This window comes from Hoyosella levis (assembly GCF_026008515.1).
Lineage (GTDB): Bacteria > Actinomycetota > Actinomycetes > Mycobacteriales > Mycobacteriaceae > Lolliginicoccus > Lolliginicoccus levis.
Genome location: NZ_BQYM01000009.1, coordinates 1 through 115343, shown reverse-complemented (window position 1 = coordinate 115343; position 115343 = coordinate 1). Strand labels below are relative to the sequence as shown.

The 115343-nt window shown below is 67.2% G+C and carries 82 protein-coding genes and 1 pseudogene (1 of these 83 running past the window's edge); 9 read left to right on the top strand and 74 right to left on the bottom strand.

What is annotated here, in order from left to right; translation table 11 throughout:
- Nucleotides 1-601: the 3' portion of a dienelactone hydrolase family protein gene (locus tag QC765_RS11300; protein WP_278314542.1), read on the top strand. It extends 326 nt beyond the left edge of the window; 601 of the gene's 927 nt are visible here — the last part of the coding sequence; the start codon falls outside the window, past its left edge; the stop codon is at nucleotides 599-601.
- Here the strand turns inward: QC765_RS11300 and QC765_RS11295 are convergent.
- The 9 genes from QC765_RS11295 to eccCa all read right to left on the bottom strand — a co-directional run bounded on the left by QC765_RS11295 (nucleotide 527) and on the right by eccCa (nucleotide 11247).
- Nucleotides 527-1537, bottom strand: coding sequence for a hypothetical protein (locus QC765_RS11295; protein ID WP_278314541.1), 1011 nt, complete (start codon nucleotides 1535-1537; stop codon nucleotides 527-529). The two genes, QC765_RS11300 and QC765_RS11295, sit on opposite strands and share 75 nt — an antisense overlap.
- Nucleotides 1534-1833 (bottom strand): hypothetical protein, encoded by a 300-nt coding sequence (locus QC765_RS11290; RefSeq protein WP_278314540.1) that lies wholly within the window; start codon nucleotides 1831-1833, stop codon nucleotides 1534-1536. Before QC765_RS11290 ends, QC765_RS11295 begins: the two co-directional genes overlap by 4 nt.
- A 284-nt stretch (nucleotides 1834-2117) precedes the next feature.
- Nucleotides 2118-3461, bottom strand: coding sequence for a phosphoglucosamine mutase (gene glmM / locus QC765_RS11285; protein WP_278314539.1), 1344 nt, complete (start codon nucleotides 3459-3461; stop codon nucleotides 2118-2120).
- A gap of 222 nt (nucleotides 3462-3683) precedes the next feature.
- Entirely contained in the window at nucleotides 3684-4244 is a 561-nt protein-coding gene (gene rpsI / locus QC765_RS11280) for a 30S ribosomal protein S9 (protein ID WP_278314538.1), read from the bottom strand.
- Complete coding sequence (rplM, locus tag QC765_RS11275) at nucleotides 4241-4684, bottom strand: 50S ribosomal protein L13 (protein WP_278314537.1); 444 nt, start codon at nucleotides 4682-4684, stop codon at nucleotides 4241-4243. Before rplM ends, rpsI begins: the two co-directional genes overlap by 4 nt.
- 207 nt (nucleotides 4685-4891) lie before the next feature.
- Nucleotides 4892-5182 carry a WXG100 family type VII secretion target gene (locus tag QC765_RS11270; protein WP_278314536.1) on the bottom strand — a complete coding sequence of 97 codons (291 nt, stop codon included), beginning with the start codon at nucleotides 5180-5182 and terminating at the stop codon, nucleotides 4892-4894.
- Nucleotides 5183-5275: 93 nt separating this feature from the next.
- On the bottom strand, nucleotides 5276-5593 hold the full coding sequence (locus tag QC765_RS11265) for a WXG100 family type VII secretion target (protein ID WP_278314535.1): 318 nt from the start codon (nucleotides 5591-5593) through the stop codon (nucleotides 5276-5278).
- A gap of 234 nt (nucleotides 5594-5827) precedes the next feature.
- Entirely contained in the window at nucleotides 5828-7252 is a 1425-nt protein-coding gene (locus QC765_RS11260) for a hypothetical protein (RefSeq protein WP_278314534.1), read from the bottom strand.
- Nucleotides 7249-11247: a type VII secretion protein EccCa gene (gene eccCa / locus QC765_RS11255; protein WP_278314533.1), complete on the bottom strand. Its 3999-nt coding sequence runs from the start codon at nucleotides 11245-11247 to the stop codon at nucleotides 7249-7251. The genes QC765_RS11260 and eccCa overlap by 4 nt, the downstream gene beginning before the upstream one ends.
- 325 nt (nucleotides 11248-11572) lie before the next feature.
- On the opposite strand from eccCa, the gene eccD reads away from it, so the two are divergent.
- Nucleotides 11573-13018, top strand: coding sequence for a type VII secretion integral membrane protein EccD (gene eccD, locus QC765_RS11250; RefSeq protein ID WP_278314532.1), 1446 nt, complete (start codon nucleotides 11573-11575; stop codon nucleotides 13016-13018).
- Complete coding sequence (mycP, locus tag QC765_RS11245) at nucleotides 13018-14421, top strand: type VII secretion-associated serine protease mycosin (RefSeq protein ID WP_278314531.1); 1404 nt, start codon at nucleotides 13018-13020, stop codon at nucleotides 14419-14421. Before eccD ends, mycP begins: the two co-directional genes overlap by 1 nt.
- 169 nt (nucleotides 14422-14590) lie before the next feature.
- On the opposite strand, the gene eccB is transcribed toward mycP, so the two are convergent.
- Entirely contained in the window at nucleotides 14591-16018 is a 1428-nt protein-coding gene (gene eccB, locus QC765_RS11240) for a type VII secretion protein EccB (RefSeq protein WP_278314530.1), read from the bottom strand.
- Nucleotides 16019-16195: 177 nt separating this feature from the next.
- Between eccB and eccE the strand changes: the two genes are divergently transcribed.
- Nucleotides 16196-17797, top strand: coding sequence for a type VII secretion protein EccE (gene eccE, locus QC765_RS11235; protein ID WP_278314529.1), 1602 nt, complete (start codon nucleotides 16196-16198; stop codon nucleotides 17795-17797).
- Here the strand turns inward: eccE and truA are convergent.
- The 32 genes from truA to QC765_RS11075 form a co-directional block, all read right to left on the bottom strand.
- Nucleotides 17751-18638 (bottom strand): tRNA pseudouridine(38-40) synthase TruA, encoded by an 888-nt coding sequence (truA, locus tag QC765_RS11230; RefSeq protein ID WP_278314528.1) that lies wholly within the window; start codon nucleotides 18636-18638, stop codon nucleotides 17751-17753. The genes eccE and truA overlap by 47 nt on opposite strands.
- 5 nt (nucleotides 18639-18643) lie before the next feature.
- Nucleotides 18644-19222, bottom strand: a complete 579-nt coding sequence (gene rplQ / locus QC765_RS11225; protein ID WP_278314527.1) for a 50S ribosomal protein L17 — start codon at nucleotides 19220-19222, stop codon at nucleotides 18644-18646.
- Between the two features lie 60 nt (nucleotides 19223-19282).
- Complete coding sequence (locus tag QC765_RS11220; protein WP_278314526.1) at nucleotides 19283-20341, bottom strand: DNA-directed RNA polymerase subunit alpha; 1059 nt, start codon at nucleotides 20339-20341, stop codon at nucleotides 19283-19285.
- Between the two features lie 88 nt (nucleotides 20342-20429).
- A complete protein-coding gene (gene rpsD, locus QC765_RS11215) occupies nucleotides 20430-21035 on the bottom strand; it encodes a 30S ribosomal protein S4 (protein WP_278314525.1) in 606 nt (201 codons plus the stop codon).
- Between the two features lie 21 nt (nucleotides 21036-21056).
- Nucleotides 21057-21470 carry a 30S ribosomal protein S11 gene (gene rpsK, locus QC765_RS11210; protein ID WP_278314524.1) on the bottom strand — a complete coding sequence of 138 codons (414 nt, stop codon included), beginning with the start codon at nucleotides 21468-21470 and terminating at the stop codon, nucleotides 21057-21059.
- 3 nt (nucleotides 21471-21473) lie between these two features.
- Nucleotides 21474-21848: a 30S ribosomal protein S13 gene (gene rpsM / locus QC765_RS11205; protein ID WP_278314523.1), complete on the bottom strand. Its 375-nt coding sequence runs from the start codon at nucleotides 21846-21848 to the stop codon at nucleotides 21474-21476.
- Between the two features lie 248 nt (nucleotides 21849-22096).
- Nucleotides 22097-22318 (bottom strand): translation initiation factor IF-1, encoded by a 222-nt coding sequence (infA, locus tag QC765_RS11200; RefSeq protein ID WP_005443304.1) that lies wholly within the window; start codon nucleotides 22316-22318, stop codon nucleotides 22097-22099.
- Between the two features lie 161 nt (nucleotides 22319-22479).
- Nucleotides 22480-23271 carry a type I methionyl aminopeptidase gene (gene map, locus QC765_RS11195; protein WP_278314621.1) on the bottom strand — a complete coding sequence of 264 codons (792 nt, stop codon included), beginning with the start codon at nucleotides 23269-23271 and terminating at the stop codon, nucleotides 22480-22482.
- A 4-nt stretch (nucleotides 23272-23275) separates the two neighbouring features.
- Nucleotides 23276-23821, bottom strand: coding sequence for an adenylate kinase (locus tag QC765_RS11190; protein ID WP_278314522.1), 546 nt, complete (start codon nucleotides 23819-23821; stop codon nucleotides 23276-23278).
- Nucleotides 23818-25131, bottom strand: a complete 1314-nt coding sequence (gene secY, locus QC765_RS11185) for a preprotein translocase subunit SecY (protein WP_149360571.1) — start codon at nucleotides 25129-25131, stop codon at nucleotides 23818-23820. The genes QC765_RS11190 and secY overlap by 4 nt, the downstream gene beginning before the upstream one ends.
- A gap of 223 nt (nucleotides 25132-25354) precedes the next feature.
- Entirely contained in the window at nucleotides 25355-25795 is a 441-nt protein-coding gene (gene rplO / locus QC765_RS11180) for a 50S ribosomal protein L15 (protein ID WP_278314521.1), read from the bottom strand.
- 4 nt (nucleotides 25796-25799) lie between these two features.
- Nucleotides 25800-25979: a 50S ribosomal protein L30 gene (gene rpmD / locus QC765_RS11175; RefSeq protein WP_278314520.1), complete on the bottom strand. Its 180-nt coding sequence runs from the start codon at nucleotides 25977-25979 to the stop codon at nucleotides 25800-25802.
- Between the two features lie 2 nt (nucleotides 25980-25981).
- Entirely contained in the window at nucleotides 25982-26629 is a 648-nt protein-coding gene (gene rpsE, locus QC765_RS11170) for a 30S ribosomal protein S5 (RefSeq protein WP_278314519.1), read from the bottom strand.
- Nucleotides 26630-26681: 52 nt separating this feature from the next.
- Nucleotides 26682-27101 (bottom strand): 50S ribosomal protein L18, encoded by a 420-nt coding sequence (gene rplR / locus QC765_RS11165; RefSeq protein WP_278314518.1) that lies wholly within the window; start codon nucleotides 27099-27101, stop codon nucleotides 26682-26684.
- A gap of 2 nt (nucleotides 27102-27103) precedes the next feature.
- Nucleotides 27104-27643, bottom strand: a complete 540-nt coding sequence (rplF, locus tag QC765_RS11160; protein ID WP_278314517.1) for a 50S ribosomal protein L6 — start codon at nucleotides 27641-27643, stop codon at nucleotides 27104-27106.
- A gap of 13 nt (nucleotides 27644-27656) precedes the next feature.
- Nucleotides 27657-28055 (bottom strand): 30S ribosomal protein S8, encoded by a 399-nt coding sequence (gene rpsH, locus QC765_RS11155; RefSeq protein WP_278314516.1) that lies wholly within the window; start codon nucleotides 28053-28055, stop codon nucleotides 27657-27659.
- A 164-nt stretch (nucleotides 28056-28219) separates the two neighbouring features.
- Nucleotides 28220-28786: a 50S ribosomal protein L5 gene (gene rplE, locus QC765_RS11150; RefSeq protein ID WP_278314515.1), complete on the bottom strand. Its 567-nt coding sequence runs from the start codon at nucleotides 28784-28786 to the stop codon at nucleotides 28220-28222.
- Between the two features lie 2 nt (nucleotides 28787-28788).
- Complete coding sequence (rplX, locus tag QC765_RS11145; RefSeq protein WP_278314514.1) at nucleotides 28789-29106, bottom strand: 50S ribosomal protein L24; 318 nt, start codon at nucleotides 29104-29106, stop codon at nucleotides 28789-28791.
- Nucleotides 29106-29474 (bottom strand): 50S ribosomal protein L14, encoded by a 369-nt coding sequence (rplN, locus tag QC765_RS11140; RefSeq protein ID WP_278314513.1) that lies wholly within the window; start codon nucleotides 29472-29474, stop codon nucleotides 29106-29108. Before rplN ends, rplX begins: the two co-directional genes overlap by 1 nt.
- A gap of 104 nt (nucleotides 29475-29578) precedes the next feature.
- The gene (gene rpsQ / locus QC765_RS11135; protein ID WP_278314512.1) at nucleotides 29579-29878 is read right to left on the bottom strand and encodes a 30S ribosomal protein S17; all 300 of its coding nucleotides are present in this window, start codon (nucleotides 29876-29878) and stop codon (nucleotides 29579-29581) included.
- A complete protein-coding gene (gene rpmC, locus QC765_RS11130) occupies nucleotides 29875-30120 on the bottom strand; it encodes a 50S ribosomal protein L29 (RefSeq protein ID WP_192038874.1) in 246 nt (81 codons plus the stop codon). Before rpmC ends, rpsQ begins: the two co-directional genes overlap by 4 nt.
- Entirely contained in the window at nucleotides 30120-30536 is a 417-nt protein-coding gene (gene rplP / locus QC765_RS11125) for a 50S ribosomal protein L16 (RefSeq protein WP_278314511.1), read from the bottom strand. The genes rpmC and rplP overlap by 1 nt, the downstream gene beginning before the upstream one ends.
- Nucleotides 30537-30538: 2 nt before the next feature.
- Nucleotides 30539-31342: a 30S ribosomal protein S3 gene (gene rpsC, locus QC765_RS11120; protein ID WP_278314510.1), complete on the bottom strand. Its 804-nt coding sequence runs from the start codon at nucleotides 31340-31342 to the stop codon at nucleotides 30539-30541.
- Nucleotides 31342-31749, bottom strand: coding sequence for a 50S ribosomal protein L22 (gene rplV, locus QC765_RS11115; protein WP_278314509.1), 408 nt, complete (start codon nucleotides 31747-31749; stop codon nucleotides 31342-31344). The genes rpsC and rplV overlap by 1 nt, the downstream gene beginning before the upstream one ends.
- Nucleotides 31746-32027: a 30S ribosomal protein S19 gene (rpsS, locus tag QC765_RS11110; RefSeq protein WP_149360557.1), complete on the bottom strand. Its 282-nt coding sequence runs from the start codon at nucleotides 32025-32027 to the stop codon at nucleotides 31746-31748. Before rpsS ends, rplV begins: the two co-directional genes overlap by 4 nt.
- A 13-nt stretch (nucleotides 32028-32040) precedes the next feature.
- Nucleotides 32041-32874: a 50S ribosomal protein L2 gene (rplB, locus tag QC765_RS11105; protein ID WP_278314508.1), complete on the bottom strand. Its 834-nt coding sequence runs from the start codon at nucleotides 32872-32874 to the stop codon at nucleotides 32041-32043.
- A gap of 49 nt (nucleotides 32875-32923) precedes the next feature.
- Nucleotides 32924-33238, bottom strand: coding sequence for a 50S ribosomal protein L23 (rplW, locus tag QC765_RS11100; protein WP_149360555.1), 315 nt, complete (start codon nucleotides 33236-33238; stop codon nucleotides 32924-32926).
- Nucleotides 33235-33918, bottom strand: coding sequence for a 50S ribosomal protein L4 (gene rplD, locus QC765_RS11095; protein ID WP_278314507.1), 684 nt, complete (start codon nucleotides 33916-33918; stop codon nucleotides 33235-33237). Before rplD ends, rplW begins: the two co-directional genes overlap by 4 nt.
- 2 nt (nucleotides 33919-33920) lie before the next feature.
- A complete protein-coding gene (gene rplC / locus QC765_RS11090; protein ID WP_149360553.1) occupies nucleotides 33921-34580 on the bottom strand; it encodes a 50S ribosomal protein L3 in 660 nt (219 codons plus the stop codon).
- A gap of 20 nt (nucleotides 34581-34600) precedes the next feature.
- The gene (gene rpsJ / locus QC765_RS11085; RefSeq protein WP_003938093.1) at nucleotides 34601-34906 is read right to left on the bottom strand and encodes a 30S ribosomal protein S10; all 306 of its coding nucleotides are present in this window, start codon (nucleotides 34904-34906) and stop codon (nucleotides 34601-34603) included.
- A 529-nt stretch (nucleotides 34907-35435) separates the two neighbouring features.
- On the bottom strand, nucleotides 35436-35912 hold the full coding sequence (locus tag QC765_RS11080; protein ID WP_373876743.1) for a hotdog fold domain-containing protein: 477 nt from the start codon (nucleotides 35910-35912) through the stop codon (nucleotides 35436-35438).
- A 159-nt stretch (nucleotides 35913-36071) separates the two neighbouring features.
- Entirely contained in the window at nucleotides 36072-36878 is an 807-nt protein-coding gene (locus QC765_RS11075; protein WP_278314506.1) for an alpha/beta fold hydrolase, read from the bottom strand.
- Nucleotides 36879-37117: 239 nt separating this feature from the next.
- Here QC765_RS11075 and QC765_RS11070 point away from each other — a divergent pair, with 239 nt between their 5' ends.
- The 3 genes from QC765_RS11070 to QC765_RS11060 all read left to right on the top strand — a co-directional run bounded on the left by QC765_RS11070 (nucleotide 37118) and on the right by QC765_RS11060 (nucleotide 39775).
- Entirely contained in the window at nucleotides 37118-38095 is a 978-nt protein-coding gene (locus QC765_RS11070) for an ATP-binding cassette domain-containing protein (RefSeq protein ID WP_278314505.1), read from the top strand.
- Nucleotides 38092-38922, top strand: a complete 831-nt coding sequence (locus QC765_RS11065) for an ABC transporter permease (RefSeq protein ID WP_278314504.1) — start codon at nucleotides 38092-38094, stop codon at nucleotides 38920-38922. The genes QC765_RS11070 and QC765_RS11065 overlap by 4 nt, the downstream gene beginning before the upstream one ends.
- Nucleotides 38923-39043: 121 nt before the next feature.
- Nucleotides 39044-39775 carry an ABC transporter permease gene (locus QC765_RS11060; protein ID WP_278314503.1) on the top strand — a complete coding sequence of 244 codons (732 nt, stop codon included), beginning with the start codon at nucleotides 39044-39046 and terminating at the stop codon, nucleotides 39773-39775.
- Nucleotides 39776-39851: 76 nt separating this feature from the next.
- Here QC765_RS11060 and QC765_RS11055 read toward each other — a convergent pair whose 3' ends face one another.
- From QC765_RS11055 to QC765_RS10965, 19 genes and pseudogenes are all read right to left on the bottom strand, one after another.
- Nucleotides 39852-40745, bottom strand: a complete 894-nt coding sequence (locus tag QC765_RS11055) for a glycosyltransferase family 2 protein (RefSeq protein ID WP_278314502.1) — start codon at nucleotides 40743-40745, stop codon at nucleotides 39852-39854.
- Nucleotides 40746-40815: 70 nt separating this feature from the next.
- Complete coding sequence (locus QC765_RS11050) at nucleotides 40816-41694, bottom strand: glycosyltransferase family 2 protein (protein WP_278314501.1); 879 nt, start codon at nucleotides 41692-41694, stop codon at nucleotides 40816-40818.
- 179 nt (nucleotides 41695-41873) lie between these two features.
- Nucleotides 41874-42164: a hypothetical protein gene (locus tag QC765_RS11045; RefSeq protein ID WP_278314500.1), complete on the bottom strand. Its 291-nt coding sequence runs from the start codon at nucleotides 42162-42164 to the stop codon at nucleotides 41874-41876.
- Between the two features lie 381 nt (nucleotides 42165-42545).
- Nucleotides 42546-57635 (bottom strand): annotated as a pseudogene (locus QC765_RS11040) (amino acid adenylation domain-containing protein); the annotation flags it as partial.
- Between the two features lie 218 nt (nucleotides 57636-57853).
- Nucleotides 57854-78085 (bottom strand): non-ribosomal peptide synthase/polyketide synthase, encoded by a 20232-nt coding sequence (locus QC765_RS11035; protein ID WP_278314498.1) that lies wholly within the window; start codon nucleotides 78083-78085, stop codon nucleotides 57854-57856.
- 570 nt (nucleotides 78086-78655) lie between these two features.
- Nucleotides 78656-79849, bottom strand: a complete 1194-nt coding sequence (gene tuf / locus QC765_RS11030; RefSeq protein WP_278314497.1) for an elongation factor Tu — start codon at nucleotides 79847-79849, stop codon at nucleotides 78656-78658.
- Nucleotides 79850-79989: 140 nt separating this feature from the next.
- Nucleotides 79990-82107, bottom strand: coding sequence for an elongation factor G (fusA, locus tag QC765_RS11025; RefSeq protein ID WP_278314496.1), 2118 nt, complete (start codon nucleotides 82105-82107; stop codon nucleotides 79990-79992).
- A gap of 162 nt (nucleotides 82108-82269) precedes the next feature.
- Nucleotides 82270-82740, bottom strand: a complete 471-nt coding sequence (rpsG, locus tag QC765_RS11020; protein ID WP_149360543.1) for a 30S ribosomal protein S7 — start codon at nucleotides 82738-82740, stop codon at nucleotides 82270-82272.
- Complete coding sequence (gene rpsL / locus QC765_RS11015) at nucleotides 82740-83114, bottom strand: 30S ribosomal protein S12 (protein WP_149360542.1); 375 nt, start codon at nucleotides 83112-83114, stop codon at nucleotides 82740-82742. Before rpsL ends, rpsG begins: the two co-directional genes overlap by 1 nt.
- A 345-nt stretch (nucleotides 83115-83459) precedes the next feature.
- On the bottom strand, nucleotides 83460-84038 hold the full coding sequence (locus QC765_RS11010) for a DUF3558 domain-containing protein (protein ID WP_278314495.1): 579 nt from the start codon (nucleotides 84036-84038) through the stop codon (nucleotides 83460-83462).
- Entirely contained in the window at nucleotides 84025-84585 is a 561-nt protein-coding gene (locus tag QC765_RS11005; RefSeq protein ID WP_278314494.1) for a DUF3558 domain-containing protein, read from the bottom strand. The genes QC765_RS11010 and QC765_RS11005 overlap by 14 nt, the downstream gene beginning before the upstream one ends.
- An 11-nt stretch (nucleotides 84586-84596) precedes the next feature.
- Nucleotides 84597-85232 (bottom strand): TetR/AcrR family transcriptional regulator, encoded by a 636-nt coding sequence (locus tag QC765_RS11000; protein ID WP_373876742.1) that lies wholly within the window; start codon nucleotides 85230-85232, stop codon nucleotides 84597-84599.
- A 2-nt stretch (nucleotides 85233-85234) separates the two neighbouring features.
- Entirely contained in the window at nucleotides 85235-86044 is an 810-nt protein-coding gene (locus QC765_RS10995; protein WP_278314492.1) for an enoyl-CoA hydratase family protein, read from the bottom strand.
- A 77-nt stretch (nucleotides 86045-86121) separates the two neighbouring features.
- Entirely contained in the window at nucleotides 86122-87279 is a 1158-nt protein-coding gene (locus QC765_RS10990) for an acyl-CoA dehydrogenase family protein (RefSeq protein WP_278314491.1), read from the bottom strand.
- Between the two features lie 4 nt (nucleotides 87280-87283).
- The gene (locus QC765_RS10985) at nucleotides 87284-89290 is read right to left on the bottom strand and encodes an acetyl/propionyl/methylcrotonyl-CoA carboxylase subunit alpha (RefSeq protein WP_278314490.1); all 2007 of its coding nucleotides are present in this window, start codon (nucleotides 89288-89290) and stop codon (nucleotides 87284-87286) included.
- Nucleotides 89291-89300: 10 nt separating this feature from the next.
- The gene (locus QC765_RS10980; protein ID WP_278314489.1) at nucleotides 89301-90899 is read right to left on the bottom strand and encodes an acyl-CoA carboxylase subunit beta; all 1599 of its coding nucleotides are present in this window, start codon (nucleotides 90897-90899) and stop codon (nucleotides 89301-89303) included.
- Nucleotides 90896-92065: an acyl-CoA dehydrogenase family protein gene (locus tag QC765_RS10975; RefSeq protein ID WP_278314488.1), complete on the bottom strand. Its 1170-nt coding sequence runs from the start codon at nucleotides 92063-92065 to the stop codon at nucleotides 90896-90898. Before QC765_RS10975 ends, QC765_RS10980 begins: the two co-directional genes overlap by 4 nt.
- A gap of 25 nt (nucleotides 92066-92090) precedes the next feature.
- Complete coding sequence (locus QC765_RS10970) at nucleotides 92091-93797, bottom strand: acyclic terpene utilization AtuA family protein (protein ID WP_278314487.1); 1707 nt, start codon at nucleotides 93795-93797, stop codon at nucleotides 92091-92093.
- Between the two features lie 47 nt (nucleotides 93798-93844).
- Nucleotides 93845-94648, bottom strand: coding sequence for a TIGR03084 family metal-binding protein (locus QC765_RS10965; RefSeq protein ID WP_278314486.1), 804 nt, complete (start codon nucleotides 94646-94648; stop codon nucleotides 93845-93847).
- Between the two features lie 235 nt (nucleotides 94649-94883).
- Between QC765_RS10965 and QC765_RS10960 the strand changes: the two genes are divergently transcribed.
- Both QC765_RS10960 and QC765_RS10955 read left to right on the top strand, forming a co-directional pair.
- Entirely contained in the window at nucleotides 94884-95381 is a 498-nt protein-coding gene (locus QC765_RS10960; protein WP_278314485.1) for a SixA phosphatase family protein, read from the top strand.
- A 23-nt stretch (nucleotides 95382-95404) separates the two neighbouring features.
- Complete coding sequence (locus QC765_RS10955) at nucleotides 95405-96151, top strand: acyl-[acyl-carrier-protein] thioesterase (RefSeq protein ID WP_278314484.1); 747 nt, start codon at nucleotides 95405-95407, stop codon at nucleotides 96149-96151.
- Between the two features lie 114 nt (nucleotides 96152-96265).
- On the opposite strand, the gene QC765_RS10950 is transcribed toward QC765_RS10955, so the two are convergent.
- The 13 genes from QC765_RS10950 to QC765_RS10890 form a co-directional block, all read right to left on the bottom strand.
- Entirely contained in the window at nucleotides 96266-100219 is a 3954-nt protein-coding gene (locus tag QC765_RS10950) for a DNA-directed RNA polymerase subunit beta' (RefSeq protein WP_278314483.1), read from the bottom strand.
- Nucleotides 100220-100384: 165 nt separating this feature from the next.
- Nucleotides 100385-103858, bottom strand: coding sequence for a DNA-directed RNA polymerase subunit beta (rpoB, locus tag QC765_RS10945; protein ID WP_278314482.1), 3474 nt, complete (start codon nucleotides 103856-103858; stop codon nucleotides 100385-100387).
- Nucleotides 103859-104246: 388 nt separating this feature from the next.
- The gene (locus tag QC765_RS10940; RefSeq protein ID WP_278314481.1) at nucleotides 104247-104750 is read right to left on the bottom strand and encodes an LpqB family beta-propeller domain-containing protein; all 504 of its coding nucleotides are present in this window, start codon (nucleotides 104748-104750) and stop codon (nucleotides 104247-104249) included.
- Nucleotides 104751-105033: 283 nt separating this feature from the next.
- Nucleotides 105034-105729 carry a hypothetical protein gene (locus tag QC765_RS10935; protein WP_278314480.1) on the bottom strand — a complete coding sequence of 232 codons (696 nt, stop codon included), beginning with the start codon at nucleotides 105727-105729 and terminating at the stop codon, nucleotides 105034-105036.
- Nucleotides 105730-105852: 123 nt separating this feature from the next.
- A complete protein-coding gene (locus QC765_RS10930) occupies nucleotides 105853-107112 on the bottom strand; it encodes an MCE family protein (RefSeq protein ID WP_278314479.1) in 1260 nt (419 codons plus the stop codon).
- A complete protein-coding gene (locus tag QC765_RS10925) occupies nucleotides 107109-108320 on the bottom strand; it encodes an MCE family protein (RefSeq protein WP_278314478.1) in 1212 nt (403 codons plus the stop codon). Before QC765_RS10925 ends, QC765_RS10930 begins: the two co-directional genes overlap by 4 nt.
- A gap of 65 nt (nucleotides 108321-108385) precedes the next feature.
- Nucleotides 108386-109627 carry an MCE family protein gene (locus QC765_RS10920; protein ID WP_278314477.1) on the bottom strand — a complete coding sequence of 414 codons (1242 nt, stop codon included), beginning with the start codon at nucleotides 109625-109627 and terminating at the stop codon, nucleotides 108386-108388.
- The gene (locus tag QC765_RS10915; RefSeq protein WP_278314476.1) at nucleotides 109627-110622 is read right to left on the bottom strand and encodes an MCE family protein; all 996 of its coding nucleotides are present in this window, start codon (nucleotides 110620-110622) and stop codon (nucleotides 109627-109629) included. Before QC765_RS10915 ends, QC765_RS10920 begins: the two co-directional genes overlap by 1 nt.
- Complete coding sequence (locus QC765_RS10910) at nucleotides 110619-111698, bottom strand: MCE family protein (protein WP_278314475.1); 1080 nt, start codon at nucleotides 111696-111698, stop codon at nucleotides 110619-110621. Before QC765_RS10910 ends, QC765_RS10915 begins: the two co-directional genes overlap by 4 nt.
- Nucleotides 111695-113038 carry an MCE family protein gene (locus QC765_RS10905; protein ID WP_278314474.1) on the bottom strand — a complete coding sequence of 448 codons (1344 nt, stop codon included), beginning with the start codon at nucleotides 113036-113038 and terminating at the stop codon, nucleotides 111695-111697. The genes QC765_RS10910 and QC765_RS10905 overlap by 4 nt, the downstream gene beginning before the upstream one ends.
- On the bottom strand, nucleotides 113035-113895 hold the full coding sequence (locus QC765_RS10900) for an MlaE family ABC transporter permease (protein ID WP_278314473.1): 861 nt from the start codon (nucleotides 113893-113895) through the stop codon (nucleotides 113035-113037). The genes QC765_RS10905 and QC765_RS10900 overlap by 4 nt, the downstream gene beginning before the upstream one ends.
- Before the next feature lie 3 nt (nucleotides 113896-113898).
- Nucleotides 113899-114699, bottom strand: a complete 801-nt coding sequence (locus QC765_RS10895) for an MlaE family ABC transporter permease (protein WP_278314472.1) — start codon at nucleotides 114697-114699, stop codon at nucleotides 113899-113901.
- Nucleotides 114696-115343 (bottom strand): ATP-binding cassette domain-containing protein (locus tag QC765_RS10890; RefSeq protein ID WP_278314471.1); only part of this gene is annotated, 648 nt, incomplete at its 5' end. The genes QC765_RS10890 and QC765_RS10895, both read right to left, overlap by 4 nt.

Genomic DNA, 115343 nt, shown 5'->3' with positions numbered 1-115343 from the left:
GATCAGCGTCAAGCCCAGCAAGCTCGGCTTCGTCGGCCATGGCTTTGGCGCGGGCGCCGCGGTGCTCGCCGCGCAACGCCGCAAGGACAACCCGGTGGCAGCGGTCGCGTCGCTCTTCCCCAGCACTGTCAGCCCATCCCCGGAAAAGGCCGCCGAGCAGCTCTCCATGCCGGCGCTCATCCTCGCTGCCGAGCTGAAGTCCTTGACGAGCAATGCGCGCTCGCTGGCCGAGAGCTGGCAGGGCGAGGCGCTCCTTCGCACCATCGAGCAATCCTCCAGCGCGGGCCTCATCGAGGGACACCGCATCTCCAGCTGGTTCGGCCTCGGCAAGGCTGAGAAGAAGACCCAGGCCATCAGCCGGGCGCTGCTCACTGGCTACCTCCTGCACCAAGTAGCGGGCGACAAGAACTACGCGGCGTTCGCGGACCCCTCTACCGAGATCAAGGGGACGCTCGTGGTCGACCCCGCCCTGCGCATGCTGCCTGAGGACGAGTTCGACGAGATCCTGTCCCTGCCTCCCGTCGAGCTACCGGGAACGCCGTCGCGAACCGAACTCGCTGGCCCGGCTGAGCAGCCCCGCAAGGCTGGGATCCTCGGCTAGCTGCTCCCCCGCGCCCCTCTCGCTGGCCGATGCGGCACGTCCCCTCTCGGCAGTGGGCCGCAGTGGTTCCGGTAGAGGCGGCTCGGATGGCACGGGAACTGGCGCCGGGAGCTCATCGGCCTGAGCTGGCAGATCAAGCATGCTGGCACGAGCGCCGGGAGGTTCTTCCATGTCCGGAACAGGAGCAGTGGGCGCAGGAGCAGTGGGCACCGAAAGATCCGGCGCGGGAGCAGCGGGCATGTTGTGAGTCGTCGACGCCCTCGGCGGAGAGACCGGCGACTCGAGCAGCGTGGCCTTGATCAGGAGGGTGCCGAGCTCGCGAGCGTCCTGGAATTCCTGTCGCGCTTGGCGTAGCTGCTCCACGATCTCGGCGCCGCGCGGTAGAGCATGCGCGCGCATCCAGTCCGCCGGAGCCGGGAAGCCGCCCTGCAACAAGCGGAGGATCACATCGGGGATGTCCTCGCCCATGATCTCGGCGGGCCAGGCCTCAGCGATCCTGGACACTGCACCGAACAGCGCAATGAGGGCCTCACTGACTTGCTCGGTTGCCGTGGCGAATGCTTCGGCGACACCGTGTGCGTGATCAGCGATATCGCCGGATTCCCGGTGAGCGGCGGCCAGCCATGCCCCTGCCTCGATGGTGATGCCAGGCAGCCTGCTGGCCTCGCGGTCCTCCTCCGCCACGGTCGCGCCGAGGTCGGCAACGCGCCCGGCGACGACAGCGCATGCGGCCCAGGCGGCGAGATCCAGGTCGTCGGCATCGTGGAGCAGCCCTGGCCACACCTCGTCGATCCTGGCGAGCATCCCCGGGTCCGGGACGGCCAGCGCGGCCTCGCGCAGCAGCCCGAGCAGCGTTGCCAGCACCGAGATCGGCACATGGTGCTTTTCCCGGAGATCGGCCGCGGACACCGCCGAGCCCTCGGGCACCTCGATCACGATGCATCCCAGTTGAGCTGGTGGCCACACCGGGAGATGCTCGTTGCCCAGTCCGCGTCGGCGTCCGTGATGCGCTCCAGCGCAGCATCCGCGCTTGCCGCTGACATCTCCCGGAGGCGCGCCCAGGCGCCGAGAGCGTTCGTCCAGGATTCCCAGGCGTCGTCGAGCGGCGCGGAACGTGGCTCGATGCCGCGGGCCAGCGCAGCTGCTCCCGAGGCCAGGCGCGCGGCGCTTGCGAGCTGCCCGCGCAGCTGGGCATCACTGCCGGGCTCCTCGGTCTTGTCGGGTTGCTGCATGTGCTGCTCCTTGCCTCATCGCGACCGGGATTCCCGGCCCAATGAGTAGGACGCAGCAGAAGCCCCCATGGTTCCCCTGCTGCCAGAGATTCTTCGCCGAGGTGCTGCATGCGGCTGGGCGGCTGGGCGGCTGGGCGGTGATTCTGCAAAAGCACCGGAAAACGTCAAACGCGATAGAAGCCGACCTGGGATTCCTGCAGCTTCTATCGCGTTTGCGGCTAGACCGACCGGCCCACCAGAGCCTCGGCCCACCATGTAACCGACTGGCCCACCAGGCCAGGTCCCTACACGCTGGAAACAACCTCTGCGAGCTGCTCCGCGACGCGCTGCGCGTGCTCCGCCGTGGTGGATTCCACCATGACGCGAACGAGCTGCTCGGTGCCCGAGGGGCGCAGGAGGACGCGTCCGCGCTCGCCCAGGTCCTGCTCGGCGTCGGCCACAGCGGCCTGGACCAGGATGTCGCGGGTCGCCGCGTTCTTGTCCCGGACCCGCACGTTGATGAGCACCTGCGGGAGGATCTCCATGACCCCAGCGAGCTCGCTGAGGGGCTTGCCCGTCTCGGCGATGCGGGCCATCAGGCGCAGCCCGGTGAGCAGGCCATCGCCCGTGGTGCCATATTCCGGCATGACGATGTGGCCGGACTGCTCGCCGCCGAGGCTGTAGTCACCGGACTTGAGCTCCTCGAGGACATAGCGGTCGCCCACCCCGGTAGTGCGCACAGTGATGCCCTCGCCCTGCATGGCGATGTGCAGGCCCAGGTTGCTCATCACGGTCGCGACTAGGGTGTCCTCGCTGAGCTCGCCAGCATCGCGCATGGCGATGGCGAGAACCGCCATGATGGCATCGCCATCGACGATGTGTCCGTGGCCGTCCACGGCGAGGCAGCGGTCGGCGTCCCCGTCGTGCGCGAGCCCGATATCGGCCTGATGCTCGACGACAGCGTCCTGGAGCATCGTCAGATGGGTGGAGCCACAGCCCTCGTTGATGTTCAGCCCGGTGGGCTCGTTGTTGATCGCGATGACCGTGGCACCGGCGGCGGCGTAGGCCGCAGGCGCTGTGCTCGATGCGGCACCGTGCGCGCAATCGACCACCACGGTGATGCCCTCGAGGGGAGTGGAGATGGTGGTGGCGAGATGCGCGAGGTAGCGGTCCTGGGCATCGGGGGCATCGGTGATGCGGCCGATATGACTGCCGGTGGGGCGCTCAGTGGTGCCTTCGGCGATGGCTGTCTCGATCTGATCCTCGATATCGTCGGGCAGCTTGCGACCGCCGGGCCCGAAGATCTTGATGCCGTTGTCTGGCATGGGGTTGTGCGAGGCGGAGATCATGATGCCGAGGGCGGCATCATATGCCGCGGTCAGGTAGGCGACGGCTGGGGTGGGCAGCACACCAACGCGCACCACATCAACGCCTGCCGCCGCGAGTCCTGCGGTGACGGCGGCCTCGAGCATCTCGCCGCTGGCTCGGGGATCGCGGCCAACGATGGCGAGCGACCGCGAGCAGGAGGGGGCTTCCGCGCTACGCGCGAGGACTCCGGCGGCGGCGCTGGCCACTGATACGGCGAGCTCCACGGTGAGATCAGCGTTGGCGAGCCCCCGCACTCCGTCGGTTCCGAATAGTCGACTCATCCGCCCGTTCACTTCCCTTCCACGTCGTCGACGTCAACTATCGCATTATCTTGTCCGGTTGGGCTCCACGACGGCCCGGTGTCACTTGCCCGGTGTCCCCGCCCCGCTTCCGGGATCGCAGGCAGCGGCATGGTGCGCGAAACGGGAGCAGGCCCGGACCTGTGCGGTCCGGGCCTGCTCACGATCACGTGCGGCAATGGATCGCCAGCACGTATCGCTCGATCAGCGCTTCGAGTACTGAGGCGCCTTGCGGGCCTTCTTGAGGCCGTACTTCTTGCGCTCGGTGGCACGCGCGTCACGGGTGAGGAAGCCAGCCTTCTTGAGGGCGGGCCGATCATCCGGGGTGACGTCGATCAGGGCACGAGCGATGGCGAGGCGCAGCGCGCCAGCCTGGCCCGAGGGGCCGCCGCCATGGAGGCGGGCGTGGATGTTGAACGCGCCATCGCGCTCAACGAGCACCAGCGGTGCCTTGATGAGCTGCTGGTGCACCTTGTTGGGGAAGTACTCCTCGAGGCTGCGCCCGTTCAGCGTGAACTGGCCGTCGCCGGGGGTCAGGCGCACCCGAACCACGGCTTCCTTGCGCCGGCCCACGGTCTGCACGGGGCGGTCAAGGATGATGGGGGCCGCGGCCTCGGGCTCGGACTCGGTGGTGAAGCCTTCGTCGACGAGATCCTCGGCGACGTCCTCGGTGACGACCATCTCCGCGGACTCCTCGGCGACGATGCCTTCGTCTACGTTCTCGTATTCAGGCGTGGTCACGTCCTGCTCCTCCGGTGTGGTCACTGGGCCACCTGCTTGATCTCGAACGGGATGGGGTTCTGGCCGGAGTGCGGATGCTCGGGGCCCGCGTAGACCTTGAGCTTCGTCGCGATCTGGCTGCCCAGCTTGTTCTTCGGGATCATGCCAACGATGGCCTTCTCCACCACACGCTCGGGGCGCGTCGCGAGCGCCTCGCCGATGGTGCGGGACTTCAGGCCGCCGGGGAAGCCGGAGTGGCGGTAGACCAGCTTGTTGTCACGCTTGTTGCCGGTGAGGGCGACCTTCTCGGCGTTGACGATGATGACATAGTCACCACCGTCGAAGTTCGGTGCGTATGTGGGCTTGTGCTTGCCGCGGAGAATGGTCGCGGCCTGGACTGCGAGCCGTCCGAGCACCAGATCGGTAGCGTCAATGACGTACCAGGTGCGCGTGACGTCGCCAGCCTTGGGGCTGTACGTAGGCACGGTTCTACCTCGTCTTATTCGTATTGCTGCCGGCCAAGCGGCGTAGCGGGGCCGGACCCGGCGGCCGGTTGAGACCCGGGGACCCCTCTGTGCTACATGCCGAGGCGGTACTCTACCGCGAATCATTTCCGCTGGTCAAATATGAAAGCAGCCCCGATGGACCTCTCCTTCCATCGGGGCTGCTCGCAGCGGGCAGCTATCGGGGAATCATGCCCACTGCTGCGCGGCGGCACGCTCGGCGTCCCGCATCTGGTCATTGCCGTCGCCCACGGCCCGGCCCACAGCGTCGAGGATGAGCTTGAGGTTCAGCGCGGCATCGTCCCACCGGCGCTGCTGCGCCTGGTAGTTCGCGGAGGCGTTGCTGTCCCAGGATGCCGCGAGGCTCGACACATAGCCCTTGAGATCGTTGAGCGTGTTGTCGAGGTTGGCGGCAGAGGTAGCGAGATCGGCGCGGAGCGCCTCGATCTGCCCGAAGTTGTACTTGATCTGATCAGACATGACGTTCTTCCTTGTGAGGTCGCAGAAGTGGTGCAGCACCGTTGACACACAGTGCAGGGGCGGGACGCTGCCGGCTCGAGACGGCCCCAGCGCCTAGGACATGTTCAGGAGACCGCCGACATTGTTGAGCGAGCTGGCGTTGGCAACCTCGGCGCCGTCGTACTTGCGGCCGCTCTCCCGGATGGCATCGCTGATCGCCGAGAGCGCAGTGTTGAGCTTGACCGCCTCGGCGTCCCAGCGGCTGATGAGCGAGCCGAACGCACCCTTGGCCTGGCCGCGCCACGCGCCCTCGACGTTGGCGATCTTGGCGTGGAGCGCGTTGAGCTGGGCGCTCACATCCTCGCTGACCTGCTTGACATGGTTGGCGGCGGCGTTCATGTCCGCGGTGGTGGTCGTCAAGTTGTTGCTCATGGGTTCCCTCCCCTAGTTCCGATGGACCCGGCGTGATCGATACCTGGCCCTAGCACTGCCGCGGTCGCATTCTCCGGGTTCGCTAATGTCTGACGCGATGGATCCCGGTTTGGTTCCGCTCGGGCAAGAAATCTTCGAGAAATATCCGACGCCCTCGATGTTCTTTCTGATAAATGCGCCTTGAGCTGCATGGACAGCGAGAAGTGATCTGGCTCACAGATGAAATTGCCGGGGCTAGCCCACGTGTCGCACCGTCCTGACGACACCCAGGCACTCCGAGAACGCCGAGTCCGCCGCGGCAGCGGCCCCGCTCGACTCGCACCCGATATTGGCCTGCTTGCCGCCCACCAGGACGACGAACCACGTCACGCTGCCCCGCTCTGCGCCACGGGCGTCGACCAGCACCTCTCGGTAGGCGGCCTCCGCCCCGGTCTCGCCGACCGAAGCGTGCCCGAGCTGCGGGTCGGAGTCCACGAGTCGCGTGACCGCGCCAGCAATCCCCTGTTGCTCGATGCCGGAGCCGGGGCCGCGCCGCGCGATCAGGATCCGCCGCTCATCGGAATGGTCGAACGGCAGCAGCTCCGCCAGGAACCCACCCGGATCGTGGTGGTCCGCGAAATCGCTCCAGCCCATCCCCCAGCCCGTCGGCAGCGTGATCTGGAGATCACCGATGGTGGCATCAGCACCGTGGTCCGATCCTGGAGCCTCGGCGGCGGAGGTCGTTGCGGGGCCACTGGATACGGGCGCGCTGGACAGGCTCAGATCGTGGGCATCGTTCTCCCCGATCACGGCCAGGAGCAGCGCGGCACCGCCGAGGAGCGCCAGGGCGCACGCCAGCACCAGCACGAAGCTACCGCGACGAGCCGGACTGGATTCCCGTGGCGGCCGCGGTCGCGCCCGGGGCAGATCGCCACCTCTGCTGCCCCACGCTGCCGGAGGGTGCTTCAGGTACGTGCCGGGCAGGAGCGCAGCCGCGCCGTCGAGCAGGCACTCGTCCGTAGCGGTCACCGAGGAATCGTGGTGCGGGATCGATGGACCCGCCCTGGTAGCGCGAGCCGGTGCAGCACCGGGATCGTGGATGCTCGTCGCGAGCACCCTCGGCGGGAACGACTCGATGTCGAGGACCGTCTCCACGTGCCGGAGCGGATCGTGCTCAACGACCACGAGCCGGCTCTCGCCCGGATAGCGCCTCGTGCGGTCCGCCGCGCAGGCCACCGCAGCGCTCACGAGCTGCACCACGCTCCCGTAGCGGCGCATCGCGGAGGCCAGGGCACGGCGATGCGCCGACGGCCACCACGTCGGGTGCACGATGACCAGCGTGTCGGTTGGCTCGCGCGCATCCAGCCGGGCGTGCAGCGCGAGCGCATCCAGGACTGTCGGCATCGGGACGGTCGCCGAAGCGAACGCCAGCACCGGATCATCGAGGAACTCGAATGGGTCGGGCTCGGCATCGAGCAGCTCGGCCTCGGTCGGCGCGGGCCCGGCTTCCTCGCCATCGTGCTCGTTTCCCACGACGATGGCGCTGCCGCGCAGCCTGACCATGGTCGGTCGGCGCACGATCCGGCCGCGCTCGCGCCAGGTGATGCGCCCGGGCCCGATCACGATGATTCGCTGGCCCGGGGTCGCCTCGTTCGGGTTCGCCGCGCCAGGGATCGTCACAGCGGCGGGGTCCACGCGAGCTGGACCCGCTGCTCTCCGCCACCGCGAGTGATCATCACGCCGCGGCCGGGAGGCTGCTCACTGGGCCGCACCGAGCCGATCAACGCGCCCTCGTCGCGGCTGCCATTCATGACCAGCCCCATCGGGTTGAGATCGCGCAGCGATGCCATTACCGGCTCGAACAACGCTCGCGAGGCACCACCTGTGCGCCGGGCGATGATCAGGTGCAGGCCCACGTCCTTCGCCTGGGGCAGCAGGTCGAGCAGGCCCGAGAGCGGGTTGCCGCCGTTGGTCGCGACGAGGTCGTAGTCATCAACGATCACGAACACCTCGGGCCCCGACCACCAGGAACGGTCCCGCAGCTGCTGCTGGGTGGTGCCAGGACCGGGTAGGCGATCGCGCAGGAACGCGCCGAGCTCGCCGATCAGGTCCTGCAGGTTCGCGGCCGAGACCGCGTACCCGGCGAGGTGATTCGTCTCGACCACGCCGAGCATGGTGCGACGGAAGTCCGCGAGCAGGATCTTCGCCTGCTGGGGCGTGTTTCGCTCCATGATGCCCTCGCAGAGCGACCGCAGGAGGGCGGTCTTGCCGGACTCGGAATCCGCGAAAACCACGAGGTGCGACTGCGAGGAAAAATCCACCGATACGGTGCGTAGCTCCGCCTCGTTGATGCCGATCGGGATCGACAGCGGGTTGCTGGCATTGGCCTGCAGGTCGAGCTCATCCCGGGAGAACTGCGCGGGCAGCATCCGCACCGGCGGAGCCGCCCGGTCGCCCGCCCGCTCGCGGAGTTCCCGTACTGCCGCGCCGACACCATCGGTGAGGTCGTGCGGATCCGCTGGAGGAAGGAACGTGGGCACCGCGATCAGCATGTGCAGGCCCTCCCGGGTGATGCCGCGCCCGGGCTGTCCCTCGGGCACGAGCAAGGCAGCTTTTCGGTTCATCTCCGAATCATTGGCGTCGCCCAGGCGCAGCTCGATGCGCGTCCCGAGCTGGTCCTTGGTCCCGGCCCGGAAGTCCGTCCACCGGGAGGCGCTGGCGATGACATGCACGCCGAACGACAGGCCCTGCGTGGCGAGGGCACCGATGGCGGCCTCGAGCTCCTCGAACTCCTGGCGGACGGTTTGCCAGCCGTCGACAACGAGGAAGACATCGCCGAATGGTGCATCGTCGATGCTGTGCCAGCCGGTGTCGCGCTGCTGGTCCCGGGCCCGGCGGTACTCGGACATCGAGGAGATGCCAAGCCGCTGGAACAGCTTCTCGCGGTGCCGCATCACCGTGGTGACCTCGGCGACGGTGCGACGGATCCGGTCCGGCTCCAGCCTGCTCGCGACGGAGCCGACATGCGGCACCTGGGCGAGCCCGGCGAGGGAGCCGCCACCAAAGTCCAGGCAATAGAACTGCGTCTCGCGCGGGGTGTGGGTCGCGGCGAGCGCCATGATGATGGTGCGGATCGTCGTGGACTTGCCGCTCTGCGGGCCACCTACGACAACAATATTGCCCTGGCTGGCTGACACATCGATGACAAGTGGATCGCGGCGCTGGTCATAGGGGCGATCGATGATGCCGATGGGCACGCGCAGCGCGCCACCCCCAGCTCCCTCGCGGGGGATGCGCTGGGCGGGCGGAACAAGCTGGCCCACCGTGGGCGATGTGGCGAGCGGAGGCAGCCACACCTCATGGGCATGGGGCCCGCGACCACGCACCGCGGAGAGCACCAGGTCGAGCACAGTGCGTTGCATCGCGGTGGGCGCCGGGCGCGGACGCGCGGGAGCGTTTGCCTGTTCCTGCGCCGGCTCCGGATCGGAGGGCCGCGCGGTGAAGGGAACCACGCGCAGTTCCCCCGTGCCGCTGGCCACCGCGGCATCCTCGACAGTGGCGGGCGGGACGTAGCCACCGGAGACATAGGAGGCGTTGAAGCGCTGCGGCTCGGCGGAATCCACCTTCAGGTAGCCAGCACCGGGAACGGGCGGCAAGTGGTAGGCATCAGGGACGCCAAGCACCGAGCGGGACTCCTGCGCGGAGAACGTCTTCAGGCCGATCCGGTAGGACAGGTGGCTCTCCAGGCCACGCAGCCGACCTTCCTCGAGCCGCTGGCTGGCGAGCAGCAGGTGCATGTGCAGCGACCGGCCGAGCCTGCCGATCATGACGAAGAGGTCGGCGAAGTCAGGCTTCTGGCTGAGCAGCTCGGAGAACTCATCGACGACGATGAACAACGCCGGCATCGGATCGAGCGCGGCACCGTTGTGCCGGGCACGCTCGTACTCGGCGACGCTGGCGAAGTTGCCCGCGGAGCGGAGCACCTGCTGGCGACGGTTCATCTCGCCCTCGAGAGCGTCACGCATCCGGTCGACCATGGTGATCTCATCGGCGAGGTTGGTGATGATCGCGGCAACATGCGGGGCGCCCTCGAGGCCAAGGAACGTGGCACCGCCCTTGAAGTCCACGAGGACAAGATTGAGGGATTCGGGCGAATGCGTGGCGACCAGGCCCAGGACGAGCGTGCGCAGGAACTCGGACTTGCCGGATCCGGTGGCGCCGACGCACAAGCCATGCGGGCCCATGCCGTTCTCCGCGGATTCCTTGAGGTCGAGCTCGATGACGCTGCCGTCCTCGCCATGCCCCACCGGCACGCGCAGGCGGTCACGCCCGCGGCGCGGGCGCCACATGGCACCGGGATCGAAGCGTGCCACATCACCGGCACCGATCATCGTTGCCCAATCGGGCAGTCCCGCGGCGGTCGGGTCCTGCGCGCTGTGCACGGTGCCGGGGGCCGCGATGCGGTAGGGCGACAGGGCCATCGTTGTCATGCGCGCCACGCCAAGGCCCAGCTGGTCAGCGCGAGCGAACATCTCCGGCCCGCTCGGGCCTTCGGCGCCGATCTGGCCCCCGTCCACGAGGAGCGATATCCCGTGGCGATCGGACAGGGCGGCTGCCGCCCCATCCAGGTCGACGATGGTCACGCCATCCATGCCGTCGCCAGCAATCAGTGGCTCATCGCCATCGACGATGCCTCCATCGACAACGATCAGCACGTGCGGCTGGCCTGCCGTGGCCGGGGCACCGCGGACGAACCGCGACCGGCCCTCGAGGACCGGGGCCAGCCGCTCCGCGGCATCGTGCAGGCTGGGATAGATCATCCGCTCCGGGCCCGCGATGTCGCGGCGGCGCGGGTGCTCGGCGTGGGGCAGCCACTTGGCCCACTCCCATTCGGGAAGCTCGGCATCGCCGCAGATGACGACCATGCGAAGGTCGTCAGGACCGTGGAAAAAGGCAAGCTGGCAGGCCATCGCGCGCACGACCGAGCGCGCGTCCTCGGTGCGGCTGCCCGTGGCGCCCCGCATGGTGATGGCGGCGAATCCGCGCATGGACAAGGCCACCGGCAGGTCAGGCACGATGGAATGGGTTCGCACGAAGCGGCGCAGCGCGATCACCGAGATCGGCTCGAGATCCTCGGTGGGGCCAGTCTCCGGTGGCACGAGGGACAACGCGAGGCGCTGCGCGCCGATACCGATGCGCGCGGAGAGGTACTCGTCGTCATCCACCGAGCGTTCCCACATGCGGTGGCTGCCCGCGAGGCACCACAGTCCCTCGGGCGCAGGATGATGCCATTCAACGGCCGCGCGCTGGCGGGACGCCGCATCAACGACGTCGGTGCGGGCATCACCGAGATAGCGCAGGTAGTCCTTGCGCTGCTCATTGAGCTCCGCGGTGCTCGTTCCGCCCCGTCCGCCCGAGCTAGCGAGCATGCCGACCATCGACACGGCCATCATGACCGGGAACATCAGCATCATCGGGTTGCGCGCCATCCCCGAGGAGAACATCAGCGCGACCATGCCGATCATCGCGAGCACCATCACCACGGGCAGCAGCTTCTGCACCATGTTGCCCGGCACGGACCGGGGCAGCTCCGGTGGAGTGCTGAGACCGAGCTCACCGCCCGGCATGATCGGCGCCTCGCTGCGGCGGCCACGAACAACATGCACGATGCTCATCGCGTTTCCCCCCTGTGAACAGGCTTTTACGTGCCCCACTCCCCCAAGCGGGCACGTGGCGCGGCAAGCTTGCACCGCGCCAGTTCGCTCCCGGGGCGACCCGGGACGCACAAGTACTCTAGCATCGCAAACCTCCTCTACGACTTTCCAAACTCACCGATCCAGCACATACTGGGAGGGGTCCAAGCACTGACGATGGGGGTATCCCAGTGCTCGGAACCATCTCGCGCCACCGGTATGGGAACCGGAAAGCGCACTAGCACAAGCACGCTCGGTGGCCTTCTCGCATCGCCGCCGGGCGCCACGAATTCCGGGGGGAACTCGCGTGAACGATCTGTCGCAGGAAAAGCTCGGTACCAGCGATGCGCCATCGCTCTGCCACATCTGTGTGGTCTCGCCCACGCGGCAGATCGACATCGCCCTGCCTGACACTGTGCCGCTGATCCTGCTCATGCCCCGGCTCGTGGAGCTCACGGCCGCCGGTGACGACACCGAGCGGCAGCCTGGCGGTGGATGGACCGTCGCGCGCATTGGCGGCGAGCCGCTCGATCTCAACCACTCGCTGGGACGCCTTGGCATCCGCAACGGCGAGCTGCTGCTGCTCAGCCCCGCCGAGCAGGCGCCTCCGTCGGTGCTGTCCGACGATGTCATCGACGCGGTAGCGAGCTACTCCAGCAGCCAATCGTCGAGCTGGGCCGCCGGTAGGGCCCACCCCATCACGTGCCTCCTGCTCGTCGTCGCTGCCCTCGTCGCAGCGGTCTCCATGCTCCGCGCTCCCGCGGGAACGCATCTCGCGCTCGCGAGCATCGTGCTGCTCGCGATACCGGCGCTGATCACGCTCGCGCTGCTGGGCAAGGGCACGCGATCACCCTGGGCCACGACGAGCCTTCTCATCGCGACCGTGCCACTGGTCGCCGGGGTGCTGGGGCAACTCGTCCCCGGCGGCCCCGGCGCTCCCCACGCGCTCATCGCCGCGATCTACACGCTGTGCCTGATGGTCATAGCGGCCCGCCAGGCCCCGGAGACCGCGCATATCCAGACCTCCCTGGCGACCATCGCCGCCTTTGTCGCGCTTGGCACGATCCTCCTGATGATCACTGACGTGACCCCGGTCCACGGCGCTATGGCCTTCCTCGCCGCCAGCCCGTTCGCCGCCGCCCTCGCCCCACGGCTCTCGGTGGCGCTCGCTCGGCTCCCGCTGCCCCCCGTGCCCTCGCCCGGCATGTCCCTATCGCTGGCCGATCCGGCAGGCGACGCGCCAGGTCTCGCCAGCGATCCCGCCACCGCGACCGCGGACGTCGAGACCCGCACAGTCGTGGCCTACCGCTATCTCGATGGCCTGCTCGCCGCGATACTCGCGCTGAGCGCGGGCGCGGCCACCGTGACGGCCTTCCACCTCGCGACGACCGACGATCCCCGCGGATACGCGAAGCTCGCGCTTCTCGCCGTGATCGCATCCGCGTTCCTGCTACGTGGCCGCGGAATCGCGCGCACCGTCCCGGCAGTGATCATCGCGAGCACGGGCGCCCTGGTAGCCACCACGGCCATGGTGGGGGCGGCGTGGTCCCCACTGGTGCCCACCACCGCCACCGTCGTCGTGGCGCTCGCCCTGCTGATCGGCACCTTCATCGTGGGAGCCATGCTGCCGGGCGGCACCTACACGCCCGTGCAATACCGCCTCGTCGAGTTGCTGGAGTACCTGATGCTCGCGCTCGCGGTGCCGGCCGGGCTATGGGCCCTCGACCTGTTCAGCTACGTACGGGGGCTGTGATGCCCGCGCCGTCAGCAACCAGTAGCCGGCTTGGCATCTCCCTCGCTGGACTTGGTCTCGCGCTCGTTGTCGGGACCGGCACCGTGACGGCCCAGCCACCCGCGGTCGACGATGCGTTCCTGCCCCCGGGCGCGCCCGCTGCCCCGCTCGAGCCAACCACGCAGCGGTTCACCTGCACCGCGGGCGCCGCGAGCAAGGACCTCGATCCCGCGGCGCTGGCCCATGCGGCCCAGTCCCTGCGCTACGAGTCCGCGTGGCCCTTCGCCCGCGGTCGTGGACAGATCGTGGCGGTCATCGATACCGGCGTCAGCCCGCATCCGCGGCTGCCCGGGCTCATCGCTGGCGGCGACTTCGTGGGCACTGGGGACGGCACCGAGGATTGCGACGCCCATGGCACGCTCGTCGCCGGCATCGTCGCCGCGACCAGCAGCCCGACCGACTCCTTCTCCGGGGTCGCGCCCGATGCGACAATCCTGTCGATCCGCCAGTCCAGCCTCAAGTTCGGGCAATCCGCCCGCTCCGACGAGAATAGCTACAAGTCCGAGAACTCCACCGGCACCGTGATGACCCTGGCCATGGCCGTGCGCCGGGCGGCTGACCTCGGCGCAACGGTCATCAATATCTCCGAGGTCGCCTGCGCCCCAGCGAGGCTGGCCCTCGAGGACCGGGCGCTTGGTGCCGCGCTGCGCTATGCCGTGGATGTCCGGGATGTCGTCGTCGTCGCGGCCGCGGGAAACGCGACCGAGCAAGGCCCGTGCAAGCACAACCCGGCGGCGAGCCCGCACGATGGCGGCCTGCCGAACTGGGATGCGTTCGGCACGATAGCGACACCTGCCTGGTACGACGACTACGTGCTGGCCGTCGCTGCGGTCGACACCAATGGCGCTCCCTCGGCTTTCACCCTCAATGGTCCCTGGGTCGATATCGCCGCTCCAGGCGAAGGGATCATCTCCCTCGACCCGGCCTCCGACGGCCTCTCGGATTCGATCGCGCACCAGGACGAGACGGGCTCCGTCCAGCTCGCCGAGATCGCGGGCACCAGCTACGCGGCACCTTTTGTGGCCGGCACCGCCGCCTTGGTCCGGGAACGGTTCCCCGAGCTCGCCGCGCGCGAGGTGATCGACCGGATCCTGGCGACCGCGCATGCCCCTGCCGAGGGGTGGAGCCCGACCGTCGGGCATGGGATCGTCGACCCAGTCGCGGCTGTCACCGCGGAGCTCGAGGATCGGTCAGCCACTGTCGAGAAGGCTTCCTACCGGGGGAAGCCAGCCCAGCCCATGGCGGCTCCGTCGATCGGGACCGATTCGGAGGGGCAAGCCGGGACCATTGCCGCGGTCACGGCTTTCGGGATTGTCATGGCAACCTCTATTGCGCTTCTCGTCGCCGGGCGTCGTCGCGAATAAATCCGGGCGGTACCCACGGAAGCGCGAACCGCACACCTAGTGCATTCGTATTCTGCGCGCCCCGATGCATTCACGGGTATTGCTGGCGAAGAACGGGAATTGCCGACGAGGAAGAATCCTGGTCGGCAATATCCGCGCGCCTCGTTCCGCTGCTTTCGCGAGCTTCCTGCTAGCGAGCGCTCGCGTCCGGGACGCCACCATGTGCCATCAACGCGTTCTCCTGCGATAGCGCGGGCCCCGGCTCCAGCAGCCGCAGCACTGCCCACGGCACCGGCGACGGCTCCACCGCCACCCCCAGCGCCTCCGCGTCCTCACCAGTAGGGATGCCGTACCGAATGCCTGTGTCGGCCACATAGTGCGGCAACGCGGAGCGTGCACCGGCAGGAAGCTCGCTGCCCGCGGCGACGACCGGATACACGTAGCGGCCAGCGCCCGGCGGCACGTAGACCTCGTCGGCGCGAAGCTCTCCGGCGACAGCCTCGCCGATGCGCGTGATCATCCTCGCTCCCGGGGCCACCGGGGGCTCGGCACCCGACATGATCCGCGCGCGATCGCCCTGGGCGGACACGCTCCACCCCGCGCACAGCACGTCACTGCCATCGACCATTTCCGGCGCGCTCCGAGGGTAGGTGCCCACCGGCAGCTCCTGCACCGAGGGGAGTCCGCTCAGCACATCCGGCGTCACCACCGGGATCGCGCCCGCGCCCAGCGAATCGGTGAACCGGACCAGGTCAGCGACAGCTTCCCCGACCTGCTGCACACCGTCCTGCAGCACGACGTAGTACTGCGTCTCCCCCGCCTGATGCACCTTGAATACCTCTCCGACCTGGCGCCCGGCCGCAGCGAAGCCCGGTTGCTCGCCACGCCCGGCGATCACGGGCGGAGCGAGCGCCGGGGCCTCGGGGATACTGGCGAGCAGCGCCGCGCTGATCAACCGTGGCCGCACGCCGTCGAGACCGAGCGCGAGCACGACCTCTCGATCGTCGAGATCCACGCGGGACCGTCGGCCCGAGTGCAACAAGTAGTGCTTCCCTTCCGCCTGCACGAGAACCGCGCGGCGCGCGCCGTGCTGGACGAGCGCATGATCCTGCGCACCGACGATCACCGCGGTGCGCACCGCCGCGGCGCTCCCCTTGCCCGTCATGGTGTCGCACACCGCCCAGGACTCCCCCTCCGAGCTTGCCGCATGCACTGCCGGAACCCCGAGGATGCCGAGCAACGGGCCACGAGGGTACTCCGCGAGCTCATCCTCGTTGATCACCGCGGCCTCGTCGCCCGAGCCGATGATGAGCCTGGCAGACGCGAGATTCGTCACCGGATGGAAAGTGTCATCCATCCGCACATAGACGCCTTGCGTATCGCGCCCCACCACGATCAACGAGCCCGAGAGCTTGTCGAGCGGCTTGAGGACCGCGAGGACTCCACATGCCGCGAGGCCCAGCACCGCGAGGACCAGCCCCACTGCGAGCGCGCGATTCTGCGACCGGATAGGGTCCGCCAGCATTCGTGCATCACCCCGGACCAGCGCATGATCCATCCGCTTGAGATGAAAGCGATATCCACTCACTTGCGTACGCGTGGTCACTTGACCCGCCATAATTCCCCCTGGACTTGCGCGAATCATGCGCGACCCTCGATAATTCCCCCATGAGGGGCGCGCACTCCTGATAATAGATCGCCGGGGGGCGAAATTCCATTACGGGGTTCTGTAAGCGAGCCCGCACCACAACTACAGCCACGCCGCGCGCTCGCTACTGCGATAACTGGGGGAAAAATGGATTCAATCATCATGCGCGCCATGCAGCGATGGCCGATCGATGCGGTCATCCTGGCACAAGCCAGCGCCGTTGCCGTCGCGGCGGCCGGGATCATCTTCGGCTGGCAGCCACAAGCCGTCATGATCGCTACGGCGCTCACCGCCGCCCTGCTGCTCCTGCGGATACGCGGCCGCCACATCACCACCTGGCTGGCCCTGCTGAGCGGCCAGCGTGGCGCGAGCATCGAAGCACCATCGCTGATCGGGCACGACGTGGTGCTGTATCCGGGCGGGGACGCGTGCGCGGTGCTCGAGGTCACCAGCGCGCCGCTCGCGCCCACCGCCGCCAGTCCCGGTTCCCACGCAGGCGCGGCCCCGGTCCCGCTCGCGGTGCTCGCCGACGCGCTGGCCCAGTACGACATCACGCTGAGCGGCATCGATGTGATCATTCGCGGAAGCTCGAGCGCCCCCGGCCATCCCCTCGGCAACGCCTACGGCCGCATCCTGAGCGCGCTGCCCGTCGCCGCCCACCGCCGTGCCTGGATCGTGCTGCGGCTCGATCCCTTCGCGCAGCGCGATGCTGTTGCTCGGCGCGGCGGCGGAGCGCGGGGTACCCGGCAGGCGCTCGATATCGCAGCACGACGCCTGCAGCGGATGCTGCGCGCCGAGGGGCTCGGTACCGTGCGGTGCACCGGCGCGACCCTTGCCGGGCTGCGCGCCGATCTTGCTCCGATGGACCGCACTGCTGGAATCCAGCCGGGAGCCCTCACCACCGATCACCTGCTGCGTGCCTGGCAGCCCGCCGCCCCCGAGTCAGCACTAGCGCTGTCGCTGCGCCCCGGCGAGGCCGCGGGCAACCCCGCCTCGGGGGCTCCCATCTTCGAGATCCACGGAGTCATTGGCCATGCGGTCTCCGCTAGCGGCCTTCCCCGGTTCCCGCGGACGATCTCGACGACCGGCCAGCGCGCGCTCGCGGCCCAAGCCCTGGTTCCTGGCAGCGGATACGCCGCGAAGGACATCGTCGGCCGGGACGGGATCCTGCACGCAACCCGGGAGGACCTCGCCACGCTGCGCGTACCGGTCACCGGATGCGGGCAGCTCGTTGGCGTCGATCAGCATGATCGAGCCATCAGCATTCCGGTAGCTTCCCGCGCCGGGACCAATGTCCGGGTAACGGGCCAGCTCGCGCTCGCCCAGCAGGTCGTCCTCCGTGCCGCCGCGACCGGCGCGCAAGTACGCATCGCAACCGACCGCCCGCACTCGTGGCAGGCCCTCGTCGACCTGGGGAACGAGGGGCAGATCGCGTTCGCCGACAAGGAATGGCAGGAGCCTCGCCCTAGCGATCCCCTGCTCCTCGCCCTCGACGGCCGCGAGCCCACTGTCCCCGCCCCCGTGGGCACGACCATCCTCGCCGTGGAGGACACGGCACGGCAGGACCGCACGGAGGATTCACTGGTCGAGCCTGATGTGCACATCGTGCAGTCGCCGCAGGCGCCCCAGCGGTTGCGTCTCGTGGTGGGATCCCGCCATGTTGATCTCACGGCGGTGGCGATCCCGGAGGAGACCGACTACGTCACTCGCAGCATCGCTGCCCGAGCGGCTCACGCACCTGCCGGGTGAGCTCCGCACGGGCCCGCATCGCGTCATCGGGCGGATAGTCCACGCCCACGAGGGTGAGTCCATGCGCGGGCGCGACCGACACAGCGCTTGATCTCTCCCGCAGCTCCAGCAGGCCCGCGGTCCAGGACGGGGCGCGGCGCCCCTCCCCTACCGCGAGCAGCGCGCCGACGAGGCTGCGCACCATCGACCAGCAGAACGCATCCGCGGTGACATGCACCTCGTGCTGGTGCGGCGCTATGTGGCGCCATTCGAGGCGCTGCAGGTGCCGCACCGTGGTCGCGCCCTCCCTGCGTCGGCAGAACGCAGCAAAGTCGTGCAGTCCCTCGAGGCCTGCGGCGGCCTCGGCTATGAGTCCGGTATCGACCTCGCGCGGCCAGGCGAGGACATCACGGGCCAGTGGGCTCGCTCCATGCGGCGCGGTGGTGATGCGATACACGTAGTGGCGGCGCAGCGCGGAGAACCTCGCATCGAAGCCTTCCGGCGCGGGCGCGATGCTGGTGACACGAACGTCGCGGGGCAGCATGCGCGCGAGGCGCCGCACGAGCCTTGCCGGATCATCAGGCAGCTTCTCGGTGGGCAGGTCGGCGTGAGCGACCTGCCCGGTGGCGTGCACTCCCGCGTCGGTCCGGCCTGCGCAGGTCAGCACGACGGGTACCCGGTGGATGGTGCTCAGCGCGTCCTCGATGACACCGGCGACAGTGCGCTGGTCCCGCTGCGGTGCCCACCCTGCGAAGCCTGTGCCGTCGTAGGCGACGCCGAGGCGAATCCTGGTAATAGGCGAGAGCCCGCCGTCCCCGGTGGGGCTGGCGGGCTCTACATCCTGGTGCGTGCCAGATGACATGCAGGTCAGTCTTTCTTGGCCTCATCGGCTTCGTTGGCATCGGCGGCGGTGGCGTTCTGATCCTCCACGGCGTCGACGATGTCCTCGGCCTTGTCCTCTTCAGCATCGCTGGCGGCGTCCACGACCTCGGCCACCGGGTTCTCCTCGGCGGGAGCTTCCGATGCCTCGGGGGCAGCGGCCTGCGAGGCAGCGACGCGGCGAGCGCGGTCAGCCTCGGAGGTGGCGGTCTGCTCCTGGATCAGCTCGATCACGGCCATGGGGGCGTTGTCGCCCTTGCGTGGCAGTGTCTTGACGATGCGGGTGTAGCCACCATCGCGCTCGGCGAAGTGAGGACCGATCTCCGCGAAGAGCTTGTGGAGAACGTCCTTGTCGCGGATGGTCTTGAAGGCCTCGCGACGATGGTGCAGGTCACCCTTCCTGGCATGGGTGACGAGCTTCTCGGCGAGCGGGCGAAGCCGACGAGCCTTGGCCTCGGTGGTGGTGATGCGGCCGTGCTCGAACAGTGACGTGGCGAGGTTCGCCAGCATCAGCTTCTGATGCGACGCAGAGCCGCCAAGGCGCGGCCCCTTGGTGGGCTTGGGCATGGTGATGCTCCTCTGGGATCGCCCGTCCTGGCATGTCCACCAAGGCCGGGTGAGGTGTGATTAAAGCTGTTCGGTTTCCGGTTCTACGTAGTCCTGCTCGATGTACTCACCGTCGGCGTCGCTATCGCTCCACGTTCCGGTCGCCGCGTCGTAGCCTGACACTGCGGACGGGTCGAACGGTCCGGGGCTGTCCTTGAGGGACAGTCCGAGGGTGTGGAGCTTGACCTTGACCTCGTCGATGGACTTCTGGCCAAAGTTGCGGATGTCGAGAAGGTCTGACTCGGTGCGGCTCACGAGCTCGCCCACGGTGTGGACGCCCTCGCGCTTGAGGCAGTTGTACGAACGCACGGTCAGGTCGAGCTGCTCGATCGGCATCGCGTAGGCAGCGATGTGGTCGGCCTCCTGCGGGGAGGGGCCGATCTCGATGCCTTCGGACTCGATGTTGAGCTCGCGGCACAGGCCGAACAGCTCCACGAGGGTCGTGCCTGCGGAGGCCACGGCATCGCGGGGGCTGATGGAGTTCTTCGTCTCGACATCGACGACAAGCCTGTCGAAGTCGGTACGCTGCTCCACTCGGGTCGCCTCGACCTTGTAGGTCACCTTGAGAACCGGCGAATAGATGGCATCCATCGGGATCCGGCCGATCTCGGCTCCGGTGAGCTTGTTCTGCAGGGCGGGCACGTAGCCGCGTCCACGCTCGACGATCAGCTCGATCTCCAGGTGGCCCTTGTCATTGAGCGTCGCGATGTGCAGGTCGGGGTTGTGCACCTCGACCCCGGCCGGCGGCACGATATCGCCAGCAGTGACCGCGCCGGGCCCCTGCTTGCGCACGTACATCGTGACCGGCTCGTCCTCCTCGGAGCTGACCACGAGGTTCTTGAGGTTCAGGATGATCTCGGTGACATCTTCCTTGACCCCGGGAACCGTGGTGAACTCGTGGAGCACGCCCTCGATCCGGATGCTCGTCACTGCCGCGCCCGGGATGGACGAGAGCAGCGTACGACGCAGCGAGTTGCCGAGGGTGTAGCCGAAGCCCGGCTCGAGAGGCTCGATGACGAATCGCGAGCGGTTTTCCGCAACGACGTCTTCGTCGAGCTCGGGGCGCTGTGAGATGAGCATGTGTGCGTTGTCCTCCTAGGGCATCCGCTATTTGATGCCAGCGACGGGGAAGCGAGGGTGCCCGATGACCGGGCACCCTCGGCAGTGATTACTTCGAGTAGTACTCGACGATGAGCTGTTCCTGCAGTGCCACATCGATCTGCTCGCGATCCGGAGTCTTGTGGATCAGGATGCGAAGCTTCGACGGGACGACCTGCATCCAGCTCGGTGCCTGGCGCTCAGCGATGAGCTCCTTGGCGAGCTGGAACGGAACGGTCTCCCGCGACTGCGGACGGACATCGATGATGTCGTACTGCGAGACGCGGTAGCTCGGAACGTCCACGCGCTGGTTGTTCACCATGAAGTGACCGTGGGTCACGAGCTGGCGTGCCTGGCGGCGGGTGCGCGCGAATCCTGCGCGGTACACAACGCTGTCGAGGCGGGTTTCCAGGATGCGCAGCAAGTTCTCGCCGGTCTTGCCGGACTTGCGCACTGCCTCCTGGTAGTAGAGGCGGAACTGCTTCTCCATCACACCGTAGGTGAAGCGGGCCTTCTGCTTCTCCTGCAGCTGGAGCAGGTACTCGCTCTCCTTGATCCGCGCGCGGCCGTGCTGGCCGGGCGGGTACGGACGACGCTCGAACGCCTGGTCGCCACCAACAAGATCCACCCTGAGCCGACGCGACTTGCGGGTTACAGGACCGGTATAACGTGCCATTTTCTGACCTTCCCTTTCCTGCTAGACCCGGCGGCGCTTGGGCGGACGGCAGCCGTTGTGCGGCTGAGGAGTGACATCGGAGATCGTCCCGACCTCGAGGCCCGCTGCCTGCAGCGAGCGGATCGCGGTCTCACGACCGGAGCCTGGGCCCTTGACGAACACATCGACCTTCTTCATGCCGTGCTCCTGCGCCTTGCGGGCAGCGTTCTCCGCTGCGAGCTGCGCGGCGAACGGGGTGGACTTGCGGGAGCCCTTGAACCCGACGTGGCCCGACGAGGCCCAGGAAATAACGTTGCCCAGCGGGTCGGTGATCGACACGATGGTGTTGTTGAAGGTGCTCTTGATGTGAGCGTGTCCGTGAGCGATGTTCTTCTTTTCGCGGCGGCGGGTCTTCTGACCCTTCTTTCCGCCAGCGACTCGTGACTTGGGGGGCATGTCTTACCTTGCCTTCTTCTTGCCGGCGATCGTCTTCTTGGGGCCCTTCCGGGTGCGCGCGTTGGTCTTGGTGCGCTGACCGCGAACAGGAAGGCCACGCCGGTGACGAAGTCCCTGGTAGCAGCCGATCTCCATCTTGCGGCGAATGCTCGCCTGCACCTCGCGACGCAGGTCGCCCTCGATCTTGAACTCCCGCTCGATGAACTCGCGGAGCGTTGCGATGTGCTCGTCGGTCAGATCCTTGGTGCGAAGGTCCGGGCTGATGCCGGTTCCCTCAAGGATCTTCTGCGAGCTCGTACGGCCAATGCCGTAGATATAGGTGAGCGCGATCTCCATGCGCTTGTCGCGCGGTAGATCGACGCCTACGAGCCGTGCCATGCGGCGTTTTCCTCTCGGTTGCGGAGGTCTTCTCCCAGCCCGTCCCGGTCCTCCACCCGTATGGATGGAAACCAGGCCCCGGCCTCCGTTCCGGGGGAGCGTGCCCGCGTATCGGGCACGTGGTGCTGGGAGGCCTTCTTTATTGTGGCCCGCGAGGCCGGGGCGATCTGGCTGCTAGGCCATCATGCCGGGGACCCACGGGAATTCCGGCCCGATTCCAGCGGAGTGCTCCGCTGGATCGTCGGAAGCTACTTGTAGCGGTAGACGATCCGTCCCCGTGACAGATCGTAGGGAGAAAGCTCCACCACGACACGGTCCTCGGGGAGGATCCTGATGTAGTGCTGGCGCATCTTCCCACTGATGTGCGCGAGAACCTTGTGACCGTTTTCGAGCTCCACGCGGAACATCGCGTTGGGAAGTGGTTCGATCACACGCCCCTCGACCTCGATGGCGCCGTCTTTCTTAGCCATATCCTCCGCGTTCCCGGGCAGAGCTCACCCCGGCCCATTCGTCTACCTTGTTGTGCGATCTGTGCAGGTGCTCGAGGCACCAACGCACAATAGTACGCAACAGTTCGTCGCACATCAAAATCCTGGGCTCGCGGCAACCACCGCGATCGCGCCTCGAGGTGCTATTGCGGCCGCTGCGTCAGGATCCGCGGACCGTCCTCGGTGACCGCGACGGTGTGCTCCCAATGGGCAGCGCGCGTGCCATCCGCCGTGACAACCGTCCAGTCATCATCAAGAACGAGAGTGTCAACCGTCCCCAGCGTCAGCATCGGCTCGATCGCGAGCACCGACCCGACTACCAGCTCGGGGCCCTTCCCTCCGGGTCCCTCATTGGGCAGGAACGGGTCGAGGTGCATCTCGCGCCCGATGGCGTGTCCACCGTAGCCATCAACGATGCCGTAGCTGCGGCCGTGCTTTCGCTCCATCGCGCGGGTCCCCAGCTCGAGGGCATGAGACACATCGGTCAACCTGTTGCCAGGAACCATCGCGGCGATGCCCGCTTCGAGGGTGAGCCGCGTGGCCTCGCTGAGGTCGGCATCCGGCTTCGATAGCTCGCCGACCCCGAAGGTCCAGGCAGAATCCCCATGCCAACCGTCGAGGATCGCGCCGCAGTCGATCGACACGAGGTCGCCGGCCTTGAGCACGCGCTCCCCCGGGATCCCGTGGACGACCTCTTCGTTGACAGACGCGCAGATCGATCCGGTGAAGCCGTGGTACCCCAGGAAGGACGGTACGGCCCCGGCCTCGCGGATCACGGCATGCGCGACCTCATTGAGTTCCTTCGTCGTCACGCCTGGCCGGGCGGCATCGCGGACAGCGACGAGCGCGCGACCTACCACAGCGCCCGCCGCGTCCATTGCCTCGAGCTCACCAGCCGTGCGGAATGGCACGACCTTGCGTCGCCTCAGCCGCACGCGATCACTTGCCAAGAGCCTTCATGGCGCGAGCGTTGATCTCTTCGATCTCGCCGATGCCATCGACCGTCTTCACGATGTCCGCGTAGTGCTCGAGCAGCGGGGCGGTCTCATCGCGGTAAACATGCAGGCGGGTCCGGATGACATCCTCGTTGTCGTCCGCGCGGCCGCGCTCGAGCATGCGCGCGACCACGACCTCCTCGTCAACGACGAAGGAGACGACGGCGTCGAGCTTGGTGCCATGATCAGCGAGGATTCGCTCGAGCGCCTCGGCCTGATCAACCGTGCGGGGGTAGCCGTCGAGGAGGAACCCGTTGGCCGCATCGGGTTCCTCGATGCGCTGCTCGACCATCCGGTTGGTGATATCGCTGGGAACGAGCTTGCCCGAGTCCGTGTACTCCTTGGCCTCGAGGCCGAGCGGGGTTCCCTGGCCGATGTTCGCGCGGAACAGATCGCCAGTGGAGATATGCGGGACTCCGAGCTTCTCGGACAGGATGGCGGCTTGCGTGCCTTTGCCCGCTCCGGGGGGGCCTAGCAGGACAATTCTCACTTCAGGAACCCTTCGTAGTTTCGCTGCATCAACTGGCTTTCGATCTGCCTTACCGTATCGAGCGCCACGACGACCATGATGAGGACGGCCGAGCCACCGAATGGAATGCTCTGCAAGTCACCACCGCTGCCCGCGTTGAGGAACACGTTCGGCAAGACTGCAATCGTACCGAGATAGATCGAGCCAGGGAGGGTGATGCGATTGAGCACGTACTGCAAGTACTCCGCGGTCGGGCGGCCGGGGCGGATCCCGGGGATGAAGCCACCGTACTTCTTCATCTCCTCGGCCCGGTCCTCCGGGTTGAAGGTGATCGACACGTAGAAGAACGTGAAGAACATGATCAGCGCGAAGTACACGACGATATAGACCGGGCTGCTCGGATTCATCAAGTGCTCGGTCATGAACCGCTGCCAGGCCGGTGGCTCCTCCTGGCCCACCGTCAACTGGACCACGAGGAACGGCATGTAGAGCAACGACGATGCGAAGATCACCGGGATGACGCCGGCCTGGTTGACCTTCAGCGGCAAGTAGGTCGAGGTTCCGCCGTACATGCGGCGCCCCACCATCCGCTTGGCGTACTGCACGGGGATGCGACGCTGGCCCTGCTCGACGAACACCACGCCCGTGATGATGACCGCGGCCGCGATGCAGACGAGCGCGAAGGTGACGCCACCTCGGCTCTGGAGGATATTGCGTCCCTCCACCGGGAGCATCGCTGCGATGCCCGCGAAGATCAGCAAGGACATGCCATTGCCGACGCCCTTCTCGGTGACGAGCTCGCCGAACCACATCAGCAGCGTGGCGCCCGCGGTCATGGTGAGGACTAGGACGAAGAGCCCGAAGACGCTGTCGTCCGCGATGATGGGCAGCTCGCACTGGAGCAGCTGCCCGCTACGCGCGAGCGCCGCGATGCCCGTGGCCTGGAGCAGCGCGAGCGCCACTGACAGGTAGCGGGTGTACTGCGTCATCTTGGCCTGCCCTGATGGGCCTTCCTTGCGCAGCTGCTCGAACTTCGGGATCACTACGGTCAGCAGTTGCACGATGATGCTGGCCGTGATGTACGGGATCACGCCGATGGCGAATACCGAGAGCTGGAGCAGCGCGCCGCCGGAGAACAGGTTGACGAGCGAGTACAGGCCCGCAGCGTCTCCCCCGGTGGCCTGCTCGACGCACACCCTGATGTTGGCGAAGTCCACGCCAGGAGACGGGACCTGTGCTCCGAGGCGATAGAGGACAATGATCCACAGCGTGAAGAGAATCTTCCGCCTCAGGTCTGGTGTCCTGATGGCCGTTACGAAGGCGGAGAGCAACGATCCTCCTGGCTTGGCGGGATAGGGCAGGCACAAGTCCGGCTTGGCCTGTCGATTCGGGTCAACTCTAACAGCTTCCGGGGATCTCCCCCCGGACGCGCGAGGCCGCGCACCGCTGCGGCTACAGGGTCCGCATGGGATGCTGCCCGGCGCGGACACGCCGAGAGGCCGTCAAGGGGTTTCCTTCACGGCCTCTCGGTCATGCGGTGCGGTGTCTCGACCGTCACAGCTCGGTAGCGGTGCCACCAGCTGCGGTGATCTTCTCCTTGGCGGAGCCGGAGAACTTGTGCGCAGTGACCTGCACGGCCACCGTGATGTCGCCCTCGCCGAGGACCTTGACGAGCTCGTTCTTGCGGACGAGCCCGGCCTGGACGAAGTCATCGACGCCGAGAGCGCCACCCTCGGGGAACAAGCGGGCGATGTCGCCGACATTGAGGGGCTGGTACTCGGTGCGGAAGCGGTTCTTGAAGCCCTTCAGCTTGGGCAGCCGCATGTGCAGCGGCATCTGCCCGCCCTCGAAGGTCACGGGAACCTGCTTGCGCGCCTTCGTGCCCTTGGTGCCACGGCCCGCGGTCTTGCCCTTGGAGCCTTCGCCTCGACCGACGCGCATCTTGTCCTTCTTCGACCCTTCAGCGGGGCGAAGATGGTGCAGTTTGATGGTCATGGATCTAGACCTCCTCAACGGTGACGAGGTGCCGCACCCGATGAACAAGACCCTTGACCTGCGGGCTGTCCTCGCGGACGACCGTGTGGCGGATCCGCTTGAGACCGAGCGTGCGGATGCTCTCGCGCTGCTTGTGGTTGGCACCGATGGTGCTGCGCACCTGGGTGATCTTCAGTTCGGCCATTGCTATGCCTCCTGCGCTGCGCGTGCACGGAGCATGCCAGCAGGAGCAACGTCCTCGATGGGGAGGCCGCGGCGAGCAGCGACTTCCTCGGGACGCTGCAGCTGCTTGAGCGCGGCAACGGTCGCGTGCACGACGTTGATGGCGTTGTCGCTACCAAGCGACTTGGACAGGATGTCGTGGATGCCCGCGCACTCGAGGACCGCGCGCACCGCGCCACCGGCGATCACACCGGTACCAGGGCTAGCGGGACGCAGGAGAACGACTCCCGCGGCTGCCTCTCCCTGGACGGGGTGAGTGATGGTGCCACCGATGAGGGGAACGCGGAAGAAGTTCTTGCGCGCTTCCTCGACACCCTTCTGGATGGCCGAGGGAACTTCCTTGGCCTTGCCATAGCCCACACCGACAACGCCATTGCCGTCGCCGACGACGACGAGCGCGGTGAAGCTGAACCGCCGTCCGCCCTTGACGACCTTGGCGACACGGTTGATGGTGACCACGCGCTCGAGGTGGTTGGACTTCTCGGCCGCTGCGCCACCGCGGTTGTTATCGCGGCGATCGCGGCGATCGCGGCGGTCGTTGTCCCCGCCGCCGCTTGGGTTGTTGTTCGCGGCGGGTCCGCTTCCGCCGTCGCGCCGACCACGTCCCGGCATCAGGCTTTCCTTCCGTTCGTACGTTCTGGGGTGTTGCTGGTGGTGGTCATCATTAGAAGTTCAGGCCACCTTCACGTGCTGCGTCGGCTAGCGCGGCAATCCTGCCGTGGTAGTCGTGGCCACCGCGATCGAACACCACAGCGTCGATGCCGGCGTCCTTGGCGCGCTCAGCGATGAGAGCACCAACCTTGGCGCTGCGTGCTGACTTGTCGCCCTCGATCGCGCGGACATCGTCTTCCATGCTGGAAGCAGCGGCCAGGGTGCGGCCGTCGATGTCGTTGATGACCTGGACGTGGATGTGCCGCGCGGAGCGGTGCACTGCAAGGCGAGGCCGGTCCGGCGTGCCGGAGACCTTCTTGCGGAGCCGGAAGTGACGGCGTGCCCGGGAGATGCGCCGCTGGGTGGAGGCGTCGGTTCCAAGCGGGGTGCGCTTGGTGGGCTTGTTGGATGCTGAGTTCGATGTCTGGCTCATGGTCACTTACCCGTCTTTCCTTCCTTGCGACGGATCTGCTCACCGGCGTAGCGGATTCCCTTGCCCTTGTAGGGATCGGGGCGACGCAAGCGGCGGATGTTCGAGGCAATCTGCCCGACCTGCTGCTTGTTGATGCCGGAGATCGAGAACTTGGTGGGGGTCTCGACCTTGAACGTGATGCCTTCGGGAGCCTCGACGGGGACCGGGTGGCTGTAGCCGAGCGCGAACTCGAGGTTCTGGCCCTTCTGCTGCACGCGATAGCCGACACCATGGATCTCCATGTTGGCGGTGTAGCCCTCGGTGACGCCTACGACCATGTTCTTGATCAAGGTGCGGGACAGGCCGTGCAGGGAACGGCTCTTGCGCTCCTCATCAGGGCGCGAGACCTCGATGGTGCCGCTTTCGCCGCGAGCGACCGAGATCGGCTGGCTGACGGTGAGCGACAGGGTGCCCTTGGGGCCCTTTACTACGACGTCCTGGCCATCGATGGTGACATCGACGCCGGAGGGGACGGCAACTGGGTGCTTTCCAATGCGTGACATGACGTGGCCTCCCTCACCAGACGTAGGCGAGGACTTCCCCGCCTACCTTTTGAGTCGCAGCCTGACGGTCGGTGACCAGGCCCGAGGACGTGGAGATGATAGCCACGCCCAGGCCGCCAAGCACCTTCGGCAGGTTGGTGGACTTCGCGTACACGCGCAGCCCTGGCTTCGACACGCGACGGAGGCCCGCGATGGAGCGCTCCCGGCTCGGGCCGAACTTCAGCTCGAGCACGAGTGTCTGCCCGATGCGAGCGGGCTCGCTGCGGTAGTCGGCGATGTAGCCCTCGCGCTTGAGGATCTCGGCGATGTTCGCCTTGAGCTTCGAATGCGGCATGGCCACGGTGTCGTGGAATGCCGAGTTTGCATTGCGCAGACGTGTCAGCATGTCTGCGACCGGATCGGTCATGGTCATGGAGGTGACCTGTTCACCTTTCTCGCCGCGGTTCCCTCTGGGCCTACAGCGAAGTGGAAGTGGGTGTGTGGTGAGGACTAAACCTTGCGGATCCCCGGGGCGGCTCTCGCTGCCCCGAGGATCACCGCTAGGCCATGTCCACGCCTGGGCGCTAGCCCCTGGTATCAGTTCTCTTTGAACGGGAAGCCGAGCTCGCGCAGCAGCGCGCGCCCTTCCTCATCGTTGGTGGCCGTCGTCACCACGGTGATGTTCATGCCGCGGGGACGATCGATCGAATCAATGTCGATCTCGTGGAACATGGACTGCTCGTTGAGGCCGAACGTGTAGTTGCCGTTGCCGTCGAACTGCTTCGGGGACAGGCCACGGAAGTCCCGGATACGGGGCAGCGCGATGGTGACCAGCCGGTCGAGGAACTCCCACATGCGGTCGCCGCGCAGGGTAGCGCGAGCACCGATGGGCATGCCCTCGCGGAGCTTGAACTGGGCGATCGACTTGCGCGCCTTGCGGACCTCGGGCTTCTGCCCGGTGATCAGTGCGAGGTCGCGGACGGCACCGTTGATGAGCTTGCCATCGCGAGCTGCATCACCGACACCCATGTTGACAACGACCTTGACGACGCCAGGGATCTGCATGACGTTGGCATAGTCGAATTGCTGGTTGAGCGCGTCGCGGATCTCGGCCCGGTAGCGGGTCTTGAGGCGCGGCTGGATCTTGTTCTCCACAGAGGTCATGTTCAGATGTCCTTCCCGGTCTTGCGGGAGATCCGGACCTTCTTGCCGGACTCCTCGTCACGCCGGTAGCCGATGCGGGAGGGGCTCCCGTCCGCATCGATGACCATGACGTTGGAGACATGGATCGGCGCTTCCTGGGTCACGATGCCGCCGGACTGCGCGCCCCGCTGGTTGGCGGAGACGGGGGTGTGCTTCTTCATCCGGTTGACGCCCTCGACGAGGACCTTGTGGCGCTTCGGGTAGGCCTCGATGACCTTGCCCTTGGCTCCCTTGTCCTTGCCGGACACGACCAGGACTGTGTCGCCCTTGCGTACCTTCATCACAGCACCTCCGGCGCCAGCGAGACGATCTTCATGAACTTCTTGTCGCGGAGCTCGCGGCCAACCGGGCCGAAGATGCGCGTGCCACGAGGATCCGTGGCGTTCTTGAGGATCACCGCCGCGTTCTCGTCGAACCGGATGTACGAGCCATCGGGACGGCGCCGTTCCTTGGAGGTCCGGACGATGACGGCCTTGACCACGTCGCCACGCTTGACGTTGCCGCCGGGGATGGCTTCCTTGACGGTGGCGACAATGACGTCGCCGATCCCTGCGTAGCGACGACCCGAGCCACCGAGCACGCGGATGCACAGGATTTCCCTGGCCCCGGTGTTATCGGCGACGCGGAGTCGCGATTCCTGCTGGATCACTGTTGTTCACTCCTGAACCTGGATTGATGCGTGCCAGATTTCCGACCTGTGCACGCCTGGTCCACGGCGGGTCCCTGCTTGGTTCGCAGGGACCCGCCGATAAATCACTTGGCCTTCTCGAGGATCTCCACGAGGCGCCAATGCTTGGTAGCCGACAGCGGGCGGGTCTCCATCAGGAGCACGCGGTCGCCGATACCGGCGGTCCCGTTCTCGTCATGGGCCTTAACCCTGCTGGTGCGCCGGATGACCTTACCGTAGAGAGGGTGCTTCACGCGATCCTCGAGCTCCACGACGATGGTCTTCTGCATCTTGTCGGAGACGACGTAACCGATACGCGTCTTGCGCTGGTTGCGCTCCTGCTGCGCTTCTGCGGCGGTTGTTTCCACTGCCTTGTCCTCACTCATGCTGCGTCACCAGCCGTGTCTGCCTCTGGTCCGGCGGCAAGGCCGAGCTCGCGCTCGCGCAGCACGGTGTAGATCCGCGCGATCTCCTTGCGCACCGTGCCCAGCCGACGGTTGTTGTCGAGCTGGCCCGTTGCCATCTGGAAACGCAGGTTGAAGAGCTCTTCCTTAGCTTCGCGGAGCCGCTCAACGAGCTCTTCCTGGTTGAGTTCACGAAGCTCTGAGGCCTTTGTCCCTGTAGCCATCAGAACTGTCCCTCCCTCGTCACGATCCTGCATTTCATGGGGAGCTTGTGGATCGCGCGGCGCAGGGCCTCGCGAGCCACCTCCTCGTTGGGGTATGTCATTTCGAACATCACACGACCTGGCTTGATGTTCGCGACCCACCACTCGGGAGAGCCCTTGCCGGAACCCATGCGGGTCTCGGCAGGCTTCTTGGTGAGTGGCCGGTCCGGGAAGACGTTGATCCAGACGCGACCGCCACGGCGGATGTGCCGGTTGATGGCGATACGCGCGGACTCGATCTGCCGGTTGGTCAGGTAAGCGGGCTCGAGCGCCTGGATACCGTAGTCACCGAACACCACCTGGGTGCCGCCCTTGGCGAGCCCAGTGCGCTTCGGCTTGTGCTGCTTACGGTGTTTCACCCTGCGTGGGATCAGCATCGTCAGGCCTCCTTGTTCTGCTCGCCCGCTGCGGCTCCAGCCGTCGCGGTGGCATCGGCGGTCTGCTTGCCCGCGTCAGAGGCGCCGCCCGTTCCGCCGCGGCGGGGACGGGCTGGGCGCTCGCGACGGGGCCGGCGATCATCGCTGCCCGGGATGACGACGTCGGCCTCGCGGCGTCCGCCAACAACATCGCCCTTGTAGATCCAGACCTTCACACCGATGCGGCCGAAGGTGGTCTTGGCCTCGTGCAGGCCATAGTCGATGTCCGCACGGAGGGTGTGCAGGGGCACGCGGCCCTCGCGGTAGAACTCCGAGCGCGACATCTCGGCGCCACCCAGGCGGCCCGAGCACTGCACCCGGATGCCCTTGACGTTCGGGTTGCGCATTGCCGACTGGATCGCCTTGCGCATGGCACGACGGAACGCGACACGGTTGGAAAGCTGCTCCGCGATTCCCTGAGCGACGAGCTGCGCGTCGGCGTCAGCGTTCTTGACCTCGAGGATGTTGAGCTGGACCTGCTTGCTGGTCAGCTTCTCGAGCTGGGCGCGGATGCGGTCGGCCTCGGTGCCGCGGCGACCGATCACGATGCCGGGGCGCGCGGTGTGGATGTCGACGCGGACGCGATCGCGGGTGCGCTCGATCTCGACCTTGGAGATGCCTGCGCGCTCGAGCCCCGACTTGAGGAGCTTGCGGATCGCGACATCTTCCTTGACGTATTCGGCGTACTGCTTATCGGCGTACCAGCGCGACTTCCAGTCGGTGGTGATGCCGAGGCGGAAGCCGTGCGGGTTGATCTTCTGGCCCACTACTGAGCTCCCTTCCGGCGGTTACGGTTTCCTTCGGCCTTGGACGGCAGGCTCTCCACAACGACGGTGATGTGGCTGGTGCGCTTGCGGATCCGGAAGGCCCGGCCCTGGGCACGCGGCTGGAACCGCTTCAGGGTTGGGCCCTCGTTGACGTAGGCCTCGGAGACCACCAGGGTGCGTGGATCAAGGCTCAGGTTGTTCTCGGCGTTGGCTACTGCGCTAGCGAGCACCTTCGCGACCGGCTCGCTGGCGGCCTGGGGCGCGAACTTCAGCACGGTGAGTGCATCGGCTGCGTCCCGGCCACGGATGAGGTCGACGACTCGCCGAGCCTTCATCGGGGTCACACGCACGTAGCGAGCCGTTGCCCGAGCGGTCGGGTTCGCGGTCGCGGTGTTGTTGTTGCTCATCGGCGCTTGCTCTTCCGGTCTTCCTTGATGTGGCTCTTGAACGTCCGGGTCGGCGCGAACTCTCCGAGCTTGTGGCCAACCATGTTCTCCGAGACGAACACCGGGACGTGCTTGCGACCATCGTGGACGGCAAACGTATGTCCGATGAAGTCTGGAAGGATGGTCGAGCGACGTGACCAGGTCTTGATGACCTGCTTTGTACCCTTTTCGTTCTGAACGTCCACCTTTGCGAGGAGGTGGTCATCGACGAACGGGCCCTTCTTTAGGCTGCGCGGCATCTTTCACTCCCTCCTAGCGCTTCTTGCCTGTGCGGCGACGACGAACGATCAGGCGATCGCTCTCCTTGCGACGACGGGTCCGCCCTTCGGGCTTGCCCCATGGGCTGACCGGGTGGCGCCCACCGCTGGTCTTGCCCTCGCCACCACCGTGTGGGTGGTCTACCGGGTTCATGACGACGCCTCGGACGGTCGGGCGCTTGCCCTTCCACCTCATGCGGCCGGCCTTGCCCCAGTTGATGTTGGCGTGCTCGGCATTGCCGACCTCGCCCACCGAAGCGCGGCATCGCGCGTCGACGTTGCGGATCTCGCCGGATGGCATGCGCAGCTGGGCGTAGGGGCCGTCCTTGGCGACGAGCTGGACCGAGGAGCCTGCGCTGCGGGCGATCTTCGCGCCGCCACCGGGGCGGAGCTCGATCGCGTGCACAACCGTACCCGTGGGGATGTTGCGCAGCGGCAGGTTGTTGCCGGGCTTGATGTCGGCACCTGGTCCGGACTCGACGATGTCGCCCTGCTTGAGCTTGGCGGGAGCGATGATGTAGCGCTTCTCACCGTCGAGGTAGTGCAGCAGCGCGATGCGCGCTGTGCGGTTGGGGTCGTACTCGATGTGCGCGACCTTGGCGTTGACGCCATCCTTGTCCGCGCGGCGGAAATCGATGACACGGTAGGCGCGCTTGTGGCCACCACCCTTGTGACGGGTGGTGATGCGTCCGTGCGCGTTGCGGCCTCCATGACCATGCAGCGGCTTGATCAGGGACTTCTCCGGGGTGGATCGGGTGATCTCGGAGAAGTCAGCCACACTCGATCCCCGGCGACCCGGGGATGTGGGCTTGTACTTGCGGATTGCCATGAGTCTCTCGTCCTCTTTGTTTCGTCAGTTCCGATTGTCACGCTGAGCGCTAGACGACCGGACCTCCGAAGAGCTCGATGGGCTTGCTGTCGGCCGTGAGGGTGACGAAGGCCCGCTTGGTGTCCTTGCGCTTGCCAAAACCGAGGCGGGTGCGCTTGCGCTTGCCCTGGCGGTTCGCGGTGTTGACGCTGACGACCTTGACGCCAAAGATCTTCTCGATGGCAATCTTGATCTGCGTCTTGTTCGCATCGGGATGCACCAGGAAGGTGTAGGTGCTTTCCTCGATCAGTCCGTAGGACTTCTCGGAGATCACCGGCGCGAGGATGATGTCACGCGGATCAGTGAGTGTCTGCGAGACGTTCACTTCGACTCCTCCCCTGTGCTGGCACCCGTGCGGGCGGCGATGAACGTGTGAAGTGCCTCGACGGTGAAGATCAGGTCTTCGCTGTTGAGCACGTCATAGGTGTTGAGCTGATCGGGAGCGATGGGGTGAGCATTGTCCAGGTTGCTGATGCTCTTCCATGCCGCCAGATCGTCACGTCCAAGCACGACCAGGAACTTGTTCCGGCTGCTCAGGGTGGCGAGCAGGTCCTTCACGGCCCTGGTGGAGGGCTTCTGCCCGGGGACGAGCTCGGTGAGGACCTGGATGCGCTCGTTGCGTGCGCGGTCGGAGAGCGCGCTGCGCAGTGCTCCCGCGATCATCTTCTTGGGCGTGCGCTGGCTGTAGTCGCGCGGCTTGGGGCCGTGCACCGTGCCACCGCCGACGAACTGCGGGGCGCGGGTGGAGCCCTGGCGCGCCCGGCCAGTGCCCTTCTGGCGGTATGGCTTCTTGCCACCGCCGCTGACCTCGGCCCGCGTCTTGGTCGAGTGCGTGCCCTGGCGAGCCGCCGCGAGCTGCGCGATGACTACCTGGTGCATCAGCGGCATGTTGATCGGCGCGTCGAAGAGCTCGGCGGGCAGGTCAACGGTTCCGCTGGTGGCACCGTCCGGGGTGCGCACGTCGAGGGTCAGCTTGGTCGTTCCGGTGTTGGTTGCGCTTGCCATGATTACTCGCCGCCCTTCACTGCGGTCTTCACAACAACGAGACCGCCCTTGCGTCCGGGGATGGCGCCCTTGATGAGGAGCAGCCCGGCCTCGGAGTCCACCTTGTGGACCTTGAGGTTCTGGGTCGTCACCTTCTCGTTGCCCATCCGGCCAGCCATGCGCATGCCCTTGAACACGCGTCCAGGCGTGGCGCAGCCGCCGATGGAGCCCGGGCGACGGTGCACTGCCTGGGTGCCGTGGGAGGCGCCCTGGCCGCGGAAGCCGTGGCGCTTCATGACGCCGGCGTAGCCCTTGCCCTTGCTGATGCCGGTGACGTCGACGAACGCGCCGTCGGCGAAGACATCAGCAGTGACTTCCTGGCCGATCTCGAACTGCGAGGGATCGGCAACGCGGAGCTCGACGATGTGGCGGCGAGGCGTGGCGCCTGCCTTGGTGAACTGGCCGGCGACCGGCTTGCTCACCTTGCGGGGGTCGATCGCCCCGTATGCGAGCTGAACGGCGTTGTAGCCGTCGCGCTCTTCGGTCCGCACCCCGGCCACAACGCATGGCCCGGCCTTGACGACCGTCACGGGCACAACCCGGTTGCGGTCATCGAAGACCTGGGTCATGCCGAGCTTGTTGCCCAGGATGCCCTTGTTCGTTGCTTCATTCTGCTTAGCCATCGGTCCTGTCTCCGCCGCGATCACTGAATGTTGACGTCGACGCTTGCCGGGAGGTCGATGCGCATGAGCGCATCGACTGTCTTCGGCGTCGGGTCGAGGATGTCAATGAGGCGCTTGTGCGTGCGCATCTCGAAGTGCTCGCGCGAGTCCTTGTACTTGTGCGGCGAGCGGATGACGCAATATACGTTCTTCTCGGTCGGCAACGGCACCGGGCCAACGACCCGAGCGCCCGTCCGGGTCACGGTCTCGACGATCTTGCGCGCTGACGCATCAATCGCCTCATGGTCGTAGGCCTTGAGCCTGATGCGGATCTTTTGTCCCGCCACGCTTGTGTCCTTTTCTTGCCGCTGTCGCTGTGGCCACGTCGACCACACCTTCGATGTTGTGGCTTTTCCGCCACCCCTTCGATGCTTGCGCTGAGCATTCCCAGCCTCCGCGCAAACGGCCATGACATGCGAAGCCGCGGCCTGCAACAGGATCAAAGCCCGATCCGTCGCCGCTGTTCACCTGTCATGGTTCACCGGTCCACGCGGTCGGGCGTGTCGCCCTCTCGCTTCTCATGCGGTCGCTGAGACGACCGCATGCCGGACCAGTCGCGCCCAAGTGGGCACATGGTCTTGGTTTGCTATTGCTCCCAGCAGCCATCGGCACGCTCGCCACGACAATCCTGTCGATTGCAAGCTCACCTCTAGCCACCGGTCATGAGGCATGCCCAGTCCAAGCAGTCACCACAAGCGCAGGGCGCCAGCGGATTCGTGCCAGTCCAAGGCAACCCGAACAGTATGCCTCAATTGGTCGCCAGGGCCAAATCGTTGCCCAGAGCTCCAGTCACCAGGCGAAACGTGCTTGCCTGGATCAGCCTCGTGGCCGCACCCAGGTCGTGATGTCCGCGTGGACGACCTCGTTGCCATCCTTGTCCGTCAGTGCCACGGGAACCACCACGTCCTGCCCATCAGTGATCGTCGCAAAGTCGGGGATCTCGATCTGGGCCGTCGCGGTCAGTCCCGAGGGCGCCTTGCGCAAGTACTCGACGGACATGCCCTTCGGGATCCACTGATGCGACGGTGGCACGGTGACCTCCATGAGGACGCCCATTGCCGCCTCCGCGAGGTTGCACGCGGCGATCGCATGGAACGTGCCGATGTGATTGTGCACGCCCGGCCACTTGGGCGCGGACATCACGACCCGGCCAGGCTCGGCGCTCCGGACGACCGGCACGACCGTCACGAAGTAGGGAGCCTTGGCCCAGACTCCGGCCGAGAAGGCCAAGCGCCCGACGATGTTCTTGTTCAGCTTGTTCCACAGCACGAGCGCACGAGGTTCGGTCACGATTGCCACCCTTGTCGTCAGTTTCCGGTTTCGCCACGGGATTGATGGCGCGGCACTGCGAGCAACGACCGCTCCCCCGCCGCTGGACAGTACCGCATCCGTAGCGAGCCTATCCAGGCCCGCGACGGCTCGACGCGGCGGCGCGATGCCATGCCCCGAGGGCTAGAAGGCACGCAACCATTCGAGGAGGATCTTGTTCACCTCGTCGGGGCGCTCGAGGGCACCGTAGTGCCCCGCGTCCGCCACCTCGAGATACCGCGCCCCCGGAATCGCGTCCGCGACCTCCCTCGCGAGATGCGGCGGGATCAAGCGGTCATCCTGATAGCCAACAGCAAGCACCGGGGTAGTGATCGCGCGGTACGCCTGGAGCCGGTCCGGGAACTCCGACAGGGCGAGCTGCGCCCGCACGCCCGCAGTCGCTGGTGCATGCGAGTACTCGATGATCGCTAGCCAATCGGCCGCGTCCATGTCCTTGCGCAGTGTCGTCGGCGAGAGATTCATAATGGCGTTGACCGCGGAGAAGTACGAGGCGGGCAGCTCGATCCCGCGGTCATGCATCTCGGCCTCGCCCCGTGACAGCGCCTTGATCACGGGGTCGACCCTGCCGTGCGCCGTGAGAAAGACGGCGCTGCGCACGAGCTCGGGGCGGGACAAGGCAAGCTCCTGGGCGATCCGGGCACCCAGCGACGTCCCTACGACGTGCGCGGGGCCTTTCCCGAGGTGCTCGATCAGCGCCGCTACATCCCCCACCATGTCATTGATGCCAAATCCGTCCGGGCACTCGCTGCTCGGCGCGATGCCCCGGTTCTCGAAGGTCGCCACGCTGAAGCCCGCACCAACGAGCGCAGGGACCTGATACATCTCCCAAACCCTTCCCGGGCTGGCAGTTCCCATGATCATCACCACTAGCGGCCCGTGGCCGTGGAGGCGATAGTTCAGTGTGATGCCATTGAGTGTGACGCTGGGCATGATTGCCTTTCTTCGCGGGGATTCCGGCGCTCTCTACCGGTAGCGTGTTCGTAAAGGGCTACGATTGGCCCGGGCCTGCTCGAACAAAATACTGTGCTCGCGCTCCATGGTGAACCCATCGCCGGGGAACGTGGCAGGTCGAGCCAAGGCGTGCACCAGCCGGAAACCCTGGTGAGGTGCGAGGACTACCCCGAACCGGGTGACGTTCCGTACCGCACCTGACATTTACAGGAGTATTGATGCGCTCATCGCCGGAGACTGCGGTGGTTGTCGACGATGTTGTCAAGACCTTCGGCGACGTTACTGCCTTGAGTGGCATCAGTTTCTCCGTGCCCAAGGGCACCGTGCTGGGGGTGCTCGGCCCTAATGGCGCGGGCAAGACCACTATGGTGAGCGTGCTCTCGACATTGCAGCAACCCGATTTCGGCAAGGCCTGGGTCGCGGGATTCGATGTTGTCGAGCAGGCCGCCGAGGTCCGCCGATCGATCATGCTGACGGGGCAGTACGCCGCGCTCGACGCGAGCCTCACCGGCCGGGAGAACCTTCAGCTGTTCGGACGGCTGATGGGGCTCAACCGCGCGGATTCGAAGTCCCGCGCCCAGCAGCTCCTCGAGGCATTCGATCTCGTCTACGCCGGGAACCGGCGCGTGGGCGGCTACTCCGGCGGCATGCGCAGGCGCATCGATATCGCTTGCGGGCTGGTGACCCGGCCCGAGGTCGTGTTCCTCGACGAGCCCACCACGGGGCTCGACCCCCGCAGCCGGCAGGCCGTGTGGTCACTGGTGCAGTCGTTGAAGAACGAGGGCATCACCGTGCTGCTGACAACGCAGTACCTCGAAGAGGCTGACATCCTCAGTGACAACATCATCGTGATCGACAAGGGCACGGTCATCGCCGAGGGCACCGCGGACGAGCTCAAGAAGCGCACGGGTGGCTCCTACTGCGAGGTCGTGCCGCTCAATCCCGCGCACCTGGCAAAGATCCAGGCATTGCTCGCGGACCTCTACCCGCAGGATGCGCCACTGCCCGAGATCCAGCCCGACGCTGATCGGCTCGCGCTGCCAGCGAGCAACGGCCCAGCCACGCTCAGCGAGGTACTGCGGCGCCTCGACATGGAGAACATCGAGCTCGCCGACATCGCGCTGCGGCGCCCGTCGCTCGACGACGTGTTCCTGTCGCTGACCGGGCACGGCAGCAAGGAGGCCACGCGCCCATGACGGTTGGCACCATCGACCTCCCGCTCGAGTCCTCGAGCACCGCGCTGGCCAAGCCGAGCCAGTTGCGGCAGTGGGCCGCGCTCAATAGCCGGGCGCTGCGCGAGATGACGCGCAACGGCGACTTCATCGTCGCTCTCGTGACTCCCGCGCTCTTCTCGCTCGCCTACTACGTGCCGCTGCGCAAGATGATGGAGACGGCGACGTACTTCGGCGGAGGCGGGCTGGACAACTACGGCCAGTTCGTGGTTCCGCTCATTGCTCTCGGTGCGGTCGCGCTGACCATGACCCAAGCGGCACTGCGGGCCGCGAAGGATGCGGCGGACGGCATTACCAAGCGGTTCGCGACGATGCCCATTCCCCGCATGGTTCCGCTCTGGTCCCGCATATCGGCGAACATGGTCCGATCCACCCTGACCCTGGCGGCGGCCCTTGCCTACGGCCACTTGATCCATTTCCGGTTCGAGGGAACATGGATCGAGACCACGGGCTTCCTCGTTTTCGCCCTGCTGATCAGCTTGGCCCTGATGCTTGCTGCCGACGGGCTAGGCACCTGGTCCGCGAATCCGCGCGCCGTGACCCAGGCACTGACCCTCCCAACCTTGATCTTCGGCATGATGTCCACCGGGTTCATCCCCGAGAGCGGCTTCCCCGAGTTCGTACGCCCATTCGTTCGCAATCAGCCCGTCTCGATTTTCACCGAGGCGCTGCGGCAGCTAGCGGATGGCGAGACAACGCGCGACATCATGCTGCCGACAGCCCTCTGGGGTGGCGGGCTGCTCGTCCTGTTCGCTGCGTTCGCGATATGGGCAAGCGCGAGAAGGAAGTGATCAGAGCGTGACTACACCAGCGATAGACGATTCACCCAGTTCGCCCGTGGTGCTCTTTCCAGAGCTCACTCACTCCGCGCCAGAGTCATCGGTGAGCGCGTGGGCCAGGCAGAGTCTGCTCATGGCCAAGCGCCTCCTGATCGTGTGGTCTCGAGACCCGTTCACCATGGTGCAGGCTGTCGTCTACCCGGCAATCATGCTGCTGATGCTGCGCCTCGTGATGGGCGATACGATCGAGCGCTTCTCGGGCCAGGCCGCGGTATTCCGCTTCGCTCCGCTGATGGCGCTGGTAGCGGCGATGTCGGGCGCGCTAGCTGGGGTGGTGCTCGCGATGCAGGAACGCGAGAACGGCATCCTCAGCCGCTACTGGGCGCTGCCGATCAACCGGGGGGCCGACCTCACAGGACGATTGCTCGCCGAGAGCGCCCGGATCGTGCTGACAACGCTGCTCATCGTTGTTGTCGCCTTGCCACTTGGATTGACATTCCAGAGCGTGGGGGCGTTCTTCGCGTTCATGTCCATCCCTTTGATGTTCGGGATAGGCTTCGCCACGCTTGCCACTGCGGCGGCGCTCGCGACAACAAGCCAGGCGATCGTCGCGGCGCTGAGCCTGTTCATGATGATCGGCATGTTCTTCAGCTCGGGCTTCACCGAGGTGGACGCGTTCCCGGACTGGGCGCATCCGTTCGTGGAGAACCAGCCGATCACCCGCGCGGTGGATACGATGCGGGCGCTCGCAACGGGCGGCGACTACATGACCCCGTTGATGTACTGCGCGCTCTGGTCCGGTGGTTTCGTCGTGTTGTTCGCCGTCCCCGCCATCCGCGGATACCGGAAGTCCGCAGCGGGCTAGGGTTCCAGGGCGAGCCAAACGGAGCGGCGCGGCAGGTGAATCCTGCCGCGCCGCTGCATTGATTGATCCAAGCCGCCTACGTGCCGGCCGCGGGCTCGCGCTCGCCTCCCGGATGAGCACGATGCTCGGACCCCGTGCGCAGGCGCGACCACGAGTAGCGCCCCGAATCGGGGTCATAGGCACGGTTGGGCACCCACGCCAGCACGTAGAACGCCCGCATGATCCCAACCGTGATCCAGCTCGCCCTAGCCTCCCAGTGCCGACCATGCAGGTGCAGGGTGCGTGGCAGGCTCGCGCTGTAGCGCCAGAAGGCCTGCCTGGAGGTGCGACCTCGCCTACCTGACACTCCCGCCCGCATGCCGGGCAGATACGCGATCCTTTGGCCCGTAGCGCCCAGGAGCAGCGAGACATCGACGTCTTCCCAGATTCCTGGTGCGTGCGACACCTGCGCCTTGATCGTGTCCCATGCCTCTTGCGCGATCGCCATGTTGCTGCCGACTACATTGTTCACCTCGCGGATATCGCTGCCCGGCTCGCTCCTCGTCGTAGAGACTCGGGCTATCAGCGCCATCCCGGCCCGATTGATGCCTCGCAGCGGGGCATCGTATTTCTCGATCGCCCCAACAGCGGCGTCGAAGCCCACGCCTTCCCCCGCGAAGAACTCCACGATCGCCCGCGCCCATCCCTCTTCGACACGGGTGTCGGCATCGATACGAGCGATTATATCGCCGCTGGCCTCGGCAAAACCCCTGTTCCGGGCCGCAGCGGTGCCCGGCGTCGTTTCATGCACCAGACGTATTCGAGGCTCGCCGTCGGCAATCCGCCCCACGATATTTGCGGTCGCGTCGGTGGAATTATTGTCCACCACAATGATCTCCGCTATGGCCGGGCCGTTGTCGATCAATGCCCGCAGGCACGGCTCGATGGAGTCTTGCTCATTGAATGCGGGTATTACTACGCTGACGTCCATCGTGTAGACAAACTGCTACGCCCCACATAATTCTCCCAATTTCCCCACAGGAATGCAGAAGAATTTGCCGCTACTGCGCGCCGCCAGGATGGGCGCGGTGCTCCGAGCCCGCTCGCAGGCGTGACCAGGAGTACTGCTCGGTGGCGGGATCGTAGGCCCGGTTGGGGATCCACACGAGCAGGTACATCGTCCGGATGATCCACACAGTGATCCAGCTGGCCCGGGCTTCCCAGTGCCGGCCGTGCATGTGCAATGTGCGTGGCAGGCTCGCGCTGTAGCGCCAGAACGCCTTGCGGGAGGTGCGGCCCCGGCGTCCAGAGATCCCTGCTCTCATTCCGGGCACAAAAGCGATCCGCTTCCCCGTCTTGCCCAGGAGAAGCGAGACATCAGTGTCGTCCCACTTCTCGCGGGAGAGGCTGACGTCGTCCTTGATCTCGCGCCAGGCCTGCGGCGTGATCGCCATGTTGCACCCGATGAGACTGCTCACCTGGCGCACCTGCGGTTCCGCGCCTCCCCGCATCGTCGCGATCCGGGTGATGACCGCCATTCCTGCTCTGTCGAGGCCACGCAGCGGAGCATCATATTTGTCGATCGGCCCGACCACTGCATCAAAGCCCGCGCCCTCCCCCGCGAAGAACTCGACTATCGCGCTCGACCACTCGGGCTCGACGCGGGTATCCGCATCGATACGGGCGATGATCTCGCCCGTCGCTTCCGTGAAGCCGCGGTTCCGGGCAGCGGCAACCCCTGGGACAGGTTCATGGACAAGCTTGATCGGTACGGAGCTCGTCTTCTGGAAGCTGCTTACCGCGGCGGCCGTGCCGTCGGTTGACGCATTGTCGACAACGATGATCTCGTGCGGCACCTCGCGCTGGGAGACCAGCGCCTCGAGGCACGGCTTGATGGCATCTTCCTCGTTGAACGCGGGAACGACGACACTCAGCTTCATCGGTCTAGTAGAGCACCGCAGCTACTGGTTGTCACTATCACCGCGCTGAATTCATCATGCAGTAGCCGCTACGCATGCACAGGACTGAACGCGCCACACTGTGCCACAGGATTATGTCCAGTCCGCTTTGCCAAATGCCACAGAACCCTGAAATCGAAGACTTCCGGGGCGCGGCGGTCTCACATCGAGGCCGCGGCGCGCGACCCCGAATGATCGTAGCTATCCTCTGCCGCATGGACCCGGGCGCGCTCCTCGAACAACTGCACCACCACATGGGTCAGTGATCCCGGGACGTGCGCGGGCGCGGACTCATCGGCGCCACGAGTGAGCAACTGGGCAAGCATGGAGCGCAGGCGCATGGCGAGGACATGCCCCTTGGCGCCCTCCTCGAGCAGCGCCTCCACTGCTGCGGCGAGCAGCACAATGGTCGCATCGTCGAGCCCATAGCCGTCGACCGCCTTGCGCAGCATTCCGTTGGCATCCTGCGGACTGCCCGGACGGCTAGCTGGCCTCTCCCTGGCTGTTTCGCGGTGGGCTGGCGCGCCCCAGGCAGGCTGGAGGCAAGGACGCTGCCGCGCTCGCGCTTCGTCTTCCACTCGCTAACCTACCTATTTGTTGCTCGGATCAGCTTCTTGGCCACACTGCTGATGACTGCCTGCCCGCCACCTTCTACTCGGATCACCTGTGAACCATCTGTGGTGAACAGTAATGCGGCAGGATCTCGGGAAGCTGTATTCCACCGCACGAACAGGTCACGATCCAGGCACGCGTTGTTATCGTGCTTCTGATCAGCAAAAACGGCGGCGCCAGTGCGAGAATCCCGCACCGGCGCCGCCGCTATGATGGGGCGATCAGAGGCGCTCCGCGACCTCACGCGCGACGATTTCCAGAACGGGCGCGGTGGTCATCTCCCAGTGCGTGGCATCCACGCCCGAGGCGATTACCTCGCCCGAGACGGCGTGCTGCCAGGACCTCGCGGCCGCGTCCTTGTCGGCCCGATCCCGCGCGGCGGTGAAGTGGACCAGGTCGCCCTGGAACTGCCGCGGCTCGTAGCGGCGCATCGCCGCCGCTGATGCCTCGGCCACCTCGATCAGCTTCTCGATCGCTTGGCGGGGAACGGGGACATGCCCGTCGACAGCGTCGATCAACTCGGTCACCGAGGTGATGCCCGAGGCTTCGATGTCGCCTCCGGACACCCCGAATCCACCAACGACGTCGGCAACAGTGACCTCGCCCGATTCCACTGCGGCACCGGCATCACCGGCGAACGAGTCAAGCATGACCAGCAGCTCGACCTGCAGCCCGGCTTCTTGCAACTGCACCGCCATGGCGTGCGCGATCACACCACCCAGCGACCAGCCCAGCAGCCGGTAGGGCCCCTCGGGCCGGATCCTGCGGATCTCGGTGACGTACCGCGCCGCGAGCTCCTCGATCGACTCGGGGGGCACAAATCCGGGTTCCGACGCCGCTGGTGATTGCACGCCGTAGACCGGCACTCCCTCGGGAAGCAGGCCGCCTAGGCTGGTGTAGCACCAGGCAAGACCCACGATCGGATGGATCGCGAAAACCGGGGCCTGGTCGCCCTCGGGCCGGATCGGGTAGATGACCGACATGGGGTCGGCCGCGGTAGCCGTCCCGCCCTGCTCGATACGCACAGCGAGGTCGGCAACGGATTCCGCGAGCAGTACATCCCGCAGCTCCACGGGCTTGTCCATGGCGTCGGTGAGCAGGCCGGCGACGCGCACCGCGACCAGCGAGTTTCCACCGAGGCGCAGGAAGCTATCCGTGCGGCCCACCCGGTCGATGCCCAGCGCCTCAGCGAGCACGCCGGCAACGATCTGCTCGGTCACGCCTTGCGGCTCGATGTACTCCTCCACCACTGCGCCGGTGCCGGGTTCGGGCAAGGCAGCCCGATCAAGCTTCCCGTTCCCCGTCAACGGCAACCCATCCAGCACCACCACCGCCGACGGCACCATATGCACCGGCAAGCGCGCCCCCGCCTCCGCCAGCACCGCAGCCTCCTCCACCACGGCCCCCGACTCCGCCACCACATACCCCACCAAGCGCTCCCCCAGCACCTCATGACCACGCACCAGCACCACCGCCCGCGCCACCCCCGCGCACCGGCCCAGCACCGCCTCGACCTCCCCGAGCTCGATGCGGAACCCCCGCAGCTGCACCTGCGAGTCCGACCGCCCGAAATACTCCAGCTCCCCCTCGACGCCCCACCGCCCCACATCACCGGTCCGGTACATCCGCTCCCCCGGCGACCCGAACGGGCACGCCACGAACCGCGCGAACGACAGGTCCGCCCGCCCCGCATACCCACGCGCCAGCTGCGGCCCCGCCACATACAGCTCCCCCGCCACCCCCGGCGGCACCGGCCGCAACCGCGCATCCAGCACATACACCCGCAGGCCCGGGATGCCCCGCCCGATCACCGACGCCGACGCCGACGCCGCGAACGCCCGATCAAGCTCCCGGTGGGTCACATGCACCGTCGTCTCGGTGATGCCATACATGTTGACCAGCCGCGGCGCGCCCTCGCCGTGGCGGGCATACCAGCGCCCCAGCTGCGACAGGTCCAGCGCCTCCCCGCCGAAGACCACATACCGCAGCGCCAGCCCAGCACCAGCCCCGCCAGCCTCGCCAGCCGTGGCCGCCTGCTCCCCGCGCGCCCGGTCCGCCTCGATCAACTGGTAGAACGCCGTCGGCGTCTGGCTGAGCACCGTCACCCCCTCCCGCTCGAGCAGCTCGAGGAACCCCGCCGGCGAGCGCGACGTGTAGTAGTCCACCACCACCACGGCGCCCCCATGCAGCAGCGCCCCCCACATCTCCCACACCGAGAAGTCGAACGCATACGAGTGGAACAACGACCACACATCCTCAGCGGAGAACTCGAACAGCCCCGCCGTATTGGCCATCAGCGTCGTCACCGTCCCATGGGTCACCGCCACGCCCTTCGGCCGGCCCGTCGACCCCGACGTGTAGATGACATACGCGACATTGCCCGCGCGCAGCACACCGCCCCGCTCCCGGGCCCCCAGCGGCCCACCGGACAGCCCCCCGAGCTCCCCGCGCGCATCGTCCCCATCGAGAACCACCACCTGAGCGCTCGCGGGCACGTCCACGCCCTGCCCCGCCAGCACCGCCGCGCCCTCCGCGATCGACGCCCGCAGCCCCTCGGCCACATCCACCGTCGTCACCACCACCACCGGGCGCGCATCACCGAGGGTGTAGGCGATCCGCTCCGCCGGGTACGACACATCCACCGGCACATAGCCCGCCCCCGACTTGAGCACCCCCAGGATCGCCACCACCAGCTCCACCGACCGCGACGTCGCCACCCCCACCAGCACATCCGGCCCGGCACCACGATCGACCAGCAGCCGCGCGAGCTGGTTCGCCCGCCCATCGAGCTGCGCATACGTCAACGACACCCCGCCCGCGCGCACCGCCACCCGGCCCGGCACCAGCCCGGCCCGCTCCTCGAACCACTCCACCAGGGTCCGCCCGCACCCCGAACCCGGAACCTGCCAGCCCCCCAGCACCAGCTCCCGCTCCGACGCCGTCAACAGATCCACCGACCCCACCCGCGCCGACACATCCCCCGCGAACGCATCAAGGACACGCACGACACGGTCGAGCAATGCCCGCGCTGCGGGCTCGTCGGTGATCGAGGCGAAGTAGTTGAGCTTGAGCCGAAGGTCGGGCTCGGCGAACGCGAGCAGCGTGAAGGGGTAGTGGGTGGCATCGGACCCAGAGGCGCCGAGCAGTCGCATCCCGGCGAGGTCGGTATCACTATCGCCGGCCTTGTCGACGGGGTAGGACTCGAAGACCGCGAGGGTGTCGAACCCGGCCCCCGGGCCCGCGGCCTGCTGGATATCGGTGAGGCCGAGGAACTGGTGATCGAGGAGTTCGCTCTGCTCCCGCTGCACGCGCGCGAGGAGGTCACGGATCGGCTCGTCCTCGTCGACGCGGATCCGCACGGGGAGGGTGTTGATGAACAGGCCGATCATCTCCTCCACCCCCGGCAGCTGCGGGGGGCGGCCCGAGACCGTCGCCCCGAACACGACATCGTCGCGGCCGAGCTGCCGGCCCAGCACGATGCCCCACGCCACCTGCACCAGCGTGTTCAGCGTCACGCCCAGCTCGCTGCCAAGCCGGCCGAGGGCCTCGGAGCGCTCGGGCGACATGTCGATGGTCACGGCATGGGGTGTGCCGAGCCCGGTCTCGGCAGCGTTCGGTGCCACCAGGGTTGGCTCGTCGAGCCCGGCGAGCGCCTCGGCCCACACCGCGCGCGAAGCGTCGAGGTCCTGCTCGCGGAGCCAGGCCAGGAAATCCCGGTATGAGCGGGCCGCGGGCATGTGGGTGTCGTCCCCGTCGAGCACGTAGAGCGTGATGAGCTCCTTGAGCAGCAGCGGCATCGACCATCCGTCGAGGAGCACGTGATGGTTGGTGATGAGCAGCTCGTGCTCGTCCTCCGGCAGGGATACGAGATGCATCCGCAGCAGCGGTGCCTGCTCCATCGCGAAGCCAGCGGCGAAGTCCGCTTCAGCGATGCGGTCGAGGCCATCACGGGCGGTCATCGCATCCTGCTCGCGCAGGTCCGTGAAGGACCAGGGCAGCGCGACATTGTCCTCGATGACCTGGATGGCGTTGCCCGAGGTGTCGTGCACGAACGCGGACCTCAGGTTGGGGTGCCGGTCGAGGAGCTTCTGCCCGGCGCGCCGCATCCGGACGGGGTCGACAACGCCACCGAGCCTGATGCGGGTGGGCGTGGTGTAGACGTCCGTGTCCTCGCCCACGAGCAGCGCGTGGAAGAGCAGCCCGCCCTGCAGCGGGGTGAGCGGCCATACGTCGGCGAGCGCCGGGTAGCGGCGCTCGAGCGTTTCCACCTGGGACTGCGTGAGATCCACGAGTTGCAGGTCCGACGGGGTCCGGCCGCCAGCGGTCGCGGAGCCAGCGTGCTGGGCCAGGGACTGGAGCGCGCTGATCCACAGGTCGGCGAGCTCCTGGGCCTCTGCTTCGTCGAGCACGCCCGAGGCATAGTTGAAGGAGGCCTTCAGGATGGAGCCGGTTGGCTTGTCGGTGACGGTGGCTCCGATGCTGAGCACCGAGGTGGCCGGCATGGTGTCATCGACGTCCGCGACCAGTTCGACGCTGCCGTCGGGCAGCCACGGGATCTCCGTGGCCCCTGCGCCGTCGGTGGTGCCAAACCTGCCGAGGTAGTTGAACGCTATCTGCGGCTCGGGCGCCCCGGAGAGCACGGTGGCCTCCGCCGGATCGAGGTAGCGCAGCATCCCGTAGCTGAGCCCCTTGTGCGGCACGCCGAGCAGGTGCTCCTTGACCGACTTGATCGCCGGGCCGAGCCGCTCGATGTCACCCAGGTGCTCATCGGCCACCGCGCTGGTATCGAGCTGGATCGGATACATGCTGGTGAACCAGCCGACGGTGCGGCCGAGATCAGCTCCCGGCACGAGCTCCTCCTCGCGCCCATGTCCCTCGAGCGTGACGAGGACCTGAGGCGTGCTGGTTCCCCGCCGGGCGCGCCACTGCCGGACGGCGAGCGCGAGGCCAGCGAGGAGGCCATCGTTGACGCCGCCCCGGTACGCGGCGGGCAGGGTTGTCAGCAGCGCTTCGGTGGAGCCGCTGTCGAGCTCGACCTCGACCCGTCGCACCGTGGACATTGTGTCCACGACGGGGTCGAGCGCACGGGACCCGAGCAGCGGGTCGGGGGTTGCCGCGATGGCGTGCCAGGTCTCCAGCGAGTCCTGGATCTCCTGGTCGGCGGCGCGCTCGGCGAGGCCGTGCGCCCAGCGGCGCAGGGACGTGCCGACGGGTGGCAGCGTGATCGGGTCCCCCTGCAGTGCCTGGGTGCCCGCGGTGGCGAGGTCTGGCAGCAGCACGCGCCAGGAGACGCCATCGACCGCGAGGTGGTGGATCGCCACGATCAGCCGTCCGGCTCGCCCGGGCGCGTGCAGCCACACGAATCGTGCCATCACCCCGCGGGCGGGGTCGAGGCGCGCGACGGCGGCGTCGAACTCGGCGAGGATCGTGGCTTCGCGCTGCTCGGGATCGTCGAGCACGTCGGCATCGACGGTCCGTTCCGCGAGGATGTCCGCGGCCTTGATGGAGCCTGCGGGCAGGAGCTCGAGCAGCGGCTGGCCACCGTCGCGCTGGAACTGGCCGCGCAGCGCATCGTGGTGATCGAGCAGCGCCTGGATGACGTCCTCGAGCTGTTCGCGGGAGAGCTCGCTGGGGACGGTGAGCAGGAGCGACTGCTGGAAGCGGTCGTACGTGCCGCGTGGTCCGACGTGCTCGACGAGCCAGTGCATGATCGGCAGCGCGGGCGCGGTCCCGGTCCCGCCGCCGGGCAGCTCCTCGAGCAGTGCTGGCGCGTCACTGGCGCGCTGCGCTACCTCCGCGAGCCCGGCGACGGTCTTGCGCTCGAACACATCGCGGGCGCGGATGGAGTATCCGGCCGCCTTGGCGCGGGCGACGAGCTGGATGGAGACGATGCTGTCGCCGCCGAGCGCGAAGAACGAGTCCGTGACGCTGACCTGGTCCATTCCCAGCACCTCGGCGAACACCTCGGCGAGCGCTTCCTCGGTCTCGTTGCGGGGAGCGATGTACCGGCTGGACTCGAACACGGGCTCGGGCAGCGCCTTGCGGTCGACCTTGCCGGTCGGCGCGACCGGCACCTCGTCGATGAGGGTGATCGAAGCCGGGACCATGTACTCGGGCAGTGACTCCCCCACGTACGCCGAGAGCGCCGCGGCATCGGCGGCACTGCCTGGCCGGAGCAAGACATAGGTGACCAGCACGGTCTGGCCGGTGCTGGCGCGCTTGTGCCCGACGGTGAGCGCGAACTCGACCTCGGGGTGCGCGGAGAACGCGGCGTCGATCTCGCCGAGCTCGATGCGGTAGCCGCGCACCTTCACCTGGAAGTCGGTGCGCCCGATGAACTCGAGGACCTGCGCTCCGTCCTCGTTGTGCTTCCAGCGCACGAGGTCGCCGGTGCGATACATGCGCGCGCCGGCCGGGCCGAAGGGGCTGGCGACGAACCGCTCGGCGGTGAGGCCCCGGCGGCCGCGGTAGCCGCGCGCGAGGATGGGCCCGCTGACGTACAGCTCGCCGGGCGCCCCGAATGGCGCAGGGCGCAACCGGGAATCGAGCACGAGGGCATCGGTGCCCGTGATGGGCCCGCCGATATCGATGGGATGGCCCGGGCGCATGGGAGCGCTCGTGGTGGACCAGATCGTCGCCTCGGAGGGGCCGTAGAGGTTGAGCATCACGCGGGTGGGCGCCCAGCGCTCCACCACCTCGGGCGGGCAGGCCTCGCCACCGGTGGTGATGGCGCGGAGATCGGGGGCTTGCTGCGGGTCGAGGGTGCGCAGCGCGGCAGGAGTGATGAACGCATGGGTGACGCGCTGCTCGCGCAGGACCGTCTCGAGCTCGTCACCACCGTGGGTGCCGGGAGGCGCGATGACCACGGTCCCGGCGGCCCCGAAGGCCATCAGCATCTCGAACACGGAGGCGTCGAAGCTCGGGGAGGCGAAGTGCAGCACCCGCGATGCGGAATCGACTCCGATGTGCTGCTGCTGGGCGGCGACGAGGCTGGAGAGGCCGCGGTGGGTGACCACCACGCCCTTGGGCAGGCCTGTCGATCCCGAGGTGTAGATCATGTAGGCGGCCTGGTCCGCATGGGTCGCCGAGAGCAGCTCGTGCTCCTCGATCGAGCCGTCGGCAATTCCGGCGAGGGAATCGATGGTGCCTGGATCATCGAGGACGATCCAGTCCACGAGCCCGGGCAGCGCATTGCTCGAGGCGCTGGTGGCGAGGCCATGGGTGGCATCGGAGTCACGCAGCATGTGCTCGATGCGGTCGCTCGGATAGGCGGGATCGATGGGCAGGTAGGCGGCCCCGGTCTTCGCGATCGCCCAGATGCCGAGCACGGACTCGAGGGATCGGGCGATGCCGAGCGCGACGACGGACTCCGGGCCCACGCCCTGCGCGATGAGGTGCCGCGCGAGCTGGTTGGAGCGCGCATCGAGCTCGCCGTAGGAGAGGACGGCGCCTTCGCTGGCGACGGCTTGCGCGGCAGGGTCGCGCACTGCCGCGGCCAGGATCTCCCGCAGCAGCACCGGCTCCGGCGCGGCACCGCCCGGTACGGGCGCGAGGCTGGCGATCTCGTTCGGAGTGAGCACGTCGAGCTGCCCGTAGCGCACCGTGGCATCGGTGCGGATCTGATCGAGGATCCGGATGGCCCGGTCGCGCAGCGCCGCGATGTGCTGCTCGTCGAACAGGTCAGGGAAGAACTTGAACCGGACGTGCAGCTGGGTATCCACCGAGGCGACCACGCCGATCGGATAGTGAGCGGCATCCTCGCCGTCGAAACCGGTGACGCGCATGCCCGCGAGATCCGTGTCGCTCGTCAGCCCCGCCTGGTCCACGGGGTACGACTCGAACGCGGTGAGCGTATCGAACTGTGCTCCCGCGCCCACGGCGCGCTGGATGTCGGCGAGCTGCAGGTAGTGGTGGTCAAGCAGCTCGGCCTGCTCGGACTGGATGCGCCCGAGCAGCTCGGCGAGGGTCTCGCGCGGATCGAGGGTGACCCGCACCGGCACGGTGTTGATGAACAGGCCGATCATGGTCTCGACGCCGGCGAGCTGGGGTGGCCGGCCCGAGACGGTCGCTCCGAAGGTGACGTCGGGGCGGGCCGCCTGGGCAGCGAGCACCATCGCCCACGCGGCCTGGACCGCGGTGTTGAGGGTGACGCCCAGCTCCCGGGCCACGGCTTGCAGTTGCTGGGTCTCTTCCTCGGTGAAGGAGTGGGCGATCTCGCGGGAGCTCACCTCGTGCTCGCGAGCCCGGTCCAGTGGCGCCATCGTGGTGGGCTCGTCGGCCCCCTCGAACGCTGCCTGCCAGGCACGCAGTGACTTCTGCTTGTCCTGCGAATCGAGCCATGCCAGGAAGTCCCGGTAGCTCCCGGCCGCGGGCAGGTGGGTGGGGTCGCCGTCGAGGACGTAGAGGGTGAGGATGTCCTTGAGCATCAGCGGCGTGGACCACCCATCCATGAGGATGTGGTGGTTGGTGAGGATCAGCCGGTGCTTGCCTCCACCAAGATCAACAAGCGCGAACCGCATCAGGGGCGCTGTGGCCATATCGAACCGGACGGCCTTGTCCTCGGCCAGGATCTGGCGCAGCGCGGCCTCCGGGTCCGCTTCCGCCGAGACATCGAACGTCGCGAGCCGCGCGGTCGCCGAATCATCGACCACCTGCAGCGGAGCACCATGCCGATCGCTGGCGAAAGCGACGCGGAGGTTCGGGTAGCGGTCGAGCAGGGCCTGCAGGGCACGCTGCATGCGCCCAGCATCGACCGTGCCCTCGAGGTCGAGGACGAGCTGCACCATGTAGGCGTCGACGGATTCCTCAGCGAGCACCGCGTGGAACAGCATGCCCCCCTGCAGCGGGGAGAGCGGCCAGATGTCGGACAGCGCGGGGTAGTCCGCTTCCAGCACCTCGATGGACGCCTGGTCGACGTGGGCGATCGCCACATCGGACGGGGTGAGGCCCGCGTGCTCGATCTCCAGCGCATGGCGGGCCACCGCGGCGAGGGTGGCTTGCCAGGATTCGACGAACCGCGCCACCTCGTCGGCGCCGAGGAGCGTGGATGGGTAGAGGACCAGAACCTTCAGCCGGGGGCCGTCCGGTGTCTCGGTGACCATCGAGGTGATGTCGAGCGCGCCGGGCGCGGCCATGTCAGGGCTGAGCGAGTATCCCTTCTCGCCGCCATCGGCACTGGGCAGCCACCCGAGGTCCCGGAGCTCCTCGGGGATCTCGCCAGTGCCCGAGCGACCGAGGTAGTTGAACATCACCTTCGGCTGCGGGTAGGGGGCGAGCTCCGCGCGGCCCGCCTCGTCGAGGTAGCGCAGCATGCCGTAGCCGATGCCGCTATCGGGCATGGCGAGCAGGTGCTCCTTCATGCGCTTGATGGCTTCGTCGACCGCGGCACCCGGCTGGAGGGCGGATTGGGCGTTGATGCCCGCGAGGTCGATGCGCACGGGCACGACGGTGGTGAACCAGCCGAGGGTGCGGCCGAGCTCGGAGCCCGGGACCGCGGACTCCTCGCGGCCGTGGCCCTCCAGCCCGATCAGCGGAGCCTGGTCGGTGCCGAGCCAATGCGCGAGGGCCAGCGAGAGCGAGGCCAGCAACCCGTGGTTGACGCTGCCCCGGTAGGCCTCCGGTACCCGCGTGAGCAGGGACTCGGTGAGGTCGGCGGGCAGCTCGAACGTGGCCTGCTCGATGGTGGCGTTGACATCGATCGCGGGATCGAAGGGGCGCTCGCCGAGCGCTGGATCGGTGCGGTCGACTACGCCCTTCCAGAACGCGATCTCGCGCTCGCGCCCGGTGGCGTTCTCGGCGAGGCCGTGGACCCAGCGGCGGAACGAGGTGCCCACGGGCTGCAGCTCCACCCGCTGCCCGGTGCTGATCTGCGCCCAAGCAGTGGCGAGGTCGGGAATGATGATGCGCCAGGACACGCCGTCCATGACGGAGTGGTGGATGACGAGGCGGAGCCGGCCCGGCGCCTCGGGGCCGAGGTCGAGCCACACGGCTTGTAGCATGACCCCCGACTCGGGATCGAGCCGCCCCGCAGCGTCCTCGAGGGCTTTCTGGGTGAGCTCAGCGAACGCGTCCGTGCCCGGGGGCGTCGCGGCGGCATCGACGCTGATGCGCTGGACGAGCGATGCGGCATCGATCGCGCCTGGCCGGGCAGCGATCATCTCGCCCGAGTCCGCGTCGATGCGGGCGCGCAGCAGATCATGGTGATCGAGCACGGCTTGCAGGGTGGTGTGCAGCCCGGCCTCGTCGATGCCGGTGGGCAGGGTCAGCAGGGACGACTGGGAGTAGCGGCCCATGGTGCCACCCCGCTCGATCATCCACTCGATGATGGGGCTCAGCGGCATGCTGCCCACGCCACCGCCGGGAAGCTCCTCGAGCACCGCAGGTGCCTCGCTGGCCGCTGCGGTCTCCGCCGCCACGGCGAGCCGCGCGACCGTGCGATGCTCGAAGACGTCCTTCGGGGAGATGACCAGCCCGGCCGAGCGAGCGCGGGAGACCACGTTGATGGACATGATGCTGTCACCGCCGAGGGCGAAGAAGGAATCGTCCACGCCCACTTCTGGCAGCCCGAGCGTCTCGGCGAACAAGCGGGCGAGGATCTCCTCCGTTGGCGTCGCGGGAAGCCGCGAGGCCGTCGACCTGGCTGCGAAATCGGGATCGGGAAGGGCCTTGCGGTCGACCTTCCCGCTCGCGGTCAGTGGCAGGGCAGGCAGGACGATGACTGCCGACGGGACCATGTAGGCAGGGAGCTTGTCGCTAGCGTGGACGAGCACCTCAGCGATGATCGCGTCCTCGTCCTGGCCCGCGGCCGCATGGGCAGCCACGATGTAGGCGACCAGGCGATCCGCGCCGGCACGATTGAGCACGACGGTCGCCTGCGCGACCCAGGAGTGATCGACGAGCACGGCCTCGATCTCGCCAAGCTCGATGCGGAAGCCGCGCAGCTTGACCTGGAAATCCGTGCGCCCGATGTAGTCGAGGTCCCCGCCGTGCATGCGCCGCACCAGGTCGCCGGTGCGATACAAGCGGCTGCCCGGCTCGCCGAAGGGATTAGCCACGAACCGTGCCGCGGTGAGGGCAGGGAGCTTGCCGTAGCCGCGCCCGACACCGATGCCGCCGACGTACAGCTCCCCGCTGACACCGTTCGGCACGTGGTTGAGGTCGCGGTCAAGGACCAGCAGTTCCGTGCCCGGCGTGGGGCGCCCGATCGGGACGGGCATGGCCTGCTCCGCGTCGAGCGCATGGAACGCCACGACGTCGGAGGCCTCGGTGGGGCCATAGCTGTTGACGATGCGCACCCCGCGCGCGAGCAGCTCGCGCAGCGGCTTGGCGCGCACGGCCTCGCCGCCGAGGAAGACGAAGCGCACGCCACCGAGCACACCGGTGCTATCGGCATCGGCGAGGGCCTCGAACGCGCTCGGCGACATGTTGGCGAGCACAACGCGCTGCTCGGCGACCTGCGGGAGGATGTCCTCGGGGTCGAACCCGTCCGCAGCGAGGACGAGGGTCGCCCCGGATGCCAGGGCGGCCCAGATGTTCTTCTGGGTGAGATCGAACCCTGGTGAGGACGCGACGAGCACCCCGTCACCGGGGGCGAGCTGCACATGATCGCGATACCAGGCCACGGTGTTGGCGATACCGGCCATGGGCACCAGGGTGGGCTTGGGCCGGCCGGTGGATCCCGAGGTGGAGATGACGTAGCCGAGGCGCTGTCCCGCGACCGGATCCGCCCAGGGATCGTCGGGCAGCGATGCGGCCTCGCCGCGCTCGCCGTCGAGCAGGATCAGCGCGGTGCCCTCCAGCGCATCCGCGTGCTCCCAACCGGGCAGGGCCAGCACGGCAGCGGCGCCGGTGTCGTCGAGCACGGCCTGCAGCCGGTCGAGCGGGAACGCTGGATCGACCGGCGCGTAGGCCGCCCCGGCCTTCCATGTCGCTAGCAGTCCGACGATCCATTCCGCGCCGCGCGGGAGCGCCACCGCGACAACATCATCGGGCCCCACGCCGAGCTGCACCAGGGTGGCGGCGAGGCCCGAGGACCATTCGTCGAGCTGCGCGTAGGTGAGCGTGCCTGCTCCGGCGATCGCTGGAGCGCTAGGCTGCTGCCGCGCGCGAGCGCGGAAATCACGCAGCACGGTCGCCGGGCTTGTCTCGCGCGCTTCCCCGCGCGCCGCCTGCTCGATGGCCTCGAGCTCGCGGGAGTCGAGGATCTGCAGCGCGTGCAGGGGCAGCGACTCGTCGCTGGCCACGGTGGCGAGCACGCGCAGGAACCGGTCCGCGATCGCGTCGATGGTGGCCGCCTCGAACAAGTCGGTGGCGTAGTTGATGATCAGCTGGCGGGGCGCGTCCATGGTCTCGTCATCGAGGCGATCCACGACGGTCACGCTCAGGTCGAACTTCGCGGAATCGACCTCGGCATCGAATCCCTCGATGGTGAGCCCACCGAGCTCGAACCGGGGCCGCTGCTGGTTCTGGAACGTCAGCAGCACCTGGAACAGTGGGGCGTGCGCGGTGGATCGCTCGAGGTCGAGCAGTTCGACGAGCCGCTCGAAGGGCACATCTGCATTGGACAGCGCGGCGAGATCAACCTCGCGGGCGTGCTCGAGCAGTCCACCGAACGTGCTCGTGCCCTCCACGGAGGTGCGCAGCACGAGGGTATTGACGAACATGCCGACGAGTGGATCGAGGGCGCGGGCACCACGGCCCGCCACCGGCGTGCCGATCGTGATGTCGGTGGTGCCGGAGAGCTTGGCGAGCAGCACCGCGAGCGCGCTGTGGATCACCATGAAGGGCGTGGCTCCATGCCGCGCAGCGATATGGCCGAGCCGCGCGTACAGGTCCGCCGGGATCTCGTGGAAGCGGGTAGCGCCGCGCAGGGATTGCGCGGCTGGCCGGGGCCGGTCAGTGGGCAGGTCAAGGACCTCGGGCACATCGGCGAGCTGGCGCTTCCAGTACTGCTCCTGCTGGTAGGCGATCGATTCGGGGTCGGTCTCGTCGCCGAGCACCTCGCGCTGCCAGATCGCGAAGTCCGCGTACTGCACCTCCAGCGGTTCCCAGGCGGGCTCGTCGCCGTTGGCCCGGGCCGAATACGCGACCATGACGTCGGTGGCGAGCGGCGAGAGCGAGAATCCGTCGGCGACGATGTGGTGCATGACGACCGCGAGCACATGCTCGGTCTCGCTGAGGCGGAACAGTGCTGCCCGGACCGGTTCGTCGCGCGTGACGTCGAAGCCACGTCCGGCGAACTCGGCGGCGAGCCCCGTGACTGCCTGCGGGGTGGTGTCGATGAACTCCAGGCCAGCGGTGACCTCGTGCATCGGCAGGATCACCTGCGCGGGCTGGTCCCGGTAGGAGGGAAAGACGGTGCGCAGGGATTCATGGCGTTCCACCACGTCGCGGAACGCGTCGCGCAGCGCGTAGCGGTCGAGCTCGCCGGTGAGGGTGAGCACGAGCGGGATGTTGTAAGCCGAGGACGTGACGTCGTACTGGTTGATGAACCACAGGCGCCGCTGGGCGAGCGAGACCGGGACATGGTCGGGCCGTTCCTGTGCCACCAGCGGAACAGCCGCGCTGCTTGCGCCGGCCTCGTCGATGCGGGCAGCGAGCTTCGCCACGGTGGGATGCTCGAACAGCTCCCGCACGATCAGGTCCGCGCCGAGCGCCTCGTTCGCGCGCGCGATCACCTGCGTGCCCATCAGGGAGTTGCCGCCCAGCTCGAAGAACGAATCCCCCACACTCACCCGCTCCACACCCAGCACACCCGCGAAGATCGACGCCACCACCTCCTCCGACGCACTGCCCGGCGCCACGAACTCCCGCTCCGCCCCCAGCTCAGGCAACGGCAACGCCCGCCGATCCACCTTCCCCTGCGCCGTCAACGGCACCTCATCGATCACCACCACCACCGACGGCACCATGTACGACGGCAGCACCCCCGCCGCCTGCTCGCGCACCCGCTCCCCCTCGAGCACACCACCCCCCGCCGCCTGCACATACGTCACCAGCATGCTCTCGCCCGCAGGGTTCTCCCGCGCCACCGTCAACGCGAACCCCACCCCCTCCAGGCCCCGCACCACCGCATCGATCTCCCCCGGCTCGATCCGGTACCCACGCACCTTCACCTGGAAATCCGACCGCCCCTGGTACACCAGCTCCCGCCCCCGGCCAGTACCCACCCAGCGCACCACATCGCCCGACCGATACATCCGCGCCCCCGCCCCCGCGAACGGGCACGCCACGAAACGCTCCGCCGACAACCCCCACCGGCCCGCGTACCCCCGCGCCACGCCCGGCCCCGCGATATACAGCTCCCCCGCCACGCCCTCCGGCACCGGCCGCAACCGCGCATCCAGCACCATCACCGTGAACCCCCGCACCGGCGAACCGATCGACACCGGCTCCCCCGCCACCAGCGGCCCCGCCATCGTCGTGACCACCGTCGCCTCGGTCGGCCCATACGCATTGACCATCCGGCGCCCCCGCGCCCACTGCTCCACCAGCTCCGGCGGGCACGCCTCCCCGCCCACCACCACCGTCTCCAGCGCATCCAGGCCCCCCGGATCCACCGTCGCCAGCGCCGCCGGGGTGACGAACGCATGCGTCACCCCCTGCTCGCGCAAATACCCCGCCAGCTCCTCGCCGCCATACATCCCCGCCGGAGCGATCACCATCACCGCCCCCACCGGCACCATCATCAACAGCTCCAGCACCGACGCATCGAAGACCGGCGAAGCGAAATGCAGCACTCGCGCCCCCGCCCGCAGCCCGAACCGCTCCCGCTGCTCCGCCGCCAGCGCCGCCAGCCCCGCATGCGTGACCTCCACCCCCTTCGGCCGCCCCGTCGACCCCGAGGTGAAGATCACATACGCCACGCTCTCCGGGCGCACCACCCCCAGCCGGTCCAGGTACGACACCGGCGCCGGGGAAAGCCCCTTCAGCTCCGCCCTGACCCCCTCGTCATCGAGCACCACCCACTCCACCGACCCCGGCAGCGCCCCCACATGCCCGGCCGTGGTGATGCCCACCACCGCGCCCGAGTCCTCCACGATATGAGCGACCCGCTCGCCCGGCGCCGACGGATCCACCGGCACGAACGCCCCGCCCGCCTTCGCCACGCCCCACACCGACACCACCGACTCCACCGACCGCGGCAGCGCCACCACCACCCGCGACTCCGGGCCCACCCCCCGCGACACCAGCAACCGCGCCAGCCGCGACGACCGCTTGTCCAGATTCACATACGACACCTGCCGATCACCCAGCACCAGCGCCGGACCCGACGGATCCACCTCCACCGCCGCCGCCATCAACTGAGGCAAGAGCTGCTGGCGGGATGCTGTCGGTGAAGTCATTAATAGCCCTAACTACGGTGCAACGCCGCCCTGATCCGGGCGCCGATGGTGAGCAAAAGAAACACAACGTCTTTACATGCTAACCAGGCATAGGTGGCCCAGATCACAGACCACCCCGAGCGACGCGGGCGCAACGCTTCTCGTTGCGCCCGCGGAGAGGGTGGAGGCTCGCGAATCGCCGCCCGCTACGCCTCGCTGCCGCTCCAGGAAACGGTGCTTCCGCTGATCCAGCGCGCGCCCGCCCCGGACCGGTGCATGCGGCCCCCTGCCTCCCCGCTGGGATCAGCAACGAACGTCATGGCAGTAGTAGCGGGATCGTTCTGGCAGCAACGTGCCAGCGCTGCACCGGCGACGTAGAGCTCGCCTTCCGTCCCAGGATCAACGGGGCTCAATGCCTCATCAAGGACAAGCCAGCTCGTTCCCCGGGCCGGCGTGATCTCCGCTGTGGCGTCGCCTGGCACGACTCGCGCAGCGATCGGCGCGGCAGGCCCGGTGATGATCGCCTCGCCTTCCATGCCGCGAGCTTCCAGCCCACTGGAAGCCAGGCGGATTCCACCGCCTTCTGCTGCTCCCGTCACGTCCACGGGGAGGCTGGCGGAGGCAGCGAGAGCGATCTCGAGGACGGTCCAGGCCGGATCGGTTGGCCCGGTGACCACAACGCTGGGCGCATCGGCTACCTGGGTCCAGTCGCGAAGGTCCGCGAGCGCCGAGGCGATACCAGTGTGCGGCATCTCCGCGAGCGTCCCCGCCCCCGCCGGGACCAGGTAGGCCGTGTTGGTGGTGCGCAGGATGCCGGACCGGTCGTAGAACGAGATCGGTGTCGGCGGCAGCGTCTTGAGCTGCGCCTTGGTCGCCGCATCGTCGAGGTCGATGCGGGTGGAGCTTGCGCCCGCGTCGTGCTCGCTGGTCGAGACCACGACCCCGGTGAATCCCGCGAGGGCTTCGGCGGCCCCAGCGGGCTCGATGATGCGGATCGCGGCCCCGGACTTGGCGACTGCCCAGATCGCGACGACAAGCTCGGTGGAAACCGGCAGGACGACGGCAACGGTCGTCTCTGGTGCCGCACCGTTGCGAATGAGCAGCCGAGCGAGCCGGGAGGATCGCTTGTCGAGGTTCATGTACGTGACGTTCTTGGCTTCCGCGATGATCGCGGTCGCGGCGGGATCCGCCTCGGCGCCACGGGCGAGGATCTGGGCAAGCGTCTCCGGCTCGGCCGGATCACCGCCGACGAGGCCACCGCTGCTATCGGTGCGGGGCTTCCCGCTGGCAGGCGCGCCACCCTGGACGATGCTGCTGGCCTCATCGGCGTCGGTGATGTCGATATCGCCGAGGATCACCGAGGTATCGGCGAGGACAGCATCGACGACACGCTCGAACCTGCGCCCGAGGCGCTCCATCGATGCAGCGTCGAAGATGTCGGTGCGGTACACGATCGTGCCGGCGATCCCGTCGTGCGCATGCTCGTCGGTGAACCGTTGCTCGAGGGTGAGCAGCACGTCGAACTTCGCGGACTCGCTCGCGCCCTCGAACGGGCTCACGATCAGCCCGGGCAGCTCAAGGGTGCCAAGCTGCGGGTTGAGCAAGCTGATGACCACCTGCACGAGCGGGGCGTGCGCGTGGGAGCCACCTGCCCCGACCGCCTCGACGATCTGCTCGAACGGGATGTCCGCATGCTCGAACGCGGCGAGGTCCGCCCGACGGACTTCTCGAAGGAAGTCCTGGAACGTGATGTCCGGGTCGGCCTCGGTGCGCAGCACCAGGGTGTTGACGAACATACCAATGAGATCGTCGAGCACGGCCTCGCCGCGGCCGGCAATGGGTGAGCCGACAGCGATGTCGCTGGTCCCGGTGATCCGGGCTAGCGTCGCGGCGAAAGCGGCGTGCAGCACCATGAATAGGGATGCGTTCTGCTCCTGCGCCAGCCCGGCGAGGCCCTGGTGGGTGCCGGCCGCGATCTGGAACGAGACGGTCCCGGCCTCGGAACCGGCGGTGGCCGGGCGGGGCCGGTCGGTGGGGATATCGAGCAGGGCGGGCAGCCCGGCGAGGCTATCGCGCCAGTAGTCGAGCTGCTCGGCCGCCAGCGTTCCGGGAGTGCTGGCATCGCCAAGCTCGCGGCGCTGCCAGATGGAGAAGTCCGCGTACTGCACCTCGAGCGGTTCCCAGCCGGGGATATCCTCGGCGGACCGCGCGGCGTAGGCGATCATCACGTCCCTGGCCATGGGTGTCATGGATTCACCGTCACCGATGATGTGGTGGACGACGATGACCAGCACGTGCTCGGTCGGGGCGATCCGCAGGAGCGCGCTGCGCAGCGGCACTTCCCGGGTCACATCGAATCCGCGCCCCACGAGCGTGGTGATGCGCGCGATCGCCTCGTCCTCGGCGACGTCCTGCACCGCGAGATCGATGGTGGTATCGCGGGCAGGCATGATGCGCTGCTCCGGCCCCTCGGGCCCCTCGGGGAACATGGTGCGCAGGGTCTCGTGGCGCTCGATGACATCCGCGACGGCCTGCGCGAGCGCCTTGGCATCCAGGTCGCCGGAGAGCCGCACGATCAACGGCATGTTGTACGCCGATGATGCGGGATCGAACCGGTTGATCAGCCACATGCGTTGCTGCGCGAGGGACAGCGGGATGTGCTCGGGTCGCGGATCGACCGGGGCGAGCGGCTGCCCGCCGCCCCGCAGGGCATGGGCGTGCTCGACACGGACCGCGAGCTCGGCGACGGTGGGCGCGTCGAACAGGTCATGGAGGCGCACCTTCACGCCGAGGCTGCTGCTGATGCGGGCAACGGCTTTCATCCCGCCCAGCGAGTTGCCGCCGAGGTCGAAGAACGGCGCGGTGATCGACACCTCCGGCACGCCGAGGACCTCGGCGAACACGGCTGCGATCGCTTCCTCCACCGGGTTGGTGGGGGCTACATGCTCGCCGGTGATAGCAGTGGCGAGCTGCGGCGCGGGCAGCCGCCTGCGGTCGAGCTTGCCGCTGGCGGTGAGGGGGAACTCGGACAGCAGCTCGATCGCGGCCGGGACCATGTACGGCGGCAGGCTCGAGGACGCGTGGGCGCGCAGCTCATCGCGGTCGGGGGTGGCTCCCGCGACCGGCACGAGGTAGGCGACGAGCTGATCACCTGCATGGGCATCGTGATAGACCTGCACGTGCGCCTTGCTGATGGCTGGGTCCGCGGCCAGCACGGCCTCGATCTCGCCGAGCTCGATGCGGAAGCCCCGCAGCTTCACCTGGAAGTCGGTGCGGCCGAGGTACTCGAGCTGCCCTTCGGTGGTCCACCGGGCGAGGTCGCCGGTGCGGTACATGCGCGCGCCCGGCTTGCCGAACGGGCTCGCGACGAAGCGTTGCGCGGTGAGGGCGGTCATGCCGCCGTAGCCGCGTCCCACGCCGATGCCAGCCACGTACAGCTCGCCACCGACGCCGTGGGGCACGGGCCGCAAGTCGCGGTCAAGGACGAACAGGTCGATATTGGGGATGGGCTCGCCGATCGGGGTGTTCCCGTCCGCCCCGGGCTCCACTGGTGCCCAGGAGACGACATCGGAAGCCTCGGTGGGCCCATAGCTGTTGTAGAAGCGCACGCCTGCATCAAGCAGCGCGGCGATCGGCTTGCGGCGGATCGCCTCGCCGCCGAGGAAGACGGCCCGCAGGCTCGCGAGCACTCCGGTGTCGTCGGTCTCGGCCAGCGCCTCGAACGCGCTTGGCGACATGTTTGCCAGCGCCACGGACGTGCCCGTGATGGATTGCAGGATGCTCGCCGGATCGAACGGGTCCTCCGCGATGACGATCGTCGCTCCCGCGGAGAGTGCCACCCATACGTTCTTCTGGGTCAGGTCGAAGCCGGGCGAGGAGGCGATCAGCACGCCATCGCCGGCGTCCACCGCGGAGGCGTCGAGGTACCACTCGAGGGTGTTGGCGATTCCCGCCATCGGCACCAGCGTGGGCTTGGGCCTGCCGGTGGAGCCGGAGGTGGAGATGACATAGCCGATGCGGTCGCCGGATCCGGGCTCGGTCCAGCGGTCGGGCAACGCCGTCGCGACCGGTGGCGCCTCGGCGATGCGCTCGTCGAGCGTGAACACGGTGCCCTCGCCCATCAGGGTGTCCCAGGGGCCCGGGCCCGCGACGACAGCGGCAATGGCCTGGGTGTCGGCGAGCACGGCGGCGAGACGGTCCTCGGGGAACTTCGGGTCGATCGGCGCGTAGGCGGCGCCGGCCTTCCATGCGGCGAGCATCGCGACGACCCATTGGGCCGAGCGGGGCAGCAGCAGCGCGACCACATCGTCGGGCCCCGCTCCCGCGCGGGCAAGGTCCTCGCCGAGCTGGGTGGAGGCCGCATCAAGCTGCCGGTAGGTAAGGACGAGGCTGCCGTCCCGGACAGCAGCCGCGTCAGGCGTCGCGGCGCACTGCTGGCGGAACCGGTACAGCGGGCTGGTCTCCATCGTGGCACGCCGGTCACCGCGGCCCAGCAGGGCTACCTGATCGAGCTCGGGGCCGTCGATCCATTGCTGGTCCCGGATGGCTGCCTCGGGCGCTTCGAGCACGCTGCCGAGGAGCGTGGCGAAGCGCTTGCCGAAGGTCGCGACGGTCGATTCGTCGAACAGATCGGTGGCGTAGGTGAGCACCACGCGCATGCCGGCCGGGACAGTATTGTCCGTCCACTGCTGGATCACCGCGATATCGAGGTCGAACTTCACGGTGTGGGTATCCACCTCGATCGGCTCCACCGCGAGGCCGGGCAGCTCGAATCGGGGCGAGCTGCTGTTCTGGAAGGTGAACAGCACCTGGAACAGTGGCGCGTGCGCCCGCGAGCGTGCCGGGTCGAGTACCTCGACGAGCTTCTCGAACGGCACGTCGGTGTGGGTGAACGCCGCGATATCCGAACGCCGCACCTCGTCGAGGAAGTCCACGAAGCGCTGCCCGGAAGCGATCCCGGTGCGCAGCACCAGGGTGTTGACGAACATGCCAACGACATCGTCGAGCTTGCGATCGCCACGCCCGGCCACCGGGGTGCCAATGGGGACATCGTTCTCCCCCGACAACCGCGACAACAGGATCGCGAGCGCCGCATGGACCACCATGAAGGGGGTCGCGTTGTGGCGCCGCGCGAGATCCATGATGCGCTGCTGCACCCCGGCGTCGAGCGCGAGCTCGTGCTGGGCGCCGCGCTGGGACATCACGGCCGGCCGCGGCCGATCAGTGGGCAGCTCGATGAGCTCTGGCAGATCGGCAAGGGCGTTCCGCCAATAGGCGATCTGGGTCGAGAGCAGCGACGCCGGGTCATCCTCGGAGCCGAGCAGGTCGCGCTGCCACGCGGCGAAGTCCGAGTACTGCACGGCGAGCGGCGCCCAGCCAGGCTCATGGTCCTCGGCTCGCGCCGAGTAGGCGATCATCACGTCCCGGGCGAGCGGCGCGAGCGATTCGCCGTCGGCCGCGATGTGATGCACCACGAGCACGAGGACGTGCTGGTCCTCGGCAAGCCGGAACAGCGCGGTGCGCACGGGCGCATCCCGCGTGACGTCGAAACCGGTGGTGGCGAGGTCAGTGACACGAGCGAGGAGCTGCTCCTCCCCCGCCACGTCGACGGCGACGAGGCTGGTGGGGATCTCCCGCGCCGGCGTGACCGAGAGAACATGCTCGCCGTCGACCTCGGGGTAGGTCGTGCGCAGGACCTCATGGCGATTGATGACATCGTGCATGGCAGCGGACATCGCGTCAGCGTCGAGCGTGCCGGTGAGCCGCAGCATCAGCGGGATGTTGTACGCCGGGGAGCCCGGGTCGAGCTGGTTGAGCGCGAGCATGCGGTTCTGCGCGAGGGACAGCGGAGCCGTGGTGCCCTCCGGAAGAGGCTCGAGCGGCGGCCGGGTGGTACCGGTGGTCGCGGACTCCACCGCGGCAGAGAACTCAGCGACGGTGGGCGCGTCGAACAGCTCGCGCACACCGATCTCGCGGCCCGTGGCCTCGCTGGCCCGGGCAGCCACCCGGGTGGCGGACAGCGAGTTGCCGCCGATGTCGAAGAAATTGTCGTCCGCGCCAACGCGCTCGCGCCCCGTGATCTCGCTGAAGATGCCAGCGATGATCTCCTCCATCACCGATGCTGGCGCCCGGAACTCCTGCTGCAGCAGCGCGAGGTCGGGGTCCGGGAGGGCCTTGCGGTCCGCCTTGCCATTGACGGTGACGGGAATCGCGTCGAGAACCATGATGACCTGCGGCACCATGTATGCCGGCAGGTCCTCGCCGACGTGCGCGCGCAGCTCCTCGGTATCGAGCCGCGCGTCCCCGCTGGCTGCGACGACGTAGGCGACGAGCACGTCGCCGACATGGGCATCGCGGTAGACCGTCGCCACGGCCTGGCTGACGGCGGCGTGCCGGGCGAGGGCTGCCTCGATCTCGCCGAGCTCGATGCGCAGGCCGCGCAGCTTCACCTGGAAATCGGTGCGGCCGAGGTACTCGAGGGTGTGGTCGTGCTTCCAGCGCACCAGATCGCCAGTGCGGTAGAGCCGCTCTCCCGGCGCACCGAACGGATCCGCGACGAAGCGGGCGGCAGTGAGCCCATTGCGATGGTGGTAGCCCCGCGCGAGCCCCGCGCCCGCGAGGTACATCTCGCCGGCCACTCCCACGGGGACCGGGCGGAGGCGGTTATCGAGCACCAGCACATCGGTGCCCGTGATGGGGCGGCCGATGTCCACGGGCTGCCCCGGCTGCATGGGGGCGCTCGCGGTGGACCAGATCGTCGATTCGGTCGGGCCATACAGGTTGAGCATGCGGCGCCCGGGCGCCCACTGCGCCACCAGCTCGGGCGGGCATGCCTCGCCCGCCACGAGCAGCGTCTCGATATCGGTCAGCTCGCCGGGATCGAGCGAGGCGAGCACCGATGGGGTGATCACGCAATGCGTGACGTGCTGGTCACGCAGCACCTGGCCGACGGAACCGGCCGCGTCGCGGCCACCGCCCGGCACCACCACGAGGGTCGCTGCGGGGCCGAACGCCATGAGCAGCTCGAACACCGAGGCGTCGAAGGATGGCGAGGCCACCTGAAGCACGCGGGAGCCACGGGTGAGCCCGAACGCATCGATCTGCTCGGCCACGACCGCCGAGAGCCCGCGATGGGTGACCACTACACCCTTGGGAAGGCCCGTGGAGCCCGAGGTGTAGATCATGTACGCGGCGGAGCTGACCTCGATGGGGCCGCGCTCGGCATCGGTGACCGGTCCGTCCGGCATGGTGCCGAGACCGTCCCGGAAGCCGGGGTCGTCGATGCTGATCCAGTCGATGCCCGTGGGCAGCGCGGAACGGTCCGCGGCGAGGACAAGGCCCGCCGTCGCGCCCGAGTCCGAGATCATGTGCGCGATGCGATCCTCCGGGTAGGCGGGATCCACAGGCACGTACGCCGCGCCAGTCTTCGCCACTGCCCAGATCGCCTCGATCATCTCGATCGAGCGCGGCATCGCGAGCGCCACCACATGACCGGTGCGCACGCCACGGCCGAGGAGCACGCGGGCGAGCATCGAGGACTGGCGATCAAGCTGCTCGTAAGTGAGCTCGCGGTCACCGGCGATCACGGCCGTGGCGGCGGGATCCTCGGCCGCCGCGCGCGCGAGGATGCCAGGCAGCAGCATCGGCTCCGGGGCAGCACCGCCGCGCACCGGGACGATGGCTGCCCGCTCGGCATCACTGACGATCTCGATATCGCCCACGGGCCGCTGCGGATCCTCGATCACCGCGGAGAGCACCTGCACGAACCGGTCGGCGAAACCGACGATCGTGGCCTCGTCGAACAGATCGGTGGCATACACGAAGTGCCCGCGCATGCCTGCGGGAGCACCGGACTCGTCGGTCTGCTCGGACAGGTCGAGCATCAGATCGAACTTGGTGGTGTGCACATCGACCGTGCGCAGCTCGGCCGCGATGCCGTCGAGATCGAACGCGATCGGATCGGTGTTCTGGAACGCGAGGACCACCTGGAACAGCGGCGCGTGCGCGCTGGAGCGGGTGGGCCGCAGTGAATCGACAAGCTGCTCGAACGGAACATCGGCCTGGGTGAACGCGGCGAGGTCACGCTCGCGAACCGAGGCGAGGAGCTCGTCGAACGGGGTGGCCGGATCCACGTGGGCACGCAGGACCAGCGTGTTGACGAACATTCCGACAAGCGGGTCGAGCGCGCGCTCGCCACGCCCCGCGACGGGGGTGCCGATCGCGACATCGTCGGAGCCGGACAGCCGCGAGAGGAGCGTCGCGAACGCCGCGTGCACGACCATGAAGATGGTGGTGCGCTTCTCCCGCGCGAGCTCCTGCAGGCCAGCCTGCACCTCGGCGGGGATGGTGAACGCGAACGTCGCGCCCCGCTGCGATTGGGCGGGCGGGCGCGGCCGGTCCGTGGGCAGCTCGAGCACCTCGGGGAGGCCGGCGAGGGTCTCGCGCCAGAACGCGATCTGCCGGCCGGCGACCGACTCGGGATCGTTCTCGGACCCGAGCAGCTCGCGCTGCCACATCGCATAGTCGGCGTACTGCACGGGCAGTGGTTCCCAGGACGGGGAGTCGTCGTTGGCGCGCGCCTTGTAGGCGGTGACGAGATCCTTCGCGAGCGGGCCGAGCGATGCCCCGTCCGCCGCGATGTGGTGGACGACCACGAGGAGGGTGTGCTCGTCGGGCGCGGTGCGCAGCAATGCGGCCCGGATCGGCGGTTCCGCGGTGACATCGAACCCGACCGAGGCGAGGGTGAACAGCTCGCGCTCGAGCGCGCCGGGGCCCGCGACATCAACGGGCGAGACATCGATGTCGACCTTGTTGGCCGGCAGGATCACCTGGGTGGCCTCGCCCTGGTGCATGGGGAACACGGTGCGCAGGGACTCGTGCCTGCCCACGACGTCATGCAGGGCTTCCTGCAGGGCAGATACATACAGCTTGCCCGAGAGCCGCAGCACGAGCGGCATGTTGTACACCGCGGACGCGGAATCGTAGCGGTTGAGGAACCAGAGGCGCTGCTGGGCCAGCGACAGCGGGATGTGGCCCTCGCGTGGCTGCCGGACCAGCTTGGGCCGGGTAGCGCCGCGGGCGCCCTGGTGCTCGACGAGCGCGGCCAGTCCTGCGACCGTGGGCGACTCGAACAGGTCGCGCAGGTTGAGATCGCAGCCGAAGGCCTCGTTGATGCGGGTGGTCACCAGCGTGGCCGACAGCGAGTTGCCACCGAGATCGAAGAACGACACCGTCGCGCCCACGCGCTCATGGTTGGTGACCTCGGTGAAGATGCCCGCGATGATCTCCTCCACCGGGCCAGAGGGCGCGGCATGAACATCAGTGCCGGTGCTGCGCTCGGGCTCGGGCAGGGCCTTGCGGTCGAGCTTGCCATTGACGCTGAGCGGGAACTCGTCGAGCACCATGATCACGCGCGGCACCATGTACTCGGGCAGCCGCTCGGCGGCGCCGCGCCGCAACTGCTCGACGTGCAGGTCCGCGCCGGCCTTGGGGGTGACATAGCCAACGAGCTGGTCCCCCGCGGCGGGATCGCGATGCAGCACGACCACGACCTGGTCCACGCCATCCTGCGCCTGGAGGACAGCCTCGATCTCGCCGAGCTCGATGCGCAGGCCGCGCAGCTTCACCTGGAAGTCGGTGCGGCCGATGTACTCGATCTCGCCGTCCTTGCGCCACCGCACGAGGTCGCCGGTGCGGTACATCCGCTCCCCGGTGGCTCCGAAGGGGTTCGCGATGAACCGGTCCGCGCTCAGGCCCGACTGACCGACATAGCCGCGAGCCAGCTGGATGCCGGCGAGGTACAGCTCGCCATGCACGCCGATCGGCACGGGCGAGAGCCGGTTATCGAGCACATACACCTGGGTGTTCCACACGGGCGCGCCGATCGGCACGGTGACCGTGTCCTCCGCGGTGTACTGGTGGTAGGTGACGTCCACGGCAGCCTCGGTGGGGCCGTAGAGATTGTGCAGCGCCGCTCCGGAGAGCTCCGCGAGGCCCGCCGCGGTGGCGGGGGCGAGCGCCTCGCCGCTGGCGAAGACCATGCGCAGCGTGGCGATGCGATCATGCCAGCCGCTCTCGGTCGCCGCTGCCACGAACACCGCGAGCATCGACGGCACGAAGTGCAGGACAGTGATGCGTTCGTGCTCGATCAGCTCGGTCAGGTACGCCGGATCGCGATGCCCATCGGGCAGCGCCACGACCAGGCGGGCGCCGATCTGCAAGGGCCAGAAGAACTCCCAGACCGACACGTCGAAGGTGAACGGGGTCTTCTGCAGCACGGCATCGTTGGGGGCGAGCTGGTACTCGTGCTGCATCCACAGCAGGCGGTTGGCGATGGCCCGGTGCGAGACGGCCACGCCCTTGGGATTGCCGGTGGAGCCGGAGGTGTAGATGATGTAGGCGATGTTGTCCGCCGACAACGGCGCGACCCGGTCCTCATCCGTGACCGGCCCGGCATCGAGGCTGCTGGTATCGAGCCGGTCGAGCTCGAGCACGGTGACGCCCTCGGCGAGCGGCACGCGGTCACGGGTGGTCGTGACCACGCACACCGGTCGCGAGGATCCCAGCACCCAGTCGATGCGTTCCGCGGGATGGTCGGGGTCCACCGGCACGTAGGCACCACCGGCCTTGATGATGGCGTACATGCCGACCACCATCTCCAGGGACCGGCGCATCACCAGGGCGACCCGCGATTCGGGCCCGACCCCGAGGCCGATGAGGTGCCGCGCGAGCTGGCTGGACCATGCATCGAGCTCCGCATACGTCAGCGACCGCTGCCGGTAAGCGAGGGCGGGCAGATCAGGCGTCGTGGCGGCCTGCCGCGCGAACATCTCCGCGAGGTTCGTCTCTGGAACCTGGTGGGCCGTATCGTTCCAGCCTCCGCGGCTCCCGGCCACGCCAAGATCGAGGTTCTGCCCGAGCGCGCCGAGCGCGAGCGCCGTATCCCCGGCGACCGCGTCGAGCACGGGCACGAGCCGATCGATCAGCCTCATGGCCGCGTCGTCATCGGAAGCGCCGGTGGCAAAGGTCAGCAGCGCGAGCGCGTAATGACCGTCATCGTGGATGCGTTCCTCGCCGATGCGGTCAGCGACCACCTGGGCCCGGTCCTGGACCTGCTGGTAGGACACGCGCATGCCATCGACGACGAACGCAGCGCCATCGGGCTCCTTGGCCAAGGCCTGCTCCACCCGCTGCTGCAAGCGGCCTGTCGGCTGCGGCCCGGTCGTGAAGAGGCCCTGCTCCTCGCTGGACAACAGGTTGATGTCGCCCACCGCGATGCCGGGATTGTCGATGACCGCCTCGAGGACGCGGGCGTAGCGCTCGCAGTATTGCTCGATCGTCTGGCGCTCGAACAGGTCCGTCGCGTAGGTGAGGTGCGCCTTGATGCCGCCCGGCTCGCCCCGCTCGGAGTGGATCTCCTCAAGGGTGAGGAGCAGGTCGTACTTGGCGGTGTTGATATCGAGCCCATCGGCGACCACGTCGAGCCCGCTCAGCGCGAAGCGAACCGGATCAGTGTTCTGGAACGCCAGCATCACCTGGAACAGCGGCGAGTGGCCCGCGGCGCGATCCACGCCGATCTCGCGCACGACCCGCTCGAACGGCACATCGGCGTTGTTGAAGGCCGCGAGATCCTGCTCCCACACCTCCGCGAGCAGCTCCGCGAACGTCGCGTCCGGGTTGACCTGGGCACGCAGCGCCAGCGTGTTGACGAACATGCCGGCGAGCTGCTCGAGGGCTTCCTCGCCACGACCGGCGACCGGCGTGCCGATCACGATGTCAGAGGTTCCCGACAACCGCGCGAGCAGCACGGCGAGAGCCGCGTGAGCGACCATGAACACGGTCGCGTTGTGCTCGCGCGCGAGCTCCGCGAGGCGCCGGTGCACGTCCGCCTCGATGCCGAACCGCACCGTCTCGCCACGCATCGACTGCGTCGCGGGGCGCGGGTAGTCGGTGGGCAGGGGAAGCAATTGGGGAATGCCACGCAGCGTGGAGGACCAGTGCTCGAGCTGCCGCGCCACCACGCTGCCCGGATCGGCCTCGTCACCGAGCACCTCGCGCTGCCACAGCGCATAGTCGGCGTACTGCACCGGCAGTGGCTCCCACTGCGGCGCGGCACCATCGGCGCGGCATGAATAGGCATACATGAGGTCGCTGGCCAAGGGCGGCATGGAGCCACCGTCCGCCACGATGTGGTGCACGACGATGGCGAGGAAGTGGCGCTCGGGCGCCATGCGGAAGATCCGCGCCCGGATCGGTAGGTCCCCGCGCACATCGAAGCCGCGCGAGACGAACTCGATGGCCGGCCCCTCTGCCGGGCCGGCGAAGGACGAGCCTGGCTCCGCGGGCGCCTCGACATCGGTGACGTCGATCTCGATCTCCGTCTCCTCCATCGGAAGGATCACCTGGTGCGCGCCCTGGGTATCAGCGGGGAACACGGTGCGCAGTGCCTCGTGCCGCTCGAGCACGTCGCGCATCGCCTGCTGCATGGCGGTGACATCGAGCTGGCCAGCCAGGTCCACGCCGAACGCGATGTTGTAGATCCCCGACGAGGGGTCGTACTGATTGATGAACCACAGGCCCTGCTGCGCGAGGGACAGCGGCAGCCGCTCCGGGCGGGGCCGGGCGACCAGCGCGGCATCGGGGGCGCTCGCAGCACCATCCATCCGGGCGGCGAGCGAAGCCACGGTTGGTGATTCGAACAGATCCCGAACGCCAAGCTGAGCGTCGAAGGCATTCTTGATGCGCGCGACGACGCGGGTGGCCGACAACGAGTTGCCACCGAGATCGAAGAAACTATCGTGCACGCCGACCCGGTCGAGGCCAAGGACACCGGCAAAGATGCCCGCGATCGCCTGCTCCGCGGAGGTGGATGGCTCGACGTAGGTGTCCTCGTCCGAGGTGAACACGGGCTCCGGGAGGCCCCGGCGATCGAGCTTGCCGTTGACGGTGAGGGGGATCTCGTCGAGCACGATGATCGCGGACGGCACCATGTGCGAGGGCAGTGTCTCGCCGACGAATGCCGCGAGCTCCTGCGGATCCAGCGTTGCCCCCGCGACGGGCTTGGCGTACGCCACGAGCCGGGTAATGCCACTCTCCCCGGTGTTGCCGAGGGTGACGGCGAAGTCCACGTCAGGATGCCTGGCGAGGGCCCCGTCGATCTCGCCGAGCTCGATGCGGAAGCCCCGCACCTTCACCTGGAAGTCCGTGCGCCCGAGGTACTCGATCTCCAGCTCGCCGGAGGGACCGCTCGTCGTCCACCGCACCAGGTCGCCGGTGCGGTACATCCGATCGCCAGACTGCCCGTAGGGGTCGGCGACGAATCGCTCCGCGGTCAGCGCGCGGCGGTCGTGGTAGCCACGGGCCTCGCCCATGCCCGCGACATACAGCTCGCCGGCAACACCGACCGGCACGGGTCGCAGCCGCGAATCGAGCACCATCGCGCGGGTGCCACGGATCGGTGGGCCAATGGTGACGACATCCTGCCCGGCGGACATGGGCTGGGAGATCATCACCATGATCGTGGTCTCGGTCGGCCCATAGCCGTTGTACATGCGCCGCCCTGGTGCCCAGCGGGCCACCAGCTCGGCGGGGACGGCCTCGCCGCCAGCCACGACATGCTGGAACGAATCGAGTCCCGCCGGATCCACCGACGCGAGGGCGGCCGGGGTGATGAACGCATGGGTGGCCTGGTGCTCGCGGATCACCTCGGCGAGCTCGTCGCCACCGAACGTACCGGGCGGCACGACCACCATCGTCGCACCGGTCCCGAAGGCGAGCAGGTACTCGAGCACCGAGGCGTCGAAGCTCGGCGAGGAGAAGTGCAGCACCCGCGAGTCATGCGTCACCGCGTACCGGTCGCTCTGCTCGGCCGCGAAGTTCGCCATGCCCCGATGCGTCACCACGACGCCCTTGGGCAGACCGGTGGAGCCCGAGGTGTAGATCATGTATGCCGTATTGGCGATGCGCACTGGCTGGCGGCGGTCCCGATCACTGACGGGGGCATCGGAGAAGCTGTCGATGCGCGCGGCGACCTGCGGATCATCCAGCACGATCCACTCGGTGGTGGCGGGTAGCCCACCATGCTCGCCCGCAACGGTGAGGCCGATGCGCGCGGAGGAATCACGCAGCATGTGCTCGATGCGATCAGTCGGGTAGCTCGGGTCCACCGGCACGAACGCGCCACCGGACTTGGCGACCGCCCACACCCCGATCAGCGATTCGACCGACCTGGACATGCCCAGCGCGACAAACTTCTCCGGCCCGACGCCGAGCTCGATGAGGTAGCGGGCCAGCCGGGACGAGCGGGCATCGAGCTCCGCGTAGTCGAGCTCCCGGTGCCGGTCGATGATCGCGGTGGTGCTTGCCGCGTCCGCAGCGGTAGCGGCCAGCAGGTCCGGGAGCGCGAGCGGCGGCTCCCCCGGGGCGCCGTGCACCGGAGCGAGGTGCTCCCGCTCCGTATCGGTCAGCACATCGAAGTCCGCGAGCCGCGTCTCGGGCTGCTCGACGATGCGGGCGAGCGTGCGCACCATGCGCTGCATCAGCGCCGACATGCGCTCCGGCGCGAGAAGATCCGGGAAGAACTTGACGATGAGGCGCAGCTCCGGCTCGGCATGGATGATCACCGTGACCGGGTAGTGCGCGGCGTCGATGCCCTCGATGTCGACGATGCTCATGCCGGCGACCGCATGGCCCTCGCCGAGGCCTGCCCGATCCACCGGATAGGACTCGAAGACGGTCAGGGTGTCGAACAGCGCGCCCTCGCCAGCCTCGCCCTGGATCTCGGCGAGCTGCACGTAGTGGTGCTCGAGCAGATCAGCCTGCTCGCCCTGCAACCGCGCGAGCATGCCAGCGAACGTCTCGCCCGGGTCGAGGCGCAGCCGCACTGGCAACGTATTGATGAACAAGCCGATCATGTCCTCGACACCGTCGAGCTCGGGCGGTCGCCCGGACACCGTCGCACCGAAAACGACATCATCGCGCGTCGTCTCGGTGGCGAGCACGATCCCCCAGGCCGCCTGCACGACGGTGTTGACCGTGACCCCGAGCTCGCGTGCCACGCGCACCACCCGGTGGGTGAACGTGTCGCTGAAGCCATGGACGAGCTCGCGGGAGGGAGCATCATGCTTGCGGGCACGCTCGAGCGGCACCAGGGTGGTCGGCTCGTCGAGGCCAGCGAGGGCGCCGCGCCATGCAGCGAGGGACTCGGTGGCGTCCTGCCGGCGCACCCATTGCAGGTAGTCCTTGTACGAGCGGGCCGATGGCAGCGCCGAGGCGTCACCGGCAGCGGCGTACACCATGATCAGGTCCCGCAGATAGAGCGGGGTGGACCAGCCATCCATGAGGATGTGGTGATTGGTGAGCACGATGCGATGCTCGCCCGGCGCGATGGCCAGCACGGTGATCCGCACCAGCGGCGCGCGAGCCATGTCGAAGCGATGCTCGCGATCCCGCGCGAGGAAATCCGATACCGCGGCGGCGGGATCGGCGGCATCGCTCACATCAAGCGTCCTGATGGAGATGCTGGACTCGCCGAGGATGAGCTGCAGCGAGTCCCCGTCCGAGGTGGTGATGAACGCGGCGCGCAGGTTCGCGTGCCGGGCGATGACCGCATTGGCGGCACGCTCGAGGCGCTCGACATCCACGGTTCCACGGGCATGCAGCACGAGCTGCACCATGTAGGCGTCGACGCTGTCCTCGGCAAGCACGGCATGGAACAACATGCCGGCCTGCAGGGGCGACAGCGGCCAGATGTCCTCGAGCGACGGGTAGTGCCGCTCGATGCCGTCGATGGTCGCCTGATCGATATCGACCATCGCGACGTCGGACGGCGTGAGCCCGCCCGCGCCGGGACCGGACGCGTAGTCGCCGAGCGCGCCGAGAGCCCGGCTCCAATGGCCCACGAACTCATGGGCAGCGCGGTCATCGAGCAGCCCCTCCGGGTACAGCACCGCGACCTTGAGCACCTGCCCGTCCTCCGCGGGGGCGATCATCGCGGTGATGTCGAGCACGCCGGGCGCGGCCATGCCGGGCGCGAAGGTGAACATCAGGTCATCGGTGTCATCGGAGGGAACCCAGCCGAGATCACGGACCTCGTCGGGGATCTCACCGGTGACGAAGCGACCGAGGTAGTTGAACATCACCTGTGGCGCTGGACCCTCCCCGAGCCGAGCGGCGCCATCGGGATGCAGGTAGCGAAGCATGCCGAAGCCGATGCCCCGGTCCGGGATCGAACGCAGCTGCTCCTTGACGGCCTTGAGCGCCTCGCCCATGGCCTTCCCGCCCGAGAACGCGCTATCGAGGTCCACGCCGGAGGCGTCGAACCGCACCGGCGTGATCGTCGTGAACCATCCCACGGTGCGGTCGAGCTCCGCGCCCGGCACAGCGGCAGCCTCCCGGCCATGCCCCTCCAGCCCGATCAGCGGCGTGGCAGCACCACGCCACTTCGCCAGCGCCAGCACCAGCGCCGCGAGCAGGCCGTCATCGACGCCGCCGCGCACCACCTCGGGCACGCGCGTCAGCAGCGCGTCGGTGACATCGGTGGGCAGCTCGAAGGTGACCCTCCCGAGGGTGCGATTGAGGTCGCGGTCCCGGTCGAACGGCCGGGAACCGAGCAACGGCTCGCTACCGCTGAGCATGTCCTCCCACAGCGGCAGCTCCGGCTCCCGCGAGGGCACCTGCTCCTCGAGGCCGTGCGCCCAGCGACGGAATGACGTGCCCACCGGCTGCAAGGCTGGCTGCTCGCCGGCGCTGATGGCCGCCCACGCCGCGATGAGGTCTGGCACCAGCACCCGCCAGGAGACACCATCGATCGCGACATGGTGGATGACCAGCAGGATCCGGCCCTCGGCCTTGCTGCCCAGATCGAACCACACGGCTTGCAGCATGCGCCCCGCTGCCGGGTCGAGACGTTCCGAAGCGGCGTCCAGCGAGGCGGAGACGGCCTGCGCGAACGTGTCGGATCCCGGCTCCTCCTGGGTCCGCACGCGAGTGATCAGATCAGTAGCCATCACCGAGCCCGCGGGGGGAACGGAGAGCCCCCTGTGCGAGACCCGGACGCGCAGCAGGTCATGGTGGTCAAGGATGGCCTGGAGGGTCCGGGCGACCCCGTCCTCGTCGATGCCCGCGGGCAGGGCCAGCAGCGCTGCCTGCGAGTACTGGGCGTGGTCCCCGCCCCGCTCCAGCATCCAGTGCATCACCGGGGTGAGCGGCGCATCGCCGATCCCGCCACCGTCAAGCTCCTCGAGCACGACGCGGCTCGCGTCGTCGGACGGCACAGCCACCTGGGCCAGGGCCGCGACGGTGCGCCTCTCGAACACATCCCGTGGCGTGATGTGCAGGCCCGCGGCCTTGGCGCGCGAGACCACATTGATGGACATGATGCTGTCGCCGCCGAGCGCGAAGAACGAGTCATCGAGACCAATCGCGGGCAGCCCCAGGACATCCGCGAGGATTCCTGCCAGGATTCGCTCGGTCTCGTTCGTCGGCTCCCTGGTCGAGGAAACCATCGCGCCGAAATCCGGTTCGGGAAGCGACTTGCGGTCGATCTTGCCACTCGCGCTCAACGGCATCTCATCGAGAACCATCAGCACCGCGGGGACCATGTAGCCCGGCAGGAAACCGGATACATGCTGGAGGACATCGCCCTCGTCGATCGTCTCGCCCTGCGCGGCAACGGCATAGCCGACCAACCGATCCGGCTTGCCCTCGGTCCGCTGCACCAGCGCCGCTGCCTGGCCCACTGAGGGATGCCCGAGCAGTGCCTGCTCGATCTCGCCGAGCTCGATGCGGAAGCCGCGCAGCTTCACCTGGAAATCTGTGCGACCGATGTACTCGAGCTCGCCGTCCGCGCGCCACCGCACCAGATCCCCGGTGCGATACATGCGCGACCCCGGCTCGCCGAACGGGCTGGCCACGAAGCGCTGCGCGGTCAACGGCAGCTGGCCGCCATACCCCCGGCCCACACCGGTCCCGCCGACATACAGCTCGCCCGGGACACCGATCGGCACGGGGCGCAGGGCCCCGTCGAGCACATGCAGCCCGATATTGGGAACCGGATGGCCGATCGGCACCGAGACCTCGTCGGCCTCCGACATCGTCGCGAACGACACCACATCCGAGGCCTCGGTGGGGCCATAGCTATTGACGATCCGCACGCCTGCGGCGAGCAGTCCAGCAACTGGTCGCGGCCTGATCGCCTCGCCACCGAGGAACACCGTACGCACTCCGAGCAACACATCGTCGGTATCCGCATCGACCAGCGCCTCGAAGGCGCTGGGCGACATGTTCGCCAGCACCACGCCGTTGTCCCGGATCGCGGGCAGGATATCGGCGGGATCGAAGCCATCGCGCGCCAGCACGATCGTGGCGCCACCCGCGACCGCGGCCCACACGTTCTTCTGGGTGAGGTCGAAGCCAGGAGCGGAGGCGATGAGCACGCCCTCTCCCTCGACCAGGGCAGTCTCCTGCCGGTACCACTGCACGGTGTTGGCCACGCCCGCCATCGGCACCACCGTGGGCTTGGGGCGCCCCGTCGAGCCGGAGGTCGAGATGATGTAGGCGGTGCGCTGCCCAGCGAGCGGGTCGCTCCAGGCGTCGCCCGGGCGCATCGGCACGGGATCCGCGGCCGCCATCGTCGCGACATCGCACACAACACGCTGCGCGTCCGGGACGACGCTTCCCTGCGTCCAGCCGGCCAGGCAGGCGACGGCCCGAGCGCCGGTATCGGCGAGCACGGCCTCGAGCCGCTCGGCCGGGAATGCGGGATCCACGGGCGCGTAGGCCGCGCCCACCATCCACGAGGCGACCATCGCGGCGATCCACTCGGGCGAACGAGGGAGCGCGAGGGCCACCACGTCATCCGCGCCCACGCCGGCTTCGCGCAGGCGTCCCGCGATGACCGCGACCGCGCGGGCGAGCTCGCTGTAGGTGACCGCGATGTCGTCCGAGACGACGGCTGTGGCCGAGCCTGCTACCGGATCCCCGGCAGCCCTTTCCAGCACTCCAGCGATGTCGCGCGCCAGGGCGCTGGGATCGGCTTCCGCCGCCGGGCCCCACGACCAGCTCTCGAGCGCACACTGCTCGGGCTCATCGAGAAGATCGATCTGCTCGATCGGGGTTCCGGGCTCCGCCGCGACGAACGCGTCCAGGAACCGCATGAAGCGCTGATGGTGCCGCGCCAGCTCGTCCTCGCTGTACCGCCCCGGGTTCGCCTCGAAATCAACCTGGATCTGGCCGCCGCCGGACGCTGGATAGAGGTTCAGCGAGAGATCCTCGACGGGTCCAGTGCTGAGCACGCCCAGCCGGCCCACGACGTCGCCCAGGCGCACCTCGGGCTGGAACATCATGATGTTCACCGTTGGCCCGAAGAACTCCCGGTCCGCCGACACCATCCCCATGTCGCGTCGCAGGTCCTCGTACCGATACCGCTGGTGCCGCAACGTCTTGGTGATCTGGGCGCTCACCGCATCCATGAGCTCCTGCGGCGTCGCGCCGCGCGGCACCGCGATCCGCATGGGCACGACATTCGACACCATGCCACCGGAGGCCTGCATGAACTTCGTGACACGGCCACTTACCGGGAAGCTCAGCGCGATCTCATCGCGCCCGCTCACGCGCGACAGGTAGGCCCCGAATGCCGCGAGCACTGCTGGGGCGAACGACTTGCGGTACCGCTCCGCCGCTGTCTCCGCGATCAGCGCGTCCGTCCGCTCGCTCACGGGCTCGGACCGCACCAGGCTGACGGGCGCGGCCGGAGCGGACCGGAGCGCCAGGGTGATCTTCTCGGGAAGGTCCCGGACGTACTCGGTCCAGAACTCCCGGTCGTCGCGGAACCTCTTCGATTCCTTGTACGCGATCTCCGATTCATAGATCGACTCGAGCGAGTTGGTCCGGATCTCGCGTGGCTCCGTGCCCTCGGATAGTGCCGAGTAGACCTCGGCGATGCGCAGCAGCATGTTCATGCCGCCAAAGCCATCGATACCGATGTGGTGCAGGCGCATGTACCAGATGTAGTGATCCGCGCCCAGCTTGATCAATGCGGACCGCGCGAGCCGCTCCTTGGCGAAGTCCAGCGGGGTGGAGTACTCCCGCTCCATCCACTCCCACGCGGATGCCGTGGGGTTGGCGCGGTCGGAGAGGTCGACCAGATCGACGGACTGGCTCAGGCTGAGGTCCACGATCTGCCGTGGCCCCTCATCGGTGTCGATGATGCGCAGGTAGCCGGAGCCGATGTCCGCACCGGCCCGCAGGGTGGCCTCCTCGAGGCGCGCGTGATCGACCTCGCCGCGGATCTCCACGTACATCGCGATGTTGACGGGCGTTTCCGGGTCCAGTTGCTGCGACATCCACATGCTGTACTGGGCCGCGGAGAGCGGAAATGGGCGGGGGCCGCTGTCCCGAGCGACGTTCGGTTCGTTCCCGGGCGTCTCAGTCTGGCTCACGCATCCACTCCATATCCACCCGCGCGCGCGGGACCAACTCTCGCTGCCTGGCAGCTCCTGGGTACTGCCGGATCCGCTGGATCCGTGCTGGCCGACCTAGCATCTCGTCGATGCGCGGCACGGCGCGGTTCTCGGCTCCCCCTGCACAATCATCGTCTTGTCGCACAATTCGTTACGCCACTAGGCCTGCCTTTGGTCAGGGAATCACTTCGTCATAGTAGTGGCATCGCGGGGTGGGATGCCCGGCAACAGCGAGGAAACATTCCACTGTGCCGGTTGAGCGGGTGGCTCGCCCCTTGCGCCGCACCCCGCAATCCCTGCTCGGCCAAGGGGCGGGCCTACAGTTGTCGCCCGAAACGAGTGTTGTTGCTCACGTGAGCATTTGCTCTCACACAGGCCCGGGCAGATCCAAGCGTCGATCCGCGCGGGCGCGGTGCAAGGCGCGCGGACGACCGGCAAATGTCGAATCGCCTGCCCGCGGAGGCGGACAGGCGATTCGTGGACTAGCCCAAGGCAGAAGGCGCCTGCTTCACGAGGAAGCAAGCGCCTTATGCCTGAAACGGCGTCAGATCACTTGACGATCTTGGTGACGCGGCCGGCACCCACGGTGCGGCCACCTTCACGGATCGCGAAGCGGAGGCCCTCATCCATGGCGACAGGCTGGATGAGCTTGACGAACATGTCGGTGTTGTCACCGGGCATGACCATCTCGGTGCCCTCAGGCAGGGTAACCACACCGGTGACGTCGGTGGTGCGGAAGTAGAACTGAGGACGGTAGTTGTTGAAGAACGGGGTGTGCCGTCCGCCCTCGTCCTTGGCCAGGATGTAGGCCTGGCCCTCGAACTCGGTGTGCGGGGTGGTCGAGCCCGGCTTCACAACAACCTGGCCACGCTCGACGTCCTCGCGCTTGATGCCACGGAGCAGCAGGCCGACGTTGTCGCCAGCCTCGCCGTAGTCAAGAAGCTTGCGGAACATCTCGATGCCGGTGACGGTGGTCTTCGTGGACTTCTCGCGGATGCCGACGATCTCGACTTCCTCGTTCACGTTGACCTTGCCACGCTCGATGCGGCCGGTGACCACGGTGCCGCGGCCGGTGATGGTGAAGACGTCCTCGACAGGCATGAGGAACGGCTTCTCGGTCTCGCGCTCGGGATCGGGGATGGAAGCGTCGACCGCCTCCATGAGCTCCACGATCTTCTTGGCCCACTCGGGGTCGCCCTCGAGCGCCTTGAGAGCGGACACCTGGACGACGGGAGCGTTGTCACCGTCGAACTCCTGCGAGGAGAGGAGCTCGCGCACCTCCATCTCGACGAGCTCGAGGATTTCCTCGTCGTCGACCATGTCGGACTTGTTCAGCGCGACAAGGATGTACGGAACGCCAACCTGACGGGCGAGCAGCACGTGCTCACGGGTCTGCGGCATCGGGCCGTCGGTCGCGGCAACCACGAGGATTGCACCATCCATCTGCGCTGCGCCGGTGATCATGTTCTTGATGTAGTCGGCGTGGCCGGGTGCGTCGACGTGAGCGTAGTGACGCTTCTCCGTCTGGTACTCGACATGCGAGATGTTGATGGTGATACCGCGCTGCTTCTCTTCAGGAGCCTTGTCGATCTCATCGAAAGCGAAGCTCTTGTTGAGTTCGGGGAAGGTATCGTGAAGAACCTTGGTGATAGCAGCGGTGAGGGTGGTCTTGCCGTGGTCAACGTGACCGATGGTGCCGATGTTGACGTGCGGCTTGGTCCGCTCGAACTTCGCCTTCGCCACTTTATGGCCTCCTGGACTGATTGGTGCTTGCGATTTGCAGCAGTGCGGTTGTTCTAACGAGGTGGTCTGCCGACTACCAGAGAAGCGGCTCCTAGGAAGCTACTACCCGGAGATACTACCTATGGTCGGCGGTGAGTGAATTACTCGCCGGTGGCTTTCGCGATGATTTCCTTCGCCACGTTCGCGGGAACCTCGGCGTAGGAATGGAACACCATCGAGTAGTTCGCCCGGCCTTGTGTCTTCGACCGGAGGTCGCCGACGTAGCCGAACATCTCCGACAGCGGAACGCTTGCCTTGACGACACGCGCGCCGCTGCGCTCCTCCATGGCCTGGATCTGGCCACGTCGGGAGTTCAGGTCACCGATGACATCACCCATGTAGTCCTCGGGAGTGATGACCTCGACCGCCATGAGCGGCTCGAGGATCACCGGCTGTGCCTTGCGGACAGCTTCCTTGAGGGCCTGGGAACCGGCGATCTTGAAGGCCATTTCCGAGGAGTCGACCTCATGGTACGCACCGTCGAGGAGCGTGACCTTGATGTCGGTCAACGGATAGCCAGCCAGCACGCCGTACTGCATGGCGTCCTGGGCACCAGCGTCCACCGAGGGAATGTACTCCCTCGGCACACGCCCACCGGTGACAGCGCTCACGAACGCGTAGTGCTCGCCCTCTTCGCCGTGGAACGGCTCGAGCTTGATGATGACGCGCGCGAACTGTCCGGATCCACCGGTCTGCTTCTTGTGGGTGAACTCGTGCTTGTCGACAGTACCGCGAATGGTCTCGCGGTACGCGACCTGGGGCTTGCCCACGTTCGCCTCGACCTTGAATTCACGCTTCATGCGATCGACAAGGATGTCGAGGTGAAGCTCGCCCATGCCGCCGATGACGGTCTGGCCGGTCTCGTCGTCGAGGTGGACCTTGAATGTCGGGTCTTCCTCGGCGAGCTTCTGGATCGCAGTGCTGAGCTTTTCCTGGTCGGACTTGGTCTTCGGCTCGATGGCCACCTCGATCACGGGATCGGGGAACGACATCGACTCGAGGATGATCGGCGAGCTCGCATCGCACAGGGTGTCACCAGTGGTGGTGTCCTTCAGTCCGATGAACGCGTAGATGTGGCCGACCGATGCGCTCGGAACAGGGTTCTCCTTGTTCGCGTGCATCTGGAACAGCTTGCCGACGCGCTCCTTCTTGCCCTTCGTCGAGTTGAGCACCGGGGCGCCCGAATCGAGCTTGCCCGAGTACACCCGGACGTAGGTGAGCTTGCCGAAGAACGGGTGCGAGGCAACCTTGAACGCGAGGCCGGCAAAAGGCTCGTCGGAGTTGGGCTTGCGCTCGAGGACAGTCTCCTCATCGCCGGGCGGGTGGCCCTCGATCGACGGCACGTCGAGCGGCGACGGGAGGAAGTCGATCACGGCATCGAGCATGGGCTGGACGCCCTTGTTCTTGAATGCCGAGCCGCACAGGACGGGGTAGGCCTCGCCGTTGATCGTGAGCTTGCGGATCGCGCCCTTGATCTCGTCGACGGTCAGCTCCTCGCCGCCGAAGAACTTCTCGAGAAGCGCCTCGTCGGACTCAGCGACGGCCTCGATGAGCTCCTGCCGGTACTGCTCGGCCTTCTCCGCGAGATCCTCGGGGATGTCGATGACCTCGAAGACCTGGCCCTTGGTGTCGTTCCCGTCGGCGTCCTTGTCGTGCCAGATGATGGCACGCTGCTCGATGAGATCAACGACGCCAGCGAAATCGTTCTCCGCGCCGATCGGCAGCTGGAGGACCAATGGCTTGGCGCCAAGGCGGTCCTTGATGGTCTGCACGGTGAAGTAGAAATCAGCACCGAGCTTGTCCATCTTGTTGACGAAGCAGATACGCGGCACGTCGTACTTATCGGCCTGGCGCCACACCTGCTCGGACTGCGGCTCGACGCCCTCCTTGCCATCGAAGACAGCCACGGCGCCGTCGAGCACGCGCAGCGAGCGCTCGACCTCTACCGTGAAGTCAACGTGGCCGGGGGTGTCGATGATGTTGATCTGGTTGTCGTTCCAGTAGCAGGTGGTGGCTGCCGAGGTAATGGTGATACCCCGCTCCTGCTCCTGCGCCATCCAGTCCATCGTCGACGCACCCTCGTGCGTCTCACCGATCTTGTAGTTAATGCCGGTGTAGAACAGAATCCGCTCGGTGGTGGTGGTCTTACCGGCATCGATGTGTGCCATGATGCCGATGTTGCGGACCCGGTTCAGGTCGGTCAGCACGTCAAGTGCCACTGGAATCTTCCCCGCTCGTCTCGTGTCGTCTTGTGCGGAAACCTCATCGGGCAGCTGTTCCGCCGCCGACTAGAAGCTCATCACCCTGTCCTGGATACTCTAGCCAGCCAGGACAGGACTGTTGCGGGCACCTCGTGCGTTGCACGCGGCGCCCGCGGCCAATCACCAACGGTAGTGGGCGAATGCCTTGTTGGCGTCGGCCATCTTGTGCGTGTCCTCGCGACGCTTGACGGCAGCTCCCAGGCCATTGCTGGCATCCAGGATCTCGTTCGCCAGTCGCTCGACCATCGTCTTCTCGCGACGGGCGCGGGAGAACGTGACCAGCCAGCGCATGGCGAGCGTGGTGGCACGGGCCGGACGAACATCCACCGGCACCTGGTAGGTGGCGCCACCAACACGGCGGCTGCGCACCTCAAGGGCGGGGCGGACGTTATCGAGCGCGCGCTTGAGGGTGATCACCGGATCGGTACCGGTGCGCTCCCGGGCAAGCTCCAGCGCCTGGTAGACGATGCTCTCGGCGATGGACTTCTTTCCATCGAGGAGCACCTTGTTCACCAGCTGGGTGACCAGCGGCGAACCGTAGACCGGATCCGCGACCAGGGGACGCTTCGGGGCTGGGCCCTTGCGTGGCATTAGCTCTTCTCCTTCTTGGCGCCGTAGCGGCTGCGCGCTTGCTTGCGGTTCTTCACGCCCTGCGTATCGAGCGAACCACGAATGATCTTGTAACGGACACCCGGAAGGTCCTTCACACGACCGCCACGCACGAGCACCATCGAGTGCTCCTGAAGGTTGTGCCCCTCACCGGGGATGTAGGCCGTGACCTCGATCTGGCTGGTCAGGCGAACACGAGCCACCTTTCGCAGCGCTGAGTTCGGCTTCTTTGGGGTGGTGGTGTACACACGCGTGCACACACCTCGACGCTGGGGGCTTCCCTTCAGGGCCGCGGTCTTGGTCTTGGCGACCTTGTCGCGGCGCCCCTTACGGACCAGCTGCTGAATGGTGGGCATAGACCGGCTTTCCTCTGGTGCTTCTAACTCTCATGGTCAAGAGCGGGAACGTTGTAATTCTTTCCGGGCGAACCAGGCCGCAAGGCCCGGTCCCGCTACCCCGAGGTCGGGAGTGTCACCCTCCTGAACTGCGATTGCGCTACAAAATGGCGATCGCGATACCGCCTGCTTCGATCACGCAGGAGCTCGGTATGGCTAGTTCGCCACGCTCAGGATTGTGCTACACCCGGATGCATCGGGCACGACCGGCAACAATACATCCAACATGCTGTCGAGGTCAAAACCTCACTAGCACTGGTCAAACGCCGCCGGCTAAGCAGGCGTTCGCTTCCACCGCGCGCGACCCTAGAAGTGGGTCCGCACGGTCAGCTCAGCAAGCTCCATCGCCGCCGCGCAGCCATCGCCTCCCGAGCGTGAATGGGGATGCACCCACCAGATGAGCGTACCTCCCTCCCCCGCCCGGGTGGCCACTCCGCAGGCAGCGGGATCATCGGGGATCCGCACGATGAACCCGCCCTGGCCCGCGACGGTGGCGTTCTCGATGTCGTACCCGAGCCGCTCGGTCGCGCGGCGCTCGTGCCAGAGAGAGGAGTTCTCGAACCACGCCAGCGTCACGCTGGTGGGCACGGCGGCGCCGAGGACGGTGAAGCGGCAGATCGCGCCGTAGAAGGTGTTGTCGAGCGCCTGGGCATCGAATACCTCGACGATCTGGTCCGGTGGCACCACGAGGCATTCATCGAGCAGGTTGCGGAACTCCTCGTTGGACGTGCCCCCGAGCGAGGGCGCTTGATCCTCGGCGGGATCGGCGACTGGCTCGTCCTGGCCGCATCCTGTCAATCCGGCCAGTAGCGCCGCGGCCGCGGCCACCGCGACGGCAAGGCGGCCGGGGAAGCGGGCTGGCGGCCGTTGCTCATGGCTCCGCACTGTTCACCGTCGCTTCCGCGAGCGCGAGCACGCGCCGGCACATCTCGTCGTCGGAAAGCTCCTCCGCGAAGACCACGGACCAGACGAAGAAGTCGGAGTTGGACTGGATGGAGACCTCGCAGATGAAGCTGCCCCACCCCGCGAATCCGCTGAGCTCCCCCGCCGGGCCGTCGACCGAGACATCGCGCACCCCGCGGCCGGATAGCTCGACGACGGCGCGCTCGCGCCCGATGGGACTGCCCCGGTACCAGGAGAAGGAGGCATGCGGACCGAGGAAGCCCGATTCCCAGCGGCAGCCCACCGAGTTGCGTTCCTGCAGGCGCACGCCACGGATGCCGGTGAGGGCCATCAGCTCATCGCTGGATATTCCGCCGCACTCCCCGAAGAACAAGCCGGGCTCGCGCAGCACGGTGCCCTCGGCGTTGCTCGCGCCCGCGGGAGCGTCGTCGCTCGCCTCTCCTCCGGAGCATGCCGGGACCAGGAGGGCGAGGGAGGCCGCACCGACGGCGAGCATCCCGCGCGCCCCTGGCAATGACCTAGCCTCCACGACTTCGCATGCTACTCGCGCGGCGCGCGCGTGTCCGCAGGAGCGCCATCGGTCCGGGCAGGCGCGAGGGCCTCGGAGAGGTGCGCGGCCCAGGCCTTGACGATCTCGGAGCGCCGCCGCGAATCGTCGGTGAGCACATCTGCCAGGCCGAGCCCGCGCCCCATGTCCAGGGTGGCCTGCACCAGGCGATGGGTTGTCGGATCGCTGTCATCGGCCTCGAGCAGCTCGATCGCGACGGCATGCACGGTGCGCCCGAACTTCAGCTCGAGCGGCACGATCCGCTCCCGCAGGACCGGGTCCGCGGCCGCGGCAGTCCAGACCTGCAGCGCTGCCTTGAACACCACTCCGGTGAAATAGTCCGTCAGCCGCACCACGATCGATTCGATCCGGCGCTCGCCGCGTGGAAGCCCTTCCGCGGCGATGCGGACCTCATGCATGCGACGGTCGAACATGTGCTCGAGCGCCGAGGTGATCAGGTCCTCGCGAGTGGGGAAATGGTGCTGGATCGCGCCGCGCGACACTCCGGCTCGCTGCGCGACGACGCCGACCGTGGTGCCTGCCCAGCCGCGCTCGGCGAGGCATTCGATGGTGGCTTCGAGCAGTCGCTGGTGCGTCGCGCGGCTACGTTCCTGCTGGGGCTCGCGGATGGTCACTCGGTAGACCGTACCGTGGGCTCGGCCCACCGCGGGGACCGGCGCTGCAGGAAGGCGATCATGCCCTCGCGTGCTTCCTCGGAGGCGAACAAGCGCGCGGACATCGCGGCAAGCGCGTCGCCCCGCTCCTCGAAGCCAGCAAGCACGACGTCGGTAGTGAGCGACTTGGTCTCCGCGAGGCCCTGCGGCGAGGCCTTGAGCAGCTCGGCGCACAGGTCCCGCGCGACGGCAGCGGGATCCTCGGCAGCAATGGTGACGAGCCCGATCTGCTCGGCGACGTCGGGCCCGAACTTCTCGCCGGTGAGGAAGTACCGGGACGCTGCCCGCGCGGTGAGCTTGGGCAGCAGCGTCAGCGAGATGATGGAGGGGGCGAGACCGAGCTTGGCCTCGGTGAGCGCGAACGTGCACGCGGGGCCGGCCACGACGAAGTCGCAGGCGCCGACGAGGCCCATGCCTCCGGCGCGGACGTGGCCGTCGATCTGCCCGAGGATGGGCTTGGGGTGGGCCACGATGGAGCGCAGGAGGTCGCGCATCTGGCTGGTGCGCAGCTTCGCTACCTCCTGCGGGTCGAGCGGCTGGCCGTCGGTGGAGGCCGCCTCCGAGAGGTCCGCTCCGGCGCAGAAGGTCCCGCCCGTGTGGGTCAGGATGATCGCGCGCACGGCCTCATCCGAGGCCGCGGCATCGAGGCTGTCCTGGAGCTGCTGGACGAGCTTGGTGGAGAGGGCATTGCGGTTGTGGGGCGAGTCGAGGGTGAGTGTCGCCACGCCGCCGTCGATCGAGTAGGTGACGAGCTGGGTGTCGCTCATGGTGCAGTGCTCCTTCGGGAGGTGAAGCAAGGGGGCGGCCAGCACGTGATGCGCCGCCCGCCCCCTTGGTCGTGTGCCTAGTAGGACTTGGGCAGGCCGAGGTTGGCCTGGGCGATGAAGTTGAGGATCATCTCGCGGCTGACCGGCGCGATGCGCATCAGGCGCGAGGCAGCAAGCAGGTCGACGAGCCCGTACTCGACGGCGAGGCCGTTGCCGCCATGGGTGTGCACTGCCTGGTCGACAGTCTTCACGCCCGCTTCGCCGGCGGCGTACTTCGCCATGTTCGCGGCGGAGGCGGCGCCCCAGTCGTCACCGTTGTCGTAGAGGAACGCGGCCTTCTGCATCGCGAGCCTGGCCAGCTCGATCTCGACGTAGCACTGCGCGAGAGGGTGCGCGATCGCCTGGTGCGCGCCGATGGGGGCCTTGAAGACCTGGCGCTCCTTGGCGTATGCCGTTGCCTTGTCGAGCGCGTACCGGGCGGTTCCGAGGGCCATGGCCGAGGCCATGATCCGCTCGGGGTTCAGGCCGGCGAACAACTGCATCAGTGCCGCGTCCTCGGAGCCGACGAGCGCATCGGCGGGCAGCCGGACGTCGTCGATGAACAGCGAGAACTGCTTCTCGGGGCTGCGCATGCCCATCTCGATGACCTGGTACTCGAAGTTCGGCGCATCGGTGGGGACGATGAACAGCGCAGGCTTGAGCTTGCCGGTCTTGGAGTCCTCCATGCGCGAGACGATCAGCACCGCCTGCGCCTGGTCGACGCCCGAGATGTAGGTCTTGCGCCCGTTGAGGATCCACTCATCGCCATCCCGCCGCGCGGTGGTGATGATGTTGTGCGAGTTCGATCCGGCATCGGGCTCGGTGATGCCGAACGCCATGGTGATCGAGCCGTCGGCGATCCCGGGCAGCCATGTCTGCTTCTGCTCGTCGGTGCCGTACCGGCTGATGATGGTTCCGCAGATGGCCGGGGAGACGACCATCATGAGCAGGCCAGCACCGGCCGCGGAGAGCTCCTCGAGGACGAGGGACAGCTCGTACATGCCAGCCCCGCCGCCGCCGTACTCCTCGGGCAGGTTCACGCCGAGGAAGCCGAGCTTGCCCGCTTCCTCCCACAGCTCGGTGGTCTTCTCGCCGTTCTTTGCCTTCTCCAGCAGGTACTTCCAGCCGTACTTGTGGCCAAGCTCGGAGACGGCCTTGCGGAGCTCTTGCTGCTCCTCGGTCTCGATGAACGACATTGTTCTACTCGCTTTCGGTGGTTTCGTCGCTGACGACGGCAAGGATGGTGCCGACGTCGACTTGCTGGCCTGCTTGGACATTGAGCTCGGTGACCACGCCATCGACGGGGGCGGCGATGGTGTGCTCCATCTTCATGGCCTCGAGCCAGAGGATCGGCTGGCCCGCGGTGACGGTGTCACCGACCGATGCCGCGACCCGGATGACCGAGCCGGGCATGGGGGCGAGAAGCGAGCCAGCGGCCACTGCCGCGGACGGGTCGATGAACCGTGGCTTGGCGGTGAAGGTGGCATGCCCGAGCGGGGAGTCGACGCACCGCATCGTCCCGTAGCGAGCGATGGAGAACCGGCGGCGCACCGCGGCCACATCGATGACCACCAGGTCCGGGGAGGTGCTGACGACCGTGATGCCCTCATGGCCGGGCACGATGACGCCGTTGCGGGAGAACCGGTACTCGACCTCGAGGGTCTCGTCGCCGTGCTCGTAGTCGCGGCGCTGGGCCTGCGAGGGCATGTTGCGCCAGCCCGACGGGATGCGCGGCTGCACGCGCGCTCCGGCGCGGGCAAGCTCGGCATCGGCGAGGGCAGCGGCGATCGCCGAGAGGGACACGGCCTCCGCGGACGCGATGGGCGTGGAGAGGGTATCGAGCCCGTGCTTGTCGAAGAACGCCGTATCGGTATCGCCGGCGAGGAAGGCCGGGTGCCGCAGGATGTTCACCAGCAGGTCGCGGTTGGTGACAAGGCCGTGCAGCCGCATTCCGGCCAGGCCCGTGGCAAGCACCTGCGCGGCCTGGTAGCGGGTGGGCGCGAAGGAGATGACCTTGGCCAGCATCGGGTCGTAGAACACGCTGACCACTGAGCCGTCCTCCACGCCGGAATCGAGCCGCACACCGGTCTCGGTGAGCACCTCGAAGGCGTTGCGGGTGCCGGGCACGTCGATGTGGTGGACGGTGCCGGACTGGGGCTGCCATTCCTGCGCGGGATCCTCGGCGTAGAGACGCACCTCGATGGAGTGGCCGCGCATGCCCGGCTGCTCGGCAGGCAGGGGCGCGCCCGCGGCGACGTCGAGCTGCATCTGCACGAGGTCGAGCCCCGTGGTGTTCTCGGTGACGGGGTGCTCGACCTGCAGGCGCGTGTTCATCTCCAGGAAGAAGAAGTGGCCTGATTCGTCCGCGAGGAACTCGACCGTTCCGGCACCGACGTAGTCGATGGCCTTGGCGGCGAGCTGGGCTGCCTCGAAGAGCCGATCGCGCATGCCGTCGATCTTCTCGACGAGCGGCGAGGGTGCTTCCTCGACGACCTTCTGGTGGCGGCGCTGGATGGAGCATTCGCGCTCCCCCACCGACCACACGTCGCCGTGCTGGTCGGCCATGACCTGCACCTCGATGTGGCGGCCCGTCTCGAGGTAGCGCTCGCAGAACACGGTCGGATCGCCGAAGGCGGATCCGGCCTCGCGCTGCGCCGCCTCGATCTGGTCGTTGAGGTCGGCGAGCTTGCGCACGATGCGCATGCCGCGCCCGCCGCCGCCCGCGGAGGCCTTGATGAGAACGGGCAGCTCGGCCTCGGTGACCGTGGCGGGATCGAGCTTCTTGAGCACGGGCACGCCCGCGTCATCCATCATGCGCTTGGACTCGACCTTGGAGCCCATCAGCTCGATGGCCTTGACGGGCGGGCCGATCCAGATGAGCCCGGCGTCGATCACGGCGCGCGCGAAGTCGGCGTTCTCGGAGAGGAAGCCGTAGCCGGGGTGGATGGCGTCCGCCCCGGCCGACTGAGCGGCTTCGATGATCTTGTCGGCCCGCAGGTAGGTCTCGCCCGGGGTGTTGCCGGGCAGGTGCACCGCGGCATCGGCCTCGAGAACGTGCGGGGCGTGGGCGTCAGCGTCGGAGAAGACCGCTACGGTGCCGATGCCGGCACGGCGGCAGGTGGAGAAGACGCGGCGGGCGATCTCCCCGCGGTTGGCCACGAGGACATTGGTGATGGCTTGCATGCTTGTTCCTGTCTGAGCGTTCATGTCGGTCCACTCACATCCGGAAGACGCCGAAGTTGTCCGTGCCCTCGACCGCTTCGGTGTGGATAGCGGAGAGGCATAGGCCCAGGATGGTGCGGGTGTCGCGCGGGTCGATCACACCGTCGTCGAAGAGCCGGCCGGAGAGGAACATCGGCAGCGACTCGGCCTCGATCTGTGCCTCGACCATGGCGCGCATGTTCTTGTCGAATTCCTCGTCGAACGGCTTGCCCTTGGCCTCGGCTCCCGCCCTCATGACCAGCGAGATGACGCCGGCGAGCTGCTGGGCGCCCATCACGGCGGACTTGGCGCTCGGCCAGGCGAAGAGGAAGCGGGGGTCGTAGGCGCGGCCGCACATGCCGTAGTGGCCGGCTCCGTAGGAGGCGCCCATGAGCAGCGAGATGTGCGGGACCTTCGAGTTGGAGACGGCGTTGATCATCATCGATCCGTGCTTGATGATGCCGTTCTGCTCGTACTCCTTGCCGACCATGTAGCCGGTGGTGTTGTGGAGGAACAGCAGCGGGGTGTTGGCCCGGTTGGCGAGCTGGATGAACTGCGTCGCCTTCTGCGATTCCTCGCTGAACAGGATGCCCCGGGCGTTGGCGAGGATGCCCACGGGGTAGCCGTGCAGCTGCGCCCAGCCGGTGACCAGCGACGTGCCGTAGAGCGGCTTGAACTCGTCGAACTCGGAGCCATCGACGACGCGGGCGATGACCTCGCGCGGGTCGAAGGGGATCTTCAGGTCGCTGGGGACCACGCCGAGCAGGTCCTCGGAGTCATAGAGCGGGTCGGCGTAGTCGGCGCGCGGCTCAGGGCCCTTCTTGTGCCAGTTGAGGCGGGAGACGATGTCGCGGCCGATGCGGATGGCGTCGGGCTCATCGATGGCGTAGTAATCGGCGAGGCCGGACACGCGGGCGTGCATGTCCGCGCCGCCGAGGGACTCGTCATCGGATTCCTCGCCGGTGGCCATCTTCACCAGGGGCGGGCCGCCGAGGAAGACCTTCGACTGCTCCTTGATCATCACCACGTGGTCGGACATGCCGGGGATGTAGGCGCCACCGGCGGTGGAGTTGCCAAACACCAGCGAGATGGTGGGGATGCCCGCCGCGGAGGCGCGGGTGAGGTCCCGGAACATCTTGCCGCCGGGGATGAAGACTTCCTTCTGCGTGGGCAGGTCAGCGCCACCGGACTCGACGAGGGAGATGACGGGAAGCCGGTTCTGGAAGGCGACCTCGTTGGCGCGGAACGACTTCTTGAGCGTCCACGGGTTCGAGGTGCCGCCCTTGACGGTGGGATCGTTGGCGACGATGAGGCACTCGACGCCGCTGACGACACCGATGCCGATGACGAGGCTCGCGCCGACATGGAAGTCACTGCCCCAGGCCGCGAGCGGGCACAGCTCGAGGAACGCGGAATCCGGGTCGATGAGCAGCTCGATGCGCTCGCGGGCAGTGAGCTTGCCACGCTTGCGGTGGCGCGCCATCTTGTCCTCGCCGCCGCCGGAGAGGGCCTTGTCGTACTCGGCCTCGACCTCCTGGAGCTTGGCCAGCATCGCCTCGCGGGCGCCAGCGAACTCCTCGGAGGAGGTGTCGAGGGTGGATTTCAGAGTGGTCATGCCTTGAACCCCAATCGCTTCGCGGCCAGGCCGGTAAGGATCTCGTTGGTGCCGCCCCCGATGCCGAGGAGGCGCATGTCTCGGTATTGCCGTTCTACTTCGCTCTCCCGCATGTAGCCCATGCCGCCGAAGAGCTGCACTGCCTGGTTGGCGACCCACTCGCCGGTCTCCACCGCGGTGTTCTTCGCGAAGCACATCTCGGCGATCAGGTCGCCGTCGCCGAAGGTGAAGCGCTCGATGAGCTGGCGGCTGTAGACGCGGGCCACGTCGATCTTGCGGGCCATCTCGGAGAGGGTGGCCTGCACGGTCTGGCGGCTGATGAGTGGCCGACCGAAGGTCTCGCGGTCGCGGCACCACTGCACCGACAGGTCGAGGCAGCGCTGGGCGCTGGCGTAGCCCTGCACGGCGAGGGCGGCACGCTCGGTGACGAAGCCCTGGGCGAGCTGCTGGAAGCCGCTGTGCTCGTCGCCGATGAGGTTGGCAGCAGGCACGCGCACGTCGTCGTAGTGCAGCTCGGCGGTATCCGAGCAGAGCCAGCCCATCTTGTCGAGCTTGCGCGCCACGGTGAAGCCCGGGGTGCCCTTCTCGACGACGATGAGCGAGAGCTGGCCCTTGTCGCCCGTGCGACAGACGGTGACGACGAAGTCGGCCCGCACCGCGGAGGTGATGAAGGTCTTGGAGCCGTTGATGACGAACTCGTCGCCCTCCCGGCGGGCGGTGGTGCGCATGCTCGCGACGTCGGAGCCGCCGCCGGGCTCGGTGATGGCGAGGGATCCGATGAGGTCACCGTCGAGGGTGGGGCGGACCCACTTGGCGATGTGGTCGGGATCGCCAGCGGTAGCCATGTGTGGCAGGGCGATGCCGTGGGTGAAGAGGGAGGCGAGCAGGCCACCGGGGGCGCCGGCGTAGCAGATCTCCTCGGCGACGATCATGGCGTCGATGAGGTTGCCACCGCCGCCGCCGACCTCCTCGGGGAATCCTGCTCCGAGCAGGCCGATGTCACCGGCCTTCTTGTGGAGCTCGCGCGGCAGCTCGCCGTCGCGCTCCCACTGCTCCTGGTACGGGAGGATGTGTTGCTCGGCGAAACGGCGCACCGTCTTGCGGAGCTCGAGCCTTTCGGGGCTCTCCCACAGTGCGCGGGTCGGCCATGTTCCTGCAGAGGTCATGCTGGGTTTCCCTTCCGGGGTGAGGTCATGCGGGGAGGAGGGAGACGGGGATGTCCATGTGGCGGGAGCGGAGCCATTCTCCGAGTCCCTTTGCCTGGGGGTCGAAGCGGGCCTGGGAAGCGACGCCCTGGCCGAGGATGCCCTCGATGACGAAGTTCACGGCACGAAGCTTCGGCAGCGCGTAGCGCTTGACCTCGAGGTCCTTGGCCTCCGGCAACAACCGCTTGAGCTCCTCGACAGTGAGGGCGTGGGCGAGCCAGGCCCAGGCCTCGTCGCTGCGGGCCCAGACGCCGATGTTGGCACTGCCACCCTTGTCGCCGCTGCGCGCGCCAGCGACGAGGCCGAGCGGGGCGGAGCGTGTCTCGCCGGGCTCGATGGGCTCGGGCAGGGCAGGCTCGTCCGCGTCAGCGAGGGCCTGCACCTGCTCGGGCGCGGGGATATCGACGCGGGTGCCGTCGGGCAGGACCGCGATGTGGGGCACCTTGTCCTGCGGGGCGTAGCCGGGCGTGAACAGCCCGTAGGGCTGGGCGCTGCCGGGCGGGGAGGTGAAGGTGAAGCCGGCGTAGCTTGCGAGGGCAAGCTCGACGGCGACGCTGGTGAATGCCCGGCCCACGACCTTCGGGTCGGGATCCTTGACGATGCAGCGCAGCAGCGAGGTGGCTTGCTCCTCGGTCTCGGCATCCTCCTTCGCCGTGCCGGAGTATTCCCAGCGCAGCTCGGTGGGACGCTTGGTCAGCCAGGACTCGAGCTGGGACTTGGCGAGCTCGACCTTCTGCTCGCGGTCGAGGCCGGTGACGATGAACTCCATCTGGTTGCGGAACCCGCCCAGTGTGTTCAGGGAGACCTTGAGGTCTGGCGGCGGAGCCTCGCCCTTCACGCCGCTGACGCGCACACGATCAGGGCCGTCCTGGGAGAGCTCGATGCTGTCCATGCGGGTGGTCACGTCAGGCCCTGCGTAGCGCGCGCCGGAGATCTCGTAGAGCAGCTGCGCGGTGACGGTGCCGACGCTGACCTCGCCGCCGGTGCCCTCGTGCTTGGTGATGACGCTGCTGCCATCGGGGTGGATCTCGGCGATGGGGAAACCGGGTCGGCCGAGGTCGGGGATCTCGGTGAAGAACGAGTAGTTGCCGCCCGTGGCCTGGGTCCCGCACTCGATGATGTGCCCCGCGGCAACGGCGCCCGCGAGCTGATCGAAGTCCGTGCGGCCCCAGCCGAACTCGGCGATGGCGGGGGCGACGATGACGGACGCATCGGTGACACGGCCGGTGACGACGATATCCGCGCCGGCGTTCAGGCATTCGGCGATGCCGAAGGCACCGAGGTAGGCGTTGGCGGTCAACGGGGTGCCTAGCCCGAGCTCCTCGGCCCGCTCGCGCAGGTCATCGCCCTCGACGTGGGCGATGCGCGCGGTGAGGCCCTGTGCCTTGGCGAACTCCTGGATCTTGTCGACGAGGCCTGCCGGGTTGAGCCCGCCGGCGTTGGTGACGATCTTGACGCCTTGCTCGAGCGCGAGCCCGAGGGTGTCCTCGACCTGCCGGAGGAAGGTCTTGGCGTAGCCGAGGCTCTGGTCCTTCATGCGGTCGCGGCCAAGGATGAGCATGGTGAGCTCAGCGAGGTAGTCGCCGGTGAGGTAGTCGAGGTCGCCGCCCTCGAGCATCTCGCGCATGGCAGAGATGCGGTCGCCGTAGAAGCCGGAGCAGTTTCCGACCCTGATCATGGTGGGTTGTGGCATGTGGAGTCCTTGTTGCTTCAGGTGTGCGACGGAGTCATGGATGTGGCCTACTGGCTGCTTGCGGGCGGCCTGCCATTGCCGGGAGGGCCCGCGAAGGCCTGTGCGATCCCGAGCCAGTGGCGCGCGTCCTCGCCCTCGGCGCTCAGGTCGACGTCCGCGATGTTGCGGCGCTGGGTGACGAGGTAGCAGAAGTCGAGCGCTGTCCCGGTGACGCGCTGCGCGGCATCCTCGGGGCCCCACGTCCAGGTAGCGCCGTCCGGGGCGACGAGCTCGACGCGGAACGGCTCGGCGGGAGGGGTGAGCTGGTTGAGCGCGTAGGCGAAGTCACGGGCCCGGACGCCGATGTGGGCGACGTGCTTGATGCGCGCGGTGGGCTCTGGAGCTGCGCCGATGGTGTCGGCGATGTCGAGGCCGTGCGCCCAGGTCTCCATGATGCGCGCGCTGGCCATGGACACCGGGTTCATCGGCGGGCCGAACCAGGGGATCTTGTTGCCGGGCTCGACTGCTCGCAGGGCCTCGGAGAGCTCGTGCCGGCCCGCGCGCCAGGTCTCGAGCAATTGCGCGGGAGGGATGCGCGCCCATTCCTCAGCGGCTTCGTCGACGAAGCCCGTAGGATTGCTCCAGGCTTCGGTGACGAGTTGCTGGAACGCCTCGGGATCAGTAGCGGCCTTGACAGAGGCGGCATCGGTCCAAGCGAGGTGGCCGACCTGGTGGGCGATGGTCCAGCCCTCGGCCGGGGTCGGGAGCGACCATTGCTCGGGAGGAAGGCTCGCGACAAGGGACTCGAGGGCTTCGCCCTCTGCGTCGAGGTCGTCAACGACCTGGGATACAAGACGGGTGGGATCGGACATGGGCTCGCTTCCGGATCTGCCGAGTTATGTGAGACAAGAGTGACAGCTCGGGGATAAAGAAGCAAGCATGCATGATTCTTTTTACGTGTGTGTTGCCTGAGAATCCCCGCTCTCGACACTGCCACCCACACTCCCACCAGCCGCGGCCCAGCAGGCATACGGTTTGAGCACGATCCGGATACGTCCGCGCCGCTCCCCCGCTCCGAGTCCACGAGCAGCACTACGGTTGCTCACCATGGACACCGGACGCACCCTGATCTTCCTGCGCCACGGCAAATCCGCCTACCCGCCGGCAACAAGCGACCATGACCGCCCCCTCGCCGACCGCGGCGAGCGCGAGGCCGCGCTCGGCGGCGACTGGCTCCGCGAGCACGCTCCGAGCATCGACCTGGTGCTCTGCTCCACCGCGCGCCGGACTCGCGACACCCTCGCCGCCAGCGGGGTCGACGCCCCTGTCACCTTCGTTCCCGAGCTCTACGGCGCCGACGCGCAATCCATCACCGAGGAGATCGGGCTCGTCGAGCCCAGCATCCGCACCCTGCTCGTCATCGGCCACTGGCCTGGCATCCCCGACACCACCCTCTCCCTCGCCGCCAATGACACCGGCGAGGCCGCGGCGCGCATCCGCGCCAAGTACCCCACCTCTGCCCTCGCGGTGCTCACCACGGAGCACGACTGGGACAAGCTCGTACCCGGTTCCTGTACCCTCGTCACTTTCCACGTCCCGCGCTGACCACGCACGACCTTGAGGAATCCATGTTCGACGCACGCCTGGCCCCGCTCCCCGACAGCCCGCACGTATTCCGCACGTCCTGGCCAGTCCGCGCCGGCGACGTCGACCGCAACAAGGCGCTCCGCCGCGACGGCATCGCGCGCTACCTGCAGGATGCTGGCTTCGATCACCTCGACCACGTGAAGGCACGCGGCGATCACCCCATCTGGGTAGTCCGCCGTACCGTCATCGACATCATCGAGCCCATCGAGTTCCCTGACACCGTCACCGTCGAGCGCTGGTGCTCCGGCATCTCTAGCCGCTGGTGCACGATGCGGGTCCGGCTCTCCACCCCCTCCGGAGGCCTCATCGAGACCGAGGGATTCTGGATCAACATCAGCCCCACCTCCGGAATGCCCACTCGCATCACGGACTGCTTCGAGCAGCTGCTCGGCTCCACCGCTGAGACGCAGCGACTGCGGTGGCGGTCCTGGATAACCGAGACACCCCTCGAGGGCGACACCCGCGCCGCGTTCCCCATCCGGGCCGTGGACATCGATCTGCTCGGCCACGTCAACAACAGCATCTACCTCCAGGCCATCGAGGAGCTGCTGCACCGCCGCCCCGAGCTGCAGGCGGTCCCCACGCGCACCGTCATCGAGTACCTCGCTCCCATCCCTCCCGATGCCGAGGTGGAGCTCGCGATCCGCGAGGACGAGAAATCCTTCACCACGTGGTTCATCGTCGACGGAAAGACCAACGCGCAGGCCGGGGTCGCTCCCCTCGCCTAGCCGCTTCCTGCGGATCGGCGGATGAACCGGGCTACCTGCCATCCCCAAGCCCACGAAACAGCGATGCCCGCTCCCGGATGATCCGGGAGCGGGCATCGCTGTTATGCCTCGCTACTAGCGCATGTCCTGGAATCCGCCGAAGTCATCGAGCGGAACCGCAACACCAGAGCTGGTGCCGAACGCGTCGGGGCTGAAGTACGTGTCCTCGTACGAGGTGACAGCGAACGCCGCCTCGCGCGCCTCCTCGGTCGGCTGCACCTGGATGTCCCGGTACTGGGCGATGCCAGTGCCGGCCGGGATCAGCTTGCCGATGATCACGTTCTCCTTCAGACCGATGAGCTTGTCGCTGCGACGGTTGATCGCCGCATCGGTCAGCACCCGGGTGGTCTCCTGGAAGGAGGCCGCGGACAGCCACGAATCAGTGGCCAGCGATGCCTTGGTGATACCCATGAGCACCGCGCGGCCCGAAGCCGGCTCGCCACCCTCGGACACCACGCGACGGTTCTCCGACTCGAACTCGGCGCGCTCGACGAGCGAGCCGGGCAGGAACTCGGTGGAACCCGAATCGATGATGGTGACGCGACGCAGCATCTGGCGGATGATCACCTCGATGTGCTTGTCGTGGATCGACACGCCCTGCGACCGGTACACCTCCTGCACCTCATTGACGAGGTGGATCTGCACCTTGCGGGGCCCGAGGACACGGAGCACCTCGTGCGGATCGGCAGAGCCCTCGAGCAGTTCCTGCCCGAGCTCGACACGATCACCATTGGTGAGGATGCGCTCCACGCCATCGGCATGCTTGAACCGGGCGAGGCCCTGCCGCTTGGGCAGCTTGTCGATGTGCACCTCGTCGCTGCCATCATCAGGAGTGACGATGATCTTGAAGAAGCGGTCATCGTCCTCGATGCGCACGGTACCGGCGGACTCCGCGATCGGCGTCCGGCTCTTCGGCACGCGGGCCTCGAACAGTTCCTGCACACGCGGCAGGCCGCCAGTGATGTCATCACCGACGCCACCCTGGTGGAAGGTACGCATCGTCAGCTGCGTGCCAGGCTCACCGATCGACTGGGCCGCGACGATACCGACGGCCTCGCCGATGTCCACGAGCTGGCCAGTGGCCATCGAGCGGCCGTAGCACATCGCGCAGACACCGGTGGCGGTGGTGCAGGTAAGAACCGAGCGCACCTTCACCTTGGTGATGCCAGACTCGATGAGCTTCTCGATCGCCGGATCGCCAAGATCATGCCCACGCTCGACAACGACAGTGCCGTCCGCGTCGAGCGCGTCCGCCGCGAGCGTGCGGGCGTAGGCGCTGGTCTCGACATGCTCGACCTGGACCAGGCTGCCGTCCTGCGTGCGCTCCGCGATCGGGATCTCCAGGCCGCGGGAGGTGCCGCAGTCGACCTCGCGCACGATGACGTCCTGGGAGACGTCCACGAGACGACGGGTCAGGTAGCCCGAGTCCGCCGTGCGCAGCGCGGTGTCGGCGAGACCCTTGCGGGCACCGTGGGTGTTGATGAAGTACTCGAGAACGGTCAGTCCCTCGCGGAACGAGGACTTGATCGGCTGCGAGATGAACTCACCCTTCGGGTTGGTCACCAGGCCCTTCATGCCCGCCAGCGACCGGATCTGCGTCATGTTGCCCGCAGCTCCGGACTTCACGATCATCGGGATCGGGTTGTCATCCGGGTAGTACGCCTCGAGCGCCTTGCCGACCTCATCGGTGGCCTGCTTCCAGATCTCGACGAGGCCGTCGTGACGCTCATCGGACGACAGCTTGCCCCGCTGGTACATCTTCTCGAGGTTCGCTGCCTTCTGGTCGTAGACCGCGAGGATCTGCGCCTTGTCCGGCGGCACGAGCACGTCGGACATGGCAACCGTCACGCCGGAACGGGTGGCCCAGTAGAATCCCGCGTCCTTGAGCTTGTCGACGGTCTGCGCGACAACGATCATCGGATAGCGCTCGGCGAGATCGTTGATGATCACGGCCTGGCGCTTCTTCGGCATCACGTCATTGACGAAGTAGTAGTCGCGCGGCAGCAGATCGTTGAACAGGACCCGGCCAAGGGTCGTGGTAGCGATCCACGCATCGCCGTGCTTCCAGCCCTCGGGGAACAGCTCGCGCTCGTCGTCCTTGGTGGGACGGCGGTGGTTGAGGCGAATCCTGACCATCGACTGCAGGCCGATCTCGCCACGATCGAACGCCATGATCGCCTCGGACGGTGACGCGTACACGCCCCGCTCCGGCGAATCCTTCGTGGCTGCCGTGTGCTGGCCCTTGCCATCCTCCACGAGGCGGGTGAGGTGGTAGAGACCGGTCACCATGTCGAGTCGTGGCATGGCGAGCGGGCGGCCGGATGCGGGCGAGAGGATGTTGTTCGACGACAGCATCAGCACGCGCGCCTCGGCCTGCGCCTCCGAGGACAGTGGCAGGTGGACGGCCATCTGGTCACCGTCGAAGTCAGCGTTGAACGCCTCGCACACGAGCGGGTGGAGCTGGATGGCCTTGCCCTCGACGAGGATCGGCTCGAACGCCTGGATGCCAAGCCGGTGCAGCGTGGGCGCACGGTTGAGCATCACGGGATGCTCGGAGATGACCTCTTCGAGGACCTCCCACACCTGCGTGCGCTGGCGCTCGACCGCGCGCTTGGCAGCCTTGATGTTCTGCGCATGGTTGAGGTCCACGAGCCGCTTCATCACGAACGGCTTGAACAGCTCGAGGGCCATCAGCTTGGGCAGGCCGCACTGGTGCAGCTTGAGCTGCGGACCGACCACAATCACCGAGCGGCCCGAGTAGTCGACACGCTTGCCGAGCAGGTTCTGGCGGAACCGGCCCTGCTTGCCCTTGAGGAGGTCCGACAGCGACTTCAACGGCCGGTTGCCCGGGCCGGTCACGGGACGGCCGCGGCGACCATTGTCGAACAGCGCGTCCACGGATTCCTGCAGCATGCGCTTTTCGTTGGCGACGATGATCTCGGGGGCACCGAGATCGATCAGCCGCTTCAACCGGTTGTTGCGGTTGATGACGCGCCGGTACAGGTCGTTCAGGTCCGAGGTGGCGAACCGGCCACCGTCGAGCTGCACCATCGGGCGCAGCTCCGGCGGGATCACCGGGACAGCGTCGAGAACCATGCCACCGGGCGAGTTGCCCGTTGACTGGAACGCGGCCACGACCTTCAGCCGCTTGAGGGCACGGATCTTCTTCTGGCCCTTGCCGCTGCGGATGATCTCGCGCAGGATCTCGGCCTCCCCGCTGACATCGAAGGACTCGAGCAGCTTCTGAATGGCCTCGGCGCCCATCCCGCCCTCGAAGTACTGGCCGTAGCGGTCCTCGAGCTCGCGGTAGATCAGCTCGTCGACGATGAGCTGCTTGGGCGCCATCTTGGTGAAGACGGTCCAGATCTCCTCGAGCCGATCGATCTCGCGCTGCGCGCGGTCACGGATCTGGCGCATCTCGCGCTCCGCGCCGTCCTTGACCTTCTTGCGGATATCAGCCTTGGCGCCCTCGGCCTCGAGCTCGGCCAGGTCGGTCTCGAGCTTCTGCGCGCGCTCGGCGAGATCGGCGTCGCGCTGGTCGGCCACGCCCTTCTTCTCGACGTTCATCTGCGCCTCGAGCGTGGAGAGCTCGTTGTGGCGCAGCTCGTCCTCGACGTGGGTGATGACGTACGCGGCGAAGTAGATGATCTTCTCAAGATCCTTCGGCGCGAGGTCGAGCAGGTAGCCGAGACGACTTGGCACGCCCTTGAAGTACCAGATGTGAGTGACGGGCGCGGCCAGGGCAATGTGCCCCATGCGCTCGCGCCGCACCTTGGCGCGGGTTACCTCGACACCGCAGCGCTCACAGATGATGCCCTTGAAGCGGACGCGCTTGTACTTGCCGCAATAGCATTCCCAGTCCCGGGTGGGTCCGAAGATCTTCTCGCAGAAGAGTCCGTCCTTCTCGGGCTTGAGGGTGCGGTAGTTGATCGTCTCAGGCTTCTTGACCTCACCGTGCGACCAGGCCCTGATGTCGTCCGCGGTGGCCAGGCTGATGCGGAGTTCATCGAAGAAGTTGACGTCTAGCACGTAACTTCCTTTCCCCGTAAGGGTTATTGGCCTCGCAGGCTGGATACGTTCCCCGGCCTGCGAGGCCGGACTGCAATACCTTGTTCAGCTAAGGCACCAAGACGCGTGTTCGCGACGGGCGCCGGAGCGCCACCGCATCCGAGGATGCGGTGGCAATCGCTCCCATCAGATCGCGCGGCTGTTCATCCCGAAACTAGCGGCGGTGCGCTCGATGTCATCGTCGTCAGTGTCGTGCATCGAGATCGCGGCACCATCGGAGGACAGGACCTCGACATTGAGGCAGAGCGACTGCAGCTCCTTGAGCAGCACCTTGAACGACTCAGGGATGCCTGGCTCGGGGATGTTCTCGCCCTTGACGATCGCCTCGTACACCTTGACGCGGCCCACCACGTCATCCGACTTGATGGTGAGCAGCTCCTGCAGCGTGTAGGCAGCACCGTAGGCCTGCATCGCCCAGCACTCCATCTCACCGAAGCGCTGGCCGCCGAACTGTGCCTTGCCGCCGAGCGGCTGCTGGGTGATCATCGAGTACGGGCCGGTCGAGCGCGCGTGGATCTTGTCGTCGACCATGTGGTGCAGCTTCAGGATGTACATGTAGCCAACCGCCACCGGGTACGGGAACGGCTCGCCCGAGCGACCATCGAGCAATTGCGCCTTGCCGTTCGCTTCCACCATGCGCTCGCCATCACGGTTGGGCAGGGTGGATCCGAGCAGGCCTGCGAGCTCGTCCTCCTTCGCACCATCGAAAACCGGGGTGGCGGTGCGCGTGTCGGGCTGTGCCTCCAGGACTTCCTGGGGCAGCTTCTCTGCCCACTCGGGCATGCCGTTCGCGACGTCGACCTTCCAGCCGGACTTCGCGATCCAGCCGAGATGCGACTCGAGGACCTGGCCGATGTTCATTCGGCGTGGCACGCCGTGGGTGTTGAGGATGATGTCGACCGGGGTGCCGTCGGCGAGGAATGGCATGTCCTCGGTGGGGAGGATCTTGCCGATGACGCCCTTGTTGCCGTGACGACCGGCGAGCTTGTCGCCATCCTGGATCTTGCGCTTCTGCGCCACGTACACGCGCACGAGCTCATTGACACCTGGAGGGAGATCGTCGTTGTCCTCGCGGGAGAAGACCCGGACACCGATGACCTTGCCGGTCTCGCCGTGCGGCACGCGCAGCGAGGTGTCACGAACTTCCTTGGCCTTCTCGCCGAAGATCGCACGGAGCAGGCGCTCCTCGGGGGTCAGCTCGGTCTCGCCCTTCGGGGTGACCTTGCCGACGAGGACGTCACCATCGCGGACCTCCGCGCCGATGCGCACGATGCCCCGGTCGTCGAGATCAGCAAGGACCTCGTCGGCGACGTTCGGGATGTCGCGAGTGATCTCCTCGGCACCAAGCTTGGTGTCGCGAGCATCGATCTCGTGCTCCTCGATCTGGATCGAGGTGAAGGTGTCCTCCTCCACGAGGCGCTGCGAGATGATGATCGCGTCCTCGTAGTTGTGGCCCTCCCACGGCATGACCGCCACGAGCAGGTTCTTGCCGAGCGCCATCTCGCCCTGATCGGTGCAGGGGCCATCGCCGATGACCTGTCCGATCTCGACGCGCTGGCCCTCATCGACGACAGGGCGCTGGTTGATGCAGGTGCCCTGGTTCGAGCGACTGAACTTGCGCAGCTGGTAGGTGCGCCGGGTGCCGTCGTCGGCCATGATCGTGATGAAGTCGGCCGAGACCTCCTCGACCACGCCAGCCTTGTCGGTGAGGATCACGTCGCCCGAGTCATAGGCGGCGCGCAGCTCCATGCCGGTGCCGACCAGTGGTGCCTCGCTGCGCAGCAGCGGGACAGCCTGGCGCTGCATGTTCGCGCCCATCAGCGCGCGGTTGGCGTCGTCGTGCTCGAGGAACGGGATCATCGCGGTCGCCGCGGAGACCATCTGCCGGGGCGAGACATCCATGTACTGGACCTCGACCGCCGCGACGAACTCCACCTCGGAGTCGCTCGTCGCCGGCGGGCGCACCAGGACCTGCTCATCGACGAACCGGCCCTGCGCATCAATCGGAGAGTTCGCCTGCGCGATGTTGAAGCGATCCTCCTCATCAGCGGTGAGGTAGCGGATCTCGTCGGTGACGATGCCACCCTCGACCTTGCGGTACGGCGTTTCGATGAAGCCGAACGGGTTGACCCGCGCATAGACCGACAGCGATCCGATCAGGCCAATGTTCGGGCCTTCCGGGGTCTCGATCGGGCACATGCGGCCGTAGTGCGAGGGGTGGACGTCACGGACTTCCAGTCCAGCGCGCTCGCGGGAGAGGCCACCGGGGCCCAGCGCTGACAGGCGTCGCTTATGCGTCAGGCCGGACAGAGGGTTGTTCTGGTCCATGAACTGCGACAGCTGGGAGGTTCCGAAGAACTCCTTGATGGCAGCAACCACGGGCCGGATGTTGATCAGGGTCTGCGGAGTGATCGCCTCGACGTCCTGGGTCGTCATGCGCTCGCGGACCACACGCTCCATGCGGGACAGGCCGACACGGATCTGATTCTGGATCAGCTCGCCGACCGTGCGCAGGCGACGGTTGCCGAAGTGATCGATATCATCGGTGCGGACCGTCACCTCGACGTCGTTGACGCTGGTCATCAGCGTTTCGCCGGAGTGCAGACGAACGAGGTACTCGATGGTGGAGACGATGTCCTCATCGGTCAGCGTCGTCGCGGCCGGATCAATGGCCAGGCCAAGCTTCTTGTTGACCTTGTACCGGCCCACCCGCGCGAGGTCATAGCGCTTGTCCTTGAAGAACAGGCTATCAAGGAGGCTCTCGGCTCCCTCCTTCGTCGGAGGCTCGCCCGGGCGCAGCTTGCGATAGATATCGAGCAAGGCGTCGTCGGTGCCGGCGGTGTTGTCCTTCTCCAGCGTCGACATCATGATCTCGGAGAAGCCGAAGCGCTCGCGGATCTGCTCGTTGGTCCAGCCACGTGCCTTGAGGAGAACCGTGACGGGCTGGCGGCGCTTGCGGTCGATCCGGACACCCACGGTGTCGCGCTTATCGATATCGAACTCGAGCCAGGCACCCCGGCTCGGGATCACCTTGACGCTGTAGAGGTCCTTCTCGGTGGACTTATCGCGGGTCTTGTCGAAGTAGACACCCGGCGAGCGCACCAACTGGGACACCACGACACGCTCGGTGCCATTGATGACAAAGGTTCCCTTGTTGGTCATCATGGGGAAATCGCCCATGAAGACCGTCTGGCTCTTGATCTCGCCGGTCTCGTTGTTGATGAACTCCGCGGTGACGAACAACGGCGCCGCGTAGGTCATGTCCTTTTCCTTGCACTCCTCGACGGAGGCCTTGACCTCGTCGAAGCGCGGATCAGTGAAGGACAACGACATCGAGGACGCGAAGTCCTCGATGGGAGAGATTTCCGAAAGCACGTATTCAAGACCGCTGGCGGTGGCGTCCTCGCCGCGGGAAGCTGCGCGCTCGCGCCAGCTTTCCGCGCCGATCAACCATTCGAACGAATCCAACTGAAGGTCAAGCAACCCAGGGACTTCGAGGGGTTCGCGAATCTTCGCGAAGGAGACCCTATTCGGAGCTCCGGGAATGCCGGCCACTGAACTGGTCTGGCGGGAGACTGCCAAGATGCGTCCTTCCAGCACCTCACGCGCGCCGCCCGGCTCGCGGACGGCAAACGCTTTCGTCTGCTTTGCTGAGTGATTGAGTCCGCTGGAGGCAACCCGAACGAACCCCTCAACTCACGATCAGACGAGACGAAGCACGATCGAGGGACGAGTGGTGTACAGGAGGCAGCCAGCGCAACGTCCAACGATAGACGATTGGGACTGAGATGTCGAATCCCACGCAAAAATAGTCGACACTTGTCAAGTCGCGTCGACAGGCCGCATCCCGGAGCGTCCGGCTAGGCCCGACGCTCTCACAGCCACGAAGTACTGCTGGTACACGAAAAGCGCAAACCAGGCACTACCGACTGTCTAACGAGATCGTACCCAATCAGAGGCGATAACGCAGCCCCACCGAATGTGACCCCTACCGCTCGATGATCGCATCGACGAGCCACTCCCCGTCGACCTTGACCAGCTCCAATCGCAATGGACCCGAAGCTTGATCAGCCGCGCCATCGGACCGCACGGTGCTCACCGCGGTCAGCACCAGGACCTCGGCCTCGTCGTTGCCCAGGGACACGACTCCAGCCCTCGGGACCGTGGTCTCCACGACCGCGCCCAGCTGCAGCGCCACCTCCTCGGTGACGCTGATAGTGGAATCGTAGTTCTCGCGCATGGATTCGGTCAGGTACCCGCGCGCGGTGTCGAAATCCTCGTCGAGGGTCTCGTGGCTGTAGCTGAAGATCGCCTCGACGGCCTCGACTGCAGTTCGCTTGACCTCTTGCGTCGCCGCCGTATCCACGAAAGCTCGGTTCTCGGCTCCGCTTTCCGCGGCAGAGCTACCGCCAGCGAGGGCACCTACGCCCCGAGTCCCGATCAGCACTCCAGTGGCGAGCGCCGCCACCAGAGCGAGCACCACAACGAGCACGATAAGCCAGCGTGGCGCGCCCTGCCGAGCGACGGTGTTCCCATCATTGGCACCGGCTGCTGTTTGGTCTGCGCCACCCCCAGTTGATCCTGCGTCCGGGGCTTCCGCTTGCTGCTCGGCCCTGGAGCGATTGTGACCAGCGATCGGTGGGCGGCGACCACGTTCCGGCCGTTGCCCGCCCGCGGCATTGCGTCGCGCCATGATGACTACTCTCCCTCGATGAATATGCGGCTGTCAGGCGTGCTCGTGCTCAGCGCGCCACGGTCAGCGATCGCGAGCAGGCTCACTCGCCCTCCCCTGCGTTCTCCTCGGGCAGCGGCGCCTCGCCCGCGCCCTCCGGAGCTGGGGCCTCCCCTTCCGGAGCTGGGGCCTCTCCCTCGGGAGCTGGGTTCGCGCCCTGCCCATTCTCAGCGGCCGGGCCGCCCACGATTGGCGTGGAAAGCGCCACGTAGTCGGACGCCGAGACCAGCCACTTCCCGTCGACCTCGGTCATCGTCATGCCAGCGATGACCCGCTGGACGACATTGCCCGTATCGGGGCGCTCCGCGGTCTGGTTCAGCACGGCGAACACCTCGGCCGTGCCGGCTTCGGCATCGAATGACTCGAGCGCGATGTCGGTGACCTCGACGGTGATGCGACGGCCCTCGGTCTCGCGGCCAAGGAGTGCCTCCTCGGCCTGGTCGATCTGCTCATTGATCTCGTCACCGGTGATCACGGAGCGGATCTCGTCGAGCGTCCTCTCCGGATCATCGCCATCGAGCGAGTTCATCGTGACAACTGCTCCATGGGCGGCGGTCAGCACCTGATCACGTTCCGCAGCCACGCCCCGTCCGTCGACTACTCCCCACCACACCCAGGCGAGCCATGCGATCGCTCCGATCAGCAGTACTGCGATAACCCCAAGGGCGATCGTCGCACCGCTGCGGCGCTGCGGCTTATCCGCCGTCTTCTCGGACTGTGTGCCTTGGTTCTCACTCACGCGTTCACCGTACCTTCGCCATGTGCCTGTCCCGAAAATCCCATGCGGTTCTCAGGAAACCGCAAGCAAACACACATCTAGTGGGGCCCAGTCAATGCCCGGGCCCCACTAGATGCTGTCGTGCTAGTCGCCGTCGAGGATGTCGAGCAGCTGTGCCGTCTGCTCGGCGAACGGATTGAGGTTCGCCGTATCCGGAGCAACCTTCGGCTGCCGGTCCCACGGCTGGACCGTGTCGGGATCGGCATAGATCATCTTGTTGGAGCTACGCACACCCGTCGGACTCCCCTGCGGAGTGCGGCAGCCGACCGTGGTGTCCCATTCCCAGTCCGCGTGCGTGCCGTTGTACACCGCATCGATGGTCGGGCCGTCGGGCATCCGCTCATAGGTGCCCTCGTAGCCGACCGTGCACGCCGGTGGGTTGTTCAGCTCGAAGACAAGCCCGAAGTGCGCCGTCCCATCGTTGGGCGCGACGGTGTAGGCGGCGGCACCGAGGGCGGGCAATGCCTGGAGCACCGGCTGCAGGTAGGTGCCCCGCTCGCCGAGCACCTCGGCGATCGGAGCCGTATCGCTCAGGATCCGGGTCAGCGACGGTCCACCCCGATCGAGCAGCGCGCTGACAGCTTCGCTCGCGCTCGTCGCGGTGCCGATGATGCGCCGGATGTCCTGGTCGCTCTGCTGCAGCTGGTCGGTGATCAATCCGAGGTCACTAGAGAACGAGCGGATCTCGTTCTGCTGCTCGGCTTGGGTGCGCAAGAAAATGCTGCCATCGCGGAGGAACTGCAGCACCTCGGGCATGTTCTCGTTCGCTTCCTCCGAGAAGGTGTCGAACGAGTCAATGACCGTGCCGAGATCCTCGCCCCGGCCATGGAATACAAGGGCGGTCTCCTCGACGACCTCGCGGAACTTCTCCAGCGGGATCGATTGCGACAAGTCATACAATCCATCGAGCAGCCTGTCGACACGGACCGGCGCGGAGCTCCTCTCGAATGGGATCACGTCACCCTCTTCCAGGAAGGGGCCTTCGTCGGTATCGGCGCGGAGATCCATGTACTGCTCGCCGGCGGCAGATCGGTTCGCTACAACCGCACGGGACGAGGCAGGGATCTCGGGGGCGCCGGTACGGACCAGCAGTTCCACACGCGTGCCCCCTTCGATGGGCTCCTGCTCGCCGACCACACCGATTGGAGTGCCGCGGTAGGTGACCTCAGCGAGCGGGAAGATACCGCCAGTGCCACCTTCCTGAGTCATCTCCACATACACGGAGTACTCACCGAAGCCAAGCAGAGTGTGCAACCGCGCGTACTTGGCGCCGACGAACACGACGCCCACGACGGCGATCACCACGAACATGACTAGCTGGATCTTGACGAAGCGTGACATCATGGCTGGCCGACCCCCAAGGTGTCGAGGAGTTCCTGGAACTGTCCGAGTGGCGACGCCGCCGGCGCGCGCGCGGGCAACAAGTTGCCCAGCGGGATCAGCGGCGCGGTCCCCGGTCCTGGCACCGGACCGTTCCCGTTGACGTAGGGGTTGCTCGGGTCAATGACCGGCTGCGGCTGGCCGTATGGGGCCACGTACTGCGGCGGCGGCTGCCCGACACCCAGGTTCTCCAGGGTATCGGCGAGTTGGAGATCCACAGATACCCACCCGTTGACCGCTCCCGCATAGAAGACGTCGATCGCGCTATCCGGGAACGGGTATGTCGGCAGGATGGAGAGCGAAGCCGGCAAGTCCGCGCCCGTGTTGGCGAGTGCCTGGACGATCGGGCGCAGCGCTCGCAGATCGGCGACCAGATCCTCCCGGACCGTGGTGATCACATCCGAGCCGATGGTGCTCATGGCCTCGATCTGGCGGAGAGCCTCGATCAGCTGCGGAGTCTGCTCGGCGAGGATCTGGGTGCCGCGTGGGATCTCCTCCGCGATCGCGCTGATCTGGTCGCGCTGCGTATCGAGCCGCGCTGACATGACCTCGAGGTTGTCGAGGGCGCGCTGGATCTCCCCGCGCTGGTTGTTGAGGCTGTTGACGAGGGTGTTGGTTTCCTGCAGGAGCGACTTGACCTGGGGCTCCCGGCCTCCCAGCGCCTTCTCGAGCTCGTCGAGGATCGGTTGGATCTGCGCGACGCCACCACCGTTGAGCAGCAGTGACAGCGCACCGAAGAGGTCCTCGATCTCGATCTGGACACGGCTGTTGTCCGGGGGGATGTAGTGCCCGTCCTCGATCACTTCCGAAGCTCTATCCGACTCCGGTGGCTCGATGGCGACGAACTTCTCACCGAGCAATGCGGTCTGCTGGATGGAGATCAGCGAGTTCACGGGCAGCTGAAGGCCATCCCGCAGTCTCATCTCGATGATCGCGTTCCACCCACCGTCGCTTAGCGAGACGTCATCGACCATTCCCACGTTGACGCCATTGACCTTCACCATGGTATCGGGGAACACCTCGGGCACCTGGTCGAACTCGGCGGTCACGTTGATCGGATCAGATCCGAGGTCCGCGCCACCGGGCAGCGGAAGCGAGTAGATGCCGTCCTCCAGCATGCAACCGGTGGTGGTGGTCCCAACGGCGGCCAGGCTGATGACCAGGGTGGCCAATCGACCTGGTCGACGCCATGGCTTTGCATTGCTGGTCCGTGGAGCATTGCTCCTTGACGGATTGATCACCGTCCACCTCCAACCAGTGAGCGTTCGACATCAGTAAGGTCGATGGGTGCCTGGACACCTGGAACGGTGCCAGGGACCGGGCCAGCGTTCTGGATGAGCTGGTTGCTCATGATTCCCAGCGGCAGCACCACACCGGGGCTCCGCACACCGGCGTTCAGCTGCTCGGCGAGAGCATCGCATTGCTGGAGGATCGGTGCCATCTGCTCACCCAGTTCCGAGAAGCGCTCGTTCTGCGGGTACAGGCGCTGCACGTCGATCAGGCCGCAGACGGACCCACCGAGATCCTGCAGTTCAAGCAGGTTGAGGCGGGCAGCTAGCGTGCCTGATTCCGCATCGTAGGCATTCGCGAGGTTGCTGATCGCGAGCGGCGCCGTCACCAGGATCTCACTGAGAGCGTCTGTCTCCTGCGTCAACCGCGATGTCACCTGGGCAAGGCCATCCGCGTTGGATGAGAGCGCCTCGCGATTGTCGTTGACGAAGCGCGCGACATCGTCGAGCGTGAAGGAAAGCTGGTTGATCGCGGCACCGACATTTTCCCGCTCGCCGGCGAGATAGTCGGTGAAGATTGCCATCTGGGTGTTGAAGTTGCGCACCTGTGTGTCGTTCTCGGCGAGCGCGGTTGTCAGTTCCTGCAAGTTGCGGATCGTACCGAAGAAGTCCTCGCTGCCATTCGCGAACGTCCGCGACGCCTCGGCGAGCTCGGTGATCGATTCGCCGAGTGCTTGGCCATTGCCGACGAGGTTTGCATGGGAGGTGTCGATGAACTCGGACAGTGCCCCGTCCTTGTTCGCCCCATCCGAGCCCATGGCCTCGGTGAACTCGGCGATGGACCGGTAGATCTCATCGACCTCGACGGGAACCCGCGCGCGTTCCCGCGGGATCTCCGCATCGTCGCCTTCGAGTTCCGGGCCGCCCGAGTAGGCGGGCGAGAGCTGGATGAAGCGATCCGAGATGAGCGAGGGGGTCATCTGCAGCGCGAACGCATCTGCAGGGATCTTCACTCCCCGGTTGATATTCATCTCCACGCGCACCTCGTCGCCCACGGGAGTGACGCTCGAGACCTTGCCGACCTCCATGCCCAGCACACGCACCTTGGTTCCGCTGTAGATGCCCACGGTCGTCGGGAAATGCGTGGTGATCTGCAGCCCGGGCCGGAAGAAGAACCACCAGATGATGGTCCCAGCGAGGAGCAGCAGCACCAGGGCGCCCGCGATTACTCCGATGCCTTTCTTGGCCATCAGTTAACTCCCTCGGTGTTGATCGGGGCACGAATGCCTGGGACCTCGGGCAACCCCGGCGGTGTGAGATTGACGATGGCGATATCGAACCAGCGTCCGTTTCCGAGGGTGTCCGCGAAGACCCGGTAGAACGGCGCGAGCAGGTTCACGCCGCGCTGGAGCGCTTCCTGGTTGCGCACGAGGATGTCGGTGACGCCCTGCAGCTGTTCCAGCGCAGGCCCCATCTGGGCCTCGTTGTCCTCGACGAGGCCGGTCAGCTCGGTGGAGAGATCCTGGCTCGACCGGAGGAGGATCGAGATCGCCTCGCGCCGGATGTTGAGCTCCTGCAGAAGCAGGCCCGCATTGGTGATCAAGCGGCTGAACTCCTCGTTGCGGTCCGCGAAGATCTGCGTGGTCTCCCGAGTCTGATCAAGGAGCCGCACCAGTTCCTCATCGCGGTCGGAGATCGTCTGCGAGAGCCGCGTGACCCCATCGATGGCGTTGCGCATGTGCTCGGGGGTGTCGGCGAAGCTGTCCGAGAGGGTCCGGAAGGCTTCGGCTGACTGCTCCATATCGATTTCGCCCAGCGTCTCGGCCGCATCGGAGAACGCGGGGATGACGTCGTAGGGAGCGGTCGTACGTTCCAGCGGGATCCGCACCCCAGGATCAAGTGCCTCGGTGCCGCGCGGTTCCAGCGACACGTACTTCTGTCCCAGCACGGTCTTGATCTGGATCGAGGCCTCCGTGCGGTCGCCGATCCAGGTGTCCTCGATGCGGAGCCCGACGGCAACGCGGTCGCCCTCGAGCGTCATGTCAGTCACCTCACCGACCTTGACGCCCGCTACGCGGACCTCTGCGCCGACGTCCATGCCGGCGGTCTCGCTGAACTCGGCAGTGTAGTGCTGGGCCTGCCCGTACAGCGGAACATCAGTAAGGAAGAAGGCCGATGCCGTGGCTGCCAGGATGACAATGACACCGATGAAGCCGGTGATCGAGGGATTTCGGTGCAAGGTCACTGGATACCCCCAGGTTGGCAGCGTTGCGCCACGTTGGTGTAAATCGGCTGGTTCAGCCGCGGGATTCCACCGGGAACACTAACCGTGGAGGGCGCGCCCGGTCCGAGCATGATGTCGAGCCCGCAGAGGTAGATGGAGAACCAGGAACCCAGCGAAGCGGACTTGCCCACGCGCTCGAGCTTGACCGGCAGGTTCTGCAGCGCGGACTCGACCTGGCCGCTTCCCTCGTTGAGGTTGCTCGCAAGCTGCTCGACGCCGCCGACTGTGCCCTGGATGGACGGGCGGGAGGATTCGAGAAGCGCGCTCAGCTCCGTGGTGAGAACCGAGAGCGAGTCGACAGCGCTGCCGATCGTTCCGCGGTCTTCCGCGAGGCCGCTCACCAGGATGTCGAGGGAGGTCACCATCTCCTTGATGTCCTCGTCGTGCTCATTGACCCGCTCGAGCACTGAGTTCAGGTTCGTGATGACGGCGCCGATGACCTGGTCCTTATCGGCGATCGCATTGGTGAGAGTGCCGACATTCGCGACGAGCTGGGTGACAGTGGTCCGCTCGCCCTGGAAGATCTGGATGATCTGGTCCGCGAGCCGGTTGATGTCTGCCGGGTCGAGGGTCTCGAACAATGGCCGGAAGCCGTTGAACAGGACGGTCAGGTTGACCGCCTCCGTTGTCCGCTCGAGCGGGATCACATCACCCGATTCCAGCATCTCGCTCTCGTCCCCGGTCGTACCCCTGGTCAGCAGCAGGTATCGCTGGCCGGCCAAGTGGCGGTACCGGATGGCGGCATCGACGTTGGCTGGAACTTGCATGCCCTCCTGCAACTGGAACTCGACCTCGGCGATGTCACGGTCGGCGCCCTGGGGCAAGAGGCTGATGGCGGTGACCGCGCCGACGCGCACGCCAGCGATTCGGACCTCGTCACCGACGCTCAGGGAGGTGACGTCGCTGAAGCGGGCGGTGTATTTCGCGCCCGAGGTGGGCAGGTAGTTCGAGACGGCTACCGCGAGCACTGACACGGCCAGGATCGTGACTATGGCAAAGACAATGAGCTTGATCAGGGGTGCGGCGAGGCTCTTCATCGGATGCTCACCTCCGCCCCGCGCAGTACTGGTGCTCCGATCATGGTGGTCCATCCTGGGATGTCGTCGGGCGCGATTCCGGTGCCCTGGCTGTAGATGACGCTCAGTGCATCGCGTTCCGCCGGGGATCCAGCAAGGTCAACACCGCTCGTGCTCACGACGCTGGCCAGCGGATTCGGGAGTTCCTGCACGTTCTGTGGCCCGGGGTTGCGCGAAGGCACCGGATAGGTGCCGTCATTGATGGCGCCTCCCGGGTACTGGCCGAAGTTGCCCTGGCCCGGCGGTACCGCTTGGTAGCAGACTGGGCCACGGTCATCAAAGAGGCGTGGCTCGTCCTGGTTGGGCAGGTAGCGTCCGCGCGGATTCGCGATCTCCACCGTCATGTTGAGCCCTTGGCCGCGTTCCGCGACGCCGGCGCCGAACGCGCGGTCGAGCCGAGGCTCGACGTCAGCGAAATAGCCGATGGCGCATCCATAGGCCGGCGAGTACCGGGCAAGCATCTCCAGGGTCTCCCTTGAGTCCGCGGCGATGGTGATGATGTTATCGCCGTTGGTGTTGAGGAAGTCAGCGAGCTGGTTCGACGAACGGGTCAGCGACACCAGCATCGCATCAACGTTGGAGCGTTCCTCGATGATCGTCTGGTTGGTGGTGCGGAAAGTATCGAGCGCGTTGATCAGATCGGGCAGCGCGTCGGAGTAGGTATCCGCGAATGTCGCGAAGTCCCGCACTGTTGCCTCGAGGTTGGGCTGCTCCGTATTGATGCTGGTGGCCATCTCCTGGAAGCGGTCGATCATGGCACCGAGCTTGTCACCCCGGCCGCTGAACGCCTGGTTGAGAGATCCAAGGGTGACGGCGAGGTCCGCGGGTGGCACGGCAGTGAGCAGATCGTGGAACACGTCGTACATGCGCGACGCGTCGATGACGCTGCCCTGGGTCGCCTCGGGGATGACCGCGCCCGCCTGGATATTATCCCCGGTCGGTACCTCCGGCATGATCAGTGCAACGTAGCGCTCGCCGAAGAGCGTCTTGGGAGCGATTCGCGCCGTCACGTTCTCCGGGACGTACGACACCTTGTCCGCATCGATGGCGATCTCGATTCGCGCCTGGCTATCCGGGCCGATGCTAGTGCTGCGCACCTCGCCCACGTTCACACCTTTGATCTTGACATCAGCCTGCTCGCTGAGCGAGTTGCCGAGCGTGTCGACAACCACGGTCACCATAGCGACCGGCTTGAAGACCTTCATGAAGGTCAGCGTGGTGAACAGCACGAACGCCAGGATCAGCGCGATGAAGATGACTCCGATGATGCGCAGCCTGTTCTTGCTGGGTACAGCACTCATCCGGCAACCCTCACTGTGGTAGTCGTGCCCCAGATGGCGAGGCTCAGGAAGAAGTCAAGGATGGCGACGGTGACGATAACCGTACGCACCGAGGTGCCGACGGCCACGCCGACGCCTGCCGGGCCGCCACTGGCGTTATACCCGTAGTAGCAGTGCACCATGATGAGCACGAACGCAAAGATCAACACCTTGCCGAACGACCACAACACGTCCTCTGGGGGCAGGAACAGGTTGAAGTAGTGGTCGTACGAGCCAGTCGACTGGCCATTGAGGTACACGTTGATGGATCGCGAGGCGAAGTACGAGGCGAGCAGGCCAACGATATACAGCGGGATGACCGCGATGAAGCCAGCCACGATGCGGGTCGTGACGAGGAACGGCAGGCTCGGTACTGCCATGACCTCCACGGCGTCGATCTCCTCGGAGATGCGCATCGCGCCGAGCTGGGCAGTGAAGCCGCAGCCGACCGTGGAGGACAGTGCCAGCGCCGCGATGATCGGCGCCACCTCGCGGGTATTGATGTACGCCGCGATGAAGCCCGTCAGCACCGAGGCGCCGATCTGGTCGAGCGATGCGTAGCCCTGCATGCCCACGACCACGCCGGTGAACGCGGACATCGCGATGATGACGCCGAAGGTGCCCAGGATGACCGCGAGGCCACCGGTGCCGAAGGTCACCTCGGCGAGCAGCCGGGTCACCTCCTTCGGGTACTTCTTGGTAGCAGCGGGGATCCAGGCAATCGCGCGACCGTAGAACGACAGCTGCCCGCCCAGGTCCTCGAGCGTGTTGAGGGGTGCCTTGGCGACTTTCTTCGCACGCCGCCCCATGACATCGAGGCGGCCCTTGGTTGCCGTCATGCCTTACGCCCCCTTCGGCGGGATGATCTGGATGTACACAGCGGTGAGGATGAAGTTCGCGAAGAACAGCAGCAAGAATGTGACGACGACGCCCTCGTTCACTGCGTCGCCCACGCCCTTTGGGCCACCCTTGGGGTTGAGGCCCTTGTAGGCAGCGATCACGCCTGCGATCACACCGAACACCATGCCCTTGATCTCGCCGATCCAGAGGTCGGGCAACTGCGCGAGCGCGGAGAACGAGGCGACGTAGGTACCTGGCGTGCCGTTCTGCAGCATGACGTTGAAGATGTAGCCACCGCCGACGCCCACCACGGCCACGAGACCGTTGAGCAGCATGGCGACGAGGATCATCGCCAGCACGCGCGGCACCACGAGGCGCTGGACGGGATCGATGCCCAGCACCCTCATCGCGTCGATCTCCTCGCGGATGGTGCGTGATCCCAGGTCCGCGGTCACGGCGGAACCAGCAGCGCCCGCTACGAGCAAAGCGGTCACCAGCGGCGCGCCCTGCTGGATGACGGCCAGGGCGCTCGCGGAACCAACAAAGCCCTCTGCACCGAGCTGGCGGATCAGCGAGCCCGTCTGCAGCGAGACGATCGCGCCGAACGGGATCGCCACCAGCGCGGTCGGAAGGATCGTCACGTTCGCGATGAACCAGGCCTGCTCGATGAACTCGCGGGTCTGGAACGGACGACGGAACGTGTTGCGGATGACGTCGACGAATAGCTGGAAGATCAGGCCGGCCTGGCGGAGCATGCTCCCTGCGGCCTTGGTCACCTTGTTATCGCGCACTGCGCTTGTCATTGGTTGCTCCCCGCACGCTCCGCCGCCTCACGCTCCGACGCCTCATGCTCCGACGCCTCGTGCTCCTCGAGCTCCTTGCGGATCGCCCGCTGCGCCTGCGGCGGCAGCTCATCGACGATCGCCTTCACCCGCTCGCGACGACGGATCTCGCCCTGCCGCACCGGCATCCCCGGCGTCGGCCGGATCTGCGGCACGATCCCCCGCACATCCTCGTCCGGCGACCCATCCGCGTGCCCGGCCGCGGCCATCGCCTCCTCCGCCGCGCGCTGCGCCTCGTCCTTCTCCTCCGACATGCCGATCGGGCCAAGCTTGCGGCCATTGAGGAACTGCCCCACCACCGGCTCGTCCGAGGTCAGCAGCACCTCGCGCGGACCGAACATCACCAGCTGCTTGCGGAAGAGCATCCCCAGGTTGTCCGGCACCGTCCGCGCCATGTTGATGTTGTGCGTCACGATCAGCACCGTGCAATCGATCTGCGCGTTGATATCGAGGATCAGCTGGCTCAGGTACGCCGTGCGCACCGGATCGAGGCCCGAGTCCGGCTCATCGCACAGCAGGACCTCCGGGTTGAGCACCAGCGACCGCGCGAGGCCCGCGCGCTTGCGCATCCCGCCCGAGATCTCGCCCGGCAGCTTGTTCTCCGC

What these genes read in the sequence shown, in the direction of transcription:
- QC765_RS10900 (WP_278314473.1), bottom strand. Translation starts at nt 113,895, where the DNA reads ATGACGGCAACCAAGGGCCGCCTCGATGTCATGGGGCGGCGTGCGAAG.
- rplV (WP_278314509.1), bottom strand. Translation starts at nt 31,749, where the DNA reads ATGAGCAACAACAACACCGCGACCGCGAACCCGACCGCTCGGGCAACG.
- QC765_RS11265 (WP_278314535.1), bottom strand. Translation starts at nt 5,593, where the DNA reads ATGAGCAACAACTTGACGACCACCACCGCGGACATGAACGCCGCCGCC.
- rpsS (WP_149360557.1), bottom strand. Translation starts at nt 32,027, where the DNA reads ATGCCGCGCAGCCTAAAGAAGGGCCCGTTCGTCGATGACCACCTCCTC.
- infA (WP_005443304.1), bottom strand. Translation starts at nt 22,318, where the DNA reads ATGGCTAAGAAAGACGGCGCCATCGAGGTCGAGGGGCGTGTGATCGAA.
- rpsD (WP_278314525.1), bottom strand. Translation starts at nt 21,035, where the DNA reads ATGGCACGTTATACCGGTCCTGTAACCCGCAAGTCGCGTCGGCTCAGG.
- QC765_RS10895 (WP_278314472.1), bottom strand. Translation starts at nt 114,699, where the DNA reads ATGACAAGCGCAGTGCGCGATAACAAGGTGACCAAGGCCGCAGGGAGC.
- rplQ (WP_278314527.1), bottom strand. Translation starts at nt 19,222, where the DNA reads ATGCCCAAGCCCACCAAGGGGCCGCGCCTTGGCGGCTCTGCGTCGCAT.
- QC765_RS11050 (WP_278314501.1), bottom strand. Translation starts at nt 41,694, where the DNA reads ATGAAGCTGAGTGTCGTCGTTCCCGCGTTCAACGAGGAAGATGCCATC.
- rplF (WP_278314517.1), bottom strand. Translation starts at nt 27,643, where the DNA reads ATGTCACGCATTGGAAAGCACCCAGTTGCCGTCCCCTCCGGCGTCGAT.
- eccCa (WP_278314533.1), bottom strand. Translation starts at nt 11,247, where the DNA reads ATGAGCATCGTGCATGTTGTTCGTGGCCGCCGCAGCGAGGCGCCGATC.
- QC765_RS11290 (WP_278314540.1), bottom strand. Translation starts at nt 1,833, where the DNA reads ATGCAGCAACCCGACAAGACCGAGGAGCCCGGCAGTGATGCCCAGCTG.
- QC765_RS11055 (WP_278314502.1), bottom strand. Translation starts at nt 40,745, where the DNA reads ATGGACGTCAGCGTAGTAATACCCGCATTCAATGAGCAAGACTCCATC.
- QC765_RS10920 (WP_278314477.1), bottom strand. Translation starts at nt 109,627, where the DNA reads ATGGCCAAGAAAGGCATCGGAGTAATCGCGGGCGCCCTGGTGCTGCTG.
- QC765_RS10965 (WP_278314486.1), bottom strand. Translation starts at nt 94,648, where the DNA reads ATGTCCGATCCCACCCGTCTTGTATCCCAGGTCGTTGACGACCTCGAC.
- QC765_RS11060 (WP_278314503.1), top strand. Translation starts at nt 39,044, where the DNA reads ATGGCCAAGCGCCTCCTGATCGTGTGGTCTCGAGACCCGTTCACCATG.
- rpsL (WP_149360542.1), bottom strand. Translation starts at nt 83,114, where the DNA reads ATGCCCACCATTCAGCAGCTGGTCCGTAAGGGGCGCCGCGACAAGGTC.
- eccE (WP_278314529.1), top strand. Translation starts at nt 16,196, where the DNA reads ATGGATTCAATCATCATGCGCGCCATGCAGCGATGGCCGATCGATGCG.
- rplE (WP_278314515.1), bottom strand. Translation starts at nt 28,786, where the DNA reads ATGACCTCTGTGGAGAACAAGATCCAGCCGCGCCTCAAGACCCGCTAC.
- QC765_RS11220 (WP_278314526.1), bottom strand. Translation starts at nt 20,341, where the DNA reads ATGCTCATCTCACAGCGCCCCGAGCTCGACGAAGACGTCGTTGCGGAA.
- rpsE (WP_278314519.1), bottom strand. Translation starts at nt 26,629, where the DNA reads ATGCCGGGACGTGGTCGGCGCGACGGCGGAAGCGGACCCGCCGCGAAC.
- QC765_RS10975 (WP_278314488.1), bottom strand. Translation starts at nt 92,065, where the DNA reads ATGACCTCTGCAGGAACATGGCCGACCCGCGCACTGTGGGAGAGCCCC.
- mycP (WP_278314531.1), top strand. Translation starts at nt 13,018, where the DNA reads ATGCCCGCGCCGTCAGCAACCAGTAGCCGGCTTGGCATCTCCCTCGCT.
- rpsH (WP_278314516.1), bottom strand. Translation starts at nt 28,055, where the DNA reads ATGACCATGACCGATCCGGTCGCAGACATGCTGACACGTCTGCGCAAT.
- rplD (WP_278314507.1), bottom strand. Translation starts at nt 33,918, where the DNA reads ATGGCAAGCGCAACCAACACCGGAACGACCAAGCTGACCCTCGACGTG.
- rpsG (WP_149360543.1), bottom strand. Translation starts at nt 82,740, where the DNA reads ATGCCACGCAAGGGCCCAGCCCCGAAGCGTCCCCTGGTCGCGGATCCG.
- QC765_RS10985 (WP_278314490.1), bottom strand. Translation starts at nt 89,290, where the DNA reads ATGAACGCTCAGACAGGAACAAGCATGCAAGCCATCACCAATGTCCTC.
- QC765_RS11070 (WP_278314505.1), top strand. Translation starts at nt 37,118, where the DNA reads ATGCGCTCATCGCCGGAGACTGCGGTGGTTGTCGACGATGTTGTCAAG.
- rpsQ (WP_278314512.1), bottom strand. Translation starts at nt 29,878, where the DNA reads ATGAGTGAGGACAAGGCAGTGGAAACAACCGCCGCAGAAGCGCAGCAG.
- rpmD (WP_278314520.1), bottom strand. Translation starts at nt 25,979, where the DNA reads ATGGCCGAACTGAAGATCACCCAGGTGCGCAGCACCATCGGTGCCAAC.
- rplB (WP_278314508.1), bottom strand. Translation starts at nt 32,874, where the DNA reads ATGGCAATCCGCAAGTACAAGCCCACATCCCCGGGTCGCCGGGGATCG.
- QC765_RS10955 (WP_278314484.1), top strand. Translation starts at nt 95,405, where the DNA reads ATGTTCGACGCACGCCTGGCCCCGCTCCCCGACAGCCCGCACGTATTC.
- rpsM (WP_278314523.1), bottom strand. Translation starts at nt 21,848, where the DNA reads ATGGCACGGCTCGTAGGCGTCGATCTACCGCGCGACAAGCGCATGGAG.
- QC765_RS11075 (WP_278314506.1), bottom strand. Translation starts at nt 36,878, where the DNA reads ATGCCCAGCGTCACACTCAATGGCATCACACTGAACTATCGCCTCCAC.
- rpsK (WP_278314524.1), bottom strand. Translation starts at nt 21,470, where the DNA reads ATGCCCCCCAAGTCACGAGTCGCTGGCGGAAAGAAGGGTCAGAAGACC.
- QC765_RS10930 (WP_278314479.1), bottom strand. Translation starts at nt 107,112, where the DNA reads ATGATGTCACGCTTCGTCAAGATCCAGCTAGTCATGTTCGTGGTGATC.
- truA (WP_278314528.1), bottom strand. Translation starts at nt 18,638, where the DNA reads ATGTCATCTGGCACGCACCAGGATGTAGAGCCCGCCAGCCCCACCGGG.
- QC765_RS10960 (WP_278314485.1), top strand. Translation starts at nt 94,884, where the DNA reads ATGGACACCGGACGCACCCTGATCTTCCTGCGCCACGGCAAATCCGCC.
- QC765_RS11270 (WP_278314536.1), bottom strand. Translation starts at nt 5,182, where the DNA reads ATGTCTGATCAGATCAAGTACAACTTCGGGCAGATCGAGGCGCTCCGC.
- QC765_RS10995 (WP_278314492.1), bottom strand. Translation starts at nt 86,044, where the DNA reads ATGAGCGACACCCAGCTCGTCACCTACTCGATCGACGGCGGCGTGGCG.
- QC765_RS10990 (WP_278314491.1), bottom strand. Translation starts at nt 87,279, where the DNA reads ATGTCGTTCATCGAGACCGAGGAGCAGCAAGAGCTCCGCAAGGCCGTC.
- rplC (WP_149360553.1), bottom strand. Translation starts at nt 34,580, where the DNA reads ATGGCTAAGCAGAATGAAGCAACGAACAAGGGCATCCTGGGCAACAAG.
- rplR (WP_278314518.1), bottom strand. Translation starts at nt 27,101, where the DNA reads ATGAGCCAGACATCGAACTCAGCATCCAACAAGCCCACCAAGCGCACC.
- glmM (WP_278314539.1), bottom strand. Translation starts at nt 3,461, where the DNA reads ATGAGTCGACTATTCGGAACCGACGGAGTGCGGGGGCTCGCCAACGCT.
- rplP (WP_278314511.1), bottom strand. Translation starts at nt 30,536, where the DNA reads ATGCTGATCCCACGCAGGGTGAAACACCGTAAGCAGCACAAGCCGAAG.
- QC765_RS10980 (WP_278314489.1), bottom strand. Translation starts at nt 90,899, where the DNA reads ATGACCACTCTGAAATCCACCCTCGACACCTCCTCCGAGGAGTTCGCT.
- QC765_RS11065 (WP_278314504.1), top strand. Translation starts at nt 38,092, where the DNA reads ATGACGGTTGGCACCATCGACCTCCCGCTCGAGTCCTCGAGCACCGCG.
- rplO (WP_278314521.1), bottom strand. Translation starts at nt 25,795, where the DNA reads ATGACCATCAAACTGCACCATCTTCGCCCCGCTGAAGGGTCGAAGAAG.
- rplX (WP_278314514.1), bottom strand. Translation starts at nt 29,106, where the DNA reads ATGAAGGTACGCAAGGGCGACACAGTCCTGGTCGTGTCCGGCAAGGAC.
- QC765_RS10910 (WP_278314475.1), bottom strand. Translation starts at nt 111,698, where the DNA reads ATGAAGAGCCTCGCCGCACCCCTGATCAAGCTCATTGTCTTTGCCATA.
- QC765_RS11045 (WP_278314500.1), bottom strand. Translation starts at nt 42,164, where the DNA reads ATGCTGCGCAAGGCGGTCGACGGCTATGGGCTCGACGATGCGACCATT.
- QC765_RS10970 (WP_278314487.1), bottom strand. Translation starts at nt 93,797, where the DNA reads ATGCCACAACCCACCATGATCAGGGTCGGAAACTGCTCCGGCTTCTAC.
- eccB (WP_278314530.1), bottom strand. Translation starts at nt 16,018, where the DNA reads ATGGCGGGTCAAGTGACCACGCGTACGCAAGTGAGTGGATATCGCTTT.
- QC765_RS10905 (WP_278314474.1), bottom strand. Translation starts at nt 113,038, where the DNA reads ATGAGTGCTGTACCCAGCAAGAACAGGCTGCGCATCATCGGAGTCATC.
- rpmC (WP_192038874.1), bottom strand. Translation starts at nt 30,120, where the DNA reads ATGGCTACAGGGACAAAGGCCTCAGAGCTTCGTGAACTCAACCAGGAA.